This is a genomic window from Rhizobium sp. IBUN (assembly GCF_000510625.1).
GTDB classification, from domain to species: Bacteria; Pseudomonadota; Alphaproteobacteria; order Rhizobiales; family Rhizobiaceae; genus Rhizobium; species Rhizobium altiplani.
Genome location: NZ_AZNV01000013.1, coordinates 57672 through 142413, shown reverse-complemented (window position 1 = coordinate 142413; position 84742 = coordinate 57672). Strand labels below are relative to the sequence as shown.

The 84742-nt window shown below is 60.8% G+C and carries 81 protein-coding genes, 1 tRNA gene and 3 pseudogenes (1 of these 85 running past the window's edge); 34 read left to right on the top strand and 51 right to left on the bottom strand.

Features of this window, described 5'->3' with window-relative positions:
• Positions 1-16: 16 nt before the first annotated feature.
• A tRNA-Met gene (locus RHIBUN_RS0114615) sits at positions 17-93 on the top strand.
• A gap of 214 nt (positions 94-307) precedes the next feature.
• Here the strand turns inward: RHIBUN_RS0114615 and RHIBUN_RS33460 are convergent.
• Both RHIBUN_RS33460 and RHIBUN_RS0114600 read right to left on the bottom strand, forming a co-directional pair.
• Positions 308-1405 (bottom strand): annotated as a pseudogene (locus RHIBUN_RS33460) (IS3 family transposase).
• A 354-nt stretch (positions 1406-1759) separates the two neighbouring features.
• Complete coding sequence (locus tag RHIBUN_RS0114600) at positions 1760-2212, bottom strand: universal stress protein (protein ID WP_025660092.1); 453 nt, start codon at positions 2210-2212, stop codon at positions 1760-1762.
• 313 nt (positions 2213-2525) lie between these two features.
• Here RHIBUN_RS0114600 and RHIBUN_RS0114595 point away from each other — a divergent pair, with 313 nt between their 5' ends.
• Entirely contained in the window at positions 2526-3752 is a 1227-nt protein-coding gene (locus tag RHIBUN_RS0114595; RefSeq protein ID WP_025660091.1) for an alpha-D-ribose 1-methylphosphonate 5-triphosphate diphosphatase, read from the top strand.
• A gap of 86 nt (positions 3753-3838) precedes the next feature.
• On the opposite strand, the gene RHIBUN_RS0114590 is transcribed toward RHIBUN_RS0114595, so the two are convergent.
• Positions 3839-4849 carry a LacI family DNA-binding transcriptional regulator gene (locus RHIBUN_RS0114590; RefSeq protein WP_025660090.1) on the bottom strand — a complete coding sequence of 337 codons (1011 nt, stop codon included), beginning with the start codon at positions 4847-4849 and terminating at the stop codon, positions 3839-3841.
• Between the two features lie 216 nt (positions 4850-5065).
• Between RHIBUN_RS0114590 and RHIBUN_RS0114585 the strand changes: the two genes are divergently transcribed.
• From RHIBUN_RS0114585 to RHIBUN_RS0114570, 4 genes are all read left to right on the top strand, one after another.
• A complete protein-coding gene (locus RHIBUN_RS0114585) occupies positions 5066-6667 on the top strand; it encodes a sugar ABC transporter ATP-binding protein (RefSeq protein ID WP_025660089.1) in 1602 nt (533 codons plus the stop codon).
• The gene (locus tag RHIBUN_RS0114580) at positions 6664-7989 is read left to right on the top strand and encodes an ABC transporter permease (protein WP_025660088.1); all 1326 of its coding nucleotides are present in this window, start codon (positions 6664-6666) and stop codon (positions 7987-7989) included. Before RHIBUN_RS0114585 ends, RHIBUN_RS0114580 begins: the two co-directional genes overlap by 4 nt.
• Positions 7976-8944 carry a substrate-binding domain-containing protein gene (locus RHIBUN_RS0114575; RefSeq protein ID WP_018113584.1) on the top strand — a complete coding sequence of 323 codons (969 nt, stop codon included), beginning with the start codon at positions 7976-7978 and terminating at the stop codon, positions 8942-8944. Before RHIBUN_RS0114580 ends, RHIBUN_RS0114575 begins: the two co-directional genes overlap by 14 nt.
• 485 nt (positions 8945-9429) lie before the next feature.
• A complete protein-coding gene (locus RHIBUN_RS0114570) occupies positions 9430-11709 on the top strand; it encodes a CDC48 family AAA ATPase (protein WP_025660087.1) in 2280 nt (759 codons plus the stop codon).
• Between the two features lie 133 nt (positions 11710-11842).
• Here RHIBUN_RS0114570 and RHIBUN_RS0114565 read toward each other — a convergent pair whose 3' ends face one another.
• Both RHIBUN_RS0114565 and RHIBUN_RS0114560 read right to left on the bottom strand, forming a co-directional pair.
• On the bottom strand, positions 11843-13603 hold the full coding sequence (locus RHIBUN_RS0114565; RefSeq protein ID WP_025660086.1) for an adenylate/guanylate cyclase domain-containing protein: 1761 nt from the start codon (positions 13601-13603) through the stop codon (positions 11843-11845).
• Between the two features lie 142 nt (positions 13604-13745).
• On the bottom strand, positions 13746-14084 hold the full coding sequence (locus tag RHIBUN_RS0114560) for a putative quinol monooxygenase (protein ID WP_025660085.1): 339 nt from the start codon (positions 14082-14084) through the stop codon (positions 13746-13748).
• A 245-nt stretch (positions 14085-14329) separates the two neighbouring features.
• Between RHIBUN_RS0114560 and RHIBUN_RS0114555 the strand changes: the two genes are divergently transcribed.
• Positions 14330-16072 (top strand): tetratricopeptide repeat protein, encoded by a 1743-nt coding sequence (locus RHIBUN_RS0114555; protein ID WP_025660084.1) that lies wholly within the window; start codon positions 14330-14332, stop codon positions 16070-16072.
• 109 nt (positions 16073-16181) lie between these two features.
• The gene (locus tag RHIBUN_RS0114550; protein ID WP_245271668.1) at positions 16182-16640 is read left to right on the top strand and encodes a MarR family transcriptional regulator; all 459 of its coding nucleotides are present in this window, start codon (positions 16182-16184) and stop codon (positions 16638-16640) included.
• Positions 16641-16779: 139 nt separating this feature from the next.
• On the opposite strand, the gene RHIBUN_RS0114545 is transcribed toward RHIBUN_RS0114550, so the two are convergent.
• Positions 16780-17721: an alpha/beta hydrolase gene (locus tag RHIBUN_RS0114545; protein ID WP_025660082.1), complete on the bottom strand. Its 942-nt coding sequence runs from the start codon at positions 17719-17721 to the stop codon at positions 16780-16782.
• 392 nt (positions 17722-18113) lie between these two features.
• On the opposite strand from RHIBUN_RS0114545, the gene RHIBUN_RS0114540 reads away from it, so the two are divergent.
• Entirely contained in the window at positions 18114-18509 is a 396-nt protein-coding gene (locus RHIBUN_RS0114540) for a cupin domain-containing protein (protein WP_018117145.1), read from the top strand.
• 24 nt (positions 18510-18533) lie between these two features.
• On the top strand, positions 18534-19850 hold the full coding sequence (locus tag RHIBUN_RS0114535; protein ID WP_025660081.1) for an epoxide hydrolase family protein: 1317 nt from the start codon (positions 18534-18536) through the stop codon (positions 19848-19850).
• Between the two features lie 59 nt (positions 19851-19909).
• Here the strand turns inward: RHIBUN_RS0114535 and RHIBUN_RS36405 are convergent.
• The 10 genes and pseudogenes from RHIBUN_RS36405 to RHIBUN_RS0114485 all read right to left on the bottom strand — a co-directional run.
• A pseudogene (locus RHIBUN_RS36405) lies at positions 19910-20149 on the bottom strand (LysR family transcriptional regulator); the annotation flags it as partial.
• A gap of 70 nt (positions 20150-20219) precedes the next feature.
• The gene (locus RHIBUN_RS0114525; protein WP_025660080.1) at positions 20220-20990 is read right to left on the bottom strand and encodes an ABC transporter ATP-binding protein; all 771 of its coding nucleotides are present in this window, start codon (positions 20988-20990) and stop codon (positions 20220-20222) included.
• A gap of 12 nt (positions 20991-21002) precedes the next feature.
• Positions 21003-22007 (bottom strand): ABC transporter substrate-binding protein, encoded by a 1005-nt coding sequence (locus RHIBUN_RS0114520; protein ID WP_018117149.1) that lies wholly within the window; start codon positions 22005-22007, stop codon positions 21003-21005.
• A 50-nt stretch (positions 22008-22057) separates the two neighbouring features.
• Positions 22058-22903, bottom strand: a complete 846-nt coding sequence (locus RHIBUN_RS0114515; RefSeq protein WP_025660079.1) for an ABC transporter permease — start codon at positions 22901-22903, stop codon at positions 22058-22060.
• Between the two features lie 26 nt (positions 22904-22929).
• Complete coding sequence (locus tag RHIBUN_RS0114510) at positions 22930-24276, bottom strand: LLM class flavin-dependent oxidoreductase (protein ID WP_025660078.1); 1347 nt, start codon at positions 24274-24276, stop codon at positions 22930-22932.
• A 402-nt stretch (positions 24277-24678) separates the two neighbouring features.
• Positions 24679-25461, bottom strand: a complete 783-nt coding sequence (locus RHIBUN_RS0114505) for an ABC transporter ATP-binding protein (protein ID WP_025660077.1) — start codon at positions 25459-25461, stop codon at positions 24679-24681.
• A 1-nt stretch (position 25462) separates the two neighbouring features.
• Positions 25463-26323: an ABC transporter permease gene (locus RHIBUN_RS0114500; RefSeq protein WP_025660076.1), complete on the bottom strand. Its 861-nt coding sequence runs from the start codon at positions 26321-26323 to the stop codon at positions 25463-25465.
• 25 nt (positions 26324-26348) lie between these two features.
• Entirely contained in the window at positions 26349-27365 is a 1017-nt protein-coding gene (locus RHIBUN_RS0114495) for an ABC transporter substrate-binding protein (protein ID WP_025660075.1), read from the bottom strand.
• 68 nt (positions 27366-27433) lie between these two features.
• The gene (hisD, locus tag RHIBUN_RS0114490) at positions 27434-28768 is read right to left on the bottom strand and encodes a histidinol dehydrogenase (RefSeq protein WP_025660074.1); all 1335 of its coding nucleotides are present in this window, start codon (positions 28766-28768) and stop codon (positions 27434-27436) included.
• A 373-nt stretch (positions 28769-29141) separates the two neighbouring features.
• Entirely contained in the window at positions 29142-29912 is a 771-nt protein-coding gene (locus tag RHIBUN_RS0114485) for a glucose 1-dehydrogenase (RefSeq protein ID WP_025660073.1), read from the bottom strand.
• Between the two features lie 216 nt (positions 29913-30128).
• On the opposite strand from RHIBUN_RS0114485, the gene RHIBUN_RS0114480 reads away from it, so the two are divergent.
• A complete protein-coding gene (locus RHIBUN_RS0114480; protein ID WP_025660072.1) occupies positions 30129-30611 on the top strand; it encodes a BON domain-containing protein in 483 nt (160 codons plus the stop codon).
• Positions 30612-30732: 121 nt separating this feature from the next.
• On the opposite strand, the gene RHIBUN_RS0114475 is transcribed toward RHIBUN_RS0114480, so the two are convergent.
• The 8 genes from RHIBUN_RS0114475 to RHIBUN_RS0114440 are packed head-to-tail and all read right to left on the bottom strand — an operon-like array spanning position 30733 to position 38797.
• Complete coding sequence (locus tag RHIBUN_RS0114475) at positions 30733-31665, bottom strand: dihydrodipicolinate synthase family protein (RefSeq protein ID WP_025660071.1); 933 nt, start codon at positions 31663-31665, stop codon at positions 30733-30735.
• The gene (locus RHIBUN_RS0114470) at positions 31662-32630 is read right to left on the bottom strand and encodes an ABC transporter ATP-binding protein (protein WP_025660070.1); all 969 of its coding nucleotides are present in this window, start codon (positions 32628-32630) and stop codon (positions 31662-31664) included. Before RHIBUN_RS0114470 ends, RHIBUN_RS0114475 begins: the two co-directional genes overlap by 4 nt.
• A complete protein-coding gene (locus RHIBUN_RS0114465) occupies positions 32631-33644 on the bottom strand; it encodes an ABC transporter ATP-binding protein (protein ID WP_037216125.1) in 1014 nt (337 codons plus the stop codon).
• Positions 33645-33649: 5 nt separating this feature from the next.
• Positions 33650-34570, bottom strand: a complete 921-nt coding sequence (locus RHIBUN_RS0114460) for a dihydrodipicolinate synthase family protein (RefSeq protein ID WP_025660068.1) — start codon at positions 34568-34570, stop codon at positions 33650-33652.
• A 20-nt stretch (positions 34571-34590) separates the two neighbouring features.
• Positions 34591-35466 (bottom strand): ABC transporter permease, encoded by an 876-nt coding sequence (locus tag RHIBUN_RS0114455; RefSeq protein WP_037216072.1) that lies wholly within the window; start codon positions 35464-35466, stop codon positions 34591-34593.
• A 2-nt stretch (positions 35467-35468) separates the two neighbouring features.
• Positions 35469-36428 carry an ABC transporter permease gene (locus RHIBUN_RS0114450; protein ID WP_018117163.1) on the bottom strand — a complete coding sequence of 320 codons (960 nt, stop codon included), beginning with the start codon at positions 36426-36428 and terminating at the stop codon, positions 35469-35471.
• 57 nt (positions 36429-36485) lie between these two features.
• The gene (locus RHIBUN_RS0114445) at positions 36486-38069 is read right to left on the bottom strand and encodes an ABC transporter substrate-binding protein (protein ID WP_025660066.1); all 1584 of its coding nucleotides are present in this window, start codon (positions 38067-38069) and stop codon (positions 36486-36488) included.
• A complete protein-coding gene (locus tag RHIBUN_RS0114440; protein WP_025660065.1) occupies positions 38066-38797 on the bottom strand; it encodes a FadR/GntR family transcriptional regulator in 732 nt (243 codons plus the stop codon). The genes RHIBUN_RS0114445 and RHIBUN_RS0114440 overlap by 4 nt, the downstream gene beginning before the upstream one ends.
• Positions 38798-39266: 469 nt before the next feature.
• Here RHIBUN_RS0114440 and katG point away from each other — a divergent pair, with 469 nt between their 5' ends.
• Positions 39267-41447 carry a catalase/peroxidase HPI gene (gene katG, locus RHIBUN_RS0114435; protein ID WP_025660064.1) on the top strand — a complete coding sequence of 727 codons (2181 nt, stop codon included), beginning with the start codon at positions 39267-39269 and terminating at the stop codon, positions 41445-41447.
• A 115-nt stretch (positions 41448-41562) separates the two neighbouring features.
• Here the strand turns inward: katG and RHIBUN_RS35355 are convergent.
• From RHIBUN_RS35355 to RHIBUN_RS0114415, 3 genes and pseudogenes are all read right to left on the bottom strand, one after another.
• Positions 41563-41679, bottom strand: a pseudogene (locus tag RHIBUN_RS35355) (DUF3175 domain-containing protein); the annotation flags it as partial.
• A 749-nt stretch (positions 41680-42428) separates the two neighbouring features.
• Complete coding sequence (locus RHIBUN_RS0114420; protein ID WP_018857276.1) at positions 42429-42788, bottom strand: RT0821/Lpp0805 family surface protein; 360 nt, start codon at positions 42786-42788, stop codon at positions 42429-42431.
• A gap of 260 nt (positions 42789-43048) precedes the next feature.
• Positions 43049-43942, bottom strand: a complete 894-nt coding sequence (locus RHIBUN_RS0114415; RefSeq protein ID WP_025660063.1) for a LysR substrate-binding domain-containing protein — start codon at positions 43940-43942, stop codon at positions 43049-43051.
• Between the two features lie 129 nt (positions 43943-44071).
• On the opposite strand from RHIBUN_RS0114415, the gene RHIBUN_RS0114410 reads away from it, so the two are divergent.
• Complete coding sequence (locus RHIBUN_RS0114410; RefSeq protein ID WP_018117171.1) at positions 44072-44776, top strand: SDR family oxidoreductase; 705 nt, start codon at positions 44072-44074, stop codon at positions 44774-44776.
• Positions 44777-44836: 60 nt separating this feature from the next.
• On the opposite strand, the gene RHIBUN_RS0114405 is transcribed toward RHIBUN_RS0114410, so the two are convergent.
• The 5 genes from RHIBUN_RS0114405 to RHIBUN_RS0114385 form a co-directional block, all read right to left on the bottom strand.
• Positions 44837-45625, bottom strand: a complete 789-nt coding sequence (locus tag RHIBUN_RS0114405; RefSeq protein ID WP_025660062.1) for a DUF481 domain-containing protein — start codon at positions 45623-45625, stop codon at positions 44837-44839.
• Between the two features lie 183 nt (positions 45626-45808).
• The gene (locus RHIBUN_RS0114400; RefSeq protein ID WP_025660061.1) at positions 45809-47266 is read right to left on the bottom strand and encodes a CHAD domain-containing protein; all 1458 of its coding nucleotides are present in this window, start codon (positions 47264-47266) and stop codon (positions 45809-45811) included.
• A gap of 230 nt (positions 47267-47496) precedes the next feature.
• On the bottom strand, positions 47497-48375 hold the full coding sequence (locus RHIBUN_RS0114395; RefSeq protein ID WP_018117174.1) for an aldo/keto reductase: 879 nt from the start codon (positions 48373-48375) through the stop codon (positions 47497-47499).
• A 72-nt stretch (positions 48376-48447) separates the two neighbouring features.
• On the bottom strand, positions 48448-48729 hold the full coding sequence (locus tag RHIBUN_RS0114390; RefSeq protein WP_018117175.1) for a hypothetical protein: 282 nt from the start codon (positions 48727-48729) through the stop codon (positions 48448-48450).
• Positions 48730-48734: 5 nt separating this feature from the next.
• Positions 48735-49532: a thioredoxin family protein gene (locus RHIBUN_RS0114385; protein WP_018117176.1), complete on the bottom strand. Its 798-nt coding sequence runs from the start codon at positions 49530-49532 to the stop codon at positions 48735-48737.
• Positions 49533-49653: 121 nt separating this feature from the next.
• Here RHIBUN_RS0114385 and RHIBUN_RS0114380 point away from each other — a divergent pair, with 121 nt between their 5' ends.
• Together RHIBUN_RS0114380 and RHIBUN_RS0114375 are read left to right on the top strand one after the other, a co-directional pair.
• Positions 49654-50874, top strand: coding sequence for a hypothetical protein (locus RHIBUN_RS0114380; RefSeq protein WP_018857284.1), 1221 nt, complete (start codon positions 49654-49656; stop codon positions 50872-50874).
• 9 nt (positions 50875-50883) lie between these two features.
• Positions 50884-51516 (top strand): PQQ-binding-like beta-propeller repeat protein, encoded by a 633-nt coding sequence (locus RHIBUN_RS0114375; protein ID WP_025660060.1) that lies wholly within the window; start codon positions 50884-50886, stop codon positions 51514-51516.
• A 59-nt stretch (positions 51517-51575) separates the two neighbouring features.
• On the opposite strand, the gene RHIBUN_RS0114370 is transcribed toward RHIBUN_RS0114375, so the two are convergent.
• From RHIBUN_RS0114370 to RHIBUN_RS0114355, 4 genes are read right to left on the bottom strand one after another with little or no spacing between them, the layout of a single operon-like run.
• Positions 51576-52724: an ABC transporter permease gene (locus tag RHIBUN_RS0114370; RefSeq protein ID WP_018117179.1), complete on the bottom strand. Its 1149-nt coding sequence runs from the start codon at positions 52722-52724 to the stop codon at positions 51576-51578.
• Positions 52721-53671 carry an ABC transporter ATP-binding protein gene (locus RHIBUN_RS0114365; protein ID WP_025660059.1) on the bottom strand — a complete coding sequence of 317 codons (951 nt, stop codon included), beginning with the start codon at positions 53669-53671 and terminating at the stop codon, positions 52721-52723. Before RHIBUN_RS0114365 ends, RHIBUN_RS0114370 begins: the two co-directional genes overlap by 4 nt.
• Positions 53668-54633 (bottom strand): HlyD family efflux transporter periplasmic adaptor subunit, encoded by a 966-nt coding sequence (locus RHIBUN_RS0114360; RefSeq protein WP_018117181.1) that lies wholly within the window; start codon positions 54631-54633, stop codon positions 53668-53670. The genes RHIBUN_RS0114365 and RHIBUN_RS0114360 overlap by 4 nt, the downstream gene beginning before the upstream one ends.
• On the bottom strand, positions 54630-55250 hold the full coding sequence (locus RHIBUN_RS0114355; RefSeq protein WP_025660058.1) for a TetR/AcrR family transcriptional regulator: 621 nt from the start codon (positions 55248-55250) through the stop codon (positions 54630-54632). The genes RHIBUN_RS0114360 and RHIBUN_RS0114355 overlap by 4 nt, the downstream gene beginning before the upstream one ends.
• Before the next feature lie 304 nt (positions 55251-55554).
• Between RHIBUN_RS0114355 and RHIBUN_RS0114350 the strand changes: the two genes are divergently transcribed.
• A complete protein-coding gene (locus RHIBUN_RS0114350; protein ID WP_025660057.1) occupies positions 55555-56277 on the top strand; it encodes a 3-keto-5-aminohexanoate cleavage protein in 723 nt (240 codons plus the stop codon).
• 28 nt (positions 56278-56305) lie between these two features.
• On the opposite strand, the gene RHIBUN_RS0114345 is transcribed toward RHIBUN_RS0114350, so the two are convergent.
• Positions 56306-56566, bottom strand: a complete 261-nt coding sequence (locus RHIBUN_RS0114345; RefSeq protein WP_018857290.1) for a YMGG-like glycine zipper-containing protein — start codon at positions 56564-56566, stop codon at positions 56306-56308.
• Between the two features lie 188 nt (positions 56567-56754).
• Here RHIBUN_RS0114345 and RHIBUN_RS0114340 point away from each other — a divergent pair, with 188 nt between their 5' ends.
• On the top strand, positions 56755-57054 hold the full coding sequence (locus RHIBUN_RS0114340) for a DUF2934 domain-containing protein (RefSeq protein WP_025660056.1): 300 nt from the start codon (positions 56755-56757) through the stop codon (positions 57052-57054).
• A 134-nt stretch (positions 57055-57188) separates the two neighbouring features.
• Here RHIBUN_RS0114340 and RHIBUN_RS0114330 read toward each other — a convergent pair whose 3' ends face one another.
• From RHIBUN_RS0114330 to RHIBUN_RS36850, 4 genes are all read right to left on the bottom strand, one after another.
• Positions 57189-57446 carry a DUF982 domain-containing protein gene (locus tag RHIBUN_RS0114330; protein ID WP_018117187.1) on the bottom strand — a complete coding sequence of 86 codons (258 nt, stop codon included), beginning with the start codon at positions 57444-57446 and terminating at the stop codon, positions 57189-57191.
• 139 nt (positions 57447-57585) lie between these two features.
• Entirely contained in the window at positions 57586-57780 is a 195-nt protein-coding gene (locus tag RHIBUN_RS0114325) for a hypothetical protein (RefSeq protein ID WP_018117188.1), read from the bottom strand.
• Positions 57781-57838: 58 nt separating this feature from the next.
• Entirely contained in the window at positions 57839-58075 is a 237-nt protein-coding gene (gene rpsU, locus RHIBUN_RS0114320; protein WP_018857293.1) for a 30S ribosomal protein S21, read from the bottom strand.
• 33 nt (positions 58076-58108) lie between these two features.
• The gene (locus RHIBUN_RS36850; RefSeq protein WP_167354905.1) at positions 58109-58258 is read right to left on the bottom strand and encodes a hypothetical protein; all 150 of its coding nucleotides are present in this window, start codon (positions 58256-58258) and stop codon (positions 58109-58111) included.
• A gap of 824 nt (positions 58259-59082) precedes the next feature.
• On the opposite strand from RHIBUN_RS36850, the gene RHIBUN_RS0114315 reads away from it, so the two are divergent.
• Positions 59083-60120 carry a DUF3095 family protein gene (locus tag RHIBUN_RS0114315; protein WP_025660055.1) on the top strand — a complete coding sequence of 346 codons (1038 nt, stop codon included), beginning with the start codon at positions 59083-59085 and terminating at the stop codon, positions 60118-60120.
• Positions 60121-60250: 130 nt separating this feature from the next.
• Here RHIBUN_RS0114315 and RHIBUN_RS0114310 read toward each other — a convergent pair whose 3' ends face one another.
• A complete protein-coding gene (locus RHIBUN_RS0114310; protein ID WP_025660054.1) occupies positions 60251-60724 on the bottom strand; it encodes a VOC family protein in 474 nt (157 codons plus the stop codon).
• Between the two features lie 202 nt (positions 60725-60926).
• Positions 60927-61433 carry a MarR family transcriptional regulator gene (locus RHIBUN_RS0114305; RefSeq protein ID WP_025660053.1) on the bottom strand — a complete coding sequence of 169 codons (507 nt, stop codon included), beginning with the start codon at positions 61431-61433 and terminating at the stop codon, positions 60927-60929.
• A 153-nt stretch (positions 61434-61586) separates the two neighbouring features.
• On the opposite strand from RHIBUN_RS0114305, the gene RHIBUN_RS0114300 reads away from it, so the two are divergent.
• The 7 genes from RHIBUN_RS0114300 to fabI all read left to right on the top strand — a co-directional run bounded on the left by RHIBUN_RS0114300 (position 61587) and on the right by fabI (position 68715).
• Positions 61587-61982 carry an organic hydroperoxide resistance protein gene (locus tag RHIBUN_RS0114300; RefSeq protein ID WP_018117194.1) on the top strand — a complete coding sequence of 132 codons (396 nt, stop codon included), beginning with the start codon at positions 61587-61589 and terminating at the stop codon, positions 61980-61982.
• Positions 61983-62089: 107 nt separating this feature from the next.
• Positions 62090-62572 carry a peptide-methionine (R)-S-oxide reductase MsrB gene (gene msrB / locus RHIBUN_RS0114295; RefSeq protein ID WP_025660052.1) on the top strand — a complete coding sequence of 161 codons (483 nt, stop codon included), beginning with the start codon at positions 62090-62092 and terminating at the stop codon, positions 62570-62572.
• 182 nt (positions 62573-62754) lie between these two features.
• Entirely contained in the window at positions 62755-63087 is a 333-nt protein-coding gene (locus RHIBUN_RS0114290; RefSeq protein ID WP_018117196.1) for a hypothetical protein, read from the top strand.
• Positions 63088-63467: 380 nt separating this feature from the next.
• Positions 63468-65717 (top strand): DUF3141 domain-containing protein, encoded by a 2250-nt coding sequence (locus RHIBUN_RS0114285; protein ID WP_025660051.1) that lies wholly within the window; start codon positions 63468-63470, stop codon positions 65715-65717.
• A gap of 31 nt (positions 65718-65748) precedes the next feature.
• Entirely contained in the window at positions 65749-66717 is a 969-nt protein-coding gene (locus RHIBUN_RS0114280) for a phosphate acetyltransferase (RefSeq protein ID WP_025660050.1), read from the top strand.
• 4 nt (positions 66718-66721) lie between these two features.
• Positions 66722-67894, top strand: a complete 1173-nt coding sequence (locus RHIBUN_RS0114275) for an acetate/propionate family kinase (RefSeq protein ID WP_025660049.1) — start codon at positions 66722-66724, stop codon at positions 67892-67894.
• Positions 67895-67932: 38 nt separating this feature from the next.
• Complete coding sequence (gene fabI, locus RHIBUN_RS0114270) at positions 67933-68715, top strand: enoyl-ACP reductase FabI (RefSeq protein ID WP_025660048.1); 783 nt, start codon at positions 67933-67935, stop codon at positions 68713-68715.
• Between the two features lie 100 nt (positions 68716-68815).
• Here fabI and RHIBUN_RS0114265 read toward each other — a convergent pair whose 3' ends face one another.
• From RHIBUN_RS0114265 to RHIBUN_RS0114255, 3 genes are all read right to left on the bottom strand, one after another.
• The gene (locus RHIBUN_RS0114265) at positions 68816-69055 is read right to left on the bottom strand and encodes a 4-oxalocrotonate tautomerase family protein (RefSeq protein ID WP_018117200.1); all 240 of its coding nucleotides are present in this window, start codon (positions 69053-69055) and stop codon (positions 68816-68818) included.
• An 80-nt stretch (positions 69056-69135) separates the two neighbouring features.
• Positions 69136-69849 (bottom strand): SDR family oxidoreductase, encoded by a 714-nt coding sequence (locus tag RHIBUN_RS0114260; protein WP_025660047.1) that lies wholly within the window; start codon positions 69847-69849, stop codon positions 69136-69138.
• Between the two features lie 140 nt (positions 69850-69989).
• Positions 69990-70922, bottom strand: a complete 933-nt coding sequence (locus RHIBUN_RS0114255) for a LysR family transcriptional regulator (protein ID WP_018117202.1) — start codon at positions 70920-70922, stop codon at positions 69990-69992.
• Between the two features lie 336 nt (positions 70923-71258).
• Here RHIBUN_RS0114255 and RHIBUN_RS0114250 point away from each other — a divergent pair, with 336 nt between their 5' ends.
• The 6 genes from RHIBUN_RS0114250 to RHIBUN_RS0114225 all read left to right on the top strand — a co-directional run bounded on the left by RHIBUN_RS0114250 (position 71259) and on the right by RHIBUN_RS0114225 (position 77019).
• Positions 71259-73025 carry a cytochrome c biogenesis protein DipZ gene (locus tag RHIBUN_RS0114250; protein WP_025660046.1) on the top strand — a complete coding sequence of 589 codons (1767 nt, stop codon included), beginning with the start codon at positions 71259-71261 and terminating at the stop codon, positions 73023-73025.
• Between the two features lie 12 nt (positions 73026-73037).
• Positions 73038-73778 carry a peptide-methionine (S)-S-oxide reductase MsrA gene (gene msrA, locus RHIBUN_RS0114245; protein ID WP_025660045.1) on the top strand — a complete coding sequence of 247 codons (741 nt, stop codon included), beginning with the start codon at positions 73038-73040 and terminating at the stop codon, positions 73776-73778.
• Positions 73779-73994: 216 nt separating this feature from the next.
• Entirely contained in the window at positions 73995-74204 is a 210-nt protein-coding gene (locus RHIBUN_RS0114240; protein WP_025660044.1) for a hypothetical protein, read from the top strand.
• A gap of 11 nt (positions 74205-74215) precedes the next feature.
• On the top strand, positions 74216-74848 hold the full coding sequence (maiA, locus tag RHIBUN_RS0114235) for a maleylacetoacetate isomerase (RefSeq protein ID WP_025660043.1): 633 nt from the start codon (positions 74216-74218) through the stop codon (positions 74846-74848).
• Between the two features lie 366 nt (positions 74849-75214).
• Positions 75215-76267, top strand: a complete 1053-nt coding sequence (locus RHIBUN_RS0114230; protein ID WP_025660042.1) for an alpha/beta hydrolase — start codon at positions 75215-75217, stop codon at positions 76265-76267.
• 335 nt (positions 76268-76602) lie between these two features.
• Positions 76603-77019: an Ohr family peroxiredoxin gene (locus RHIBUN_RS0114225; protein ID WP_018117208.1), complete on the top strand. Its 417-nt coding sequence runs from the start codon at positions 76603-76605 to the stop codon at positions 77017-77019.
• Positions 77020-77125: 106 nt separating this feature from the next.
• Here RHIBUN_RS0114225 and RHIBUN_RS0114220 read toward each other — a convergent pair whose 3' ends face one another.
• Both RHIBUN_RS0114220 and RHIBUN_RS0114215 read right to left on the bottom strand, forming a co-directional pair.
• Positions 77126-78460: a HAMP domain-containing sensor histidine kinase gene (locus tag RHIBUN_RS0114220; RefSeq protein WP_025660041.1), complete on the bottom strand. Its 1335-nt coding sequence runs from the start codon at positions 78458-78460 to the stop codon at positions 77126-77128.
• Positions 78460-79197 carry a response regulator gene (locus RHIBUN_RS0114215; RefSeq protein WP_018117210.1) on the bottom strand — a complete coding sequence of 246 codons (738 nt, stop codon included), beginning with the start codon at positions 79195-79197 and terminating at the stop codon, positions 78460-78462. The genes RHIBUN_RS0114220 and RHIBUN_RS0114215 overlap by 1 nt, the downstream gene beginning before the upstream one ends.
• Positions 79198-79646: 449 nt before the next feature.
• Here RHIBUN_RS0114215 and RHIBUN_RS37325 point away from each other — a divergent pair, with 449 nt between their 5' ends.
• The 3 genes from RHIBUN_RS37325 (at position 79647) to RHIBUN_RS0114195 (ending at position 82922) form a co-directional block, all read left to right on the top strand.
• On the top strand, positions 79647-79934 hold the full coding sequence (locus RHIBUN_RS37325; protein WP_018117211.1) for a hypothetical protein: 288 nt from the start codon (positions 79647-79649) through the stop codon (positions 79932-79934).
• Positions 79935-80295: 361 nt separating this feature from the next.
• A complete protein-coding gene (locus RHIBUN_RS0114200) occupies positions 80296-81264 on the top strand; it encodes a DMT family transporter (protein ID WP_025660040.1) in 969 nt (322 codons plus the stop codon).
• A gap of 323 nt (positions 81265-81587) precedes the next feature.
• On the top strand, positions 81588-82922 hold the full coding sequence (locus RHIBUN_RS0114195; protein ID WP_025660039.1) for a solute carrier family 23 protein: 1335 nt from the start codon (positions 81588-81590) through the stop codon (positions 82920-82922).
• Here the strand turns inward: RHIBUN_RS0114195 and RHIBUN_RS37105 are convergent.
• The 3 genes from RHIBUN_RS37105 to RHIBUN_RS0114180 all read right to left on the bottom strand — a co-directional run.
• On the bottom strand, positions 82919-83095 hold the full coding sequence (locus RHIBUN_RS37105) for a hypothetical protein (RefSeq protein WP_156932703.1): 177 nt from the start codon (positions 83093-83095) through the stop codon (positions 82919-82921). The two genes, RHIBUN_RS0114195 and RHIBUN_RS37105, sit on opposite strands and share 4 nt — an antisense overlap.
• 10 nt (positions 83096-83105) lie before the next feature.
• Positions 83106-83897 (bottom strand): SDR family oxidoreductase, encoded by a 792-nt coding sequence (locus RHIBUN_RS0114185; RefSeq protein ID WP_018857314.1) that lies wholly within the window; start codon positions 83895-83897, stop codon positions 83106-83108.
• Between the two features lie 332 nt (positions 83898-84229).
• Positions 84230-84742, bottom strand: the 3' end of a protein-coding gene (locus RHIBUN_RS0114180) for an acetyl-CoA hydrolase/transferase family protein (RefSeq protein WP_025660038.1). It continues 993 nt past the right edge of the window; 513 of the gene's 1506 nt are visible here — the last part of the coding sequence; the start codon falls outside the window, past its right edge; its stop codon occupies positions 84230-84232.

Below are 84742 nucleotides of genomic sequence, written 5' to 3'. Positions count from 1 at the left end.
AGGGTTTTGCACTTGGCGCGGGGTGGAGCAGCCCGGTAGCTCGTCAGGCTCATAACCTGAAGGCCGCAGGTTCAAATCCTGCCCCCGCAACCAACAAAACTCGCAAAACCTCCCATTCCGGATATTTGCACCAAAGCTCCTCCGCGCAAGCGCCGAGGAGCTTTTTGGACTCCGTGTCGAGCTCGCCCGTGAGCCCGTGAGCGTCTGTCCTGCCACGGAACTTTCATCCAGCGGCGACTAGAGCCACGGCGGTTTTGATCCGCTCCCAAACATTGGACCAGCGGAGGCTGGAGTTTTCCGGCTTGTGTCAGGGGGGCGGGCTGGTTGCGCCTCCCGGATTCATCAGTGCGATCGGGACCTTGTTGCCGATCGCACCATGTGGCCGAACCTCATTGTCGTCTCTACGCCAATCCTCCATCTTTTCGCGGGCATCCGCAAGGGTCAGGAACACAGGCATTCCGCTCGGAAGCGGCCGTTGAACGCCTCGATCAAGGCGTTATCGGTCGGCTTGCCAGGCCGTGAGAAGTCCAGCGTGACGCCTTTGGCGTAGGCCCAGAGATCAAGATCGCGGGATGCGAACTCGGTGCCCTGATCGACGCGGATCGTCTTCGGATAGCCGACCTGACGGCATACTCGTTCGAGCGTTTGCACAACGTCTTCACCGCGGTAGCTGTGCCGCGGATCGAGCACCGGCACATGGCGTGAGAAGGTATCTACCACTGTCAGGACCCGCAGCTTCTTGCCGGTGGCGAGCTGGTCATGCGCGAAGTCCATCGCCCAGACATCATTCGGTCTGAGTGCCATTTGCCGATCCTCCCGCAGCTTGGCTTTCACCCGGCGTTTCGGTGTCTTGTTGCGCAATTGCAGGCCCAAGTCCCTATAAATGCGGTAGGTCCGCTTGATGTTGGGGCCCCAACCCTCGCGCTCCAGCAGCACCTGCACACGGCGATAACCGTAGCGCACACGGGTCTCGCAGATCTCACGGATGCGACGCTCAAGACCGGCCTGATCGGTGCGGCGAGAGGTATAGTATAGTGGTAGGTCGACCGATCAAAGTTCAGCGCCCCACAGGCACGCCGGATCGAAATCGCCCAATCCTGGCACACACCCTTCACCATCTCCCGCTTCCGAGCAGGCCTTAGAGCTTTCGGCGAATGACGTCCTGCAGCATCTCCCGGTCCAGCGTCAGATCCGCGACGATCTTCTTCAGCCGCGCATTCTCGTCCTCGAGCTGCTTCAGCTTCTTCATCTCCGGCGGCAACAGACCGGCGTATTTTTTCTTGCAGTTGAAATGGGTCGCCTGGCTGATTCCTGCCTTGCGGCAGATCTCCGCAACTGGCACACCCTCATCACCCTGCTTCAGGATGAACGCCTTCTGAGTGTCCGAAAACTGCGATGCCTTCATCGTCGTCCGTTCCTTTCCCAGCCAGGAAAATGCACCGGAAAACTCTAACCAAAACTGGTCCAGCCTGAAGGGTTCGGATCAGGTTCGGATCGCAAGCACGATGCCCCAAGTATTTAGCCCAAATCTCCCAGGGCGTGCGGTCAGCGAATTCGGCAGGGCGGGAAGCCATCAGGATCGTTCTCCAGGGCGCCGTTCGGCGCCAATCCGTCGCCAAGATGCAGGCAGGGTCGGCTCCGCAACCTCAGACGCGGTGCCGTCCCCGATTTCGCTCGCGGATGACCGAGATTTGGAGTCAGCCGCGCTGGTCGGTTTCGGCGCAGGCCCCGTGGGACAACGCTTCCCAGAAGTGACGACTTACCGGACCACCAAGACAGGCACCGGGCTGCTCGCGAGGACTTCCGATGTCTGGCTCCCGAGCACCAGCTTTCTTAAACCCCTACGGCCGTGTGATGCCATAACGATCAAATCGCAGTCGAGAGCCTTGGCCTCCTCAACAATCGCTTCGGCCGGATAAGCCTGCGGGATATGGACAGTGTTCGCCTGCACGCCGAGCTTTTCTGCTGCTCTCTTGACCCCAGCCAGCACTCTCTCGGCTGTTTCCTTTTGACCGGCTTCATACTGGGCCATCTCTGTCGGCCCGGGAATATAGGCGCCGGCAATCCCGGCATGCGCGTAGACAGGGAACCGCTCTGTTGCCATGATTATCGTCACGCGGGCCTTGAGGCTGCTTGCAAGCGACAGCCCATGATCGACACCCTTCTGCGCTACTTCCGATCCATCGGTAGAAATGAGAATATGGTTGTACATACTTGTCGTCTCCCGTCTGGTCCAAGGATTTGTGCCCACCACGCAAGGTACTATCGTTTAGCAACTAACGATACGGTTGTAGACGGAGAAATCGCCAGAACGGACTGGCGGAGTTTGGCCGTCGCGCCACATGCAACGCACCTCCACTGTGGACGGATTACACCGCTGGGGACCTGCGCTACCGTGTCAGTCAACGTATACCTGTGCACAGCGACATTCTCAAATCTGTCATATCAGCTGGTTAGAAGCAGCGTGGCACTCAGCCCCCGATGAAACTGGGCTGCTGCACTCTCCTTTTCGTGGAATGACACCGATGCAGAACAATTCGGCAGTGATTATCGAGGGCGCGACCGTCATTTTTGGCGATCGTCTGGAGCCCGCTTCCGTGCGCATCGAAGACGGCCGGATCACGGCGATCGACGGTGCACGCGACGGAGCGGACATTGTGGATGGACGCGGCTATCTCCTCGCTCCGGCTTTCGTAGACATTCATGGCGATGCCTTCGAGCGGCAGATCATGCCGCGGCCGGGGACGATGCTCCCTGTCGCTCCTGCGCTGCTCGACACAGACCGTCAGCTTGCCGCCAATGGGATAGCGACTGCCTACCACGCCCTGACGCTGAGCTGGGAGCCGGGGCTTCGATCTGTGGAAAACGGATACGCCGTCGTCCGCGCGCTCGACGCACTCGGCCCGCGTCTGACGGTGGACAATCGTGTCCAGCTCCGTTGGGAAACCTTCTGCTTCGAGGCGCTCGAGCTTGTTCGCGAGGCGCTCGCCGGACCGCGCCTGCCGTCGATTGCCTTCAACGACCACACATCGATGGCAATGCTGCATCCCTCGACACCGTTGCAGGAGCGGCCGTTTGACTTCGATCCGGCCTTCCCGGCAGTCGATCCCGAAACACCTGCGTTCGCGGAGAAGATGGCGGAACGTGCCAAGCGGGCCAAGATCCCGGTGTCCGACATGGTCGCGCTCGTCAGGAACATGTGGGATCGCCGTCCGCAAGTACCAGCTGCGATTGAAGAGGTGGCGACCCTCGGCCAGGCCGCTGGCGCACCGATGCTGTCGCATGACGATAGCCAGATTGAAACGCGCGACTTCTTCCGCGTCCGTGGCGCACGGATCAGTGAGTTCCCGATGAACAAGCGGGTGGCGCGGGCCGCCCGTGAGGCTGGTGACTTCATCGTCTTTGGCGCGCCGAACGCCACGCGCGGCGGCAGCCACATTGCTTCGATCGCTGCCGCCGATATGATTCGCGAGGGTCTCTGCGATATTCTCGCCTCGGACTATTATTATCCTGCGATGCTGCTTGGCCTGGCCAGGCTCAAGGCCGATGGCGTGGCACCGGTCCACGCGCTCTGGCCGCTCGTATCCGGCAATCCGGCCCGTGCGTTGGGGCTCTTCGATCGCGGCGGGATCGAAGTCGGAAAGCGGGCGGACCTCATATTGGTCGATTGGCCAGAGGGCGGCGCCCCCGTGGTTCGGCGCACCTGGGTCGCCGGCCGGGAAGCCTATTGCGCGGCGCCGATGGGCTGGTGACGAGTAGAGAAGCGGGCGAGCAACTGATGCAGAGCTAGAACGAGGCCCGTCGGGAGCTCCGCTTGTCCGCCATCTCGCGCAAATCTTTAACCTCCGTCAGCTGCAGAGAAAGGCCGGCACGACGAGCGGATTGTCAGGCGGCCCGAAAGTACGATCTGCCGGGGAGGGCGGTCGGAGCGATTGGCAAGGCGGTCGAGAATGAGCTGGGCTGCGTGCTCACCGATGGCCTGTACCGGCTGGGCGATGGTCGTCAGGTTCGGCTGGAAAACATCCGCCCAGGGAAAATCGTCGAAGCTCGACACCGAGATGTCATCGGGACAACGCAGCCCCATGTCCCGGATCGCCTTCATCACGCCGATGACCATCAGGTTGTTTGCCGAGAAAATGGCGCTCGGCCGTTCCGGCATCACGAGCAACTGCATGGCGGCATTATAGGCGTCTTTCTCGCGAAAGTTTCCGATGCGCACCAATGCGTCGTCCTGGGGAATGCCGGCATTGTCAAGCGCGCCGCGATAGCCGGTCAGCCGGCCGAGGCCGGTGGAGGTATCAAGCGAACCCGAGATGTAGCCGATCCGGCGATGGCCGAGGCCGACAAGATAGTCGATCGCGTCTTGTACCGCGCGCTGGTTGTCGAGGACGACGGCATCCGCCGCGATGCCGTGGCTGATGCGATCGATCAGTACGGTCGGGATACCGGCGCGCTGGAGGACGCGCTCAAGCGCATGGTCGTCGCCAGCCGGCGCAATGATCAGGCCGTCCACCATCCTGTCCAGGAGAAGCGAAATCTGCTCCTCCTGTTGCACCGGATCTTCGTCTGTGCAGCAGAGCATCACAGCGTAACCGGCGCGATGCAGCACATCCTGGATGACGGCGACGACATCCGTGAAGAACGGGTTGGTAATATCGGCGATGACGAGCCCGATCGTCTTGGTGGCGCCCGTCTTCAGGCTTCGGGCAATGGCGTTGCGTTTATAGCCGATGGCCGCAATCGCATTTTCGATTCTGCCACGCAGTTCGGAACTGACCGGCGCGGTACCGTTGACGACCGCCGAGACCGTGGCAACCGAGACGCCTGCCGTCGCAGCGACGTCTAGCATGGTCGGCTGGGATTTTCGTCTTTTGGAAGAAATCCGGTCCATAATTCAAAACGTTTAGATCGATGCGTTGTCCAACATGTTACGAAAATGGCAAGTTCTTAGCAAGATCAAAGCGTTGGAGGGCGACTGATCTCTTGACATATTCGAAACGTTTAGATTAGCTTCTACTGTCGCTTACAGCCGCGAGACAAAGATGGAAGGGAGGCCGTCATTGTCATGCAGGAAGAAGTGGGCCATTTGCCTTCGCGCGCCAACGCGCCACCTTCGTCCACCGCGCCTGTGCTGGAAGCGGTCGACGTCTCGAAGTCGTTTGGCGGAATTGCCGCGCTCAATCATGTGAAATTTGATCTGTTCGCCGGTGAGATCCACTCGCTGATGGGCGAGAACGGCGCCGGCAAATCGACCCTGGTGAAAATCCTGTCCGGTGTCTACGCCGACTATGATGGCGCCGTCATCATCGACCAGGCTCCGGTTCACTTCGCGACGGTGCGCGACGCAGAGGTTGCCGGTGTCGCCATCATCCACCAGGAACTCAATCTCGTCCCTGAGCTGTCGATTGCCGACAATATCTTCCTCGGCAGGGAGCCCTTGATCGCCGGGTTGTTTGTCGATCGCCGGAAAAGCATGAATGCCGCCCGGACCCTGCTCACGCGGCTCGGCATCGATCTTGATCCCGAAGCACGGGTGTCGTCGCTCAGGATCGGCGAACAGCAGCTGGTCGAGATCGCAAAGGCGCTGTCGCTCGACGCCCGGATGCTCATCATGGACGAGCCGACATCGGCGCTGTCACCGAATGAATGCAAGCGGCTTTTCACGATCATGCGCCAGCTCGCATCCGAGGGGGTGGGCATCATCTACATCTCGCACCGGATCGACGAGGTAATGCAACTCAGCGATCGCGTCACGGTGTTCCGGGACGGCCGGCACGTCTGGACCAGGCCGAAGTCGGAGATCGATGAAGACATGGTCATCGCCGGCATGGTGGGCCGCAATCTCAGCCGTGCGGAAACCATCAGGCACGAAGCGACCGCCGTTGGCGGTGCAGTCCTGTCGGTGAGAAATCTGTCATTGTCCGTGGCCAACCGGCACGGCTGGAAGCAGGTCCTGACCGGCGTCAATTTCGAGGTCGCCTCAGGTGAAGTCCTTGGCATCGGCGGCCTGCTCGGGGCCGGGCGTACGGAGATCCTGCAGGCGATGACGGGCGCCAGCAACGGGGAGGCCGGCGGTGAGATTCTGATCGACGGGCAGCCGGTCACGATCCGCTCGCCGACGGACGCGCGCCGACTGGGCATTGCCTTCGTCACTGAGGACCGCAAGATGCAGGGACTCCACCTGCACGATACGATCACGGAGAATGTCGCGCTGCCGCTCGTCAGCCGAATGGCGCGCTTCGGCCTGCGCGACTTTGCGGCGGAAGCGGCGGTTGCCGCCGACGCCATCAAGACGTTGGGTATTCGGGCTTCGGGCATTGAACAGGTCGCGGCAACGCTTTCCGGCGGAAACCAGCAGAAGGTCGTGATCGGCAAGTGCCTCGCCACGACGCCGCGCATCCTGCTGCTCGACGAGCCGACCCGCGGCATCGATGTGGGGGCAAAGAGCGACATCTACGACCTGATCTTCCGCCTGGCCGAAGCGGGTATGTCGATCGTCGTCGTGAGTTCGGAAATGCCGGAACTACTGCATCTTTCCGACCGCATCCTCGTCATGTCCGAAGGACGCCAGACCGGTATCCTGAACCGCGCGATCGCGACGGAGGAGCGGATCATGCAATTGGCGGCACCACGATCCAGCAACAGGCGGGAGAAAGCATCCGCATGAATGTGATAAAGCTTGTTTCCCGCACGAAACTGTACTGGGGCCTGATCGCGATTTTCCTGATCGGTGTCGTATGGTCGCCGGTGACGTCGTCGGGCAGGAACATATTTCTTTCCAGCGGCAACCTGCTCGACGTGCTGCGTCAGGTCTCGACGACGGGGCTTATCGCGACCGGCATGACGGCCGTTATCATCACCGGCGGCATCGACCTGTCGGTCGGTTCGCTGATGGCAATCTGCAGCGTCGTCTGCGCCATGTTGTTGACGGTCCCCGGGGACACGTCGGCCTTCCTGCTCGGCGTGCCGTCGGTGTTGCTTGCCGCCCTCGTCATCGGAGCCGCGGTAACCCGGTTCATCTTCTCCAATCTTGAAAAGAGCCGCACTGGCTTCAGCCACAGCCGCGACCTGACGCTCGACCGCACGCGGGGCATCTATGTCCCGGCGCTGGTCGGTATCGCCCTCTGCACCGTGCTGCTCTTCTATATCGTGCCGCAGAGCGAAACCAAGTTCGGTGTGCTCGGCGTGCTGCTCGTCGTACCGGCCGTCGGCCTTCTGTTTGGCGCCATCAACGGCATCATCATCGTCGTCGGCCGCCTGCAGCCCTTCATCGTCACTCTCGCGATGATGGTGACTGCGCTCGGCATCGCTCGGCTGACGGCGGGTCAGAACAATGCGGTCCTGCCGGTTTATACCGGCTCGAACGCCACGGCCGATTTCGATATCCTCCGCTCGCTGGTCTTCGGCATCATTCCCATGCCCGGTATCTTTTTCATTGCGGCGATTGTGATTTATGCGGTCGTGCTGAAGTTCACTCCGTTCGGCCGCTTCGTTTATGCGATCGGCGGCAACGAGGAGGCGGCGCGGCTTTCAGGCATCGACAGCGGACGGGTAAAGATCGTCACCTATGCCGTCTCCGGCCTGCTCGCGGGCATCGCCGCGATCCTCTACGTTGCGCAGTATCGCCAGGGCAAGCCCGATGCCGGGGCTGGGCTGGAGCTCGACGCCATCGCCGCGGTGGTCATCGGCGGCACGAGCCTGATGGGGGGACGCGGCAGCCTTGCCGGCACCTTCTGCGGCGTGCTGATCTTCGGGCTGCTGTCGAATATCCTGCAGCTCCACAACATCAATTCCAACCTTCAGCTGGTGCTGAAGGGACTGATCATCATCGGCACCGTGCTCGTTCAGGAGCGCAATGCCCGCGATATTCTGGCGCGGTTGCGGCTGACACTGCCGCGGCCCGCGAGATCGGAGGCGTCCGGGGAGGAGCGTCCGCGCAAGGAGACCATGTCTCTCAACACTGGAGGAAACGGAAATGAAACGTCGTGACATGTTGAAGTTCGCGGTCGTCACTACCGCGCTTTTCACCACTACATCCCTTTTCGCTACGCATGGCGCGCTGGCGCAAGACAAGAAGTGGCGCATCGGGTTCTCCCAGGCGACCACGATCGAGCCCTGGCGGGCGCAGTTCAACAAGGACATCATCGCGGAAGCCGCAAAGCATCCCGAAGTCGAGCTGATCATCACCGACGGTGAGGACAAGACTGAAAAGCAGGTTGCGGATGTCGAAAACCTGATCCGCCAGGAAGTCAATGCGCTGCTGATCTCGCCGAAGGAATCCGCTGGCCTCACCGGCGTCGTCCAGCAGGCGATCGACGCCAAGATTCCGGTCTTCGTCTTGGATCGCAACGTCGAAACTGACAAGTACGTCCAGTTCGTCGGCGGCGACAACAAGCTGATCGGTCGGGCTGCGGGGGAATATGCCGTTGAACTTCTCGGCGGGCCCGGTAAGGCGCAGGGCAATGTCGTCGAGATCTGGGGCGGCATGGGAACTCAGCCGGCACACGACCGGCACGACGGCTTCCACGAATTTACCGACAAAGAGCCGGGCATCAAGAACCTGCTCGACCAGCAGTCGGGCGACTGGAAGCAGGACCAGGCCTACAACATCATGGCCACCGCGCTCCGCAACAATGAGAAGATCGACCTCGTCTATGGCCACAACGATCCGATGGCCTATGGCGCCTACCTCGCTGCCAAGGATGCCGGACGTGAGAAGGACATCAAGTTCATCGGCATCGATGCGCTTCCCGGAGAAGGCGTGACCTGGGTGAACAATGGTGAACTCAGTGCGACCTTCCTCTATGCAACGCCGGGCGCGGAAGGCCTGCGTCAGGCGATCAAGTATCTCGGCGGAGAAAAAGTCGAAAAGAATGTCGTCTTGCCGACGCTCAAGGTGACAAAGGAAAATGCAGGCCAGATCATGAAGGACAACGGCCTCTAACTCAGCGTAAACCTGACAGTAAAGAAGGGTCGGCTATCCCAGCCGGCCCTTTTTGTGTCCATACGGGTCCGCACCTGTTCGACGGTCAGTCCGGTCCGCTAAACCACTGTAGTAGTCGGCCGCATCCGCGCATTCGTCGATAGCCTGGCGGAATAACGGGCTTGGGGAGAGCTTGGATGGCTGCCTGGGGGGCGAAGGCTGCGTAAAACTCGAGGGGATTGTGAAGCTTCCGAGGTTTGCGGCTTTCCACCGAGGCTCAACCGGTGGACCACTGGAGCACTTTGTCCAACCGTGAAACGGTCGCTCACCTACACCTCTGTATAATTCGCTCCATCACGCGTTTCGAATATCAGTAGGCGGATCCGTCGTGTCGGCGGCAAGGAAGCGCAAGTCTTTTTACGTGTTCGCATGAAAACCGCTTGTCTTTTCCGTAAGCTCTCTAGCTGTCAGCGCAGCGTTTCATCACAAGCGATTTTGGAGGTATCATGTCTGTCCCCGACGATCAGATCCTCACGCTGCAGGTTGCCAATATGCCGCCGCAGGATACGGGAGCGAGCATCGCCCGCGTCTCCACGAAGGCGATGACCAAGCTCGGCGTACGAGAAGGCGAGCTTATTGAGCTCATCGGCAAGCGGCATACGGCCGCGATCGCGATGAGGCCCTATTCCGATGATGAGGGCCTGAACCTGATCAGGCTCGACGGCCTTCAGCGCGTAAATGCAGGCGCAACAAGCGGCGACCATATCGAAGTTCGCAAGGCGGAGGTCAGGCCGGCGACGAAGGTTGTCCTCGCGCCGGCGCAGAAGAACCTGGTGTTGCAGGGACCGGGTGAAGCTTTGCAGCGCACGTTTCTTCACCGCCCAATGGTGGCCGGCGACGTTGTATCGACCTCAGTCCAGCAACGCGTAAGAGATCCCCGCGCTGCGGACCCGCTGCTACGGAGCGTACTCGATCTTCCCGCCTACGGTCTGCAGGAAATCAGGCTCGTCGTTGTCTCGACACAGCCGAGAGGCATCGTCCAGATGAACGAGCAGACGGTTGTCGAATTGCGTTCGCAGTTTGAGGAACCGAAGGAAGCACGCCGAGCTGACGTAACGTACGACGATATCGGCGGACTCGGCACCTCTGTCGAGCAAGTCCGCGAGATGGTGGAGCTGCCACTGCGCCATCCCGAGTTGTTTCAGCGCCTCGGCATCGAACCGCCAAAGGGCGTGCTTCTCTATGGCCCCCCGGGCACCGGCAAGACGCTGCTGGCCCGTGCTGTCGCCAATGAGACGGAAGCCAACTTCTACCACATCGCCGGTCCCGAGATCATGGGCAGCCGCTACGGGGAGTCCGAGGAACGTTTGCGGCAGGTCTTTCAGGAAGCCTCGCAGAATGCGCCATCAATCATCTTCATCGACGAAATCGACTCCATCGCGCCAAAGCGCGAGCAGGTGACTGGAGAAGTCGAACGGCGAATTGTCGCCCAGTTGCTAACCCTTATGGATGGGCTGGAGCCGAGGCAGAATATTGTTGTCATCGGCGCGACGAACAGGCGAGACGCGATTGACGAGGCGCTCCGCCGTCCCGGGCGTTTCGACCGCGAAATCGTCATTGGCGTACCGGACCAGCGCGGCCGGCGCGAGGTGCTCGCGATCCACACCAGGGGCATGCCACTCGCCGAGAACACCGATCTCGATGAGATCGCGAGGACGACCTACGGCTTTGTCGGAGCGGATCTCGGTGCGTTGGTTCGCGAAGCGGCGATGGATGCGCTGCGCCGTGTTCTTCCCGATATCAATCTGAAGCAGGGTATCCCAACCGAGATCCTTGAAAAGCTCACGGTCTCTCAGGACGATTTCACGTCCGCCATGAAGCGCATTCAACCTTCCGCGTTGCGCGAAATCATGATCCAGGCGCCGAACGTCCGTTGGGACGATGTCGGAGGTTTGGACGAAGCGCAGATGAGACTGAAGGAAGGGGTGGAACTGCCGCTCAGGTCACCGCAGTCCTTTAGGCAGATGGGCATTCGCCCTGCAAAGGGATTTCTCTTGTTTGGACCTCCGGGGACCGGGAAGACACTGTTGGCAAAGGCCGTGGCGCGCGAAGCCGAAGCGAACTTCGTGGCAACCAAATCGTCCGATCTGCTTTCGAAATGGTACGGCGAGTCCGAGCAGCAGGTTTCGCGGCTCTTCGAACGCGCACGACAGGTTGCCCCGACCGTCATCTTCATCGATGAAATCGACTCGCTGGCCCCCGTCCGCGGCGGCGGGCTGGGAGAGCCGGCGGTGACCGAGCGGGTCGTCAACACGCTACTGGCCGAAATGGATGGGTTGGAAGACATGCAGGGCGTCGTCGTGATGGCAGCAACCAATCGGCCGAATTTGCTCGATCCGGCACTGCTGCGACCGGGGCGCTTTGACGAACTGGTCTATGTTCCCGTGCCGGATGCAAAAGCGCGGCGGAAGATCCTTGGCATCCATACGAAGAAGATGCCGCTCGCCGACGATGTTGATCTCGATGAACTCGCCGACAAGACGGAGCGGTTTACAGGGGCAGATCTCGAAGACCTCACACGGCGAGCAGGGCTGATTGCACTGCGTCAGTCTCTGACTGCGTCGACGGTGACAAAGGAGAATTTCGCCATGGCCCTGCAGGAGGTTCGACCGTCGGTCACGGCAGAAGCCGAACGGGAGTATGAGGAGATGCTGCGCACGCTCCGCCAGGAAAATCCGCAGCGCATGCAGATCGGCTTCACGCCCCTCAGGCAGGCTGGAGAGTAGGGGCGCCAGATTAAGTAGTGATCGACCGTGGCGGCTCTGCCGGTCCAGTGCGGGGCGGTCGGGCTTCCGCGCTCCATGCTGAGCCAGGTGAAGCTCAGTGACGCCACCTGTTCTGCGCCGCGTGGGCCGTTCGTCATCTCAGCAAAGTTGATTTCTTGCGGGGTGTAGGCTTCCGCGGCTTTGGCGGCAGGCCAGCATCGCAGTTTCGCTCGATCAGGGCTTGGGTGACGGACTCGTCGGCATAGGTCTCCTGCATCCGGATGTATAGCGCAGACAGGCCCGGATCGAGGGAAAGCGCTTGCCGAACCAAGAGTTCAGCCTTTCCGCTGTTGCCGCAGGCCATGCTAGCCGCGATCTGATAAAGCAACGTCCGCCTGGTCTGAAAGGGTAGTGTCAGGGCGACGCGCATCATGTCTTCGAAGCGGTCCAGCGCGTAGAGGGCCGCCACCCGCTCTTCAGTGATCCAGACCGGCAGAAAGGGATCGAGTGTCTCGGCACGATCAAGCATTTCAAGGGCGTGCTCAGCCTCTCCGACATAGACATAGAACGCGGCGCTGCGGCCGAGAATATAGGCGTCGTTCGGAGCGAGTTCCTTGGCGCGTATGTGATGGTAACGCGCCGAGGCGAAGTCGCCCGATTTCATCTTGATCGCGCCCATGATGCGATGGGCTTCCGGGTCGGTCGGGTCGAGTGCAAGCGCATGCGCAACCTGCTGTTCTGCCTCATGAAGGTCAAAGCTTGGCAAGTTGCTCCACGAGCAGACGTGCATGGCGAAGGGGCGGCCGAAACCGGGATCAGCGGTCATTGACCGCTCGAACCAGGCCATGGCTTCGTGTATGTGGGTGTCCGAAACGCCAACCAAGCGATGATGGTCCAGTCCCCGTAGGTAATACTCATAGGCCGTCATGTTCTCCGGGCGCTTTAGCCGCGCGGCCGCAAGTTCCGACTGCTCGACCCGTCCGGACACGGTTGCTGCGACACGCGCGATGATTTCATCCATGACATCAAGCAGTTCGCGAAACGGACGCGTTATGCGATCGGACCAGATAACGAGACCTTCTCCGGTTTCCGTCAGCGAGATGTTGACCCTGAGGTCGTCGCCCGCTTGCCGGATCGAGCCGCTGACGACGTAGCCGACGCCGAGAAGGCGGCCGATCTCGACCGGGTCTTTGGTCGTCAGTGCGGTCGCGGCCGAACGGGAACTGACAAACAACCCCTTCAGCCGGCTCAGTTCAAGAGTCAGGTCGTCGGTGATGCCGTCCGCCAGGAAGGATTGATCCGCAATGGCGCCGGGCGCAATGTCGAACCGCGCCACGGCGATCGAGTTTGTCCGGGGAGGCTGTGCAGCATTGGGAGAGGATCGTGTTGGAGCGAACTGATAGAGGTGGCGGTCCACCAGTTCAGTAACCCGGTAAATCCGTATCGGCTCGAAAATTCCTTTCAGTCGACGTTCGCCGATGTCTTCAAATCCACAAGGCGAGACTCGACGGACCTGGTCGTAAAGCACCCCCGAAACCTCGATTGCGCCAGGTGGCGCAGACGCCTCAATTCGCGCGGCTATGTTCACGCCATCGCCGCGCAAGTCCGAGCCCACGACGACGACATCCGCGACATGCAGGCCGAAACGCATGTCGCCGCCACTCGAGCCAGGAAGGGCAGCGATCTCGGCGCGCGCCTCGATGGCGGCCCTAAGCGCATTGACTGGGCTGCCGAACTCGGCGAGCAGGGCATCGCCCGCGGTGCCAAAGACGCGGCCGTCATGGCGCTGGATGACCGTGCGAACAGTGTCGAGGACAGCGTCAATCCGGGTGATCGCTCCTTCCTCGTCCGTTTCCATCGCAGGGGTGGAGCCGACGAAATCTCCGACCATGATCGTGGCCAGCTTGCGCTGCATTCTCGATCCCTCCCGCCACAAAAGCACGTGGTGACAATGTAGCACATCGGCAGGCTTGGGTGTTTTACGATTGCCAACGACAGCGGCGGGTGCGAACGGTGCTGTGGGAGCACGCACATCGACGTGCAAGCTGCCTGCAGGACTAAGGACGATAGGGGCCCGGCGGATTTGCGATGAAATCGAGATCATAACGTGCGACTTCATCCGAGACAGTCTCGATCAAACTCAATCTTGCCAGGAGCCGCCGCACATCGGCCTGCATCGCGATCATGTGCGGGGTTCGCCTATGGAACTCGTGTGCCTCCGCATCGCGAAAGCCTTCGATCAGAACGACCACGTCGTCTTCATCCTTGTGCCGATGACACTCAAAAAACACACAGCCTGGCTCAGCGCGCGTGGACACAACATGCGGCTCCATAGCGGCAAGGAACGCCTCTCGCATTCCCTGCTTGCAGGTGAGCCAACCCGTTATGAGTTTCATATGGGCACCTCGAATTTCTGTATCACTCGCCCTGACATGGAGGCTACTAACATTCGACGTGGGTGCCGACCTCAAGGTCCATGTCCAGGTTGTAACTTATAGCGCAGGCTGCTTCTGGCGCGAAGTGGACACCGTCCGCCACGGGGCGAGCGAAGACGAATTCTTGAGCGCGCCAGGAAGTGTCTCGACATTGCGTATATGCTAATCTGAGTGGCCATTGGCTGACTTGATGGGGGTGGGCGACAATGAAGCAACGGCTTTCTGTCATCATGGCCTCTGACGTGGTCGGCTATAGTCGACTGATGGGGATCGACGAGAAAGGCACACTTTCCGCTCTAAAATTGCACCGACACGAACTTTGGGACGTGAAAATCGCGTTGTATCAGGGCCATACAATCAAGCTTGTTGGCGATGGGATGCTGACGGAGTTTCAGACTGCTGAAGAGGCGGTCCTGTGCGCGATCGAGATCCAATCGGAGATGCAGAAACGCAATGCGCGTGGCGATCGCAGGATAGAATTTCGGATCGGTATAAATATCGGCGACCTTATCTTCGAGGACGACGATGTTTACGGCGATGGCGTGAATGTTGCAGCTCGCATTGAGAATGTCGCGAAACCGGGAGGCATAGCGATATCCGCATCGGTGCGCGACACCTTGGGCAAGCGTCTGGGCATCCGCTTCGAAGATGTGGGCGAGCACGCACTGAAGAACATCGAGCGGCCAATTCGCATCTTCAACATCATCGTCGACGACGGTGCAGAAGGGGCGAGTCCTGAGTTTACTGCGACACCCAAGCCTGCCGTGCAGTCGGTCGGAACGCGCCTTGGGCCGGAGTTTTCGCCGAACAGAACCTTGCTGTACGTTTCGAAGTTCTCAAATCTCAGCGGCGATCCAGACCAGGATTATTTCGCGGCGGGATTAACAGAAGATGTCGCGGCAGGTTTGGCGCGGTTCTCCAGGCTGATCGTTGTCGCTCAACAACCGCCCTCAGAGCAACAGCACGCCGAGTCAATCCCGCACTACGTCCTCGAGGGGAGCGTGAGGCGACTTGGCAATCGTGTCAGGGTGAGTGCCAACCTCATCAATGTTTCGGGTGAGCGAATCTGGGCGGAAAAATACGACTTCGACCTTATCGACATCTTTCACATTCAGGACGAGCTGTCCCGCTCCATACCGGCCGCGCTGAGCGTCAAGATAGAAGAGGCGGAGCGTCAACGCGCCCTGAGCAAGCCTGTTACATCGCTGAAAGCCTACGATCTGTATTTGCGGGGCCGGCATCTTCATCAGGGCTCGAGCCAAGAGGATGTGCGACTTGCGCGGGAAATGTATCTCGCCGCGATAGCCGATGATCCGGAGTTTCCGCGGCCTTACATCGGGTTGGCCTGGATCGAGCTTCGGAAGCTGAAATGGAACGAAATCGTTGAAATCGATACCGCGCTTGCGACCGCATCGGCCCTGCTAAGCAAGGCCCTAAAGCTAAACCCGATCGACGCTGATACCCACTGGGCTCTTGGCGTCGTTCACCTTTGGAGGGGAGAGGCCGAGCGAGCCGTAGCCTGCTATGAGCGTGCCCGAGAACTGGCTCCCAGCAACTGTGACCTCCTCGCCGAATATTGCGATGCCCTTGGTTATCTTGGGCGCCTTGACGATGCCGTTAGGATGGGAGAGCTTGCCGTCCGCCTCAATCCGAGCCGCCCCGACTGGTATCTCTGGGATATCGCCGCAGCCAAATTTCTTTCGGGAAAATATTTGGAGGCACTGTCCCTTCTGGAGAAAATGGCCGAGCTTGGGCCCGCCTATCGCCTGCTTGCAGCGACCTACGCCCAACTGGGGCGGCTTGAAGAGGCGCGCCAGGCCGCGCGCGAACTTCTGAAGGTCAATCCTGACTTCTCGATCGAGCGTTACAGTTCGCGTGCACCCTATCTCGATAAGACGCTCATGGCCAAATACATCGAAGGCCTACGACTAGCGGGTCTGCCGGAGTAGGTTGGCGATCTGAAAGTCTAATGGACATGTCGACAAAGCAGCTCAATTGACGAAATGTTGCATATGCACTACAAAACGAGATCCGATTGAATGCTGGGGCGAGATGGCCATGGATCGACGTGATTCCAACTCTGATATCGTCAGCGAGGTCGTATCCGGGTGCTTGATGACGCGGAGCAGGCGCATCTCCCGGGTGATTACAAACATCTATGATCAGGAATTGCGTGACTACGGCCTCAATGCATCGCAGTTCTCGATGTTGATCATGATTGCAAAACTAGGTGGTGCAAGCCGCGCCGAGATCGGTCGCGCAAACTTTCAGGATCGGACGACCTTGACCCGCAGTCTTGCACCGCTTCTTGCAGAAGGTTGGATCGAAGAGCTTCCGACGGATGGCGGCCGCAGTAGACCGGTCGTCATTTCGGATTCTGGAAAAAAGCTCCTCAATGACGCCGCGCCTGCCTGGCGCGAGGCGCAGCGGAAAGCCAGCCAGCTCGTTGGCGATGTTGGTGCAAAAGCCATCATTGGCGTTGCCGAGAGTCTTCAGAGAGTAGACGAGCCGAAGTGAAGACGATCTTGGCGCCTCCGTTCCTTAACTTTCTCAACGTGAAGCAAAGCCTCGGCGACGCCGTTGATCCCAGTCCTTCACGATAGCCTTTGCGCTCATCGGGCAGGGCCGTTGTCTTACAGACCACGCTTCGTCGGCGCTACTTCGCCGCCCGTATTTCAGCGACAATATTCTGAGGTTTCTGGAGGTGCGGGTAGTGGCCGATACCCGGCAGAACAGTCATGGGCGCACCGGTTCGCCGCGCAAATTCCTCTCCCATCTCTTTCTTGATGTAGAAGTCCTTTTCGCCCCAGACGACTTTGACGGGAGTCTTGAGTTCACCAAGGTGCGCTTCGAGATAGTCCTGATCGCGCGTGAAGTGCGAGTAGTAGTGGTAGAACGCGTCAGCGGACGTGATGTCGCCGTGCCCCCATCCCTCCGTCATGTCCTTCAGCACCTCGGCCGGAAGGTCGAACTGTTCCTCGGGTGGCAGGCCGCGGCGATACGCGTTTGCGAGGATTTCCGCGCTCGTCCCGTTCATGTGGATACGGGTTTTGGATGCCGCCGGCTCGCTCTTGAGGTTCTGGAGGCTCTCGTACATGTATTCGGGCCTGTTGAACGGAGCGAAGTCTCCGACGACGATGTTCTTGGCAATTTCAGGTTCCTCAATCGCTGCCAGCAATGCGGGAAGCGATCCGATATCGGTCGCGAAAATTGTCAGCCTTGAGCGATCGACATGCGCAGACTTGATGTAGGCTCTCAGGATGTCGGCATAGTCTCGTGGCGAATACGAGAACGTCGCGACTGCGGGTCGCGATGACATCCCGTAGCCTGGCCAATCGATAGCATGGACTTCGTAGTCTCGCGCAAGCGCGTTCGCGATATCCTTCCAGACGAGTAGCGTCTCCGGAAATCCGTGGAGGAAGAGAACAGTCCCCTTAGGCGCGGCGCTGTGGGCGACCATGCGTCGAAGCGTGATGTCGGGGGCTACCTCTATGTATCCGATCTCGGCATGGATGCTGCTGGGAGAAGCGCCGGCTGAACCAGCCGATGCCGCGCTCAGCATGAGCGAGGAAAGGAGGGGTATCGAGTGCTTCAACATTTCAAGGCTCCTTCGTGTGTTGTTGCTCGCCTCTGGAGGCGACGATAGTTATTGCGGAAGCTTGGCGCGACCGTCGCCAACCAGTTCCGTACCAATCTGCCTGTATGTTGCGTACGCAACAGAATGTTTGTTCTAGAATGATGATATTGTACAGGAGAGACCGTTGGGCTCATTCCCTGCAAGGCATAATGATGCATATGCAACATATTGTCAAGCCGCGCAGAATCCGCGGCGGACGATTTTGTATTGCATTGTATCCAGACCCTCGGTCGGCTTGGTTCCGATACATTTGCGACCGGCATCAGAAATATCCGGGATACCGAACGGTCCGATTTTGGCTCGTAAGCATGGGGCATTGGTTGCGCCTGCTAGTGCCAACGAAGGAGCAATCCATGAACGCACGGTTTATCGTCTCCGCGGCTCTTGTCGCTGCCGCCGTCATCTACCAGCCCGCGCAGGCCCAGCAGCCCGAAATTCAGCGGACCGATCTGGTGAAGGAGGACATCAGCGTCGCCGGCAAGGAAGTCGTCCAGGTGCGCGTCGACTTCGTTCCCGGCGCCTTCGCAGTGAATCATAGACACCCTGGCGAGGAAGTTGCCTACGTTCTCAAAGGGACACTCGAATACAAGCTAGAGGGCAGGGAAGCCGTGACGCTCCAAGCTGGCCAGTCCCTGTTCATCCCCGATGGCGTTGTCCATTCCGCGCGCAACGTCGGCGAAGGGAAGGCTTCGGAATTGGCGACATACATCGTCACCAAGAATGCGAAGCTCCTTGAGACCGTGAAATAGTCCAACAAAGGAGGAGGATACGTCATGACAGCAAGTGCCAAGGTAGAAGCCATCGACCTTTCTCGTCGGACGCTGTTGTTCGGGGGAACGGCTATCGCCCTGTCGACCGCGGTGTTGCCGTCGCTTGCGAAAGCGGCAGAAACCAGAATGGCGAAACCGGGCTGGAACGGCGAAATTCGCCCTTTCAAGGCCGAGGTTCCTGAAGCGGAATTGATTGACCTGCGGCGGCGGCTCGCCGCCACGCGCTGGCCTGACGGTGAGACCGTCACAGATCGATCCCAAGGCGTCCAGCCGGAAAAGCTGCGCGGTCTCGTCGAATACTGGCAGACCGGCTACGACTGGCGCAACGCCGAGAGGAGGCTGAATGCCTTTCCGCAGTTCCTGACGAACATCGACGGGCTTGATATTCATTTCATTCACGTGCGTTCCCCGCACGAGAACGCGCTGCCGTTGATCATGACGCATGGTTGGCCGGGCTCAGTGTTCGAACTCCTCAATGTGATTGGCCCGCTAACCGATCCAACGACGCACGGAGGCAAGGCCGAAGACGCCTTCCACCTCGTGCTGCCGTCCATCCCGGGATTCGGTTTTTCGGAGAAGCCGAACACGACCGGATGGAACCCCCAGCGCATCGCGAGCACTTGGGACGTGCTCATGAAGCGTCTAGGCTACAAAAGCTACGTCTCCCAAGGCGGTGACTGGGGCGCGATCATTTCCGATGCCCTTGGCCGGCGGGCACCGGAAGGCCTACTCGGCATTCACGTCAACCGGATCGAGCGGGGCACCACCTTTCCGCCGGACGCTGCCCAGGCGCTCAAGAACGGCGCCCCGGCCCCCGCGACTCTTTCTCCCGACGAGAAGAAGATCTTCGACGATGCCAGGGATTTTCTGAATAATGGCTTCGGGTACGCCGCCATCCTGAATACGCGTCCGGAAACTGTCGGTTACGGTATTGCGGACTCTCCAGTCGGCCTCACTGCCTGGCTCTATGACAAGATCGCAGACTGGGTCTTCACGCGCGGTGAACCGGAAAAGGCTCTGACAAAGGACATGATCCTCGACAACATCACCCTCTACTGGCTGACGAACACCGGGCCTTCGAGCGGACGCATCTACTGGGAGAACACGGTCTCAGGCGCGAAGCTTACGGCGATTCAGGTGCCCGTCGGCGTGACTGTTTTCCCCGGCGAGGTCTACAAGCCCCCGAAGGAATGGCTCTCCCGCGCCTATCCCAAGCTGGTCTACTATAACCGCGCCTCGAAGGGAGGCCACTTCGCCGCCTGGGAGGAACCGAAACTGTTCAGCGAAGAGATCAGGGCGGCATTTCGGAGTTTGCGATAAGGTGTTGTCGATCGTTGAGGGACGCCGTCGCGGAATAGAACGGCCGGCACCCGCCTTCATCAATGTTTGACGAGGTCCTCCGACCGCGCGATCTTGAGGAAGGCGTTGACTAGCTTGGCGCCGGTTCGCTCCTTGAGACAGATCAGGGCCTCGTCCATAAGCATGTCGTCGGCCCTCACGATTTCCAAAGGAACAAAGCATCGGCCCCGTCCAAACTCGGCCCGGGAAACGAAACCAACACAGCCGCCGACCGCAACGATCTCGCGAACAGCCTCCCGACCCTCGGCCTCGATCGTGGGCGGGCGGCCTTCGCCGCACGGTCGCTGATCTGCTGGATAACGTTCTTCTGTTTGTGTTCCAGGCCCGCGGTCAGTGCAGCCCGAACTCGTTCAAGAGTTGCTCGCGGAACTTGACGAAACGCGCCTCGCTCCGGTTACGTGGGCGTAGCAGGTCGATGTCGATCTCGCGTGTGCGGCCGCCTTTCTCCTTGGGGAGAATGAGGACCCGGTCAGCAAGGTAGACGGCCTCCTCGAGATCGTGGGTTACCAGGATCATGGTGACCTTTTCCTCCCGCCAGATGCGCGCCAGCTCTTCCTGCATCGTGATCTTGGTCATGGCATCAAGCGCGCCGAAGGGCTCGTCGAGAAGCAGAATTTCCGGTTTCACCGCTAGCGCCCTTGCGATGCCGACACGCTGCGCCATGCCTCCCGAGAGCTGGGCCGGCAGCGCCTCGGTGAAATCGCCGAGACCGACGAGTTCCACGTAGTGTCGGGCGCGATCCCGAGCCTCTGCTTTTCGCAATCCTCGGTTTTCCAGCGGAAAGGCGACATTGTCGAGCACGCTCAGCCAAGGGAGAAGCCGTGGCTCCTGAAAGATCACGGCACGATCGGTGCCCACACCATGGACCGGCTGACCGTCGATCAATACCTCGCCTCGGTCGGCCTCTTCGAGGCCGGCGAGAACCCTGAGCAGGGTCGTTTTGCCGGAGCCAGAGGCTCCGACAATAGCCAGACTCTCACCGGCGCGAATCTGGTTATTGACCGCTTGGAGCACACTGAGATGGCGCCCGTTGATCGAGAAGGATTTAGAAAGGTTCCGGATCGTCACCTCTCCACGCGTGGCAAGTTCAGTGAGTGCCATCTGTCTGCTTCCTCAATTCGCGGCGACGGCGAAGTTCGCCGGATCGTAAAGAATATCCTCGGCCTTCAGCTGTCCCGGCTGCAGGACGCCGCCGCGGGCGAGGATGTCGATCCAGAATTGCAAGTCGCGTGGAACGGCCTTGCCGCCCTCGCGCACGCCGTAACCGGTGAAATACTGCGCGATATCAGGGTTCTCGTTGCGCGAGGCAAGAACCTTGGCGATGACAGCTTTCGTTTCCTCGGGATGGAGGCGGGCATATTCGAGCGCGGCCTGCGACTTCTCGACGAAGGTCTTGGCGGCGGCCGGATGCTGCTTGATCCAGTCGCGGCGCAGCACAACAAAGCCGCCGGCTATTTCGCCGAGAACATCCGTATCACCGAAAACCTTCTGAAGGGGGCCGTTCTTCAGGGCCGCGCCTTCAAAAGTCTTCTGCCAATAGCCGAAAGCCGAAATGTCGACCTGCTTTGAGCGCAGGACCTGTTCCAGCTGCGGGCCAGGCACGACCACGAGCTTGGCGGCGTTTTCCGGCAGGCCGACGGAGTGGAGCGCCTCGCGTACGGTATAGTCGAGGTGGGCGCCAAGCGTGTTAACAGCGATCGTCTTGCCGGCGAGATCCTTGATGGATTTGATCGGGTTGCCTTCAAGCGTGTAGAAAATGCTCTCGGTGGTCTTGTTGATGCCGTTCGACGCATAGGCGGCGACGAAATCATTGCCGCCAGCAATCGAGTTCAGGACGGCGGCCGTCGCCGCGCTGCCGAGTTCGACGTCGCCGGAAGCCAGTGCGAAGAGCGAGGCAGGCCCGCCCTGGGCATAGCCGACATTCTCGAAGGTGATGCCCGTATCCTTGAAATAGCCGAGTGCTTCGGCAAGTTCGTGACCGGAAAGGCCGCCTTGGCTTGCGAGATAGCGAATGGTGACCTGCTCGGGCTCGGCTGCGAAGACGGTGCCAGCCGTGCCTGCGAGGAGAAGGCTAGCGGCGGCGGCCATGCGGCCGAAGGAGCGACGGGAAATATGCATGTTAGTCTCCGTGGAAAGTTTGGAGCGGAAGGGCTGAGAGATGCGGATGATCAGTTCTTGACCTTGGACCAGCGGCAGAGCCGGGCCTGCAGGGTCTCCAGAATGAAATTCGCCGACAGACCGAGGAGGGCGAGCAAAAGGATGGCGGCGAACATCAACGGAATCTGGAAGTTATATTGGGCGTTCATCACCTGAAAGCCGATGCCGGAATTGGCGCCGATCATTTCGGCGGCGATGAGCAGCAGAAGTGCGGTCGTGGCGCTGAGTCGAAGTCCCACGAAGATTTGCGGCAGGGCCGCCGGCAAAACCACACGGCGGAAGACGGTGAGCGGCTTGGCGCCATAGACGCGTGCCATCTCGATCAACTTCGGATCCACCTGCTTCACGCCGCCGATGGTGGCGAGCAGGATCGGGAAGAGCGTCGCCCAGAAGATCACGAAGATCTTCGAGGTTTCGCCGAGACCGAGCAGCAGGATGAAGACCGGATAAAGCGCGAGCGCCGAGGTCTGGCGGAACAGTTGTAGGATGGGATCGAGGCTGCGCTCGATGATCCGGATATGCCCCATGAACAGGCCGAGCGGAATGCCGACGCCGACTGCCGCGCCAAAGGCTGTGCCCGCGCGCTGCAGGCTGATGAGAATGTCGCCGGAGAAGGTGCCGACGGTAACGCCGTTCCAGAGGGCCCGCAAAATCGCGCCCAGCGGCGGCAACACAGCTGGATTGGTCCAGCCGAGCGACGGTGCGATCTCCCAAAAGAGCGCAAAGACAATCAGCAGACCATAGCGCGACAGGAAATTGCGCAAGAATACCAGGGCCTCCCGCACCGGCTTCTGCCGCCAGAAAGAGGTGATGTTATAGCTCTGCAGGGCGATCTGCTGTTCCGTATCCAGGGCCATGGCCAGTGCTCCTTTTGCGGTTTTGCTTACTCGGCGGCTTCGGTGTAGGCGGCACTCCACCTCGTGTGGGGAAATGGCAGCCCGAGATTTTCGCGCAGCGTCTTGCCTTCATAAGCAGTCCGGAACAGCCCGCGGCGCTGCAGTTCGGGAATGACGAGATCCACGAAATCGTTGAGGCCGGTAGGCAGCCAGGGCGGCAGGATATTGAAGCCGTCCGCAGCCTCGTTCTCGAACCATACCTGCAGCGTATCGGCGACTTGTTCGGCCGAGCCGACGATCGTGAAATGGCCGCGCGCGGACGCGATCCATTGATAGAGCTGGCGAATAGAAAAATCGTTGTCGTCCGCGATGCGGCGGATCAGCTCCTGCCGGCTCTTCATCCCCTCTGTCGGCGGCGCCAGCGGCAGCGGACCATCGAGATCGCAGCCGGCAAGGTCGAGTTCGCCACCGGTCAGCGCGTTTATCAGCGCCAGTCCGTCCTCCTCCACAATCAGGCTCGTCAATCGCTCGTATTTTTCACGCGCCTCGGCCTCTGTCCGGCCGACGAAAGGCGAGACACCAGGCATGATCAGGACATGGGACGGATCGCGGCCGAAGGCGCGGGCACGGTTCTTGACATCCCGGTAGAATTCCCGCGCGCTTTCGAGCTTCTGATGTGCCGTGAAGATGATTTCGGCGGTCGCCGCCGCAAGTCCGCGCCCGTCATCGGATTGTCCGGCCTGCACGATCACCGGATGTCCCTGTTGCGAACGCGGAACATTGAGCGGCCCCTCGACGGAAAAGTGCTCGCCGCGATGATTGGTGCGATGCACCTTGTCGACATCGAAATAGACACCGCTTTCGCGGTCGCGGATAAAGGCGTCATCCTCGAAACTTTCCCAAAGCTTCTTCACCACCGCGACATGCTCTTCGGCCCGGCGGTAGCGTGCGGCATGAGGGATTTGCTTGTCGAGGTTGAAATTCCGTGCTGCGGCTTCGGTTGCGGTGGTCACCACGTTCCATCCGGCGCGCCCGCCGGAGATCAGGTCGAGCGAAGCGAATTTGCGGGCGACCGAATAGGGTTCCTCGTAAGTGGTTGACGCCGTCGCTATGAAACCGAGATTTTTGGTGAAGGGCGCCAGGGCTGAAAACAGCGTGACGGGCTCGAACCCGGCTACCTTTGCATTGCCGCCTTCGATGCCGCCGCCGAAAGCCACCGCCAGCCCGTCCGCCAGGAAATAGGCATCGAAAAGACCACGTTCGGCCGCCTGCGCAAGCTCGATGTGAAACTTCAGGCTCGTCGCCCCGTCGAGCGGCTGATCCGGATGACGCCAGGACGCAATGTGTTGCCCGCCACCGGGAAGGAATGCACCAAGCTTGATTTGTCGCGTCATTTTCAATCTCCCGTTGCTGCTTCACGCCGCTGCCGGACGGGCAGGCGGGCAAGTCGGGAAAGACTGGCACATAGTATATAGATTACATAGATTTTATTTTTTCGTGTGTGGGGTCATAGGGTGAAAGATTTTTCCTCGGAAGGCTCCCTACAATGGTTTTCCACTACCACGCGCTCCTGCCGTCAGACGAGAAGTTGGAAGGAGGCAGTTGTCTCCCATTGCGCTAACACGTCGCCGACATTGATCGGTCGCCGATTAGGCGAAGACGCCGAGAGGTCTGGAACCGATACGCCGCGCCAAAGAGGGTTCATCGGCGATTGGAGCCGCGCGGGTAAGGACGGTGGGCCCTGACCCTGCTGGTTCGTCCACCGTCCGATGCTCGACAAAGCACCGCGAACGAGATCAGTGGCCGTCGTCCTGTTGTGATCCGGCGCGGATGGCGGCGAGCACGTCCTTCTGCAGGGCGATGAAGTCCGGCGTGGCGATCATGTCCTGATGCCGTGGCCGGGCGAGGCCGACGTGGAAGGTCGCGTTGATGCGGCCGGGATTGATGCTCATGGCGACGATCCGGTCCGAAAGGTAGACGGCCTCCTCGACGTCGTGGGTGACGAAGAGCACGGTCAGGCGGTGCTCTTCCCAGATCTGGGTCAGAAGCTCCTGCATCTGGTGGCGGGTGAGGGCATCGAGTGCGCCGAACGGCTCGTCCATCAGCAGCATCTTGGGCCGATAAGACAAGGCCCTAGCGATCGCCACGCGCTGCTTCATGCCGCCGGAGAGTTCGGAGGGAAAGCTGTCGGCGAAGCGACCGAGTTTCACCAACTCGATATGGTGGCGCGCGACGTCGCGGCACTCCGCACCCGTGAGCCCCGCGGCGCTCAGCGCGAATTCCACGTTCTGCTGTGTCGTCAGCCAGGGCAGAAGCGTATAGGATTGGAAGACGACCCCGCGGTCGAGGCCCGGTCCGACGATCGGCGCCCCGTCAGTCAGGAGCACGCCGTCGTCGAAGCCCTGCAGGCCCGCGACGATCGACAGGAGCGTGCTCTTGCCGCAGCCGGACGCGCCAACCAGTGAGACGAATTCGTTATCGGCCAGTTCCAGGTCGATGTCGCTCAGTGCGTGCATGCGGTTCTTCTTCGAACCGTACCACTTGTTGAGGGACTGTAGCTTCAGTTTCGGCTCGCTCATCTCAATGCCTCGACGCATAACGGAAGAGGACGCGCTCCAGCGCCTTCATGCTCTGGTCGGTGATCAGGCCGAGCACGCCAAGCAAAAGGATGTAGCCGATGATCGTCTGCGTCTGGAAATAGCGTTGCGAGACGACGATGCGGTATCCCAGCCCCGACGTGGCGGCGACCAGTTCCGCGAGCACCAGCCAGGTCCAGGCCCAGCCGAGGCTGATGCGCAGCGTATCCCAGATGCCGGGCAGCGACGAGGGCAGCACGATGCGTGTCAGAATGCGCGTTTCCGAGAGGCCGAGCGTGCGCCCGAGCCCGACGAAATCGGGCGGCACGCGCTTGACGCAATCCATCACCATCAGCACCTGCTGGAAGAAGGTGCCGATCCAGATGATCACGAATTTCTGGATATCGCCGGTGCCGGCCCACAGGATGGTCAGCGGCACGAAGGCTACGACCGGCATGTAGCGCACGAAATCGACGAAGGGTTCGATCGCCGCTTCCCAGGTCTTGAAGCAGCCGATCATGATGCCGATCGGGATCGCCATCGCCGAGGCGAGCGCGAAGCCGACCGCCATACGGTAAAGGCTGACGCCGGCATCGCTTAAGAGCGTACCGTCCAGCGCCAGTTCCACCATCTTGGAAAGAACAGCGCCAGGGTGCGGCAGGAAGATCGGCTTGACCCAGCCCGTCCCCGTCGCCGCCCACCACAGCGCAAAGAGCAGCACAAAGACGCAGACTGCAATCGCCACGAACGCGTGCGCGCCGAGCGGATCGCCGATGCGGAAGGCGCTCGGCGGTCGGCCGACGCCCGCGCGCGGTTGCGCTCGGGGGCCGCCCTTGGATGTGGAGGAGGCTTCGGGGGCAGACATGGCTTGTCCGTTTCTTGAAGCGCCGCTACTTGTTGGCAGCGTCGACGAAGGAGGGATCAATGATCTTCTCGGCCGATACGTCGTCGGTCAGAATGCCAGCCTGCTTGGCCGCCTTGAGCACGTCGCCGAAGGTCCTGCTGGTGAAGTCGCCGGCAAAGGCCTTTGCTGCTTCAGCGGTCGAGTAATACTGCACGCCGTCGAAGGCGGTCGCGAGATCTTGCGGCGAGGCGCCGACTGCCTTGGCGATGATCGTGCGGTCTTCCGCCGTGTTGGCCTTGTAGTCGGCGAGCGCGGAGTCCCAGGCCTTCAGCATCGCCAGCACTTGGCCGGGCTTCGACTTCAGCACTTCCTCGCGCACCACGAAGACGTCCGAGACGAGGCCCGGATCCTTGCCGGCCTCGAAGAGCATCTTGATGTTCTTGTCCTGGGCGCGGGCGGCGGAGATATAGGGCTCGTAGGTGACGGCAACGGGGACGCGGCCGGCAATCAGCGCCGAGCCCGCATCGGCGGCCGGCATCGGCACGCGGGTGATGTCATCGATGGTGAGGCCGTGGCTGGCCAGCGCGTAGTTGAGGAGGATGTCGCTCGTCGTTCCTTCTTCGAAGGCGATGTTCTTGCCCTTCAGGTCTTCCACGCTCTTGATGTCACCGCCGGCGAGGATCGCGTCGGCCGAGAGGCTGAAATCGAGGAGCGAGACGATCTTGACCGGCAGGCCTGCGGCGACCATCGCCATGGCGGTGTGGGTGGCGATGTTGGCCGCATCAAGCTGGCCGCTCGCCAGCGCTGCGTTGATGTCCTTGTCCTCGGTGAAATTGACGATCTGGACGTCTTCGAGGTTCTGCTTCTTGAAGAGATCCTTGGCGGCTGCCACGTGCCACTGGCCGTAGCCGAGCCAGGGCTCGATGCCGAGCTTGAAGCTGCCAGCCTCCGGCTTGGCTGGAATGTCGGCCGCACCGGCAGGCAGCGCCTGCGTCAGCAGCCCGACGAGGCCGACGGCGAAGGCGAGGCGTGAGAATTGGTGTCTGATGGACTGGTCTGTCATGGTTACCCTCTCTTTGTCCTTTGAGTTGTTGATTTCGGCATAATCGGCAACGCCACTGCTGTCTATCTTCAGCGCTCGCCATCCCCTCGCAGATAGGCGTCGCGGACCGGCGAGACCGCGTGAGCATGCGAGGAGAAGCCCTCGTAGACGGCAAGCCGGTGGGCATGTTCGGCAAACTCAGGATATGCCGGCGCGGTGACGTAGCCGATCGAACTGCGCTTGACGAAATCGGTGACCGAGAGCGGCCCGAAGGTGCGCGCCCAGCGGCTCGTGGGCAACACCGCGTTCGGCCCCAGGCAGAAGTTGGCAATGCTGACAGGCGTGTGGAGGCCGAGCAGTATTTCGGCGGCCTCGGTGATATGGCCGAGATGGGCGAAGGCGTCGCGCGACAGGATTTCCAGGTGCTCGGGCGCGAAGGCGTTCACGAATTCGTAGCTCTCTTCGAGCGACGAAGTCAGCACGATGCCGCCGCAGGTGCCCGAGAGGACCGTCCGGGAAAAGGCGACGCGCTGTTCGGTCATCCGCGCCCAATGCTGCGGCAGGGCCGCGAGCGCCTCTTCCGCGACGCGGCGACTGTGGGTGACGAGATAGGCGGAGGAGTCCGGCCCATGCTCGGCCTCGATCAAGAGATCGAGTGCCGCAAGGCCGCCATGCACGGTATCGTCGGCGAAGATCATGGCTTCCGAGGGACCGGCGGGCAGGCCGGTGTCGATGACGCCGGCAAGGCTGCGCTTGGCCGCGACCACCCAAGGGCTGCCGGGACCGACGATCTTGAGCGCCGGCTTGATCGTCTCCGTGCCGTAAGCGACGGCGGCAACCGCCTGTGCGCCGCCGACCTTGTAGACCGTTTCGACGCCGGCAAGGCGGGCGGCCACCAGCGTTGCCGCGTCCACCGTGCCATCAGGTGCCGGTGGCGTGACGATGGCAAGCTCGGGAACACCTGCGACCACGGCCGGCACCGAAGTCATCATCGTCACCGACGGAAACGAGCCCTTGCCACGCGGCACGTAGAGTGCCACGGACCGGATCGGCGTAAACCGGTCACCGGCAAAGGCCCCGTTCCGGATTTCCTTCAGCGACATGGCCGGCGGCTTCTGCTCCTCGTGGAAGGAGCGGATGTTCTGGATGCTGAACTTGATAGAGTCGATGACAGCGTCATCGACGAGCTTGAAGGCGGCGTCGAACTCGGCTTCGCTGACCTTGATGCGATCCTCGGAGATGTCGGCCTTGTCGAGCTCCCGCCCGAAGCGCGCTACCGCGCGGTCGCCTTCAGCGCGCACCGCCTCAAGGATCGGCCGCACCTTTTCGATGAAACCAGAAATATCGGTCTCAGATCGGCGCAGGAGATTGGCTTTCGCCTCCGCACTCAGCTTGGCATAGTCGTAAAAGGAAACGTCGCTCATTGCAGGTGCCCTCGTTTGCGCCGGAAACGGCGCGGATAGTCCTCGCACGGTTTTGCGCTCATGCGGTCTCTGCGCTTCACCGTAGCCGTGCTTGCGTTTTTATGTACGTACCGCTCGCCATCGGCGCCTTCAACGCCTTTTTCGCACAGCTGCGAGGTGTTCCATGATCGTCGCCGCAGCCGCCTTGCCCTTCGCACCGGTTTGGCCCGTCCACGGCACTAACATGCGAAAACACTTATGCAAAAGGTTGCTGCCGGCATTGCCAGGAAGGTAGTCCGATCTTGGGCGGCGGCGCCCGCTACTCATTAGCCGAGCAAGCCGCGTACCGGTTCAGATAGGGTCGGCCGTAGGGCTGAGTTCTGCGGAAGATCTCTCAGATTGACGCCAGGAAACCGCCGTCGACTGGAAGGCAGTGGCCGGTGATGTAGGCGGACGCGTCGCTGGCGAGGAAGATCACTGCGCCGCCGATGTCGGCGGCTTCGCCGAAGCGGCGTTGCGGGATCCGATCCAGCATGCGCGCCTGCCAGGCCTCGTCACGATAGAAGTCCTCCGTCATCGCGGTACGGAAATAACCCGGCGCGATCGCGTTGACGCGGATGTTCATTCCCGCCCATTCCGTGGCAAGCGCCCGCGTCATCCCGAGCAGTCCGGATTTCGATGCCCCGTAGGGCACCGCGGTCGGAATGCCGACGAAGGAAGTTAGTGAGCAGAGATTGACGATGCTGCCGCCCGAGACTTGCCGCGCCATCTGCCGGGCCGTCGCTTGTGCCCAGAAGAAGGAGCCCTTGAGGTTGGTGTCGATGATCCGGTCCCAGAGCTCGCCATGGACATCCAGCGACTGGGACACCTGCTCGACGCCGGCGTTGTTGACCAGAATGTCGATATGGCCGGCCGAATCCGCAAAGGCTGACAGGGTCGTTTCGATCGACGCGAGGTCGGTCACGTCCTGGGCCGCAATATAACAGCGCCTGCCGCGCGCCTCGATGCGCGCTCTGGTCTCAGCAAGGGCAGCTTCCTCGCGCGCCGTCACACACAGATCCGCGCCTGCATCGGAAAGCGCCAGCGCGATCGCCTGGCCGAGCCCACGGCTGGCACCGGTCACGACGGCGATACGGCCCTCAAGGCTGAAAGATGATACGGACATTGCTGCTCCCTTCGCAAACGGCGCTCTGCGTCGTCCGGCTCAACGCGCCGAAGCAGCCTGTAAAAACGGCGCCATGCAATCACCTTTTCGCCGCCATATCCAGTGCGATGCGATCAGCGTGCCATTGTGTCCCGCCGGCATTGAGCGCCGCACACGGTCTGAACAATCTCGGGACCGATGAGTTTCTTCAAGACAGCGCAACCGATGGAGATCATCATGCCCGGGAAGGACAAGGAACTGTCGCGTGAAGAAGACTATCGCGATTTCGAAGAGCGCAATATCGATGAAGGCTGGCCTTATGCCGATAAGGGGCCAAAAGGAGTCGCTTCGGCAAATCGCGCCTATGGTTCAGATGACTCCGGCCGAGACGACAATAGTGGCTTCCGGGTGGACGGTGTAGACGAGGATGGCAATGAGAATCCTCTCAAGGATTCGCTGCGCCCAGGTATGATCGATCGCGACGACAGCGATGAACTGGAAGCGAAGGTGACTGAGAACCTCGAGAACATCCCTGACCTTGATATCGACAGTATCGACGTTCATGCGGACGGCCATACCGTGACCCTTGAGGGACAAGTCGAAACGATAGGAATGGCACGCAAGGTTGAACTCGCGGCACTCGCTGTCGATGGCGTGCGGCATGTCCGGAACAACATCGAGACAATAGCGGCTGACTCGCATATTCCGACTGACGATTGACGAAATGGCACGGCGAGATCCAGACGGTCGAGCGCTTGCGCTCTTCCGTCAGATGAATTGGCGCCACAGTGCGTAGGGTCCGCGAAATCCGTCCGGTCCTTGAAGTTGGACCTTCGCATGCTCAACGGAAGAGATCGGGCAACTCTGCTCGGGCGATCGCTCGGAGCCGGTCTGCCTCGGCTTTCTCGATGGAGCGGTATGGCCAGCGCAGCTCCGTTCCGACGGGGCCCCAGCCGCCGATTGCGCAGAGCAGCTTGTCGAGCGCGGCATTCGAATAGCCGTAAGTTTGGCGGAATGGAACGATGTGGCTGTCCATGAACGCGCAAATCCGCTTCTCGATGGCCAGCGCCGCGTCGATGTCTTCTGCCATCAAATCGGTCCACCACTGGGCGCCGCGCGGGCTGAGACAGGCCACGTTGGAAAAGGCGCCGGCGGCAACGCTGTGTTTCATGCCGGTCGCGAGGTGATGGCCGGGAATGAAAAGTGCGAACTCGTCAAGGTATTCGCGGGCAGCGGCATACCAAGCGGCATCGCCATCGGCGAGCTTGATGCCGACGACGGCAGGCGACGGGCGGCAGATGGCAGCCAGATCGCGCGGCGACAGTGCCCGCTTGGCATGTGGGGGATTGTAGAGGATCAGGGGGATTGCCTCTGCCTCATTCGCCGCGCGTTTCAGGAAATCGATTGCCTCAACATCCGTGACCGGCCACCAGTCCGGCAGAATGACCTGGATCGCCAGCGGCTTCAGAGCGGATGCGCGTGCAACACGCGACAGAGCGATGTGCGGATCTGGCTGGCAAGCGCCGATCACGAAGGGCATGCCGGCACTCGTGCAACGCTCCGCGAGGGTGATCTGGATCCTCTCGAACTCGGCGTCGGTCTGATTGTGGAACTCGCCAGCCGTACCGTTCGAATAGATGCCATCGACCCCGGCTTCGATCAGGATGTCGATCTCTTCGCCGAGTGCCGCGAAATCGATTGCGTCGTTCCCCATGATCGGCAGGAGAAGGCTCGCCCAATTGCCGGCGATCGAATGTCGTCTCTGCGTCGTCAAGGCATGGCTCCCAAAGGTATGTCGTCGCGAATGCACGCCTTGAGATGCCCCGGCGCGACTTCCCGCAACTCCGGAACGGCCTGGCTGCAGGCTTCGATTACGTGCGGACAGCGGGTGCGGAAAACACAGCCGCTCGGAGGATTGGCGGGGCTTGGAATTTCACCCCTCAGCACCCGCCGGTCGCGTTTGGCGCCAACATCCGTGGAGGGAATGGCGGAGAGAAGCGCGCGCGTATAGGGATGCTGCGGCCGGGCATAGAGGTCGCTGCTCGTCGCGATTTCCATGATGCGACCGAGATAGAGGACGATCACCCGATCACAGATGTACTCCACGACGGCCAGGTCGTGCGAGATGAACAGCATGGTCAGCCCGAGCCGCTGCTGCAGATCGCGCAGCAGGTTTATGACCTGCGCCTGAATGGAAACGTCGAGCGCCGACACCGGCTCGTCGGCGACAATCAGTTCCGGGGCCAGGGTCAGCGCTCGCGCAATGCCGATGCGCTGGCGCTGGCCGCCCGAGAACTCGTGCGCGTAGCGATTGATCGCTTCTGCCGGCAAGTCGACCTGTTCGAGAGCCACACGGGCGCGTTCGAGCCGTTCCTTGCGGGTTCCGATGCGCTGGATTTTCAGGCCCTCGGTCAGGATTTCACCGATGGTCATGCGCGGCGAGAGACTGGCGAAGGGATCCTGGAAGATATACTGCATGCGCGGACGCATGCGTCGCATCGCCGTGGATGAAAGGCCGGTCAGTTCGACGCCATCGAAGCGGACGTTGCCAGATGACGGCTCGACCAGGCGAAGGACAGAGCGGCCGATTGTCGTTTTTCCACTGCCGGATTCGCCGACGAGCCCTACGACTTCACCCTTACCGATGTCGAAGGAAATGGCCTTCAGGATTGTCAGCTGCGTACCGTGGGATGCGTAGCTTTTCGACAGGTCGCGAACGGAAAGCAAAGGCTCGGTCATCTAAATCTCCCGCCAGCGAATGCATCGGCTCTTATGAAGCGGTCCGACGGCTTCGAGTGCCGGAACCGCTTTCCCGCAAGCCTCGATTGCAAATTGGCAGCGCGGTGCGAAGGCGCAGCCGGAAGGCATGTTCATGAGGCTCGGAACGACACCGGGGATGGCCGCGAGCTTTTCGCCCGACTGTTTCATCCGGGTCGCATCGCCAAGCCGGGGCATCGAGGCGAGGAGGCCCTTCGTGTACGGGTGCTTTGGATTGCTGAAGACCTCGCCGACCGGGCCTTCCTCGACGATGCGGCCGGTATACATGACGGCGACGCGATGGGCGATCTGGGCGACGACGCCGAGATTGTGCGTGACGAACAGCATGGCCATGCCGCGCTCGCGCTGGAGCTTCAGCAAGAGGTCCAGGATCTGCGCCTGGATCGTCACGTCAAGTGCGGTGGTCGGCTCATCTGCAATCAGCAAGGTTGGATCGCAGGCAAGCGCCATGGCGATCGTCGCACGTTGACGCATGCCGCCGGACAGCTCGTGCGGATACTGGCCAGCCCGACGTTTGGCGTCTGGAATCCCGACGCTCTCCAGCAGCGAAAACGCGCTGGCCATCGCGACTCTCCGGCTTGCTCCGCGATGAATGCGAATGGGCTCGGAGATCTGGTCGCCAATCGTATAGACGGGATTGAGACTGGACATCGGCTCCTGGAAGACCATGCCGATGTCGTCGCCGCGAATGTCGCGCATCTCGTCTTCCGTCAGCGAAACCAGATTACAGCCGGATCCGTCCTTTCGGCGCAGGCGGATGCTGCCTGCCGCTATCGACCCGATGTTGCGGGTCAGAAGTCGCATGACGGAAAGGCTGGTTACCGATTTGCCCGAACCCGATTCTCCCACCAAGGCCACGGTCTCTCCCGCGCCGACGGTCAGGTCGACGTCGTTGACAGCCGTGACATCGCCTCCGCGAATGCGGAAGATGGTCTTGAGCCCCTGAATGGCGAGGATCGGTTCGGTTGACTGCATGGAGATCACCCGCGAAGCAGACCGGTTGCACGCAGGATCTCGTTGATCCTCGCTGTTTCAGCTTCGTCGAGCGCTGCTCGCGGGCGCGGCATGACGGCGTTGTCGATGATGCCGAGGCTCTTCATCGCGGTCTTGAAGCCACCGATGCCGGAGGCGCCGCCGCTGACGCGGCCCTGGGCAACCCAGACGATTTCGAAGAGCCGGCAAAGCCGTTCCTGCTCCTTGCGTGCGGCGACCCAGTCGCCACGCTGTGCGGCATCCCACAGGCGCACGTAACCATGCGGATCGACGTTGGCGATGCCAGGGACTACGCCGTGGGCGCCCATTAGCAGGGCGTTGTCGACGACAATCTCCGAGCCGGTCATCAGGAACACGTCCGGCTGATCGGCAAGATCGAGCAGGGCATAGCGGAAGTTGCCGTCATCGCCGCTCGAGTCCTTGAGGCCGATGATTGTGCCTTCTCTTGCCAAAGTCACCGTCGTCTGGCGCTGCAGCTTGACGTGAACGCAGACCGGAATGTCGTAGGCGACGAGCGGTACGTCGACGGCGTCGCGGATAAAGCGGAAATGGTCGAGGATCTCGGCTTGGCTGGTGACAGTATAGAAAGGCGCGGTGGCAACGACGGCGTCGGCGCCGGCACGTTTGGCAACGTCAGCGTGATGAATGACGCGATCTGTTGTCGGATCGATGACGCCGACGATCAGGGGCACGCGGCCATTCACCACCTTTGCCGAATGCTCGATGATCTCGCGGCGGGTCTTGTCATCGTGGAAAATCACTTCGCTTGTCGAGCCGAGCACGAAAACACCGTGACAGCCGCCCTCGATGAGGTGCTCCAGGACCCGCGTGTAGGACGGATAGTCGACCGTGAAATCCGCATTGAGTGGCGTCACGACCGGAGGAATTACACCTTGGAATTTCGTCATTGTCTCTTTCTTTCGGATGATCAGTTTAGTTCAGCACGAGGGTCAAAAGCGTCCCGAAGACCGTCGCCGATGAAGTTGATGGCAAGCACGGCAAGGATGAGCGCCCCACCCGGGAACAGCCATTGCCAGGGATATTGTTCGAGGACCGCCGTCGACCGAGCAGCATTCAGCATGTTGCCCCAGCTTGCGGCCGGCGGGGCGATGCCGAGGCCAAGGAAGGAAAGTCCGGCTTCAAGCAGGATGGCGTTGGCAATCTGCAAAGTCGCGTAGACAACAAGGATATCGATCGAATTCGGCAAGCCATGCCGGAAGAGGAGATGCGGCAGGCCGGCGCCCATTCCCCGAGCGGCGATGACGAAGTCACGCTCGCGGAGTTCCAGAAGCCGTGCACGCACCATTCGCGCCAGAAGTGGCCAGGACAGCAACGAGATGACGAGTACCGTCGGCCAGATGCCCGTGCCGGCGATGGAGGCGAGCACGAGGAGAAAAATCACCGGCGGCAACGTCATCACGAGGTCGACGAACCGCATGCCCACGGCGTCGGCCCAGCGGCCGCCAAGGGCTGAGACAGCACCGAAGAGAAAGCCGATGACGGCCGACATCAGCGTCGACGCAATAGCGACGAGGAGCGAGATGCGGCCGCCTTCCATGACGCGGGCAAACACATCGCGCCCGACGCCATCGGTACCGAACCAATGTTTCAGGCTTGGGCCCGAGTTCATCGCCAACAGGTCGATGTCGTTCGGCTTGAAGCTCCACCAAAGGGGATAGCTGAGGATCATCGCCAGGACAGGAACAGCCACGCAGACACCGAAAACGGCGGCGCGGTTGATCAGGAAGCGGTCGAGTGCACGGGCGAGGGGGCCGGGACTGCGGCTAGGGGTTCTGGCCAGCATAGTTACGCCACCTTGATGCGCGGATCGATCACCGCGTAGGTGATATCCGTTAGAAGGTTCACGACGATTACGCAGGCTCCGATAATGAGCGTCGCGCCCATGATGACCGGGTAGTCGCGGGTCTCGACGGAATCGACCAGCAGCAGGCCCATACCCGGCCAGTTGAAGACGCTCTCGATGAAGATTGCGCCGCCGATGGCAAGGCCGATGGTCGAGCCGATGAGCGTAACGACAGGCAGCAGCGCATTGCGCAAGGCATGCTTGAGGATCACCCAGAACTCGACGACACCCTTCGCCCGCGCCGTACGCACATAATCCTGATTGAGCACTTCAAGCAGGGAGGCGCGCATATAGCGCATGATCAGAGCCGCTTGAGCGACCGCAAGAAGAGATGCAGGCAGGATCAGGTGATGCACCAGATCGAGGATCGAGAAGGCCTCGCCAGGCGTCAGCATGCCGCCGGATGGCATCCATTTGAGCCGCACCGCGAACACGTAAAGTCCGATCAACGCGCTGAGGAACGCCGGGCTGGAAATGCCTGTGAGGGCAAGTACCGAAAACGAGAGGTCGGCGAAGGAGTTGCGCCGTACGGCGCTGACGATGCCGGTGGCGATGCCGACGATGATCGAGATAACGAGAGCCGTTCCCATCAATAGGACGGTGGGGCCGATCCGCGACAAGACTAGGTCGAGCACCGCCTGATCCATCCGCTTGATCGAGTAGCCGAGATTGCCGGCCAAGGCCTGCTGCAACCAAGCCAGATATTGTACGGGCAGCGGCTGGTCGAGACCGAGCCTGCTGCGCAGCTCGGCCAAATCAGCTGGCGACATCGGAATATTCGGATCGATATAGGCGTCGATCGGATCGCCAGGGGTGAGGCGCAGCAGAAGGAAAATCAGCATGCTCAAGGCAAGCAGCATGCCTATCCCGATCGCCAGGCGCCGGAGACTGTATCTCAGCATTGCAACTCCGTCCTGAAAAGGTGGCAGATGCCACCCCCTCGTACCAATGGGCGGTCTTTACTCGGCGATCGACCAGCGCTGCGGATCGGCCTGGTAGGGACCGCCTCCGGGAGCGGGAGTCCAGACGAAACCCTTGACCTTGGTGGAGACGACGCCATAGCGGTTTGCCACCCAGAGCGTGCCCCACGGGAGCTGGCTGTTCATGACCCTGCAGACCTGCTGATAGCGCCCGTCGCGCTTTGCCGCGTCTGGCTCGCCGAGGGCGGCATCGAGCGCGCCCGTCAGATCGGGCATCCGGGCGCGAACGACGTTCGGGCCGGCCGGCGGGATCTGCTTTTCGTTTAGCCCGACATTGATGCTGCCGGCGTCCGGTCCGTTTTGCAGGCCGGCATAAACCAGCTGAAACTGCGAAATATCGGCGTCCGGCTTCAGGACGATGCTGTTATAGGTCGGCGCATCGACGGCACGTGGCACGACGTTAATGCCGACCTGCGCCAGCATCGCCTGAACGGCGGCCAGCACATTGGTCGCCAAGGGCGTCGTGTAGTAGGTCAGGAGCGTGATCGGCTTGCCGCCGTTGATCTGGTCCCAGCCAGCTTCCTTCAGGAGCGCTTTTGCCTTTTCCGGATCATAGGCATAGGGATCGATGTCCTTCGGAACGAGCTGGTCAGCGACATAGGCGCAATTGGCCGGCTTCGCAGCACCGCCGTAGAGGCTCTGGATGATTGCGTCACGGTTGATGGCGTGCATCACCGCCTGACGAACACGCAAATCCTTCCAGATCGGTGATTCATGATTGAATCCCAGATAGTTGACGACGAAGGAATTGCCTTCGATCACGCGGAAAGACTTGTCTTCCTTGAATGTTGGGACCTCATTGGAATCGACATAGGTGAACTGGATTTCGCCGGCGCGAAGAGCGGCGATCGCCGCCGCCGGATCGGCGAAGTAGCGATTGATGATCTTCTCCAGGGCCGGCTTCCCGCCGCGGTAGTCCGTGTTGGCGGCGAGTTCGACATACTGGTCGTTGACATACTTGGTGAACTTGAATGCGCCGGTGCCGATCGGTGACGTCGACCACCATGGGTTCTTGGCGAGCTGGTCGGCCGGTATTGCGGCGAGCGCATGCTCGGGCAGCATCATGACCTTGGTGAGCGTATCCATGAGGCTTGCGGATGGGGCGCTGAGTTTGAGAACGAGCGTGTGCTCATCGGGAGCTTCGACGGATGAAACCGGCGTCAGGCGGGCCGCGAGAACGGAGCCGGTCTTGGCGTTCTTGGCAAGCTCCATCGTGAACTTGGCGTCCTTGGCGGTAAACGGCTTTCCGTCGTGCCACTTCGCGTCGACGAGCTTGAACGTGTAGGTCAGCTGGTCGGGGCTCACTTCATAGGACGATGCAAGAACGCCGACCGGCTTCTGCAGCTTCGCATCGTAAGTCACCAGCGGCTCGAAATAGATGCTGAGCCATGTGAAGCCGGCGGTGGCTGCAAGCGGATTGAAATTTCCTTGGAATCCGCCAGGCCCGACGTCGAAGCCGCCTGACAGGGTTGCGGCTTGCGCCGGGCGGGTGAGGCCTGACGCGACTGTTGTTGCCATCATCGCGGCGATCGCGATCGCCGAAAGTCGGGACAGAGTGTTCATTGCGTTCCTCCCACATTTGAACTTGTCTTGTTGTGTGTGATTACCTGCGCGATGCCTTCGTAGTGGCGGTCGAGGCGGCGGCGAGCCTCCTCCAGGTCCCGGGCTTCGACGGCATCGACGATGGCGGCGTGATCCCGCCAGGTGGCCATCGGGTCGACGTTATCGAGATTGACGAAATCCGAGGCCTTGTAGAAAGCGAGCCAGAACACGTCGATTAGCCGGCTCAGCGTTTCGTTCTCCTGGCAGCGGAAGAGCAGACGATGAAATAGCTGGTCGTCCTCGGCGAAGGATGCTCCGCGCTCGGCGTGCGCTTTCATGCGGTTGACGGTGGCGCGGAGCTCGGCAATGTCGTCCTTGCTGATCGTCTCCAACGTCTTGCCGATCAGGCCGACTTCGAGCGTCCGGCGGATCTCGATCACTTCCTCAATCTGGCGAAGCGCCCCGCCAAGGCCATAGGCAAGGTTGTCGAGCAGCGGCTCGAACGAGAAGGCCTTCACGAAGATTCCGACGCCGCGGCGCGATTCCAGGACGCCCAGGGATTCCAGCGCCTTGATGCCCTCTCGCAAGGAGTTGCGGCTGACGCCGAGTTGGGTCGCAAGTTCGCTCTCTGCCGGCAAAAGGGTTCCGGGCTTCAGGCCATTGTCATTGATGTAAGCACGCAGGCTCTCCTGCACGGACACATGCAGCAGGGGGGCTCTTGTCAAAGGCTTCATGGTCTTTAGGGGCATGCCGGGTCTCGCTGCAGAAATTCCAGATGCCGAGATACATATCCACTTGTAGGATATCTGTCAAATGAACATGTCAACGAAGGCGCCGGAGGGAGGTTTGTCATAGGGTTCGGCAAAGAGGCTTGGTACTTGGTCTTCCGCCCGTGGCCTTGCCGCCCGGTCGGGGGGCTGGCCGAGGGATTGGAGCCAGGATCTCCTTGTTTCCCCATCTCTGCCACACAAGTTCAGCAAATCCTGCGGGGAGCGTAATCCATCCAACTCATAGGTTTTGGTTATCGTAACGATCAGTAAATCCAACTTAGAATTATCGCCATTTTCCGATATGAAGGAGGAAAGGGAGGATGTATGTCGATCGGCGTACCCTTGGCTTGAGTGCTGAACCTCATTTGGAAACGGCGCAGCTCCGTTGACTTGTTTGGCAGATCCCCCTTTGGACGGCAGAAAATTCAAGGTAATCAAGGAGAACGTTATGGACCAGAAAACCGACAGCGCGGGCAAATGTCCTGTTGCGCATGGCAATACGCCCCGTGGTCGATCTAACCGCGACTGGTGGCCGAACCGGCTGGACATTCAGATCCTTCACCAGCATTCCGACCTGTCCGATCCGATGGGGACGGCGTTCAACTATGCCGAGGAATTCAAGGCGCTCGACCTCGATGAGGTGAAGAAGGACCTTCATGCGCTGATGACCGATTCGCAGGACTGGTGGCCGGCCGACTTCGGTCATTACGGCGGCCTGTTCATCCGCATGGCATGGCATAGCGCAGGCACCTACCGCATCACTGATGGCCGCGGCGGCGCCGGTGCCGGTCAGCAGCGTTTCGCGCCACTGAACAGCTGGCCTGACAATGCCAACCTCGATAAGGCCCGCCGCCTGCTGTGGCCGATCAAGCAGAAATACGGCAGCAAGATCTCCTGGGCCGACCTGTTGATCCTGACGGGCAACGTTGCACTGGAATCCATGGGCTTCAAGACTTTCGGTTTCGCCGGCGGCCGCGCGGACGTATGGGAACCCGAGGAACTCTTCTGGGGTCCTGAGGGAACCTGGCTGGGCGATGAGCGCTACAGCGGCGAGCGTGAACTCTCTGAACCGCTTGGCGCCGTGCAGATGGGCCTCATCTACGTCAATCCCGAAGGCCCGAACGGCAACCCCGATCCGGTCGCGGCTGCCCACGACATCCGCGAAACCTTCGCCCGTATGGCCATGAACGACGAAGAGACGGTGGCGCTGATCGCCGGCGGTCACACCTTCGGCAAGACGCATGGTGCCGGCGATCCTTCGTTGATCGGCGCGGAGCCGGAAGGCGGTGCGATCGAGGAGCAGGGCCTCGGCTGGAAGAGCACCTTCGGTACCGGCGTCGGCAAGGACGCCATCACCGGCGGTCCTGAAGTGACCTGGACGCAGACGCCGACTCAGTGGAGCAATTACTTCTTCGAGAATCTGTTCGGCTTCGAGTGGGAGCTGACGCAGAGCCCGGCCGGTGCGAAGCAGTGGAAGGCCAAGGATGCCGAAGCTTCCATTCCTGATGCTTTTGATGCGTCGAAAAAGCAGCTTCCCACCATGCTGACCACGGACCTGTCGCTGCGCTTCGATCCTGTATACGAGAAGATCTCGCGCCGCTTCCTCGAAAATCCTGATCAGTTCGCGGATGCTTTCGCGCGCGCCTGGTTCAAGTTGACCCACCGCGACATGGGTCCGAAGGTCCGTTACCTCGGTCCGGAAGTCCCGGCGGAAGACCTCATCTGGCAGGATGTCATTCCGGCCGTCGACCACAAGCTTGTCGACGATGCTGACATCGCCGCGCTGAAGGAGAAGGTTCTTTTGACCGGCTTGTCCGTGCAGGAGCTCGTCTCGACCGCCTGGGCTTCTGCCTCGAGCTTCCGCGGCTCCGACAAGCGCGGCGGCGCCAACGGTGCGCGCATCCGGCTTGCGCCTCAGAAGGACTGGGAAGCGAACCAGCCGGCGCAGCTCGCCAAGGTGCTCGATGTCCTCGAAGCTATCCAGAAGGACTTCAATGCCGCCCAGACCGGTGGCAAGAAGATCTCGCTCGCCGACCTGATCGTTCTCGCCGGCGCTGCCGGTGTCGAGAAGGCGGCAAAGGCTGGCGGTCATGACGTCACCGTGCCGTTCACGCCTGGTCGCATGGATGCCTCGCAGGAACAGACCGACGTGGCGTCCTTCGCCGCGCTGAAGCCGCGTGCTGACGGTTTCCGCAACTATGTCGGCGGCCGGCAGTTCATGAAGCCGGAAGAGGCCCTTGTCGATCGCGCCCAGCTGCTGAGGCTGACCGCGCCGGAAATGACCGTTCTCGTTGGCGGACTGCGCGTGCTGAAGGCTGGTCAGCCCGAGCATGGCGTCTTCACGTCTCGTCCCGAGGCGCTGACGAACGACTTCTTCGTCAATCTCCTCGACATGGGCACCCAGTGGTCCCCGGTTGCGGGTAAGGAAGGCGTTTACGAGGGACGCGACCGCAAGACCAACGAACTCAAGTGGACCGGCACCCGCGTCGACCTGATCTTCGGCTCGCACTCGCAGCTCCGCGCCTTTGCGGAAGTCTACGGCCAGTCCGATGCGAAGAAGAAGTTCGTCAAGGACTTCGTCGCAGCCTGGAACAAGGTGATGAACGCCGATCGTTTTGATCTGGCCTGATCGATAACATATTGGTGGACGCGGCGATAAGCCGCGTCCATGCATCCGTCCTCGTTGTCACCGCGCTCGGCTGTGGTGAAGGTCTCGGTCGCCGGTTGAGCAGCTTTCTGCTTTCTCATCCCTTGGGCTTCCGCCCGAAATCCTTGCGAAGCTCGTCCTTCGCCTTCTCCAGCTTTGTTCGCTGTGCCTTGGAGAGTTGCTGACCTGCACGGTTGACATAGAAATTCAGCATCAGCCGTTGTGACGCCGGTTCCTCGATGCAGGACGGCACCGCCGCCAATGAGCCACGCCCGTCAGCACGCCAAGTGCGAAGCGTAGAGCGTCTATGACGACGTGACGGTGCTGAAGCGCTCGCACCAGAAAATCACCGAAAGGTAGGCCGCTTTACCGCCAATGAGGTACGTGCAGTCAATGCGCGGTTGTGGTTTTATGGGGTCGGCCAGATGCGGCCGCTTGTATTGCGTCTCGGGCCCGTCAGGCATTCTGGCGGGCCCATGCAATTTGTGGCGCTTGCCGAATTGGACGGGTGCACGCGCGGAACATCAAGCATTTCGAACGGTTCTCCAACAATCCAATGATGGAGATGCGCATTTCTCTTGCCTTATCCGCATTGCTGTTGGTCTGGCTGTTTGCGCCGTGCGGCGCACAATCGCTTCCCGACCAGGCCGGTCCGTCGCTCGGACAGTCGAGCTCCACCCAGGCACACGAGGAGATCACCAATCCAGGCGGATTTGGTCGAGCGCCCGCAAGGCAGTTGACCATGCAACCACGCAAAGCACGATCAGGCCTTGCGGTGAGATCTCAGATCAAATCCACGGGTAAGCCGGTCATCAGTCCGTAGGGACTGCATCCGCTAGGTGTTCGAGGCAGAGATCCCGGCGTGTCGTCGACCGCCGGCAATGGCTCACAAGAACAAGGTTGGGTCTGTTCGGCTAGCCGGCGGCGCTTGCTTTGGCCACACGAGGACGCGTGCCATTCCGGCTATCGCGCGGGTCCGAGCTTCCAATCCGAGTCGCCAGACGGACAGGCGAGACCCTTGAATCGGGTTTCTCCCTCCAGCGTCCGCTGGGTCGTTACAAAGGCGCGGCATGAACTTTCAGGATCAACGCCAATTTCTTCGATCACCCCCACACTTCCCGTCGACGGATTCGCCCAGGCAAGGGGGTTCACTCCGACCGCGCCGCGACTGACCGTATCTGCGATGACCGCCTGATCCGTCTTCGCAGGCGTCGGACTCGACTGCGGGATCGCGGTGGTTTCCAAGGGTTCTACCTTGGTGCATCCCGCCAACAGCAAGGCCGCGAGGGCCAATTGCATCACGCCTATGTTCTTTCGCGTCATCTAGACTTTCCGATGATAGTTCTCCCGCATCGTAGCGTGCAATTCTGAGAGCTACCTGAGGAACTACTATAGAAATGGGCGCAGTGCCAGCCAGTTCCGTTCATTCCGACGCATTGCTTGTGAGTTCCACCGACTGCGCGCCTGCCCCAAGTCGGCGTTCAACGATGCTGCCCGGCCATCCCGACCCGCCGGGTGACCTTCTAGTCCGTTGATTGCGGATTCACGGCCCCGCGGGTGCCGGTTGATCGTCGTCTGGCCTATCAGTTCTGGCGCGCAGCGTCCGCGAGCCAGCTTTTTACGGCAGCCACGGATGCCGCATGACGGGGCTTTCGTGGCGAGATGACGTAGAAATCCGACCCAGCGGTAAGTTCGGTTGGCAACACACGGAGAAGGCGGCCCGACGCAATGTCCTCGTCCACAAAAAACGTGCTCGTCAGAGCAAGGCCCTGGCCAGCAATCGCGGCCTCAATCGCCAGGGAGGTCTGATTAAACCGAATATTCTTGGCGGTCGCCGGCGCTCCGTTCGGAAACGCCAATTCCAGAAACTGCGGCCAGAGATCGTGGCCATCGTGAAGGCGCGGGTAGCGCGAGAAATTGTCCTCTTGGTCGGGGAAGCCGAGCTTCTCCACCAGTAGCGGGCTGCCGACGGCAATAATCACGTGATCGAACAGCAGCTCCGCATTCAAGTTCGGTCCGAAGGGTGGCCGGCCATGACGGACGGCGAGATCCACCGCATCGGTTTGGAAATTGGCAATGCGATCACTCGCCAAGATGCGCAGATCAATGTTGGGGTGAGCCGCGGTAAAATCCGGCAGGCGAGGGATCAGCCATTTCGAGGCGAATGTCGGCGTCACGCTGATTGTCAGGTGAAGCGGTTCTGGTTTCAATGTCTCGGTTGCCTCCGAGATCAGCTCGAAAGCACGGCGGATGTTGGTCACATAGCTCTGGCCAGCCTCCGTCAACGCCAGCGTTCGCGGAAGCCTGTCGAACAGCTTCAGGCCCAACTCTGCTTCCAAGCCCCGTATCTGTTGGGCGACAGCACCCTGGGTGACCCCGATTTCCTCGGCTGCCAGGCGAAAGTTCAGGTGCCGTGTGACGACCTCGAACATGCGAAGGCCATTAAGCGAGGGAAGACGTCTGATACCTTCTGCCATTCAATAGATTTTCTACTGCTTTCTGAGAACGAAACTGGCTCGCACCGATGCCACACGAGTGATATCACGCTTTGCAGGCAACTGTAGACCGCAATTGCATGCGGGTCCTCTTTAAGGCAGGAGAGTACGATGTCAGGAGAAAAGGTAGCGGTGATCACGGCCGGCGGCAGCGGAATGGGCGCCGCCGCGGCGAAGCGTCTTGCAGCCGATGGGTTCAAGGTGGCGATCCTATCATCGTCGGGGAAGGGCGAAGAGCTTGCAAAGGCGCTGGGGGGCGTCGGCGTCACCGGCTCCAACCAATCAAATGACGATCTCCGCAAGCTCGTTGATCTCGCGATTTCCACTTGGGGACGCATCGACGTGCTCGTGAACAGCGCCGGCCATGGTCCGCGCGCGCCCATCCTCGACATATCGGACGAGGACTGGCACCGGGGCATGGAGGTCTACCTTCTGAACGTCATCCGTCCGACACGGCTGGTGACGCCGCACATGCAGAAGCAGAAGGCCGGCGCGATCATCAATATTTCGACCGCATGGGCGTTTGAGCCGAGCCCGATGTTCCCGACGTCGGCCGTGTTCCGCGCCGGGCTGGCGTCCTTCACCAAGATATTCGCCGACACCTATGCCGCCGACAATATCCGCATGAACAACGTTCTTCCGGGCTGGATTGACAGCCTGCCGGCGACGGAGGAGCGCCGCGACAGCGTTCCGATGAAGCGTTATGGCACGAGCGAGGAAATCGCCGCGACGGTTGCGTTCCTTGCATCGACCGGTGCAGCCTACATGACGGGGCAGAGTATTCGCGTTGACGGCGGACTAACCCGTTCGGTTTGATGCCGGCGGGCACTGCCCCGGGGTGAAAGGCCTCCGGGGCGGTGTATCAGGAAACGGCGATTAGAAGCGGATGATCGCTCCGAAAATCGGGCCGTGCTCGATCACGTCGTAGGTGAAGCCATCGTTGCTGTAGTTGACGCCGAGGGCGCGGTAACCGGCAACCGCCGAGACGGTGTCGTTGAACTTATAGCCGATGCCCGCCAGCACGTCCCAGTCCAGGTCGGCACCTCCGCCGCCGATCATGCCCCAGCCGGTGAGATAGACCGTGTCGGTCAGCGAGTAGTTGCCTTTGATGCCCGCGACCCCGTCCACCCAATTGGCGCTATCGGTCCGCGACACGTTGCCGATGAGGCCACCGCTTAGCCCTATCGTTGTTTCGGCATGCCAGTATCTGGCACCGGCAACCACATCCAAGCGAGCCTTCGGATCTTCGTAGACGGTGTATCCGACGCCCAACAGTGCGCTGAATGTGACTGACTTGACATCGACCTCATCAGCGACGACGCCCCGCGGTGTTGCCGCATCCGTCGTTATGCGAGCATAGATTATGTCGGTGAAGACGCTGAACCGGTCATAGCGGGCGTCACCGGCTGCCATGAAGGCAAAGTCCAGATCCTTCAGGATGTCGCTGAAATTCTGATTGATGTCGACGGTCGGGAGGCCGAACACCTGAGTCTTGCCGTCGAGGCCCGCAACCCAGAAGTAGGGTGCGAAGGAAAACGTCCAGCCATTCGGTTGCACGGCCTGAGGTTGTGGCGCCGTGGCGGGCAAGAGATCTGCTGCATGCGTGGGTGTGACGAACGCCATTGCGGCAGCGGCGCATGCGATCAGTGAAATCCTGCTATTCATGATGAACCTGTCCCTCTCGCGTTCAGGTCACAATAGCCCCGATTCATCGACCTGAACTGATATCGCAGATTGCACTAAGTCTCGCCGTCCGCAAAGTGCTTATATTCTCTTCCTGATATCTCACATGAGGGCGATCTCGGCACGCAGCGTGGGAGAGCATCCCGGCAGCGCGGAGCGGCTGCTTCATCCCCGCCAGAACCTTTTTCGCTCCATCAGTTCGTCCAACGACGATTGAGCGGCGGTGATCAGTTTTTCGCTGTTGCCAGCGACCATCAGGGATTCGACGTCGGGATGTGATTCCAGCTCCAAATTGTGAATGACAGTCGGCGCGGTTACCATGTCGTTCAGGAGACCGAGTTCGCCCTGCAATTTCTCCATCGTTTGGATGAACTTTTCGTACCGTCGCTCGGCCTGCTTGCTGGAGAACAGGGACCTTAGGAATTCGCTCGCATATCTAAACTTCTTTGCCGCCTTGCGGGTTTCGTGCCGATGCTCATCGTCGGCTTCGACCAGAGACTTGCCGCGTTTTTTCAGTTTCTTGCGTTGACGGTCAAGGATGTCGATTGCGAAATCGACCACCGGTCCGTTCCGAATCTCTGCCGTTTCCACCAGCGCGAGATACTCTCCGCAATGCAGCCACTCGTTAAGGTCCAGCATAAAGGCTTTGGCACGTGAGCTGAAAAGCGCGTTCAGCACCTGCTCATAGGCGCTGTCGCGTGCTTCGAGCAAACGACTTTTTACGTCGCTGTTTCCAACCCTGGCAATCAGTACATCGATGTTGCGTGCCTCTCCGAGAACGCCCGCCAGCCACTTCAACTCTTCCTTCAACCGCTCAGATTCGGCGTCGACCAGGATCAACTTGTAGAGCGAGAAGGCAGATCGCAGCCGCCTGAGTGCCACGCGGGCCTGATGAAGTGCCGATGGGTTCGGGCGATCTATGACGATCGATTCGTTCAGCCGGAACTGCCGGAAACATGCTTCAGCAATGACCTGGAACGAGGCCGAGACCCGCAGGTCGCGGTCGAGATGCACGGGTTCCGCCTTGTATGCCGTTTGTTGCTCGCGGAGCAGGCGGTATCCTCTCTCCGCTTTCGAAGCGACACCGAAACGGATCGGGACAAGCGCCTCGATTCTGCGGGCAACGGTGAACAGCGTATATGGCTTGCCGTCCTTCAGTTCCAGCTCCAATTCCCGGATCTGCATCTCGCGGTCGCCGGCAACGATCGAGCCCATGTCAAGGACAACTTCAATCTGGCTCCCGTCCTGATTGACGTTCCAACGATGTCGCTTTACCAGGGTGGAAAACTGCCGGACGAGAGTGCCCTCCTCGATATCGAGTTCGGACCTCAGCGGGGTCGTGTAATCGATCACAGGTGTGTTGCCCGTGAGCGACGTTTCCCACTCGGAGCGCGCAAAGATGGCCCTGTTCGGTCCCGCAGCCTTGACCGTTTGGACGTGCGCTTCGCCAACCGTACGGATTCGCAGAGAATAGCCGCCCTCCCATGCCTGGCAGTCGGGCGTGTCGAAATAAATGGAGGTCAAGGGATCGACAGAGATCGGGCTTCCCAGCAAGCCGGATCCCAGCAATGTGTCCACCGCGTCGGCGCTCAGTTCAAGTTTCAGTTCTGTTTCTGTTGCCAATTAGCCTCTCCGCTCGGTTGCACAGTCCTAGGTGGAGGCAACTCTTTCTCGATATAGAGCGGTGGCATCGGGATAAAACGTCCTGATGACAAAAACCTGAGCGGGAATGCAACCGCAGCGATCTTTCACAAGAAAAGCGATCGCTGCTCGTTGCGGTACCCCGTCCGACTATAAGCAGGTGAGGAATCACCTCGTGCGTCGGTTGGACATGCTACTAGGCCAGGTCGGCGCTAGGAGCCGGATTGGCGAGCCGCTGTGTCCAGCGCTATAAAATCCGCTTCATCGAGAGCGATGCTTGCCGCCTCTACGTTTTCCTCAAGATGCTTTACCTTGGAGGTTCCCGGTATCGGCAACATCACAGGGCTGCGTTTGAGCACCCACGCCAGAGCAATCTGGCTTGGCGTCGCGTCGTACCTCTTGGCCAATCTGTCGAGGATGGACCCTGGACGGGCAAGCTCGCCTGCGGCCAGCGGGTACCACGGTATGAAGCCAATGCCCTCGCGCTCGCAGTAGTCAAGCACGTCCTCGCTGGCGCGATCGACGAGGTTGTAGCGGTTCTGGACCGTCGCGACGGGAAAGACCTTTCGGGCGGCCTTTATGTCTTCAACCGAAACTTCGCTTAGGCCGGCATGGGCAATGATGTCCTGATCCAGGAGCATCTTGACCGCGCCGAATTGCTCGTCGCGAGGAACCTTCGGGTCTATGCGATGCAATTGCCACAGATCGATCCGGTCGACACGGAGTTTCTTGAGGCTGCCTTTCGCGCGCTCGAGAAGATAGTCCGGCCGTCCGTTTGGCGTCCAGAGATCCGGTCCTTCGCGGGTCAGCCCTGCCTTGGTCGCGATCAGCAGCCCCTTGTAAGGATGCAGCGCTTCGCTGATGAGTTCTTCCGAAACGTCGGGGCCGTAGGAATCTGCCGTGTCTATGAAATTGACCGCGATCTCGGGCAGGCGACGCAGGGTTGCCAGTGCTCCGGCCTTGTCCGCAGGCGGTCCCCATATGCCGGGTCCGGTAATGCGCATGGCGCCGAAGCCGAGACGGTTGATCGCGATGCTACCGATCGAAAATTGGCCCGATGCAGCCGCTGAGATCGTGGAATTGTCTGGCACTGATCTTCTCCCGATTGCCGGTTAGGTGGATTTGCTCGGGCCTTAAGTGGAGCGGGCAGGGAGCAATGCAAGTCAGGACTGTTCAGACTTGACCGTGCGCCCGGAGATCAGACGCAGCCACGGCGGCAGGTGGAAAGCGCACATCAGCAGGTACATCATGGCCATGCCATCCATGGTTAAGACGTCCTGCATTGCGGAGCAGATTGTCTCTGCTCCGCCGCTTGCCATGGTGACAACCGCCATGATGGCGAAGGTGGGCGCTGCCGCAAGACACAGCCAGTCGGCGATGTTTGCTGCATTGTCGGCCGGCTTCTCGACCGATGCGCTGCGCCTTGTCTGGTCGGAGGAAAGCATCGGCTCTACCTCCGGCCGTATTCGTCATGATGCCGCCACCAGATACCTTGCTCATTGCGGCCGAAGGGCGCGCGGTCGAGCCATTGATACACGCCCCAAATACCGTCCAGGCCGCGGGCATAGCTGGAGTAGGTGTGGTAGACCACGCCGTCCTCGAGCACGAAGGCGCTGAGGCCCGGCCTGTCGCGCGTATAGGTGGCGATGTCGGTTCCAGTCATCGCGGCGATCTGGCCGACCGGGGTCTCGCTGCCGCGCAACTTCCATTCCTGTACGGTTTCGCTCTCCTGCGGCCCCGGTGCCGGCGGTTCACGCCGGTAGTTATATTCTATCCCGCCTTCGCGCTGTTGCTGCTGGCTAAACAAGACGCTGAAGTCGAGGTTGAAATCGCTACCGAAGGAAGAGGCCCAGTCGAAGGTCCATCCCATCCGCTCTTTGAAGGCCTGCAGTTTGGGAAGCAGCGCGCGGGAAACGGCGGTGAAGGCGACGTCATGGTTCTCGAGGTGAACGACAACGCCGTTGAAGCCGTCCGCGATCGAGGAGCAAGAGGGGCATCCGGCTGTATAGTCAGGACCGAACATGAAGTGGTAGATGAGCAGTTGCGAGCGGCCCTTGAAAAGGTCGGCCAGCGAAGCGCTGCCGCTGTCGGTCTCGAACCTGTAGTCCTTGTCGATCCGTACCCACGGCAGTTCCTGACGGCGTTGTGCCAGCATGTCGCTGCGACGGGTCAGTTCCTTCTCTTCTGCGAGCAGGTCGAGCCGCGCCGCAAGCCATTCTTCGCGTGTGCCTGTCATGTGCATCGTCATCATACTTCTCCTCTTGGTGCCTGTTGACGTAGCATGCCGCTCCTTGCGGCTGCTTGGTGATCGTGAGCAGACTAGGACCGGAGTGGGCGAGGGTGGGAGTTACAAGTTTGACGGGATTTCGATGGACTCGATGATCATCGCCGCGGCGAGGCTGCTTGCGACAGGCGATCTTCTCGGTGCGCTGAAGAGGGTGGCGCTGCGGAATGACGCGCCCGCGCTCGCCCTTCGCGGCATCGCGATGGCCCAGCTCGGGGATCTCGCGAGGGCAAAGGTCCTGCTGAAGACGGCTGCCCGTGCGTTTGGGCCGAGGGAGCCGGTCGCACGGGCGCGCTGTCTCGTCGCCGAGGCGGAAATCGCTCTGGTCTCGCGCGATCTAACCTGGCCTGCCAAGACACTCAGCTCCGCGCGGGAAGTGCTCGAAGCGCATGATGACCGCTTGAACGCCGCACATGCGCGACATCTCGAAGCCAGGCGGTCGCTGCTCATCGGCCATCTCGACGAAGCCGAACGGCTGCTCGCCGGGGTCGATCCAACACCGCTCCCGCCGCCCTTGCGAACGGCGAACGAGCTTGTCGTCGCGGGGATTGCCATCCGCAGGCTCCAGACGGGCGTTGCGCGCGCGGCACTGCTCCGGGCGGAAAATGCGGCGAGGGAGGCGGGAATCCCCGCGCTTCGTGCGGAGGTCGAAGGGGTCTCCGAGGTTCTGAAGGCGCCGGCGGCGCGACTGACCAGCCGCGGCGAGGAGCGGTTGCTGCTGCTGCAAGAAGTCGAGACAGTCCTGTCGTCCGGCACGCTTGTCGTCGACGCGTGCCGCTACGTCGTGCGGGAGGGCGACGCGTTCGTGTCGCTGACAACGCGCCCGGTCTTGTTCGCGCTCGCCCGTGCACTGGCGGAGAGTTGGCCGGCGGATGTATCGCGGAACGTGCTCGTTGCCCGTGCATTCAGGGCGAAGGATGCCGATGAATCGCATCGCGCCAGGTTGCGCGTCGAAATCGGGCGGCTGCGCGGCGAGCTTCACCGCATAGCGGATATCAAGGCAACCAAGGACGGCTTTGTGCTCGCCCCGCGGCGTGCCGACCAGGTGGTCATCCTGGCTCCACCGGTCGAGGAGCAGCATGGTGAGATCCTTGCTTTTTTGGCCGATGGGGAGGCCTGGTCGAGTTCGGCGCTGGCAATCGCGATTGGTGCGAGCGCGCGCACCGTGCAACGCGCGCTTGATGCCCTCGCTGAAACGGGCAAGGTGCAGTTTTTCGGACGAGGACCAGCACGCCGCTGGACTATCCCGTCACTACCGGGATTCCCGTCAACTTTGTTACTCCCAGGTCCACTGCCCAACGACTAGGATAAGCCCATGAAACACTCCCAAGCTGAAATCCTTCGTGAATATGGCCCCTTTCCAGATGTGAAGCAGGTGGGCGGCGTGACCTTTGACGGTCGGAATGTCTGGTTCGCGTCCGGCGACAGGCTGAATGCCCTCGATCCCGATGTCGGTGAGGTCGTGAATACGATCGCCGTTGCGGCACACGCCGGAACGGCTTTCGATGGGCGCTATCTTTTCCAGATTGCCGAGGACAGGATCCAGAAGATCGACCCGAAGACCGGCGAGATACTCTCGACGATTCCGGCCCCCGGCAATGGCGGTGATTCCGGGCTCGCCTGGGCGGAGGGAACGCTTTGGGTCGGAGAGTATCGCGGCCGGAAGATCCATCAGATTGATCCCGAAACCGGCGCTGTCCTTCGCAGTATCGAGTCCAACCGTTTTGTTACCGGGGTGACCTGGATCGGCGATGAGCTCTGGCATGCCACCTGGGAGGGCGACGAAAGCGATATCAGGCACATTGAATCAGAGACCGGGCAGGTCCTGGAACGGGTCGAGATGCCGGCTGGTATCGGCATATCGGGACTTGAGTCCGATGGCGCGGACCGGCTGTTTTGCGGCGGTGGAAACAGCGGCAAGATCCGGGCCGTCCGCCGGCCGAAATAGTCAGACCGTGCTCGCGCATGTGCGCGGTCGGCGCGGGAAACCGCGAGTTCTGCCTGTGACTAGTCCAATGTCCTGCGGAAGCGGCGGACGGCGATGAACATGGCGACCGCCATCAGGCAGGCCAGGGCAGTGGTGTCGTAGGCAAGGGTCTGGATGCTGGCGCCCTTCAGCATGATTGCCCTGACGATCCGGATATAGTGGGTCAGCGGTAGTGCCTCACCGATCCATTGCGCCCATTGCGGCATGCCGGCGAACGGAAACATGAACCCAGACAGCAGGATATTCGGCAGGAAGAACATCATCGCCATCTGCATCGCCTGCAGCTGATTGGCCGCGATCGTCGAGAAGGTGTAACCGATCGACAGATTGGTGATGACGAAGAGCGCGGTTGCGGCCGCGAGCGAAGCCGGGCTGCCGAGGATTGGAACGCCGAACACAAACAGGCCGGCCGTGATAATGAGCAGCGACTGGATGAGGCCGATCAGCACATAGGGCGCGATCTTGCCCAGCATGATTTCCAGCGGCTTGATCGGCATGGAAAGCAGATTTTCCATGGTGCCGCGTTCCAATTCCCGGGTGACCGAAAGAGCCGTGAAGATCAGCAGCGTCATCGTCAGGATCGTGCCGAGCAAGCCGGGCACGATATTCAAAGTCGACGAACCGGCCGGATTGTAGCGCCGGTGCTGGACGATCGAGAATGCGGGCCTGGTCGGCTCGGAGAACTCGACCTGGCGGTCATTGGCGAGCGCCGACGTCACGATGCCTGATAGCGCACCCAGCGCCGAGCTCGATGCGACCGGATCGGTGGCATCCGCCGCGACCAGTAGCGAGGGCGTGTCGCCGCGCCGAAGCGAGCGTTCGAACCCTTCCGGAATTTCCACGACGAACAAAGCCCTGCCGGATTCCAGAAGCGAATCCATGTCTTCGGCTCGGGTAACGACAGAGCGGATCTGGAAGAAATCGGTGTTCTCGAGTGCGGCCAAAATAGATCGGCCGACATCCGTGTTCTCGCGCATCAACACAGCGGTCGGCAGATTGTGCGGCGTCGTGTTGATCGCAAAGCCGAACAAGAACAACTGCATGATCGGCAAGGCGACCATCGTCGCCAACGTTATGCGGTCGCGGGTCATCTGGATGAATTCCTTGATGGTCATCGCCCAGAAGCGCCCGAATGAGATGCCGTTGCGGTTTGCCGGTCGCGTCGTCATTGGAAATTATCCTCCGCGCGACGCATCAGGTCGATGAAGGCATCTTCCAACGTCGCTTCACCCTTTTGCCACTTGAGGTCGGGCCGTTCGCGATAGGGCGCGATTGCCTTTTCGAGCGCCTTCGGATCGCGGCCGGCAACATGCAGGCTGATCCCAAACGGTGCCATCATGTCTATGCCCGGCACATTCTCAAGCTCGGACTGGAGACGATGCACCTCGGGCCCGGAGACGGTCCATGTCACGAGGCCGGTGCCGGCAATCACCTCGTCCACCGTTCCCTGCGCCAGCAGTTTGCCGTAGGCGATATAGGCGATCTCGTGGCAGCGCTCGGCCTCGTCCATGTAGTGGGTGGAGACCAGGACAGAGAGGCCGTCAGCGGCGAGGGCGTGGATCTCGTTCCAGAAGTCGCGGCGGGCTTTGGGGTCGACACCGGCGGTCGGCTCATCGAGGAGGAGTAGCGCCGGTTCGGGCAGGACACAGGCGCCGAGCGCGAGACGCTGTTTCCAGCCGCCCGAGAGCTCCCCCGCAAGCTGCTGTTCGCGGCCCTTCAGGCCAAGGCGGTCTATGGCGGCGCTTGCCTTGCCGCGGGCATCGGCCAGACCGTAGACGCGGGCGACGAACTCGAGGTTTTCCCGGATCGACAGATCCTGATAAAGCGAAAACTTCTGAGTCATGTAGCCGACACGGCGGCGAATACGATCGCTCTCGGTCAGGATGTCGAAGCCAAGACATGTGCCATTGCCGCTGTCTGGCGTCAGCAGACCACAGAGCATACGGATTGTCGTGGTCTTGCCGGAACCGTTGGGGCCAAGAAAGCCGTGGATGCGGCCCTTCTTGACCGTCATCGACACGTCATCGACCACCTTTCGGCTGCCGAAACTCTTGGTGAGGTGATGGACGTCGATGACGGTCTCCGGAGCATCGACGGCGATGGCTGTGTCGCTCATGGTCGCGCTCCCGCGGTGACATCCACCGGCTGGCCAGGACGCAGCGCCGTGGGATCGGTCGGGATCGCCTCAACGCGGTAGACGAGTTTGGCACGCTCTTCGAGGCTGTAGATTACCGGCGGCGTGTATTCGGCGTTCTTTGAGATGAAGCTTATCGTCGCGTCGGTCGGCTGGCACGCGCTGCAGGCAACGCGGATCGGCTGGCCCAGCGAGAAAAGCGCAAGCTCTGTTTCGGGTACGAAGAAGCGGACACGGATGTTCTCCGGCGGCAGGAGCGCCACGATCGGCCGGCCGGCAGGGACGACCTCACCCGCGCGATAGTAGATGGTCTCGATACTGCCTGTTGCCGGCGCCGAGACGAAGCGACGGGAGAGCGCGGCTTCCGCAGCGGCGAGATCGGCCTTTGCGACCGCGACTGCTTCCCTCGACTGGCGCAGCGTTTCGATGCGGGCAGGCAGGTTGGCGAGCGTGATCTGGCCGCGGACATTATCGAGGACGGCACGGTTGGCGGCTTCGGTGGCCGTCGCCGTATCGAGGTCCGCCTTTGTCGCGGTGCCGCGCTGGACCAGCACCCGGGTGCGGTCGAGCTCCTGTGCGGCAAGCTCCAGCCGGGCGATCGCCTCACGTTCGCTCGCGCGCAGTACATCGATCTCTTCCGGTCGCTTTTGCGCGGCCTCGGCGAGTTCCAGTTCTGCCTGCAGGCGCGCCAGCGAAGCGCGTGCGGAGCCGACGGCTGCCTCCTCGCTCCGCGAATCCAGGCTGAAGAGCGGCGAACCGGGCGCAGTCGCCTGGCCTTCGACGACGTCGAGCTTGACCAGCCGCCCGCTGGTGTCGGCGCCGATGAAAAGTGTGTCGGCCTCGACCCACCCCTGATAGGCACGTTGAGACCTGTCAGAAAACAGGAGGGGCAGAGCGGCAAGTGCCGCGGCGGCCACGAGAGCGACGATAAGGATTCGTTTCATATCGCGCCTCCTTGGGGCACGAAGAGCGTGTCGAGGAATGTGTCGAATAGCTTCTGCGCGTGGAGGTGCTCGTAGCCTTCGAAGAGCGTCGCCCAGACGATCGACATCAAAGCAGGCGCCATAACCAGTTGCGGAACGTCAGCGACGGCGGGATTGCGCAGTTCACCGCGTGCGGCGGCGCGGGCAAGCACGATCCGCAGGACCGCTAGACCCTTGGTGATGATCTCGCGGTAATAGAATTCGGTCACGACAGGGAACATCGGTCCTTCCGCGAGGATCAACCGCAGAAGGTGCCGGCGCTCTGTCTCCAAAACCTCGCGTTTGAAGATGGAATAGAACATCGCAACGGCGGCCCGCGCCGGGATCGCGTCCTTCTCAACCATGCCGCCGACCTCGCCGAGGATCGGCGCGGCGATGCCGGAGACGAGATCGATGAATAGCCGCTCCTTGTCGGGAAAATGCAAGTACACCGTGCCCTTGGCGATGCCCGCCCGCGCCGCGACGTCCTCCATGCGGGTCGCCGCGAAACCGCGCTCCGCAAAGCAGGCGAAGGCGGCGGCGAGGATCTCGGCGCGGCGCTGCTCGGGGTCTCGTTTCTCCCGCTTTCTCTCTGCCATTCTCTTGCATCCAAATATGACTGACTGGACAGTCAGTAACATAACGTGCGATTTTTCGCAAGCCGAGTCCGATGTGAAGCGGCCCTACGATAATGACGACGAACGGACATTCCGCGCTAAGGGGGCGAGGGCCTCATGATGGGGCGTCCTCACTCCAGACCGTCAACCGGTAGCGTCTTCGCAACGTGGCCATCGTCTCCTCACGACGGAGATGCGGATCGTCGACGACGGATCGCGTTTGTTGCCATTTCTCGTCAGCAGGTATCAACTGCGCCAGGCAGACACGAAAGAGGTTCAATTTCCCATGATCGTTCAGGCCTGTATCAACGGCGCGCGGCCAATCGACTATCATCCGCAATTGCCTGTCACGGTTGAAGCAATCGCACGGGATGCCGCCGCCGTGGTCGCTGCCGGTGCCGCGGAACTCCACATTCATCCGCGTGCCGTTGACGGAAAGGAAAGTCTCCGCGCTGTTGATGAGACCATTGCTGCGGTTCGGGGCTCCTGTCCGGGTTCGTTTCTCGGCGTATCCACCGGTGCCTGGATTGAAGGCGACGCGCACCGCACGCTTGAGGCCATTCGTTGCTGGAGTGTCCTGCCCGACTATGCGTCGGTGAACCTCTCGGAGGACGATGCCCCCGCCGTCATGGCATTGCTCCGCGATCAGGGAGTTGGGATTGAAGTCGGGCTGGCTTCAGTCGCGGATGCGGAGCGGTACATCGGACTTGAAGCCCATGAGCGCGTTTTGCGCATCCTCATCGAACTTGACAACGAACAGGACCTGAGGGGCGCTTTCGACGTCGCGGAGGGGATCGTCGGCACGCTACAGCGTGGGAATGTGCAGCGGTCCGTCCTGATGCATGGCTTCGACGCGACCGTCTGGCCGTTTGTCCGGCTGGCGAAGGAACGACGCTACTCCACCCGCGTCGGCCTGGAAGATGGAAAGCTGCTTCCCAGCGGGATGATCGCCGCGAACAATGCCGAGCTTGTCGCGGCGGCCGTCGAGATCTTTCGCAGCGAGAGCTGATCCTAGAGCCCGTGCCAGGAGCGCCCGCTCAACGCGGGCAGCTGGCGATGTATCGCCGACCGTAACGGTCACGGAAGTAGCACTGACCAGGCCGCCCAGCGACGTTGCCAATGACCGCGCCAGTGGCACCACCGATCGCTGCGCCCACGGCGGCACCGCGCACGTTGCCGGTCGCCACGCCACCGATGACCGCGCCGGAGGCTGCACCAATTCCCGCGCCTTGCTCGGTGGGCGTGCATCCGGCAATCGTGGCCCCTGCCAGAAGCAGCAAAATCGACGTGCGTTTCATCTCGCTTTCCTTCCTGTTCGATTTAATTCGCGCGAGGGTAGATAGAGGGATTTCGGAAAAGACAATTGTTGCTTTTAGTTCGCCGCCAAGCCTGCCTCGTTCGATCAATCGACCGCTGGTATCTCCATTGCCTATTGGACCGCTTGCTCCAATTAAGATTGGGTTTCAACCAAGAGCAGGGTCCCATCATGAACGAGCGTGAAGAGAAAATCCGTCGTCGTGCTTATGAAATCTGGGAGCAGGAGGGGCGCCCGCACGGCCAGGATATGAAACACTGGCTACAGGCGTTCAAGGAATTCGGCCAGCAGGCAGACAATGCAGCCAAGCCGACGGCCAAGGCCAAATCCGCCAAGCCGCGCGCCGCGCCGAAACCCGCTGCCGACAAGCCGACGGCGAAGAAGACAAAGGCGGCCGCGATCGCGATAACGGCTGCGCCCGGAGACAAGCCCCGTCGCACGCGTTCTCCAAAGTCCGTCACGACACACTAATCGTCAGCGCCTTCCCCGCCCGGGCCAACGTGGTTTGGCACAGGGCGTTCGGATGTCGGGCGCAGCTGTTGGACTTTGCGCAACTGGGCGGCGAAGACGACCATGATCATCAGCGGCCTTCGCCTCGGAGCAAGTCACGCCAAAACCTTGGCCTCGACCGCGGCTGCGACAAAGGCATCTCTGGCGGCTTCCAGGTGTGCAAGGTGGTTCATGGCTTCCACGCACCGACGCTTCGCCGCCTCAACGTGCATGCTGCTTTGGAGTGGCCACCTGTGCTCCAGATAGTCAACAGCTTCAGCCGGACCATGAATATGTTCAGAGGGGCGCGTTCCAATCCGGATAGCCACCGGTGCGGCCCACCTCGGTTCGGTTGCATGGCTGATCGTGTTCATGCTGAACCTCCTCTCTGCCAACAAACGATAAGCGGGATGTAGGTGTTCGCGGGAGCCGTTCAACACCTATCCCGCCCTCAAGACGATGCCTCGACAACATATTGATGCGAGGCTGTTTCGGCAGCCAACTCGACGCGAGTCAGTGGACACTTGGTAGTCTTGCCGATACGGCGAAGTCCTCCGCCACAAGTTCGCTGATTGCGATCAGAACCTCTTCAGCGGTAAAACCGGATGCTATCGTCGTTCGGATCAGATCCTGAAGATCCGGCTCGATCACCTCCCGGCAGTCTTCGAGTCGTTCGTCCGAAACAGTCAAGCTATGCAGTTCTTCCATAATCGACCCTTTCTTGGGGGGAATGCCGCCGAGGACTCCCGGCGGTCATCTTATAAAGTTATCGGCCGGATGAGCGGCGCTTGGGCGAGGCCAGGAGACCTTCGCGCTGCAACTTCTTGCGGTTGGCCTTGCGTTGTCTGGCGATCGCCTGTGCTCGTTCGCGCACGCGTCGCTCCGATGGCTTCTCGTAAGCCCGGCGTTCCTTCATTTCGCGGAAAACACCCTCGCGCTGCATCTTCTTTTTCAATGCGCGCATGGCCTGTTCGACGTTGTTGTCTCTGACAATGACCTGCATCTTTTTCTCCTTGTTGTTGCGGTTGAGTGCCTCTCAGCCAAGCTGCTCGGCGATCAGCTCCTGCAGCTCACGACGGGTGAGAAGGCAGGGGTAAGGTTTCCAGTTCTTGTCCGGGCGGCGAGCGGCGTCATCGCGCTCGCGCGGACTCGCCGCTGGGGCGGCGGCGGTAATGGGTTTGTTCAATTGAAGTCCTTTGCCGCACTGGCGGCATGCTCGACATGGCGACCTTTGTTTCCATCACGCAGACCGGAGGAAACGCAGTGAGATGGGACGCACGATGCGTCGACCATGTCAGGTTCGAATTTTTTGGGTGACCGCCATAAGATGGGAACGCGAGCGATGCGTTGCAAGGCTTCGTTGCGTCATACGCTCGTCGCCTACGCCGTCGACGCTGCTTGCTCTATGTTGCGGGCGACATTGCGGCCAAACTCTGAGAAGGCGTCTCTAGGCGTCGGTCCGCTGAGATTTTGGCTGGGATTTTGGCGAGGTCACCGCAAAACAGACGATGTGAGTTTTGCAGTGACCTCTTGATGACTAGGAAATGTAATCATCCAAGCACATGCTACCTGAAGTATGGAAATAGGGAATTTATCACATACGGTAATCCACATGAACTTTGGGAGCTGTCACCTGTTTCGCGGATGTCCGCTATGAACCTTTCGGGGAATGCCGGGCTCGAATGGTGATCCGCCGTTCGTAGCCGACCCCAATTCGGATGATGCTCTTTCCGCTGCGGGTCAGGATGTCCCAGGTCCGTATTTTCGAAGAAGGCCGCGGCGACTGTCTCGGTCCTACTGGCGCCGAGTGATCTTCGCAATTTTCCGCGACGCATACATCGCATCCGATTAAATCGCAAATGTATTGACCTCGCGATCCTGTTCGTGTACTTAAAGCGCATCCGAGTTATTCGTGTACGAAGCAAATCAACAGAAAGGGACTTTGCTATGAGGCAAGGGAAAAGGTTCATGCAGCCAGCCGTCGATGCCGTGCAAGCCGATGAGCGCGCGATGGGCGGCCAACACCCAAACGCGCCCCAGGCCTATAGTGAGTTTTCGCGAGTGCTTGACCCGTCTATCTATGAGGCGCTGCCCGACGATTGGCTGGTCGGCATAACAGACGTCGTCGGTTCGACGTCCGCGATCAAGTCCGGGCGCTATGAAGACGTCAACTATGCCGGCGCATCGGTGATTGCCGCGGTTGGGAATGCCTGGGGCGACTTTGATTTCCCCTTTGTGTTTCGCGGAGACGGTGCGGCATTCGCGCTGCCACCGCAGGGGATCATGACCGCGACATCAGCGTTGCGGCAGGTTGTCGCCTTTGCCAAGACCAATCTCAACCTTGCTCTCCGGGCCGGCCTCCTGTCCGTGGGCGAGATACGTGCCAGCGGACGCGACGTGCGCGTCGCGCGCTACGCCGCCTCTGAAGACGCGACTTACGCGATGTTTGCCGGCGGCGGTCTCAAGTGGGCAGAGCGGCAAATCAAGAACGGCCGATATCTGGTGAAGCCAGGCAGCTACACAACCGAGCCCGATCTGACCGGCCTGAGCTGCGATTGGGAGCCGTTTCCGAGCCAGAGGGGCGAGATCCTGTCGCTGCTGGTCGAGCCATCCGAGGGCGGGAGCCCCGAAGCCTTCGCGGCATTGGCGAAGTGCGTGCTTTCCGTTCTCGACGCCGGCACGCGGCAAGCCCATCCCCTGTCGCGGGATACCGCCATCACCAAGGACAGGGCGAGGTCGGTCAACCTCGAAACCTGGTTGGCGGTCGCCTCCAACTCAGACTTCCGCAAATATGACGATGGCCTGCGTCTAACGTTGGATTGCACACGCGAACAGATTGAAGCGGTCGAAGCCATCCTGGTTGCAGCAAAGGCGCGGGGTGAGGTCAACTTCGGACTGCATCGCCAATCTCACGCGCTCATGACCTGCTTCGTGCCTTCGGGCAAACCAGATTCGCATCTGCACTTTCTGGACGGCATGGGTGGCGGATACGCCAAGGCGGCCGAGATGATGGAGGCAAATGAGCTTCCGATGGTGTCAGTTCGCTAGGGTAAACGCTGCCCGACGCGCGTCCCATTCAGGAGAATTGCCGGCGTACTGCCACTGCAGCCCCTAACCGTGGCTGCGCGCTAGATGGACGCTCGGGCGGAGAGAGGATGTGGCGCGCCGCGCTGGCACCTCAACCACGCCGGGCGGCTTCGATCACCGCAACGTCAATCTTCTTCATGGTCATCATCGCATCAAAAGCACGCTTTGCCTGATCACCGCCTGCCGCAAGCGCGTCGGTCAGGATGCGCGGTATGATCTGCCAGGACACACCCCACTTGTCCTTGCACCAGCCACACTCGCTCTCTTGACCGCCATTGCCGACAATGGCGTTCCAATAGCGGTCGGTCTCCGCCTGATCCTCCGTTGCGATCTGAAATGAGAAGGCTTCGGTCTGCTTGAATACTGGACCGCCATTCAAGGCGATGCACGGAATGCCCGCAACCGTGAATTCGACAACCAATACATCTCCCTGCTTGCCGTCTGGATAGTCTCCAGGTGCGCGAATGACGGTGTCCACTGCGCTATCGGGAAAAGTTTCGGCGTAAAACCGGGCCGCAGCCTCACCATCTTTGTCGTACCACAGGCAGATCGTGTTCTTTGCCATTGCGCGGGTCCTTTCGGTCTCCGTTTCGGATCTCCTTCCTCAGATAAGGGGCAACCCGTCTTTCTCCACCCTATACAGGCGATTTCACGCGCGCAGTTGCCAAGCGCCATGCCAATCGCCGGGATGGAAGTTCTCCTTGGTGGCATCTGCACCTGAGGCGGCGGAGCGCCGAATACATCGACGCTCAAAGGCGCAGTAGAGATCAATCCTTTGCCGATCCGTCCTGCGTTGCCTTCAGGAGGTTGTTGCGCAGGCGTACCACGGATTTCTGCACGACTGGGAAGTCCTCTCCGAGGCCGGTCGCATCGACCAGTGGCGCGCCGGGATCCGCAGCGACAAGGTCGCGTCCAGCCGCCGTCAGGCTCAATCGTACCTGCCGCTCATCAGCGGGATCGCGTTTGCGGCGGATATAGCCCAGAGATTCAAGTTTCTTGAGCATGGGGGTCAGCGTGTTCGATTCCAGGAATAGCTTTTCGCCCAGTGTTCCGACCGTCTGGTCGTCTTTATCGGAGAGGGCAACCAGCGCGATGTATTGAGTGTAGGTCAGGTTCAGCTTGTCCAGGATCGGCTTGTACGCGCGGCCGAAGGCCAGGTTTGCGGAATAGACCGCGAAGCATAGGAAGTTCGAAAGCTTGTTGTTCTTGCTGTCGGCCTCGCCGGAAACGGGCGCCTCTGTCTCCAGGGTTTTGGCGGTTTTGGATGCGGACATGGGAGATCCTACTCGGTTGCTTTTCGCTTCTCTCTATATAAATCGCATCCGATTAAATCGCAATGGTATTGACGACACGTTTCGAACAGCATATTTAGATCGCATCCGATTAAAGCGGAGGCGAATGAAAAGCTAACCCGAAAGGATTTTACCATGACTGAGAAGCTCCTCTTTACCGGCAAGACCCACAACAAGGGTGGTCGCGACGGTTTCACACGCAGCAGCGATGGCGAGCTGGATCTTCGCCTGTCGCAGCCGCACCCGGCTGCCGAACGCCTTTTTGGCGCCGCATGGTCTGCCTGTTTCATTGGCGCCATCGAGCTCGCTGCAGCCCAGAGAAAGATCAAGCTGCCCGTCGAGCCCGAGATCGACACGGAAATCGATCTGAACGCCGACGGCGGTTCCTATTTTCTGCGCGCGCGGCTCAACGTCAGCCTGCAGGGCATCGACCGAGATGTCGCAGAGGAACTGATCCACGCAGCGCACGAGATCTGCCCGTACTCCAAGGCAACGCGCGGCAATATCGACGTGGCGCTCAATCTCATCTGAACGGATGAAGAACGCGCCCGGCGCAGCGCTACATCGGCGCCGGCCCTGCTGAGGTAAACTCATGTGACGTTCCGGCAATCCGCCGGAGCACCCAAGGAGAAACAGGAATGCGTGATGTCATCGAATTGCAGTTCGATCTCACCCCTCCCACACAAGAACAGATGCAGCAGCTTGTGGCGGATCTCAGTGAGGACGACCGTCATCTGCTCTTGGAGCATGGCGAGGAGGCGCCGTTTTGTGGCGTCTTCCTCCACGAGCGACGCGAGGGGCTCTATACTTGCCGCCTCTGCGGTCTTCCCCTGTTCAAGGCCGTTTCCAAGTTCGAAAGCGGGACAGGCTGGCCGAGCTTCACTGCGCCTGCCGCCAAGGATCACCTGAGGCGCATTCGCGATACCAGCTACGGCATGGTCAGAACAGAGATCGTTTGCGCACGCTGCGGCGCGCATCAGGGGCACGTCTTTCTCGACGGCCCGCCTCCGACAGGCGAGCGCTTCTGCATAAATTCAGGGTCGCTCGAGTTCACGCCGAAAGGGCAGCCGCTCCCTGACAAGCTTGGACGCGGTCGTCCCGAGGGCGAGCTTGCGCGGTAGTTGCGGGTTCGATAACTCAGACGATCGGCGCCAGCGTTAGGCGGTTATTAACGCTGGCGCACGACTTCACCTCCATTTGCGAGCAAATGGAGCGCGGGTCCGCCCATTGGTGATTGCGCTATGCGCAGGTCCGTCTATCTTGGCCCGGAGTGCTCAAGCGCAGTGCAACCGGGGCAGGGATCATGAAAGCCGCCTTCCACAAGACCTTGATGATCCTCGTCGCTTTAGCGCCATCGGTGGCCTCAGCTCAGTCAGGCGGCTGGCAATCCGACGGTAGAGGGACAAGCACCTGGCAAGTGTCGCCATCGGAAGGCACCTGCAACGTCAGCCAAGCGCAAAACAGGGCACGACGAGCAGGTATCCGTCGGACTGACCTGGTCTATCGCGACGAGAACGTCGTGACGCTGAGAGGGCTGACCGAGTGGGGTGAGCGCCGCGATATCACCTTTGCCAACATTCGAGGATGTCCTGAGATCGGCTTTCAGGATCTGCAACCGAGCCAACCCAGGCGCTGAGGTTAACCACGACCGTTGACCGGACGCCGGTCCCAAGAGGTAATTGAGCGCGACGGTTCCTCAGGCTGGGTGACGCTGTAGCCGTGCTGCCAACCTATAAAATGCTTGTGACCTGACGTTGGGGCAGCAAATAATCTTCCTGACGCCCTGCGGTCGTTTTGCACGTCGCTCCATCGCGGTCTCGCCCGACCTGCGTCGAATTCCGTATGCTACCGTAAAATACGTTGGTGCCGTGGACCGAATGGACTTATGCTGCATGTGCGAACAAAGCGCATGAATGACGGTGCGGTTTACTATTCACAGAGCAGACGCAGATCGCGAATACACTCCGAGCATAAGTCTTTGACCTCTCGCCGAGAGGGTGAACGAGGAGATTTGGCATGCGGTACCCTTCGTATCTTCCGACAGCTGATTTCGCCACTCACTTCGGTCCTGCGAGCTTCTTTTTCGACTATGCCATGGATGCCACGCAGCGCAGTGTGCTGTTCTGGGATGTCATGCGAAAGCGCGGCAACCAATATCGGGCTCACGCCGAAGCGACGGCGCCGCATGTACTGAGCTTCACGCCGGAGATCGTCCTTGATGGACGTTCCCTCCCGAGACCCGTCAACTACGCGCTGGTTCGGATCGTCCCGCCCAAGGGGATCGAGGTTGACGACACGCGCCGGCCGTTCGTTGTCGTCGATCCGAGAGCCGGACACGGGCCCGGCATCGGCGGCTTCAAGGCGGACAGCGAGATCGGTGTCGCGCTCAAGGCTGGGCATCCTTGCTATTTCATCGGCTTCCTCCCACAGCCAGTGCCGGGGCAGACGATCGAAGACATCGCGCAGGCCGAGGCTGCTTTTCTTGTAAAGGTGATTTCCCTGCATCCTCAGGCGGACGCCAAGCCCTGTGTGATTGGAAATTGCCAGGCCGGATGGGCCGTCATGATGCTGGCCGCCATGCGCCCGGAACTGTTCGGCTCGGTCATCATTGCCGGCGCGCCGCTGTCCTATTGGGCCGGCGAACGCGGCAAATACCCGATGCGCTACTCGGGTGGGTTGCTCGGCGGCAGCTGGCTGACGGCGCTTACCAGCGACCTCGGACACGGGCAGTTCGACGGCGCATGGCTGGTGCAGAATTTCGAGAACCAGAACCCGGCCAACACGCTCTGGACCAAGCAGTACAACCTCTACTCCAAGATCGACACCGAGGCGCCGCGCTATCTCGGCTTCGAAGAGTGGTGGGGCGGGCACGTCAGCCTGAATGCCGAAGAGATCCAATTCATCGTGGACGAGCTCTTCGTCGGCAATAATCTGGCGGCGGGCCGCATAAAGACATCGAACGGCGAGGCAATCGACCTACGCAATATTCGCGCGCCGATCGTCGTCTTCTGCTCGAAAGGGGACAACATCACGCCGCCCGCGCAGGCGCTCGGCTGGGTGCTGGACCTCTACGACGATGTGAACGAGATACGTTCGCACGGGCAGACGATCGTCTACACGGTACATGAAACGATCGGCCATCTCGGGATCTTCGTGTCCGCGAGCGTTGCCCGCAAGGAGCACGGCGAGTTCTCCAGCAATATCGACCTGATCGATGCGCTGCCGCCCGGTCTCTACGAAGCGACCTTCGAAGCAAGGACAGACGAGACCATCGGCGGAGACCTGGTCGAGGGCGATTGGATCATGCGATGCGAGGCAAGAACGCTCGACGATATCCGTGAGCTCGGTTGCAATGACGCCGAGGACGATCGCCGCTTTGCGACCGTCGCAAAGGTCTCGGACATCAACCTGTCGCTCTACAAGACGTTCCTCCAGCCTTTCGTCCGCGCCATGGTGCCCGACTGGGCGGCGGAACAATTGCGGGCAACGCACCCGCTGCGGCTGCAATATGAGCTCTTCTCCGACGTTAATCCCTGGATGGCGCCGATTGCAGATCTCGCTGTCGAGGTGGCGGACGAACGTCGTCCGGTTCCTGCGGACAATCCGTTCCTGGCCATGGAGCAGGCCGTCTCGCGCCAGATGGTAGCGGGGCTGGACGCCTGGCGCGATGGGATGGAGGCGCTGAGTGAGGCGACCTTTCTCACCGTTTATGGGTCTCCGCTGCTGCAGGCGGCTGTCGGTATCGATCCGTCCGATGCAACGCCACATCGGCGCGCGGCCAAGACCGGCATGCATGTCCAGATGCTCAAGGCGAGGATCGAGGAACTCAAGGCGCAAATCGGCAACGGCGGGCTTCGGGAGGGCATGGCGCGCAGCCTGCTTTACGTCGCGATGGCGAGTGACGCAGCCGATGAGCGTGGCTTTGCCGCCATCCGCCGGATGCGGCGCGCCGAGGACGGAATGCCGGCAATGACGCTCAGCGAATTCAAGGCGTTAATCCGCGATCAGTTCTTCATGCTGCTGATCGATGAAGAAGATGCCGTGAACGCGATCCCCCGCCTGCTGCCGGCGGAGGAGGGCGTTCGCCGCCAAGCATTGGATTCGCTTCGGCAGGTTCTGAATGCGCGGGGTCCGCTTTCGGAAGAAGCCGAGAAGCGGTGGCAGAGGATCATCGGGCTCTTCGACGTTGGCAACGAGACCGTCGCCGAGCCCGTAACGCCGCCGATGAAGCCCACCCCGGTCAAGGCTGTCAGACGCGGGGCTTGAGCCCGGTCTTTTCAACATGGAGCAGACGCAGATGCCGGATCTGAACAACGCCAGGGAAGAAGCCGAGAGTCATGAGAAATACGAGCGGCTGATCGCTAAAGCAAAGCAGGTTCCGCGGATGCGAACGGTCGTCGTCCATCCTTGCGATGAGACGTCGCTGCGCGGCGCTGTCGAAGCAGCCGAGGTCGGGCTGATGCATCCGATCCTTGTTGGGCCGGCGGAAAAGGTGCGTGCGGTCGCAAAATCGCACGGCCTCGATATCTCGCCGTTCGAACTGATCGACACGCCGCACAGCGACGCGGCCGCGGCAAAGGCAGTGGAAATCATCCGCGAAGGCGGTGCTGAACTGCTGATGAAGGGCAGCCTGCACACGGACGAGCTCATGCGGGCCGTGACCTCATCAGCCACAGGACTGAGGACAGCGCGGCGGATCAGCCATGTCTTCGTCATGGACGTCCCGCATCATGCGGAAACGCTCTTCATCACCGACGCAGCCATCAACATCGCGCCGGATCTCGACGCCAAGCGGGACATTATCCAGAACGCCATCGACCTTTTCACGCAGATCGGCCTTGGCACGCCGCGGGTGGCGATCCTTTCGGCCGTCGAGACGGTCACGTCGAAGATCCCTTCGACAATCGACGCTGCCGCGCTCTGCAAGATGGCCGAGCGCGGACAGATTACCGGCGGTATTCTCGACGGACCGCTTGCCTTCGACAATGCAATCGACCCGGAAGCGGCGAGGATAAAGGGTATCCACTCTCCGGTTGCCGGCCACGCCGAAATCCTCGTCGTTCCCAATCTGGAAGCCGGCAACATGTTGGCGAAGAACCTCACCTTCCTGGCAAGGGCAGATGCAGCTGGCATCGTGCTCGGTGCGCGCGTGCCGATCATCCTGACATCGCGGGCAGATTCGGTGCGGGCCCGTCTTGCCTCTTGCGCCGTCGGCGTCTTGCTTGCCGATGCGCGCCGCCGCACGGCACCGATACAGGGTGGTTGAGGCCATGGACACCATCCTCGTCGTGAATGCCGGTTCGTCCAGCCTGAAGTTCGAGGTATTTTCGGTCGCGGACTCGTTGGAGCGGCTGATCAAGGGGCAGATGGAGGGGATCGGCACCGCGCCGCACCTGACCGTCAAGAGCGCCGGCGGCGAGCGGCTGGCGAACGAAAATCATCCACCCGAAGCCGTTCCCGATCTGCCGGCGGCGATGCGGCTGGTGGGGGAGTGGTTGCGTCAGAGGCAGCAGGGCCGGTTGGTTGCTGTCGGCCACCGGGTTGTTCATGGCGGTCCGAACCATTCACGTCCAGCACGCATCAATGAGGAGTTGCTCCGCGAATTGGAGCAATACACGCCGCTGGCGCCCTTGCACCAGCCCAACAACCTCGCGCCGATCCGTGTGTTGCTGGAACGCCAGCCGCAGCTTGCACAGGTCGCCTGCTTCGACACCGCCTTTCATCGCGGCCATGACCCAATGACGGACCACTATGCCATTCCGGCGCACTATTTCGACGAGGGTATCCGGCGCTATGGTTTTCACGGGCTGTCCTACGAATATGTGGCCGGACGCCTGGCCGAGATCGCGCCTGACGTTGGCAGCGGACGGGTCATCGTCGCGCATCTCGGGAGCGGCGCATCCATGTGCGCGCTGTATAAGGGGCTAAGCGTCGAGAGCACGCTCGGATTCACGGCGCTCGACGGGTTGCCGATGGGCACGCGATGCGGGCAGATCGATCCTGGTGTACTTCTCTACCTGCTCCAGCAGCATGGAATGACGGCACCGCAGTTGCAGGATCTCCTCTACAAGGAGTCGGGCTTCAAGGGGCTTTCCGGCATCAGCAACGACGTGCGCGACCTGCTTGCCAGCGACGACGCCGGCGCGAGGCTCGCGCTCGACCATTTCGTGCATCGCATCGGCCTCAATGCCGGCGCGCTGGTTGCGGCCCTCGGCGGGCTGGACGCCTTCGTGTTTACGGCGGGTCTCGGTGAAAATTCAGCGGTGATGCGCGCCCGGATTGCCAAAAAACTTGGCTGGCTTGGAGCGTCGCTCGACCCAGCACGAAACGAGGCCAGTGAGTTGCTCGTCTCGAGCGACGACAGCAAGGTCGCTCTTTATGTGGTGCCGACCGACGAGGAACTGATGATCGCACGGCATACGTTCGCGCTTATCGCTGCATAGGCGCCTGCCACACCTATTGAGCTGAAGAGAGGGCTGACATGATTCCCGAGGTAAAGGCCAAGCTTCTCGAAGGAAAGCGCGGACTGGTGGTCGGCATTGCCAATGACCAGTCGATTGCCTGGGGTTGCGCCAGGTCATTTCGCGCCTTTGGCGCGGAGCTTGCAGTGACCTATCTCAACGACAAGGCCAGGCCTCATGTCGAGCCACTGGCCGAGGCGCTGGAAGCGCCGATCTTCATGCCGCTCGACGTCGCGGTCTCGGGACAATTGGAGGCCGTGTTCGACCGCGTCGCGGAGCAATGGGGCGAACTCGATTTTCTCGTGCATTCGATCGCCTTTTCGCCGAAGGATACGCTGCAGGGACGCGTCGTCGATGTGCCGCAGGAGGGGTTTCTGAAGACGATGGACATTTCCTGCTGGTCGTTCATTCGCATGGCGCATCTTGCCGAACCGCTGATGAAACGCGGCGGCAGCCTGTTCACGATGACCTACTACGGCAGCCAGATGGTCGTGAAGAACTATAACGTCATGGGGGTCGCCAAGGCGGCGCTGGAAAGCGCCGTTCGGTACATTGCCGCGGAACTCGGACCCAAAGGCATCCGCGTGCATGCGATCTCGCCGGGCCCGCTGGCAACGCGGGCAGCCTCGGGCATTCCCGAGTTCGACGAACTCCTGAACAAGGCCCAGGAAACGGCCCCGGCGCGCAGCCTCGTATCGATTGACGATGTCGGCATGGCGACTGCCTTCTTGGCGCATGACGCGGCGCGATTGATGACGGGCGATACCATCTACATCGATGGCGGCTATCACATCATAGATTGATCCGACACGGGGTGGCGCCATCGGAAGTATCGTCGCCAAAACAAGCCGAACCCGACGCTCAGAGTGCGAGCGACGGGTTCGGTCGAGGTTTCGGAGAGCGTCAGGATTTGGCTGCCGCGGCGCGCTGTTTGCGGTATTGCACGGTCGGCAGACCGCCCCAGCCCCAATTGTCGAGATCGACTTCTTCGATCACCACATAGGTCGATTCAAGCGGCTTGTTGAGGACGTCGAGCAGAACCTGGCTGACGCCCTCGATGATTGCGGCCTTCTCTTCGGCCGTGACCGAATTGCGATCAGGCGTGGTTCCTTCGCGGGTAACCTGTACAGTGACGATAGGCATTTCCGTCTCCAATGAAAGAGGGTTGGTTGCGTCTTTGACGGCAGCCGCGCTGTTGCAGCGCAGCCGCTCCATAGTGCTGGCTACCAGCGGCCCGCGTTCGAGCCGCCGTCGACATGGAGAATCTCGCCGGTGATGAAGCCCGCGGTCTCCAGATAGAGAACGGCGTCGACGACATCGCGAATGTCGCCCATGCGGCCCACCGGATTCAGCCCGGCCAGTGCCGAGTGCTTTTCAACCGCATGCATCGGCGTCTTGATAATCCCTGGAGAAACCGCGTTTACACGAATGCCGCTCTTCGAGAACTCCATCGCCAGCGACCGGGTGGCCGCGTTCAGACCGCCCTTGGTCAGGGAAGCAAGCACCGAGGGCACGCCAGCGATTGGCTGGTCGACGAGGCTGGTGGTAATGTTGACGATGTGCCCCGAACCTTGCTTCAGCATCTCCGTGGCGGCGCGCTGGGTGATGTGGAAGAAACCAGCCACATTGACACCGAGGTTATGGTCGTAGTCTTCCTGGGTCATTTCGACGAACGGCTTGGCCAGGAAAACGCCTGCATTGTTCACCAGTGTGTCGATGCGGCCGAAGCGCTCGAGCGTTTCGCGCACGATCCGCTCCGCGGTCTCCGGTTTGCCGATATCGCCTGCGACGTCAATAATGTCCGCATCGACGCTGGGCTTGATCGACCGGGAGGTGGCGACGACGCGATAGTTCCGGTCGCGGTAGGCCCGCACCAATTCTGCGCCGATGCCTTGCGATGCGCCCGTGATGATGGCGACCTTCTGTTGCGTGCTCATGATGTGATCCTTTCAATTGCCGCGGCCGTTTCAGGTGAGGCCGCCCTCCGCCCTCGGCGTTGGTGCAATTGATTTAGATCCATTCGACATCTGAGAGAATTGTCGCTGTTCGGACAACAATCAACCGAATGTCGGCATAATCAGGCGAGAGTGCCTGCTGCCGCTGCCATATTCGCGAATTCGGAACGGAGGCGAGGTGTCGCGAAATCGACAAAGGCGCGAACCTTCGGCACCGACATCCGGCCCTGCGGCGCGAGCAGGTGCACCGGAAGTGGCGGGTGTTCGGCGTCGGCGAGCACGATCTTCAGGCGTTCATCGCGCACATAAGATGCCACATGGTAGGAGTAGAGCCTCGTCAAGCCGCCGCCTGCAGCAGCGGATGCCGCTGCTGCCCGAACGCTGTTGACGATGCAGCGCGGTGTGAAGTGAACCGTGCGCGGAATGGACGAGCCCTTCGCCGGCGTGAAGCTCCAGGAATCCAGGCCGAAGTTGCTGAACGCGACAATCTGATGTTTCGCCAGGTCGGCGGGTTCGACGATACGAGGATGGTTGGCCAGATAGCGAGGGGAGGCGACGACGACGCGTCGCACGTCGCCACCGAGACGGGTGGAGACATGCGAGGAGTCCGGCAGGTGACCGATGCGCACGGTAAGGTCGACGCCCTCATCAACGAGGTTCACCAACCGATCCAGCATAAGAAACCGGACAGAGACCGTCGGGTGAAGTTCGAGGAAGTCGTCCACTATGGGGCGCAACACCTCTTCTCCCAGGATCGGCGGCGCCGAAATTGTCAGCGTTCCGCGCGGTGCCGCGCGCTCGCCGCCGGCAAGCATGTCGGCTTCCTCGAGATCCACCAGCACACGCCGACAGGCCGCCGCATACCGTTGACCTGCCTCGCTCAGCTTCAGCGTCCGGGTCGTCCGGTGGAGCAGTTCGACACCGACATGTGCCTCCAGGAAGCTCAGAGCGCGGCTGACTGCCGTTGGCGATCGTTTGAGATTACGGGCGGCTCCGGCGAGACTGCCCTCGTCAATTGCCGTCACAAACACCTTCATTGCGTCGATGCGATCCATTCTGCCGCCTCGCGGAATAGTGATTGTTCGGCGGCGAGTATTCACCCGAAGTCGGTGGGAAGTAAATACGTATGGGCCGGGAGCAACAGGCTTCTGGCACGTATACCAATCCAAGTGGCGCAAGGAGATTGGCAGCGGGAAGTGACTACCGCCATTTGGCAATTGGCGCGGGCCAAGTTGGGCGGCTTTCGCCGTTGATCGGCGGCTGCTGAGGTCGCTTGCATTCTGATACAATTCGGGGGGAATGCGACACATCCGGGATACTTCGGACCGGTCCTATGCAGGCACCATCAACGACCAGTGTGTGAGCATCGGTCAACTGCAGGGGATGACGACATGATCCTATTCCTGATTGCTTATCTCGCAGGGGCGCTGACCATCGTCAGCCCTTGCATTCTCCCGGTCCTGCCATTCGTCCTGTCGCGGGCAGGTCAGCCGTTTACACGAAGCATCCTGCCGATGTTACTCGGTATGATCGTGACCTTCGCCGGCGTGGCAACGCTTGCTGCGGTCGGCGGAAGCTGGGCTGTGCATGCCAACGAAATCGGTCGATACGCTGCCGTCGCCCTGATCGCCGGCTTTGGCGTGACACTGCTTTCGCCGCGTATCGCCGCGGTGGTAACGCGGCCGGCGGTGGCCCTGGGCAGCCGCCTGTCACAGCAGGCGAGCGGCAAGAAGGGGAGCGTGGGCACGTCCTTCCTTCTCGGCGTCGCGACCGGCCTTCTCTGGGCGCCCTGCGCCGGTCCGATCCTCGGGCTCGTCCTGACTGGCGCCGCACTGCAAGGAGCAAACGTTCAGACGACGCTCCTGCTGACGGCCTACGCCGCGGGTGCTGCTACCTCGCTCGCAATGGCTGTCCTTGCCGGGGAGAAGGTCTTTGCCGCGATGAAGCGATCGCTCGGCATTGGGGAACGTCTGCGGCAGGCGCTTGGCATCGCCGTGCTGGCCGGTGTCACGGCAATTGCGCTCGGGCTCGATACCGGCCTGTTGTCGCGCCTTTCCTATGCGAGCAGTACCCGCATCGAGCAGTCGTTGCTCGACAGGCTGCATAACGCAAGCGATACGGCCGGAAAGCCGTCGGGCAGTGCGATGCAGTTCGCCGCGAACGATGCGCGCAAGGGATACCAAAGCGACCTGCCTGTGCTCGGCCGCTTCGTGTCGCTTGACGGTGCCGTGGAATGGTTGAATTCGAAGCCGCTTACGGCTGAAGAATTGCGCGGCAAGGTCGTTCTGGTCGATTTCTGGACGTACTCCTGCATCAACTGCATCCGGACGATCCCCTACGTTCGGGCCTGGGCAGAGAAGTACCGGGATCAGGGCCTCGTCGTGATCGGAGTCCATTCGCCCGAATTTGCCTTCGAGAAGCGTGTTGATAACGTCCGTCAGGCGATCGACAAGTTCCAGATTGGCTATCCCGTTGCGATCGACAACGACTTCAAGATCTGGCGGTCATTCGGCAACAACTACTGGCCCGCCCACTACTTCATCGATGCCAAGGGCCAGATCCGGCACACCCAGTTCGGCGAGGGAGACTACGAACAGTCCGAACGGGTGATCCAGGACTTGCTGGCGGAAGCCGGTGGAAGCAAGAAGGTCGACGCAGCTACCGTCACGCTCGATGCCAAGGGCGCCGAGGCGGCGCCCGACCTCGCGCAGCTGCAATCCGGCGAATCCTATATCGGCTACCTCCGCGCCGCCAACTTCATTTCACCGGAAGGCGTCGGAGCAGACGTTGCACGCGACTATACGGTGGGAAAGCCCGATCTCAACGAATGGGGTCTGACAGGCAAGTGGACCGTGGGCGGTGAGCAGGCCTCGCTGGATCAGGCCGGCGGCGGCATCACCTATCGGTTCAGCGCACGGGATTTGCACCTCGTGCTTGGGCCAGGCGCTGACGGCAAGAAGATCCGCTTTCAGGTGAAGGTGGATGGCGTGGCGCCCGGCGCGGACCACGGTTCGGATATCGACGCTGAGGGAAACGGTACCGTTTCGGAAACCCGGCTCTATCAACTGGTGAGACAATCGGGAGAGGTTCGGGAACGGACGTTCGAGATCCGCTTCCTCGATCCTGGTGTCGAGGCTTTCGTCTTTACCTTCGGATGAAAGGACAGAACAATGAAAAATCGACGGAAAGACCCTTCGGCCTCATTCCGCGCCATTGCACGCCTCGGCCTCGTGGCGCTGGCGGTGATCGGTGGCGGCGGCGTGGCGCTGAGTTTGAATGGCGGATCGAAGCCCGAGGAAGCCAAGCACGTTCCTCCGGCTCTGCATGACGTGACAGCGACGCCCGGAAAGCAATCGCTGGTGCTTGCCGGCGGTTGCTTCTGGGGCGTCCAAGGTGCGTTTCAGCACGTTGCCGGCGTCGTGAGTGCCACGGCGGGGTATGCCGGCGGAAGTGCCTCGACCGCGACCTACGAGATGACCGAGACAGGGCAGACCGGTCATGCTGAAGCCGTGGAGATCGTCTACAATCCGAAGCAAGTCACCTACGGCCAGTTGCTGCAGATCTTCTTCTCTGTGGTTCACGATCCGACACAGGTGGATCAGCAAGGCCCTGACGTCGGCAAGCAATATAGGTCGGCGATCTTCCCGCTGAACGACGAGCAGGCCAAGGCCGCCTCCGACTACATCGCGCAACTCGGCAAGGAAGGCGCGTTCGGTCGCCCGATTGCGACGTCGATCGAAGTTGGGAAAACGTTCTATCGCGCCGAGGCCTATCATCAGGACTACGTCTACAACAATCCCAGCCAGCCCTATGTCTACATCTACGAGCAGCCGAAGATCGAAGCTCTGAAGCGGCTTTTCCCGGAGCAGTATCGCGAGCGACCAGTGCTCGTCGCGGACCAGGCACGCTGACGCTAGCCGCAGCGACGCGGCGAGTGGCCAGGAATGGTCAATACAGATCGGATCGGGTTCCGCCCGATCCCGAGCCTTACACAGAGGTACAGTTCTCAGCACATTCGAACACATTCACGATACGCGCTGCCGTCACGCTGAATTCAACCCGCTGACGAGCAATCTGAGTTTTTCGGCCGCTGGCCCGAACAGACCGAGCAATCGAGGAGAAAGAAAATGCGCATTCTGGTCATCACTTATGCTGTGCTTGCGTTGGCAGCTGTGCCATGCGCCTGGGATAGCGCTCCGGGCGAGCCGCCCCCGATCGCGGCACTGTTCTCGCTGTTGTCGCCGGCGGCGGATGCCGGCTCGAAGGAGCCCGCGCAGATGGCGAAGGCTTCCTTCGTGACGTCTGATAACCTATTGCTCCAACACGCGAATTATTGAGGAAATCCACAATGAAACTCTTCCAGGACAAGATCTCGTCGGCTGCGTCCCGTGTCAGGATCGCACTTGCGCTGAAGGGTCTGGACGTCGAGCGCGAGGCGATCGGAATTCTTGGGCCGGATGCACTCAACCGGAAGCCGGAATATCTGCAACTCAATCCGCAGGGGCTCGTTCCGGCTTTGCTGACGGATGAAGGCGTATTGCTGACGCAGTCTCTCGCCATCATCGAATATCTCGACGAGCGTTACCCCGAACCTCCACTCCTGCCCGGCAAGCTTGAAGATCGCGCCTTTGCGCGGACCGTCGCCCTGGCGATCGCCGCGGATATCCATCCGCTCCTTCCGCCCCGGGTGACCGCGCACCTGGGAACGATCGGCGTCAAGGCCGCGGATATCGCGGAATGGAGCCGCCACTGGATCCGTGTCGGCCTGACGGCAGTGGAAGAATTGCTCGCGCGGCGGCAGACAGGTCAGTATGTGGCCGGCGATGTGCCGTCGATGGCCGACATCTGCCTCTTCCCACAGGCGATCAATGCGGAGCGGGCTGGGCTTCCGCTCGACCAGTGGCCCCGAATTGCAGCGGTTGTCGCCAGGCTTCGAGAGATCCCCGCTTTTGCCGACAATGGTCCGGCGCCCCGAAGCTGAGATCCTTGCGGTTCAACCAGTACCGCTGCCGGATTCTTAGCCTTGATGGCTCGCAGTGCGGCCGAATGCCGCGCGCCGCTTGATTGTCGCCACATCGGGTCGTCCGCACAGGGAATCTACGATATTCAACCGCTGGGTGCTTCAGCCCTCGAGGTCGGGTCACGCGTTGGCCCGGCCTTGCTGATTTTCGCGCGCGTGAGTTGTTGTAGGTTGTGCTGTGAGCGGACAAAAGCAGTGCAATGTATACCAATGTATCTCTCAACAAACGTATCTACATTGGGTTTCAATTCCAGCCAGCGGACACACAAACGATACACATCGATCATGCTTAATATCGGTGTCTTTAACACAGTCTGGAGAGTAGCGATGGCAGAGGAAGTCAACCAACAACGGCGGCGGTTCATGGGCGTGGCGGCACTGACCGTCGCAGCCGCACAATTAGGGGGCATCGGGACGAGCCTTGCCCAGGCGGCGACGCCGGCTGCTGCCCGCATTCCTGCCATCGCGCCAGGCACCAACACGTCGTTCGGCACAATCAAGCAGATCGATGCAGGCGTGCTTAACGTCGGCTACGCCGAACTTGGAGCGAGCGACGCGCCTCCGGTCATTCTCCTGCATGGCTGGCCCTATGACATCCACACCTATGTCGACGTCGCGCCGCTGCTGGCCGCCGCCGGCTATCGCGTTATCGTGCCTTATCTGCGTGGCTACGGCACTACGCGTTTCCTCTCCGACAAGACGATGCGCAACGGTCAGCAGGCTGCGATTGCTGCCGATATCGTGGCGTTCATGGATGCCCTGAAGATCGAGAAGGCGCTGATCGCCGGTTGCGATTGGGGCGCTCGGACGGCCGACATCATCGCGGCCCTTTGGCCGCAGCGCTGCAAGGCCCTGGTTTCCGTCAGCGGTTACCTCATTGGCAGCCAGGAAGCCAACAAGGCGCCGCTACCGCCGAAGGCGGAGCTCGCCTGGTGGTATCAGTTCTACTTCGCGACCGAACGCGGTCGCAAAGGCTATGAGCAATACCGGAACGAGTTTGCCAAGCTCATCTGGCAACTCGCGTCCCCCAAGTGGAATTTCGACGACGCGACCTTCAACCGCAGCGCCGCCGCCTTTGAAAATCCCGATCACGTCGATATCACCATTCACAACTACCGCTGGCGTATCAGTGCGGCCAAGGGCGAGCGGAAGTATGACAAGTTCGAAGCACAGCTTGCCAAGTTCCCGGTTATCGGCGTGCCGACAATTACGTTAGAAGGTGACGCCAATGGTGCGCCTCATCCGCAGCCGGAGGCCTATGCCAAGAAGTTCTCGGGCAAGTATGAGCATCGGCTGATCACCGGCGGCATTGGTCACAATCTGCCGCAAGAAGCGCCTCAAGCCTTTGCACAGGCTGTGGTCGACGTCGACCGGTTCTGATCGCTCTACCGGTGGATAGCCGCGGCTTTTCCGGTTTGGCCTTTGGAATTCTGAACCTGGCGGAGAGCGTTTTCGGCGTTCACGCCGGGTTTTTTCATGGGTACGCGTGTGAGCGATCTCATCAGTCGCAATCTGCGTCCGGCAATTGGTTGAGATATCGGCCGTTCGCCTGCGGTTCGTATCGCAGTGTATCGGCCCCACGTCTGTGGGGGAGTTGGTTACATTTCAGCGTGACGGCGAAACATTCCAGACACGTGCGGAGCGCCATCTGTGTTCGACCGCAAGCGAGGCAATCGGGCCTCGGCGGCGTCCATTTCGTCGAAAGGAAGAACAGTATGAGTGAGAACCAGAAAGTCATCTACACTGGTAAGACACACACGACCGGCGGCCGCGATGGAGCATCGCACAGCTCCGACGGTCGCCTTGACGTCAAGCTGTCCTCGCCGGGCAGCACGGGGCAGGGGACGAACCCCGAGCAGCTTTTTGCCGCCGGCTGGTCGGCCTGCTTCATTGGCGCAATGGGCTTTGCCGCCGGCAGCCTGAAGGTCGCGCTTCCGGCCAACCTTGCGGTTGATACCGAGGTGGACCTTTGCAGCAGCACCGGCGGCTACTCTCTTCAGGCACGCCTCAACGTCAGCCTGCCGGGCATTGATCAGGAAACTGCGCGGGCCATTGTCGACGCGGCACACCAGACCTGCCCGTATTCCAAGGCAACACGCGGCAATATCAACGTCACCATAAACCTCGTCTGACGAGATAAGAAAAAGGTCCTCCCCGTCAAATCGGGTGTGTGATGTTGAGGAGCGGCAGCCGTCACGGCTTCCGCTCTTTTTATTGGAGAGTGTGCCCGGCGGCGGGTTAAGCCGCGGTTTTGTTGATGGCGATTTCCGCCACGAGGCCACCGCCGTCGCGGTTGCGCAGCGTCAGCGACCCACCGATTGCCGCGGCCAGCTGTACGGCAATAGCAAGGCCAAGTCCGGTTCCGCCGGTGTCGCGATTGCGCGACTGTTCCAGCCGGAAGAAAGGCTTGAGGACGGCTTCCAACTGATCATCCGGAATGCCGGGGCCATGATCGAGCACGCTGATCACGATGCCCTCATCGGAGCGGCGTTTCACCTCGATCTCGGCGCTGCCGCCGAACTTCAGTGCATTGTCGATGAGGTTCGTCAAAACGCGCCTCAAGGCATGCGGCCGCGTCATGATCGCGCCGCCGCTCATCTCCGTGATAGCAACGGCCTTGCCGGTGTCCTGGTAGTCGTAGACAAGGCTCTCGATGAACGAGGACAGGTCGATGCGCGAAGGTTTTTCGACATTGCCGTGGGCGCTACGAGCATAGGCGACGCCTTCCTTGACGAGACGTTCGATCTCGCCGAGATCCTGCATCAACTTGTCCCGATCGCCGAAATCCTCGGCCATTTCTGCCCGGAGCTTCATGCGCGTGATCGGCGTCTGCAGATCATGCGATATGGCTGCAAGTATCTGGACGCGCTCCTCTAGATATTGAGCGATGCGCTCGCGCATTGCGTTGAAGGCGGTTGCGGCATAGGCGACTTCGCTTGGTCCCGTCTCACTCAGGCGAAGGGCCTTCACGTTCGGATCAAGTGTGTCAGCCGCTTTTGCGAGATTGACGAGAGGACGAATGGCCTGACGCACGGCAAACCAGCTGCAGAGGACCAACAAAGCCAGTTGCGCGGCGAGTACATAGGGCAGCCAGTCGGCGAGGGGCATGATGCCCGCGGGATTGACGTCTATCGTCAGGGGCGTTCCATCGCTGAGGGCGAGATGCGCCTGAAGGCGGAAATTCGGACCGGGGATGGTTTCGACCGTGATCGGAAACTTCGGCCCGATCGCCGCCCGTACCTTGGCGGCAAATTCGGTGCCGCGTGCATCGAGCGCCGGTTTTCCTGGCAGGCCCGGCCCCAGAACAAACCTGTAGCTTCCCCGGTCAAGGCGATCGAGCCAGTCGGCGCGCTCGTCTGGCGGGAGGCGATCGAGGATGGCGATCGAGGTCGAAACATCGTTTTCGAGGGTGTTGAACATCACCGATCTGGCGGCCGTGTAGCGCTCGAAAAACAGCACGGTGAACGACATGGCATGGGCGACCGCCAGGCCCGCAAGCAGAATAAGAAATAGCCGCGCTCCGAGGGTGCGCGGCCACAGACGAAATCCATTCAGAAGGGCGTGCGTCGCCATCAGCGGGCCTCGGTGATCTCGATCGGCATGGAGAAGACATAGCCTTCGCTGCGAACGGTCTTGATGTAGGTCGGTTCGCGGGCATCGTCGCCGAGCCGCTGGCGGACACGACTGACCAGAAGGTCGATCGAACGGTCGAAAAGCTCGGCGTCGCGGCCTTGTGTCAGGTTGAGAAGCTGATCGCGGTTCAGCACCCGTTGGGGGTGGTCGATAAAGACGCGCAGCAGGCGATATTCGGCGCCGCTGAGTGCGATGACCGTCCCATCGGAATCGACAAGATGCCGTGCCGTCGTATCGAGCTTCCACTTGCCGAAGCTCAGCAGCTGGCCGGCTTCCGACACCTGCAGATTGGGCGGCAGCATGCGGGTGCGCCGCAGCACGGCCTTGATGCGCGCCAACAATTCGCGTGCCGAAAATGGTTTGGCCAGGTAGTCGTCTGCGCCCATCTCGAGGCCGATGATGCGATCCATCTCGTCGGTGCGCGCTGTCAGCATGACGATCGGAACGGCCTTGTGTCGTCCGGCCCGCAACTCGCGGCTCAGAACGAGGCCATCGTCGCCGGGCATCATGACATCGAGGATGATGAGATCGACCGAGTTCGCGTCGAGGAATGCGCGCATCTGCCGGCCGTCGGCGACGGCGGTGACACGCAGGCCGTTTTTCTTCAGGTAGCTCGACACGAGCTCCCTGATTTCGCGATCGTCATCGACGATCAGGATGTGGTCGATGTGCTCCATCGCGCGATCTCCATTATTGCACTGCTAGCGACGCCCCTGATGTATCCGCCGTATGTTTACGGCCCGCGGGCTTGCATGTCTCTGTATCCAACGGATCTTTGGATACATTGCGATACAATGTCCACACCTTGAATTCCTCCGATAAGTCATGGAAATCGTTTTGTTCATTCCGATGGCATTGGGCCGGCAGCTGTCCGGTGACAAGCTGCTCGCGGCACGCCGTTCGCATTGAGATGACGGTCACGCCAGGGCGAACATTTCCGCGGTTCTGGGTGCGAGGGGCGCATTGCGCCTATGAGCAGCAGAGCAAACAATCTGGATCGCTCCACCCTTAGGCAGCCTCAAGCGTCCGATCGCTTTCTGCGACAAACACATCGAGAAATAAGGTACACCATTGATCGGCGGTGACTACATGTGCGAGAATCTACCTATAACCTGGGGGCCTGAGGATGATCCAAATAGTAGCGGCGGCGATGATGGCAGTTCTTGTTGCGGGTTGCGCGGTCACGTCGGTTTCCTATTCGGGGGAAGGATATGCGCCTATTCCCGGCAGCATAACCTATGGCGGCCAGCCTCGAACGAAGCTGACGAAGGCGCCGATCGGCTCTTCGTTCCCCCATACGTTCACGGATCAAACGGGGCGTGAGGTCGAGGAGATCTATGTCATCCAGCCCGATCGAACTCTGCTTATAGTCCAGCGACACTATCGGCCGTTCTTGGCCTGGAGCAGAAGGTAAGGCAGGGCTGAGAGCCCATGCCCCGATCGACTCTCGGGAAAACTTTCGAGGTTCGTTTGGCGAATCCGGCTGGCTGCAGAAGATCAATCACGTCCGGATCGCGCCAGATAAGTCAATTTGCCCTTCGTCCTGGAATGCGTCGGCACCTCGACACCCACGACCTAAGGTACATTCCGGTACAAATCGACGCTCAACAAACACACACCGTATACATTCGGCCGCTCTAATCCGACGCGATGTTGGGCAAGTCCAACGCGCGCGCAAACGCGCGGTTGCTCAACGCCGATTTCCAGTCTGGAAGATCGTCGACAGGGCAGCAGACAAGGATGTACCGGTGTTTGGAAGACCAGAGGGCAGGACGATGGAAAAAGGCTTCTACATAGGCGTACTTGCCGCCCTCTTCGCGGCTTTTGCCTTTTCGCTCAACTTCGTTGTGCCCTTCATAATTGGTGGCTATTCGACCTTTGATTTTGCCCTTGTCCGCCATGTAGCCTCCGCATTGGTCGGCTTGTGCATTCTGTTTTCGAATAAGGGGGCGGTACAATATCTCACGCTCCGAAACGTGCTTTCCGCGATCTGGCTCTCCTTCATTGGCTATGTCGGTTACTTCCTGACGGTAACGGGAGCTGCCATTTTTGCGGGGCCAGTGATTGCTCCCGCCTTTCTTGGTCTGGTTCCAATCGCTCTGATGGTCATCGGCAATCAAAGGCAGGCATCATTGCCATGGCGGTTTCTGCTGATGCCCCTCATGTTGGTCCTGGTCGGTCTAATGTTGGTCAATGGTACGGTATTCACGGCCGAAGGATTGGATTCTGTCCGTTCAGTCTGGATCGGCGTTCCATTGGCGCTTGCAGCGGTCGCGTTGTGGGTCTGGTTCGCGATTTCCAACCAGGCCGCACTGGCCGCCCGGCCTGACATGCCATCCGGTGTGTGGTCCGCTCTTATTCTCGTCGGTGGAGGCGTCTTGATGCTTGCCTTCTACCCGGCCGGAGCTGCAATGGGTCTCTTCCAGCTTCCCAAGCTCGGCTTCGGCTGGCATGCCGCCGGCTCGCTCTATGTTTGGGGCGCATCGTTCGCACTACTGGCAACGGTATGCGGCGTGTGGGCCTGGAACATTGCCTCAAGAAACTTGCCTGTCGCACTGGCCGCGCAATTGATCGTTTCGGAAACCGCGTTTGGTGTCATCGGCGGGCTGGCAGTCCATGCGCGATGGCCGAGCGCTGTAGAAACCGCAGGAGTCGCCATTCTTATTGCTGGGGTAGTCCTGTCAGTCCGGATCTTCTACGAAACACAGTTTCGACCGGGCAATCCGGTGCTGGCATCGGAGTGAGTGCTCTGCCGCCAGGTGGTCGACGCTCGCCCAAAAGACAGCTTCGGCCGGGATGCACCGCAAGCGGTCATTCGGCCGACAGGTATTGTCCGCAGCTTATTCCTTGCCTGAATCATTCAGCGGGTCGATGTTGTGGGAAAGTGTTCCGACCCCATGACAGCGGCGGCCGATATTAGTATCGAAGCATCGGGTAAGCCGGTACAAGAAGTCTAAGCCTAGCGACGGTTGAGTATTCGGATGACCGATAACTCTATTTAGCGCCTCCGACCCATCTCAAAATTCTTCAAGGTCGCTTGGCGAAATCGAACGGAACGGGGCGAGCGATGCGCGACACAAATGGCTATTTTCCGCGTTGGCGGCTGAAGACGGAGGGGCGCATTCTGCCCGACGAGCGGTTGCCCACAGGGCAGACGATGGTGCTGGGCCTCCAGCATGTCGTGGCAATGTTCGGCTCAACGGTGCTTGCTCCGATAATCATGGGTTTCGACGCCAACGTCTCGATCCTGTTTTCCGGCCTTTCGACGTTGATTTTCTTTGTCGCCGTGGGCGGGCGCGTACCGAGCTATCTCGGCTCGTCCTTCGCCTTCATCGGTCCCGTTCTTGCCGCGACGGGGGCGGTCGCCGGGGCGCCCAACCCGAACATCGCGCTGGCGCTCGGTGGCATCATCGCCGCGGGTGCGATTTATGCGCTGATCGGCGTCGCGGTCGCGCTCGCCGGTCATCGCTGGATTGAACGGCTAATGCCACCAGTCCTCACCGGCGCAATCGTCGCCGCAATCGGGCTTGTGCTCGCGCCGATCGCCATATCCAGCGCCTCGGGCATTGGCCCTGCCAACCCTGAGGGCGACCAGCTCTCGCGCTGGGTCGCAATTCTGACGTTCGCCGCCGTCGGCCTGGTCGCGGTCTACGCGCCGGGCATTGCCCGCCGCCTGCCGATCCTTCTCGGCGGTGCGCTCGCCTATCTCGCCTATCTCTTTGTCGCGAACGGTTTGGGCCACGGCGCGCCGATCAATTTTTCCGGCGTCGCGGCGGCCCCTTGGTTCGGTTGGCCTCACTTCACGGCGCCGGTCTTTTCCGGCTCCGCGATCACGTTGATCGCCCCAGTCGTCGTTATCCTCATTGCCGAAAATCTTGGGCACATCAAAGCAATCGGAGCAATGACGGGGCGCAATCTCGACCCCTATCTCGGCCGTGCCTTCATCGGCGACGGTATCGCGACCATGGTTTCGGGCGCCTTCGGCGGTACCGGCATGACGACCTATGCCGAAAACATGGGGGTGATGGCGGTAACGCGCATCTTCTCCACGCTCGTCTTCCTCGTTGCGGCCGCGGTCGCCATCCTGCTCGGGTTCTCGCCGAAATTCGGCGCCCTTATCCAGACGATCCCCGGACCTGTTATCGGCGGGCTTTCGATCGTCGTTTTTGGTCTCATCGCGGCGACTGCAGGCCGCATATGGGTCGAGAACAAGGTCGACTTCGCCGAGCCGCGCAACCTCATCACGGTTGGCGTCGCGCTTGTGCTGGGTGCTGGCAACTTCAAGCTCGCGGTCGGGGGATTTACGCTTGACGGAATTGGTACCGCGACGATCGGAGCGATTATCCTCTACCACGCACTCGGATGGGCGAACCTGCCCAAGGGGTCAGAGCAGAACGCTTAGCGCCCGTCGCCATCGCGCGGGACGAGTTCCCGCGCCTTTGCGTCCTGCTCTGCGCTCTGCCGGCTGCCACGAGGCAGCCATCGGAGGCGCGGCACGCAGAGATCAACGACCATGGAGTCGCGGTTCACCGGCGTGAGACCGAGTAGTGGCTCCAGGCCGGTCGAACCCGGCATAAGTCTGCTGTCAGAGAGTGTCGATGACCCCACCGTCCACGCGAACGGACGCGCCCGTGGTCGCGGAAGCGAACGGCGACGCAAGATAGGTCACCAAGTTGGCGACTTCCTCGACGGTGGCGGCACGTTGAATGATCGAGCTGCTGCGATGCTGCTTGACGAAGGCGGCAGCGACCTCCTCCAGCGGCAGTCCGGTTCTAGCTTGCTCTTCGGCAAGCATCGTTTCTACGCCTTCGGAAAGCGTGGGCCCAGGGAGGACGGAGTTCACTGTGATGCCCGTGCCGGCCATGCGCTTGGCGAGACCACGGGCAACCGCGATGTCGGCGGTCTTGCTGACGCCATAGTGGATCATCTCGACTGGAATGTTGAAACCGGATTCGGAGGCCAGGAATATCACGCGGCCCCAGTTTAACTTCTGCATGCCTGGGAGATAGGCGCGGGAGAGCCTGACGGTGGACATGACGTTGACCTGCCAGTGTCGATCCCAGACCTCGTCCTCGGCGTCGAAAAAGTCGATTGGCTGGAAGATGCCCGCGTTGTTAATCAGGATGTCTACCTGAGGAATTTGGGCGACAAGCGCTGCACACCCCTCGGCGGTTGAGAGGTCGGCGGCAGCAGACTTGACTTTGCCACCGGGACCTTCGCTCTTGAGCCGTGCGGCGGCCTTTGCGGTTTTGTCTTCGGACCGGCCGTTGACAACGACATCTGCTCCAGCCCTTGAAAGCTGGCGGGCAATTGCGTAGCCGATGCCTTCCGTTGATCCTGTGACCAGCGCCCTCTTACCAGTAAGATCAATTTGCATTTTCCGCTCCCGTCGAGGTTGGATGACGAAACGTATAGTCAGTTCTGCAGTCTCGCAACGGTCTGACCGCCGAGGATCCGGCGATCTTTCACACAACATCGTCAGTCAGCACGAATGCGGCAACCTCCGGACCGAGGAGAAATCAGACCTTACGGCGTCGATCGCTTCATAAAGGGCGGCCGGCGAATTCTCTCCTGCCAACACCCGATTCAACGGCAACACCCATCGCGGAACGGAACGCGTCCGCTTGGGGCGATCATTGGCAACTGACGGCTTTGCGCAGACAGCGGCCACCAGCGTACAACAATGGCTTGGATGGCAACCTGGCTCCGTCACAACATCGAGCCGGTATCGATAAAGCGCTGGTGCCACGACAAGGCTTCCTTCGGCAAGGTTGGGGTTTGTAAACCGTAAGAGCCAGCAAGCGCGCGCTCGAAATAGTCAAGAAGAGCGGGCCGGTAGGTGGGATGGGAACAGTTGTCGATGATCGTCCGCGCGCGTTGCTTCGGCGAAAGCCCGCGCAGATCCGCAAGGCCCTGTTCCGTCACCAGCACCTGGACGTCCTGGTTGATGTGATCGACACGACTTGCCTGCGGCACAATCGCAGAAATCTTGCCGCCCTTGGCAGTCGATGGAGTCATGAAAATGGAGATATAGGCATTGCGCGCAAAATCCCCGGAGCCGCCGATACCGTTCTGGATGCGCGAGCCCATGATGTGGGTCGAGTTAACATTGCCGTAGATATCAGCCTCGATCAGGCCATTCATCGCAAGACAGCCAAGACGGCGGATCAGTTCGGGATGATTGCTGATCTCCTGCGGCCGCAGCACCATCCTGCCACGATA

Bases quoted from the DNA above. Each gene is read 5' to 3' on its own strand.
- RHIBUN_RS0114600 (WP_025660092.1), bottom strand. From the start codon at position 2,212: ATGTACAACCATATTCTCATTTCTACCGATGGATCGGAAGTAGCGCAG.
- RHIBUN_RS0114595 (WP_025660091.1), top strand. From the start codon at position 2,526: ATGCAGAACAATTCGGCAGTGATTATCGAGGGCGCGACCGTCATTTTT.
- RHIBUN_RS0114590 (WP_025660090.1), bottom strand. From the start codon at position 4,849: ATGCTAGACGTCGCTGCGACGGCAGGCGTCTCGGTTGCCACGGTCTCG.
- RHIBUN_RS0114585 (WP_025660089.1), top strand. From the start codon at position 5,066: ATGCAGGAAGAAGTGGGCCATTTGCCTTCGCGCGCCAACGCGCCACCT.
- RHIBUN_RS0114580 (WP_025660088.1), top strand. From the start codon at position 6,664: ATGAATGTGATAAAGCTTGTTTCCCGCACGAAACTGTACTGGGGCCTG.
- RHIBUN_RS0114575 (WP_018113584.1), top strand. From the start codon at position 7,976: ATGAAACGTCGTGACATGTTGAAGTTCGCGGTCGTCACTACCGCGCTT.
- RHIBUN_RS0114570 (WP_025660087.1), top strand. From the start codon at position 9,430: ATGTCTGTCCCCGACGATCAGATCCTCACGCTGCAGGTTGCCAATATG.
- RHIBUN_RS0114565 (WP_025660086.1), bottom strand. From the start codon at position 13,603: ATGCAGCGCAAGCTGGCCACGATCATGGTCGGAGATTTCGTCGGCTCC.
- RHIBUN_RS0114560 (WP_025660085.1), bottom strand. From the start codon at position 14,084: ATGAAACTCATAACGGGTTGGCTCACCTGCAAGCAGGGAATGCGAGAG.
- RHIBUN_RS0114555 (WP_025660084.1), top strand. From the start codon at position 14,330: ATGAAGCAACGGCTTTCTGTCATCATGGCCTCTGACGTGGTCGGCTAT.
- RHIBUN_RS0114550 (WP_245271668.1), top strand. From the start codon at position 16,182: ATGGATCGACGTGATTCCAACTCTGATATCGTCAGCGAGGTCGTATCC.
- RHIBUN_RS0114545 (WP_025660082.1), bottom strand. From the start codon at position 17,721: ATGTTGAAGCACTCGATACCCCTCCTTTCCTCGCTCATGCTGAGCGCG.
- RHIBUN_RS0114540 (WP_018117145.1), top strand. From the start codon at position 18,114: ATGAACGCACGGTTTATCGTCTCCGCGGCTCTTGTCGCTGCCGCCGTC.
- RHIBUN_RS0114535 (WP_025660081.1), top strand. From the start codon at position 18,534: ATGACAGCAAGTGCCAAGGTAGAAGCCATCGACCTTTCTCGTCGGACG.
- RHIBUN_RS0114525 (WP_025660080.1), bottom strand. From the start codon at position 20,990: ATGGCACTCACTGAACTTGCCACGCGTGGAGAGGTGACGATCCGGAAC.
- RHIBUN_RS0114520 (WP_018117149.1), bottom strand. From the start codon at position 22,007: ATGCATATTTCCCGTCGCTCCTTCGGCCGCATGGCCGCCGCCGCTAGC.
- RHIBUN_RS0114515 (WP_025660079.1), bottom strand. From the start codon at position 22,903: ATGGCCCTGGATACGGAACAGCAGATCGCCCTGCAGAGCTATAACATC.
- RHIBUN_RS0114510 (WP_025660078.1), bottom strand. From the start codon at position 24,276: ATGACGCGACAAATCAAGCTTGGTGCATTCCTTCCCGGTGGCGGGCAA.
- RHIBUN_RS0114505 (WP_025660077.1), bottom strand. From the start codon at position 25,461: ATGAGCGAGCCGAAACTGAAGCTACAGTCCCTCAACAAGTGGTACGGT.
- RHIBUN_RS0114500 (WP_025660076.1), bottom strand. From the start codon at position 26,323: ATGTCTGCCCCCGAAGCCTCCTCCACATCCAAGGGCGGCCCCCGAGCG.
- RHIBUN_RS0114495 (WP_025660075.1), bottom strand. From the start codon at position 27,365: ATGACAGACCAGTCCATCAGACACCAATTCTCACGCCTCGCCTTCGCC.
- hisD (WP_025660074.1), bottom strand. From the start codon at position 28,768: ATGAGCGACGTTTCCTTTTACGACTATGCCAAGCTGAGTGCGGAGGCG.
- RHIBUN_RS0114485 (WP_025660073.1), bottom strand. From the start codon at position 29,912: ATGTCCGTATCATCTTTCAGCCTTGAGGGCCGTATCGCCGTCGTGACC.
- RHIBUN_RS0114480 (WP_025660072.1), top strand. From the start codon at position 30,129: ATGCCCGGGAAGGACAAGGAACTGTCGCGTGAAGAAGACTATCGCGAT.
- RHIBUN_RS0114470 (WP_025660070.1), bottom strand. From the start codon at position 32,630: ATGACCGAGCCTTTGCTTTCCGTTCGCGACCTGTCGAAAAGCTACGCA.
- RHIBUN_RS0114465 (WP_037216125.1), bottom strand. From the start codon at position 33,644: ATGCAGTCAACCGAACCGATCCTCGCCATTCAGGGGCTCAAGACCATC.
- RHIBUN_RS0114460 (WP_025660068.1), bottom strand. From the start codon at position 34,570: ATGACGAAATTCCAAGGTGTAATTCCTCCGGTCGTGACGCCACTCAAT.
- RHIBUN_RS0114455 (WP_037216072.1), bottom strand. From the start codon at position 35,466: ATGCTGGCCAGAACCCCTAGCCGCAGTCCCGGCCCCCTCGCCCGTGCA.
- RHIBUN_RS0114450 (WP_018117163.1), bottom strand. From the start codon at position 36,428: ATGCTGAGATACAGTCTCCGGCGCCTGGCGATCGGGATAGGCATGCTG.
- RHIBUN_RS0114445 (WP_025660066.1), bottom strand. From the start codon at position 38,069: ATGAACACTCTGTCCCGACTTTCGGCGATCGCGATCGCCGCGATGATG.
- RHIBUN_RS0114440 (WP_025660065.1), bottom strand. From the start codon at position 38,797: ATGCCCCTAAAGACCATGAAGCCTTTGACAAGAGCCCCCCTGCTGCAT.
- katG (WP_025660064.1), top strand. From the start codon at position 39,267: ATGGACCAGAAAACCGACAGCGCGGGCAAATGTCCTGTTGCGCATGGC.
- RHIBUN_RS0114420 (WP_018857276.1), bottom strand. From the start codon at position 42,788: ATGACGCGAAAGAACATAGGCGTGATGCAATTGGCCCTCGCGGCCTTG.
- RHIBUN_RS0114415 (WP_025660063.1), bottom strand. From the start codon at position 43,942: ATGGCAGAAGGTATCAGACGTCTTCCCTCGCTTAATGGCCTTCGCATG.
- RHIBUN_RS0114410 (WP_018117171.1), top strand. From the start codon at position 44,072: ATGTCAGGAGAAAAGGTAGCGGTGATCACGGCCGGCGGCAGCGGAATG.
- RHIBUN_RS0114405 (WP_025660062.1), bottom strand. From the start codon at position 45,625: ATGAATAGCAGGATTTCACTGATCGCATGCGCCGCTGCCGCAATGGCG.
- RHIBUN_RS0114390 (WP_018117175.1), bottom strand. From the start codon at position 48,729: ATGCTTTCCTCCGACCAGACAAGGCGCAGCGCATCGGTCGAGAAGCCG.
- RHIBUN_RS0114385 (WP_018117176.1), bottom strand. From the start codon at position 49,532: ATGACGATGCACATGACAGGCACACGCGAAGAATGGCTTGCGGCGCGG.
- RHIBUN_RS0114380 (WP_018857284.1), top strand. From the start codon at position 49,654: ATGGACTCGATGATCATCGCCGCGGCGAGGCTGCTTGCGACAGGCGAT.
- RHIBUN_RS0114375 (WP_025660060.1), top strand. From the start codon at position 50,884: ATGAAACACTCCCAAGCTGAAATCCTTCGTGAATATGGCCCCTTTCCA.
- RHIBUN_RS0114370 (WP_018117179.1), bottom strand. From the start codon at position 52,724: ATGACGACGCGACCGGCAAACCGCAACGGCATCTCATTCGGGCGCTTC.
- RHIBUN_RS0114365 (WP_025660059.1), bottom strand. From the start codon at position 53,671: ATGAGCGACACAGCCATCGCCGTCGATGCTCCGGAGACCGTCATCGAC.
- RHIBUN_RS0114360 (WP_018117181.1), bottom strand. From the start codon at position 54,633: ATGAAACGAATCCTTATCGTCGCTCTCGTGGCCGCCGCGGCACTTGCC.
- RHIBUN_RS0114355 (WP_025660058.1), bottom strand. From the start codon at position 55,250: ATGGCAGAGAGAAAGCGGGAGAAACGAGACCCCGAGCAGCGCCGCGCC.
- RHIBUN_RS0114350 (WP_025660057.1), top strand. From the start codon at position 55,555: ATGATCGTTCAGGCCTGTATCAACGGCGCGCGGCCAATCGACTATCAT.
- RHIBUN_RS0114345 (WP_018857290.1), bottom strand. From the start codon at position 56,566: ATGAAACGCACGTCGATTTTGCTGCTTCTGGCAGGGGCCACGATTGCC.
- RHIBUN_RS0114340 (WP_025660056.1), top strand. From the start codon at position 56,755: ATGAACGAGCGTGAAGAGAAAATCCGTCGTCGTGCTTATGAAATCTGG.
- RHIBUN_RS0114330 (WP_018117187.1), bottom strand. From the start codon at position 57,446: ATGAACACGATCAGCCATGCAACCGAACCGAGGTGGGCCGCACCGGTG.
- RHIBUN_RS0114325 (WP_018117188.1), bottom strand. From the start codon at position 57,780: ATGGAAGAACTGCATAGCTTGACTGTTTCGGACGAACGACTCGAAGAC.
- rpsU (WP_018857293.1), bottom strand. From the start codon at position 58,075: ATGCAGGTCATTGTCAGAGACAACAACGTCGAACAGGCCATGCGCGCA.
- RHIBUN_RS0114315 (WP_025660055.1), top strand. From the start codon at position 59,083: ATGGGCGGCCAACACCCAAACGCGCCCCAGGCCTATAGTGAGTTTTCG.
- RHIBUN_RS0114310 (WP_025660054.1), bottom strand. From the start codon at position 60,724: ATGGCAAAGAACACGATCTGCCTGTGGTACGACAAAGATGGTGAGGCT.
- RHIBUN_RS0114305 (WP_025660053.1), bottom strand. From the start codon at position 61,433: ATGTCCGCATCCAAAACCGCCAAAACCCTGGAGACAGAGGCGCCCGTT.
- RHIBUN_RS0114300 (WP_018117194.1), top strand. From the start codon at position 61,587: ATGACTGAGAAGCTCCTCTTTACCGGCAAGACCCACAACAAGGGTGGT.
- msrB (WP_025660052.1), top strand. From the start codon at position 62,090: ATGCGTGATGTCATCGAATTGCAGTTCGATCTCACCCCTCCCACACAA.
- RHIBUN_RS0114290 (WP_018117196.1), top strand. From the start codon at position 62,755: ATGAAAGCCGCCTTCCACAAGACCTTGATGATCCTCGTCGCTTTAGCG.
- RHIBUN_RS0114285 (WP_025660051.1), top strand. From the start codon at position 63,468: ATGCGGTACCCTTCGTATCTTCCGACAGCTGATTTCGCCACTCACTTC.
- RHIBUN_RS0114280 (WP_025660050.1), top strand. From the start codon at position 65,749: ATGCCGGATCTGAACAACGCCAGGGAAGAAGCCGAGAGTCATGAGAAA.
- RHIBUN_RS0114275 (WP_025660049.1), top strand. From the start codon at position 66,722: ATGGACACCATCCTCGTCGTGAATGCCGGTTCGTCCAGCCTGAAGTTC.
- fabI (WP_025660048.1), top strand. From the start codon at position 67,933: ATGATTCCCGAGGTAAAGGCCAAGCTTCTCGAAGGAAAGCGCGGACTG.
- RHIBUN_RS0114265 (WP_018117200.1), bottom strand. From the start codon at position 69,055: ATGCCTATCGTCACTGTACAGGTTACCCGCGAAGGAACCACGCCTGAT.
- RHIBUN_RS0114260 (WP_025660047.1), bottom strand. From the start codon at position 69,849: ATGAGCACGCAACAGAAGGTCGCCATCATCACGGGCGCATCGCAAGGC.
- RHIBUN_RS0114255 (WP_018117202.1), bottom strand. From the start codon at position 70,922: ATGGATCGCATCGACGCAATGAAGGTGTTTGTGACGGCAATTGACGAG.
- RHIBUN_RS0114250 (WP_025660046.1), top strand. From the start codon at position 71,259: ATGATCCTATTCCTGATTGCTTATCTCGCAGGGGCGCTGACCATCGTC.
- msrA (WP_025660045.1), top strand. From the start codon at position 73,038: ATGAAAAATCGACGGAAAGACCCTTCGGCCTCATTCCGCGCCATTGCA.
- RHIBUN_RS0114240 (WP_025660044.1), top strand. From the start codon at position 73,995: ATGCGCATTCTGGTCATCACTTATGCTGTGCTTGCGTTGGCAGCTGTG.
- maiA (WP_025660043.1), top strand. From the start codon at position 74,216: ATGAAACTCTTCCAGGACAAGATCTCGTCGGCTGCGTCCCGTGTCAGG.
- RHIBUN_RS0114230 (WP_025660042.1), top strand. From the start codon at position 75,215: ATGGCAGAGGAAGTCAACCAACAACGGCGGCGGTTCATGGGCGTGGCG.
- RHIBUN_RS0114225 (WP_018117208.1), top strand. From the start codon at position 76,603: ATGAGTGAGAACCAGAAAGTCATCTACACTGGTAAGACACACACGACC.
- RHIBUN_RS0114220 (WP_025660041.1), bottom strand. From the start codon at position 78,460: ATGGCGACGCACGCCCTTCTGAATGGATTTCGTCTGTGGCCGCGCACC.
- RHIBUN_RS0114215 (WP_018117210.1), bottom strand. From the start codon at position 79,197: ATGGAGCACATCGACCACATCCTGATCGTCGATGACGATCGCGAAATC.
- RHIBUN_RS37325 (WP_018117211.1), top strand. From the start codon at position 79,647: ATGATCCAAATAGTAGCGGCGGCGATGATGGCAGTTCTTGTTGCGGGT.
- RHIBUN_RS0114200 (WP_025660040.1), top strand. From the start codon at position 80,296: ATGGAAAAAGGCTTCTACATAGGCGTACTTGCCGCCCTCTTCGCGGCT.
- RHIBUN_RS0114195 (WP_025660039.1), top strand. From the start codon at position 81,588: ATGCGCGACACAAATGGCTATTTTCCGCGTTGGCGGCTGAAGACGGAG.
- RHIBUN_RS37105 (WP_156932703.1), bottom strand. From the start codon at position 83,095: ATGCCGGGTTCGACCGGCCTGGAGCCACTACTCGGTCTCACGCCGGTG.
- RHIBUN_RS0114185 (WP_018857314.1), bottom strand. From the start codon at position 83,897: ATGCAAATTGATCTTACTGGTAAGAGGGCGCTGGTCACAGGATCAACG.